The following is an 81,751-nucleotide window of genomic DNA, read 5'->3' as shown; positions in this document are numbered from 1 at the left end:
CGTAAAGCGGCCTTCCGGCTGTGTTGAACTGGCTTGACGTAGAATAACTACGCGCTGCGCCAGTTCGCCTTGCGTTAGGCCGCTTTACGAACCACTGAGCTAACGCTAAAACATCAACAGCCCCTAGGTAAATATGAATTCGAATAAAGGTAGTTGCTTTTTTCAGGTCACGCCGTTTGCATTTTTATAAAGGTCGTATTTTCCACGGTGCCGCTTTGTTATGTACTGTTGTACCGTTACGACAGTACATGGTTTGAGAAGTTGTGCGTGACGCATGGAATCTGAATTCTGGACACAGGTGTTGACCCTGCTTGAGCAGCAGGAAGATCAGGGCGCTCTTCGGGACGTTATGAATGTTTTGCTGACCCCTGAAGAGCGGGAATCCATAGGATCGAGGCTTGCCATTATGAGGGCGCTGATTGCCGGGGAGGAGTCCCAGAGGGAGATAGCCGCCCGGGTGGAGGTCAGCATCGCCAAAGTGACCCGTTGTTCCAATTATCTCAAAAGGCTCTCGGAAGCGGATAAGGCCCTGATTGAACAGGATGCCGTTTACCGGTGATGGAGTGCCGCGTGCCGATGAAGAGCCGTGTGACGGGTTCTGTTAGCAGAGCCTGATGACCCGATAGAAAAAATCCCACAGGAAATCAATGTCTGAAGCAGTAATTGCCTCTGGATCCAGTACTGGAACCCTTCAAGCAGAGGCCAGACCAGGAAGTGTATTAGGGGGGACGGTGATTGTCGCCGGAACCGCAATTGGAGCCGGGATGTTTTCCCTGCCGGTGGCCACCAGCGGAATGTGGTTTGGCTATTCCCTGTTGTTGATGCTCTTTGCCTGTTTTTGTATGTACAGTGCATCGCTGTATCTGCTTGAGGCCAACCTTCGCTTTCCTCTGGGTGCCAGTTTTGACTCCATTGCCCAGGGAACCATAGGCAGCCTGGGTCGCATTGTGAACGGCGCCTCGGTGGCTTTTCTCTGTTATATCCTGACCTATGCCTATATTTCCGGTGGCAGTTCTATCATCTCCTACTCATTGGCGGCAGTGGGTGGCGTTTCGCTGTCACAGCCCATGGCCAGCCTGGTGTTTGCTCTGGTGCTGGCTACCGTTGTAGTGGCAGGTACCCGGGCAGTGGACCGGGTGACAACGGTTCTGATCGGTGGGATGGTGATTACCTTCCTGGGCAGTATCAACGGATTGCTGGGCAATATTTCCACCGACAATCTGTTTCCACCACTTCAGTCTTCACAGACGCTTCCCTTCTCGCTGGGTGCCCTTGGCTTTCTGGCTGTCAGCTTTGGTATGCAGACTTCTGTGCCCAGTATTACCCGCTATCTGGGGAAAGATGAGCGGCGGGTGAGAATGGCCGTGTTTGCGGGTTCTGTTCTGGCTCTCTCTTTTTATGTGCTCTGGCAGCTGAGCATTTTTGGCAACCTGTCCCGGGATCAGTTTCCAGCCATCATTGCCTCAGGGGGGAATATTGGCAATGTCATGGCAGCCCTTTCCGGTAACGGGTTGAATGTGAACGCTTCATCCCTTCTGCAGCTGTTTTCCAACATGGCCGTAGCCAGTTCCTTCCTGGGAGTGGCGCTGTGTCTTTACGACTATATTGCCGACCTGTTTGGTTTCGGGAATGACTTTTTGGGGCGGGCGAAAACCGCGGCAGTGACTTTTATTCCGCCGACGCTGCTGGGGGTGTTGCTGCCGGATGGATTTATTACGGCGATTGGTTTTGCCGGTATGGTGATGGTGGTGTTCTGTATTCTGACGCCGGTGGTCATGGCCTGGGTGGGACGCAGGAAGGGTGATGGTACCGGCTACCGGGTGGCAGGCGGTGCGCCCCGGATGATTCTGGTGTTTGGCTTTGGTATTGCCGTGATGCTGCTGTCTGCCCTTGATCTTCTGGGTGTGTTGCCCAAGTTTGGTTAATTAAGTATTTTCCGGGTGGACGTTCCACCCGGCTCCCCTCCAGATGCAAAAAACCTGAAAAAAAATCCCCCAGTCTTTATAATTCCGCCCCAATCATTCTTTTTATCTGATGTTTGTCAGATGAACTTCTTTCAGGAGCAATCAGAAACACTATGGGTTTCAAATGCGGCATTGTCGGCCTGCCCAATGTGGGCAAATCCACTCTCTTTAATGCCTTGACCAAGGCAGGCATTGATGCGGAAAACTTCCCCTTCTGCACCATTGAGCCCAATGCCGGTATCGTGGCCATGCCTGACCCCCGGCTGGACAAACTGGCTGCTATTGTCAATCCGCAGCGGGTATTGCCCACCACCATGGAGTTTGTGGATATCGCGGGTCTGGTGGAAGGGGCTTCCAAAGGGGAAGGTCTGGGCAACAAGTTTCTGGCCAATATCCGGGAAACCGATGCCATTGCTCATGTGGTTCGCTGCTTTGTGAATGAAAACGTCATTCATGTGGCCAACAAGATCGATCCCCAGGCGGATATTGAAATCATCAATATGGAGCTGGTGCTCGCGGACCTGGAGAGTTGCGAGAAGCAGCTGCAAAGGGTAGCCCGTACCGCCAAGGGAGGAGACAAGGAAGCGGTGGCCCAGAAGGCGCTGCTGGAAAAAATTGTCCCCCACCTGGAGGCAGGCAAGCCCATTCGTTCACTGGAGATGAGTGACGACGAGCAGAAGCTGGCTAAAATGTTTCACTTGCTCACCACCAAGCCCACCCTGTACATAGCCAATGTCGATGAAGACGGTTTTGAGGGGAATGAGTACCTGGACAAGGTGCGTGAAATCGCCGCCAGTGAGGGGGCGGTGGTGGTGCCCGTCTGCAATAAGCTGGAATCCGAGATTGCCGAGCTGGACGATGAAGAGCGCGATGAGTTTCTTCAGGATCTGGGTATGGAGGAGCCGGGTCTGGACCGGGTTATTCGTGCGGGCTATGAATTGCTGGGGCTGCAAACGTATTTTACCGCCGGGGTCAAGGAAGTGCGGGCCTGGACGGTGAAAGTGGGGGCCACTGCTCCCCAGGCGGCTGGAGTGATTCATACGGACTTTGAGCGGGGCTTTATCCGTGCAGAAGTCACCAGTTACGATGACTTTGTCCAGTACAACGGTGAGCAGGGTGCCAAGGAGGCCGGGCGCCTCCGGGTGGAAGGAAAAGAGTACATCGTCAAGGACGGTGATGTGATGCACTTCCGCTTTAATGTCTGATTGGGGGGCTGAACCCTCATCTTTCGCCCCTCACCCCGTCCCTCTCCCAAAGGGAGAGGGAGAAATAAAGTGCCACCTTCTCCCCTGGAAGAAAGCTGGGGGAGCGCCATTCTCCCCCTCTCCCCCTGGGAGAGGGTTGGGGTGAGGGGAGCGGTCTCAATAACCCGTCAATTGATTTTTTTCTGCCTGCTTGCCGGCAGTTCCCAGGGCCTCGGAAGTACTGGATTGCTCCTGCTTTCCGGCCAGCACGTTTCTGAGTGTCCGCTCGCCATCCACGGTCAGAATCATCAACTCAATTCTGCGGTTCACGGAATCATAAGGTTGGTCCGGGTTCAGAAGGGCCTGGTCGGCCATGGCTGAGACCATAATGATGCTCTCTGGGGAGACGCCACCATAGACCAGCACCTCACGGGCCTGATTGGCTCTGTTGGCCGATAGATACCAGTTGTCCATCAGGCTGCTGTCCCGGAAACGGGACGCATCGGAATGGCCGGTAATGGTCAGGCCTCTCTGGCTTTGGGAGAGGAAGGGGGCCAGGTTCAGCAGCAGATCCTCGAAGTAGGGCGACAGTGAATCCCCGCCCCGCTCAAACATCCGGTGCTGCCGGTTTTCAGTGATGCTGACCCGAACGCCCTGGGGAAGCAGTTCCACATGAATGTTATCGCTGAACTGGGACAGGGCTCCCTTTAATCCCGCTTCTTCCAGCTTTTTATAAACTCCGAACAGTGCCGATTTGGCGGTGCTTCTTGCCACGCGACTGCCAGGGTCGGTCTGGTGCTGAAAGCCAAAGTCAATCAGGCTTTCCTGTCCGCCGGTTTCAAAAATACTGGTGGGGTCGGAAAAGTAGCGGCCGATCATGGCTTTTTCAATGGGATTGGCCATGCCCACCACCCAGAGCACCAGAAACACCGCCATCATCGACAGCGTAAAGTCGGCAAAGGCAATTTTCCAGGCGCTGCTGCCATGTCCCTTGCCACTGACTTTTTTCCGGCGTCGGACAATGATGATGGGTTCTGTTTTCATGAGCTGGCCTGCTGGCTTTCAAGGAGCCAGTTTTCCATCTGCTGGAAGCTGGGTCGGACCTCTGAGTACAGTTGTCGTCTGCCTGCGTCAACGGCAATGGCTGAAGGTCTGCCGCTGATCTGGGCGACAATGGCAGCCTTGATGCAATTGAACATCAATACCTGGTCTTTGACGTTGTGCTCAATGGCCTGGGCAAGGGGACCTGCAACACCATAGCAGAGAAGGATTCCCAGAAAGGTGCCCACCAGGGCTTTGGCAATGTGCATACCGATCATCTCAACAGAGCCCCCCATGGACCCCATGGTGATGACAATGCCCAGAACCGCCGCCACAATACCGAAGCCGGGCAGGGCATCGGCCACTGCCTGGACGCTGTGAGAAGGGCGAAGCAGATCCTCCTCCATGGTTTCCAGCTCGCTTTCCAGAAGCCCTTCCAGCTCATGGGGCTGGACTTTCCCAAGAGTCACCAGGCGAAGATTGTCGCAGATAAAGCTGACCAGACGAGCGTTGCCCAGAACGCCGGATTGTTTAAACAGGTCGCTGTCGTCTGGTTGTTCAATGTGGTCTTCCAGTGCTGATGCACCGGATTTACGGCGGATTTCAAACAGCTGATACAGCAGTGTCAGCAGTTTCTGGTAATCATTTTTGCCATAATGGCTGCCCTTGAACACTTCTGAGATAGCTGTTCCGGTCTGCCTGACCCCTTCCCAGGAGTTGGAGATCAGGAAAGAGGCCAGAGCCCCGCCAAGAATGATAACGAACTCCGGTACCTGCCAGAGCACCAGTGGCACCCCGCCCCCCATGAGAAAACCGCCAATCACTGAGAGTGGCAGTAGAATCAGTCCGCATAATTTGAGTTTCATAACTGCTGGTTACTCTCTTGTTCTCTTACTCTTTTTACACTGGCCATGCCGCCGCTGTTCATTGCTCTGACAGCCTGAGGCGCAGGGTTTTTACCGCCTTGTTTCGTAACTGCGACACCCGGGCTTCGGTAATTTCCAGTACCTGGGCAATCTCTTTCTGGTTCAGCTCTTCGCTGTAATAAAGCTGCATGATTCTCTGTTCCCTTTCTGGCAGGTGCTTCAATGCTTCTACCAGAACTTTCTGCATGCGCTGACGAATGACCGGTGCCGAGGCGTTATCCTGCGTCAGGGGGAGCAGGCTTTCCCCTTTTTCCAGAACCGCATCCAGGCTTTGTACTGAAGCTTCCTGAAGCGTTTGCTGTACACGGCGGCAGGCTTCTATGCTCTGCCCGGAGGCTTCCGCTAATTCACTGTCGGTAGGGTTTCGTCCCAGTTGCTGTAACAGCTGGTTGTGAACCGCTTTCAGCTCCCGCCCGTCTTTGCGGATGCTGCGGGGGCACCAGTCATTTCGCCTCAGGCTGTCGACCATGGCCCCTCTGATTCGTGGCAGGGCGTAAGCCTCAAAAGGAATACCTTCCACCGGCGTATACCGTTGGGCGGCTTCCAACAGCCCGAGCATTCCAGACTGAATCAGGTCATCCGGGTCGGTATTCCCTTCCAGGCGGTCGGCCATATGGAGGGCGACACGGCGCACCATGGCTGCGTGGGCCATCACCAGAGCGTCCCGTTGACGGGTGCCATGGTCGCTTTGCCGCGCCATGGCGGCACCGTAGCGGGCAGCGCCTGTAGAGGAATACCCTTGAACCATGGGCGGAGCCTGGTCTTGATTTCGGGTATTGTTGCCGGAGTTATTGAATGACAAATTCATTGAACATCACATCCCGGATAGACGCTGCCGAAGCGGCGCCGTTGATCTTCTGGAGCGCTTCCAGGGTTTTCTTTCGCAGGGTTTCATACCCATCTTCAGCCAGAAGACTTCTCACAGTCTGGCGGCTGTAGAGAGACAGCAGGGTGTTGCGGATCAGGGGAGAATCCTTCTTTACCTGCTCATAGGCCTCGGGACCTATAACCACCAGTACCGGCCTGATTTTCAGGTAATGGTTATATTCATTGGCCTTGGACACATTCACGATCATCGGATCGACCAGGTAATAGAGGGGCTCTATTGCTGTTGGCTGCTGCTCGGCCGGCTTCTTTTCCAGAAGCTGGTCGAGGGCGCCTGTCCACCATAATGCGAATGCGCCGCCACTGATCAGAAGAAGGACCAGGATTAGCCCGATGGCAGTCCGTGACCCACCTGTTTTTTGCTCTGACATACTGTTGTTTCTCTACGGGAGCTCTCTGTTTATCATGAAAAGTGTTTATGCAAAGGTGTCAACCAGACGATCCGGTATGCCCAGGCTTGCAGTGCTCGGGTTCTGCCCGGTGTGCTGTTGCTCATCCAGGGGCTCAATGTGGCCTGTAAGACCGGCGACACTCATGGGGTCAGCGGAACGGGTGTAAGGACTCTGTCCTGACTGGCCGGATGAGCCATCACTGCTGACGTTGACGTTAATCAAATCCATCCCCTGCCCGGCCAGGGCTTGACGAAGTCGGTCCGCCTGGGCTTCCAGCATTTCCCTGACCTGGGGAACGGCTGATTGAAACTGAACACTGACCCCGGCGTCTTCCACCACCAGCCGGATCCCCAGTGAGCCAAGGCTTGGCGGGTCGAGGCGAATAACGGCCTCCTTGTGCTGGTCTCCCACCATGGTGACTAATCTCTGCCCCATGGCTTCCGACCAGTTTTCCTGGCGAATAGCCGATTCAGCGTTCACCGGTTGTGGCGTGCTGACAACCGTCTCCCTTGATATTACCCCGGCGGGGTTGGCAGGCGCTCTGTCAGCGGTTGCAGCTGTCAGTCCGCTGACGTGTAGTCGCACGTCAGGTGTCATTTGTTCCGGCCCTTCAGAGGCGGATTTTTCCATAAGGGCTGCAGGAGCAGTCAGTTGAGAGTCGCTGAGCCTTTTCAGGGAAGCCTGGCTTTCAATGGACTCGCTCAGGGTCGTATCCACCTCAGTGCTTTCGGGGTAAAAGGCTGTTTGGCGGGACTTCTCTTCGGTAGCTGGCAGGTAATTGTCCATAGCTTTGCCAAGAGCCGCCCTGACTGGCTGGTCAAGAGATTGGTTGTCCTGGGTAGCAGCCTGCCTTTGCCAGGCCTGGATATCGATCACGGGTGCCTTTTCCAGGGGCGCTTCCATCTGCCAGCCCTCCTGGTTTTGCAGCATGGCCAGAAAACCGGTTATTTCACTGGAGTCCATTTCTCCCAGAGTTGACTGCAGGGCACTCCGGCGCTGTTGCTTACTCTCACTGTCAGCGCTTTCCTCGATCAGCGCCTCAACGGCTTGACCCAGAGAGTGGTTGAAGTCCGGTTCCCCGGATTCCCGGCCCAGAAGCGGGTTGTCAGCAATCTCCCGCTCCGTCAAAGCAGGGTCACTGTTGGCCGGGATGGCTGATCCGGTCAGACCTGGCAGTGTCTCTGTTGTCATACCTGTACCTTGATCCCCTGAACCCCCGGGGTTTCCGAGGTTCTGTAACCTTTCATGGCCTGACGGTTCTTTCTCAGCCCCTGCATTTTTTTCTGCAGTAATTCCCGTCGAGCTTCAGAGATGGACATGACCTTCTGGTAAGCTGCCCGCAGCTGTTCCAGCTCCTGGGCCAGGACCCCTTCTCTCTGGGAAGGGGTCAGGCTTTTGACGACTCCCAGGATTTCACGGTCAATACTGGCCACCTGGTCCCATTGACTGTCCTGGGCCGCTGCCAGTAACCCGGTTCGGCATCCTGATAATGCGGCCAGCAATTCTGCGTCTTCCATATCATCGGGTCTCCAGTTGATCCCAGGCGGTCTTGATCTGGCCAATAACAGAAGCCACCTGATCCAGCTGCTTCATGTCATTGTTGCGGGTTACGTCCATCAGGCAGCGGTTACAGTAGCGATAGAGCTGATCCAGGTTGGCGGTCATTTCCGGATTGATGGAGTGGTCCAGGGCGCTGCGCAGGGCATTAATGATGTCCATGCATCGTCCCACACATTCCCCCCTTACTTTCACGTCACCCCGGTCAATGGCCCCACGGATACGGGAAAGATTGTCGAGCAGGTTCTCAAACAGCATCTGTACCAGGCGATATGGGCTGGCAACATTCGCCCGGCTCTGGGTCTGGTTGGTCTGGTAGGCATTCAGGGCCCGGTTTCCGTTCATCATGGTTTCACATTCAACAAGGGGTCAAATTACAGGTGGTTGTAGGAGCCATTCATCTGGGTGACAGCCATGTCCATGGCGATGTATTCATTCAGGTAACGCTGATAGTAAGCGTTGTAGCGGGCCTCCAGTTCCTTCCATTCACTTTTGACATCGCTCAGGTCTTCCCGCAGGCTTTTTATCCGGTCATCCAGCAGGCCGGTGGCAGAAACGTAGCCGCCGTTGCTGTCTTCAGTGGCCTCCAGTTCGTTACCTTCTTCGTCTTTTTCTGCATCAGGGCGCCCTATATACCGGGCCGCTACTGCCTGAAAGCCATCAATAATGCCGCCATCTTCCATGAACATGTCGGAGACGGCGTCGTAGTCTTCTTCCAGTGCCGCTTTCAGTTTGTCGTCGTCTATTTCCAGCTTGCCGCTGGCGTCGGTCATGATGCCGATACTGGCCAGGTTGGCATAAGTATCATCAAAAGTAGTGTACAGGGTGTTTCGCATCTCCCGCTCAATGCCATTGATCATGCTGTCCCCGGCCAGAGCTGGGCGGACCGTGTTCCCTTCTTTGTCAGTGGATGACTTATTAAAGGAATCAATGGTTTTGATCACATCATTGAAGGCACCAATGATGGCCTTGATCGATGCGGACATGGTGTCGGTGTCGGGCTCAATATCAATGGTGATGGGGCCGTCGTCTTCGCCAGTGGTGACACGTTCGAGATTCAGGGTGACCCCTTCAATGGCGTCACTGATTTTGTTCTCAGGACTGCTCATGGCAACCCCGTCAATGCTGTAAAGGGCATCCTGAGGGGAATTGAGTACTCGAGAGCCTTCTGGCAGCCCGGCGTCTCCCTCAATCATTTCAACGCCATCGATGGAGATAATGTTGTCTGCACCGGATTTCTCTGTGGTCAGGGTCAGGTAAGATTTTGATCCATCTTTCATGACGCTGGCCGTTATTCCCGGGTTGTCCGGGTGATCGTTGATCTGCCTGGCCACATCCGACAGGCTGTTTTTTCCTTCTTCTACGGTCAATGTCATGGACTGGCCCGCCACTGAAAAAGTGTGCTCTCCGGCGGGAATAACCGCGGTTTCCGTATCGCCGCTGGACCACTCTACCTTGTGGTGAGTGGCCAGCTGGGTTACCTCCAGCTGGTAGGTATTGGCTACCGCGCTGTCGTCCAGTTCAACGGTGGCAAAGTTCTGGTCGCTTTCACTCATCTTGACGGTGGCAGCACCAAAGACGCTCCCATCGGAATATTTATTCAGGGTGTTGTAGAAACTGTTGAGCGAGCTGGCCATGGCATTCAAACCTGCCATTTCCTCATTGATGCTGCTTTCTTTCCGGGTGATCTGGCTGGATTTAGCGGCGGTTTTGGCTGTTGCCATGGTTTCCGCCATGCCGTAAATATCCAGGCCTGTGCCCATGCCGGCCATGCTGATATTGGAAGACACTGCAATACTACCTCAAGCGTCATCTGTCCGATGATTCAACAGGCTGAATACCTCTCGATTCATCTCTTGGCCCATCTCCCTGTCCATCTCAAAGAGAGAGCTCTTCATAACCATAAGAGGGCTGCCCTTATGATCTCCTAAATGGTTTAGCAAAACCTGTGCCATTAGGGGCTGTTGATGTTTTTTCGTGTGCTCAGCCAAAGCCAGCGGTTTCGTGCCAAGGCGCAGTAGCGCAGGAATAACCTGAAGGTCACAAGTACCGTCGTCTTTCAAGCTGCTGCAACGATGGCACGGAAGCGCTGGTTTTGGCCCTTCGGGTGGCTCGTAAAGCGGCCTTCCGACTGTGTTGAACTGGCTTGACGTAGAATAACTACGCGCTGTGCCAGTTCGCCTTGCGTTAGGCCGCTTTACGAACCACTGAACTCACGCTAAAACATCAACAGCCCCTAGCCCTTAACCCGCAGCAGAATACCTTCTGAAAGCGGCAGGCCAGCCAGTTCAAAGCACTCCGAAGGCGTCAGTTCAGCCACGGCCTTACCCTTACTGTCCAGCAGTATTACTTTGCTGTTGCTGGTGTTTTCCCCGTTCTCAACGCTGAAGGAATACCCTTTCAGATCACTTAGCTGTTCAAGCGCGGTAATGGCACCCTGAATTCCACGGGGGAAATTCTTTTCCGCTTTCGGTGCAGGGTTTTCCTCCCGGGTCAGCTTTCTGGAGGCTGGAACTGCGGAAACGGGTTCCACCTGCATGTGTTGACTGGAATCCCTGGGAATCCGGGTGCTTTGGGACATGGATCATTGCTCGGTGCTGTTATCGGGTCGTTATCGGTGCTCATGCAGAAAGAAACGACGATTCCGGACATTTCTAAAATCTTTTTTTGATGTTTTTGCTCAGCAAAAAACGCTCTTTTTTCAGTCTTGACTGGACTGTGTCGAACGCTTTCTGTGGGACGGCAGAAGTAGCAGCCGGAAGAGATGAAGCGCTGGGGAAATGTGAAGGGTTTGCATAAATAAGAATAATATTCATGTATATTAATATTTGTCAGGAAATCGGAACTAACTTCATTGAGCTTGATTAAGCACGAGCTGGTCGTTAATTAAGCGTGAGAAATGACTGTCTGACAGATTTTTTATAAGAATTTCTTTGTTTTATCTTTGTTAAACAATGCCTTGTGTTTGTTGTATTGCTTGTCGGTTGTTATATAGACATTGTCGTATAAATTGATAAAAATCAACGCCCCGTGACTTTTCTTTATCTTTTCTTGAACTCATCTTTACACTTGGAAACAATAAAGGTGAATTTTATTCATCTAGTGGCTGAGGCCCACTGCTTCATTCTTGCAGTAGAAAGTTGCAGGGAGCAGGAGCCTGGTTTGGACGGGCTGAAGGCCCTCTTTTTTGTTGGTCATTTTTCAAAAGCGCATCCGCTATTTAACTGTTAGTCCGGGGGACAACATGAAACTCAACCGTCTGGCATTTGCTGTGATGGCAATTACTGCTTTGTCTGGGTGTAATTCCGATGATGATGATCCTGTAGTCAGTATTCCGTCTGATCCGGTCAACAAACCGGTCTATGAACTGGCCCAGGGGTGCTACGCACTGATTGAGTCGGAATCGGGCAACGCGGTAACCACCGTGAATGGCCAATATCAGCTTCAGCCCTGGAATGGCAGCAACAATGGCGAGAGTTTCTACTTTAAGCCAACCGGGTTAAAGCGGTTCATGTTGTACGACACAGACACTGTAAGGCAGCAGCTGCCAGACGGTGGCAATGATGTTGAACCGGGTTATGCCCTTTACCTCAATGGTGGTTATCTGGCAGCAGAGCTCGGTGGTGATACTGCCAGTGCCGGCCGCTTGAAAATGCAGGATCCGGATCAGGAGAAAAACTGGGAGCTGGTGGACTGGCTGGTGAATACCCGAACCAATGAGGACGTTACTGAATATCAGTTTGTTCACCAGAGAATGATCGATTCGCCGGTAGAAGAGGGGCGGTCAACGGAAATTCAGGACGTTCCTCTGGAAATGGGAGGGGGACAATGGTTCCAGCTTGAGCCCCGCAGCAACTGCAGCCTTTACCCTGAGGTCAGTGTCAGCGCCCGGCAAAATGGCGAACTCAAATCCCTCAATGAAGATGGCACCGTCTATGGCTTTATGGATGCCCATGCCCATCTGACATCTTCCATGTTTATGGGAGGGCATGCCATCAGCGGTCAACCCTTCAGCCCTTATGGGGTCACTGATGCGTTGAAAAACTGTGAAGAAGACCATGGCTCCCGGGGTGCCAGGGATATTATCGGGGCAGTATTGAATACCCAGGACAGGCCTCTGACCCATAAGACGGAGATGTGGCCTGAGTTTACGGACGTGCCCCAGGCGCTCAACCTCACTCATCAGCAGAGTTATTATCAGTGGGTCAAGCGGGCTTATCTTTCTGGAATGCGTTTGATCGTGAACCATTTTGTTCAAAACAAAGTGTTGTGTGATGTTCAGGGGCTGGTTCAATCGGTCCTGACCCGGGGGGAATATTCCGGTCTGAGCTGTGACCCGAACGAAAGTGTGGATGCCCAGTACGATCTTCTGTATCAGATGCAAGACTATATTGATGCCCAGGAAGGTGGTCCGGGGAAAGGGTTTTTCCGGATTGTCACCAGCTCGGAAGAAGCCAGAGAAGTCATCGCGGAAGGTAAACTGGCGGTGTTGATGGGGATTGAGGTGTCCGGGTTGTTTAATTTTCAGCAGGAGCCTAATTACCGGCTGGACAAAGACTGGAAGCAACGGATAGATCAGCATCTGGATAAGGTGTCTGAAATGGGTGTTCGAGTACTTTATCCCGTCCACCGTTTTGATAATGGCTTCGGTGGCAGCAGTTACCGTAATGCCATGAACATCATGAATCTGGGGAACCTGGTGTCCTACCATGAGCCGTTTGATCCGGCCCTTTGTGAGGATCTGAACCCGGAAGGTGACCGGTATGAAGGTGAACATTCCGGAATGACCGTCAATGACATGGGGAACAGTGTGCCATTAATGCCTGAGCTGGTGACCATTCTGAAGCCGGTGGTTGAAAAACTGGATCTGCCGGAGGTGGTCAAAAACCAGATCTACCGGATTCTGGATGGCATGGCGCCGGATTACGGCTTTGACCTTGAGTCAGAGGGTGACCGGTATGTCTGCAACCAGCGTGGTATCACCCAGGCCGGGCAGTACCTGATTGAAGAGATGATCAAGCGGGGAATGGTGGTTGAAACTGACCATATGTCCATTGAGATGAAGAAGCAGGTGCTGGATATCATTGAGAACATGGATGAACGCTACCGGGGTATCACTTCCGCCCATATTGAACTCTACGGGCAGGATGCAGACGGAAATGACTGGTATCCAAGCCCTATTCAGCAGGAACTGCTGGACAAAGGCGGTTCAATTTATGTGTACAACCGGGACTCGGAAATCACCAGCAAACAGGTGCGTAACATTGTCGAGAATATTCAGGATGAGTATTACAAAGGCGCCGGTTTTTCAACGGATGTGGGTGGTTTTGGAAATCTGCCTCTGGCCAGGGAGAACAACGAAGGTAATCCCGTGGAATACCCGTTCACCTCGCAGGATGGCAGTGTGACTTTCTATAAGCAGGTATCCGGTTTAAGAAGCTTTGATTTCAATAAAGAAGGTTTTGCCCATTATGGAATGATGGCGGACAACATCGAAGACTTCGTCAAAACCGATAACCAGGAAGCGCTGGAGCTTATATTCAAGGGGGCGGAAGCGTATCTGCAGATGCTGGAGGCCATTGAGGATTACAGCGAGAAGTTGTAATAAAGAGGATTGCTGCGCCTGGCGTTGCCTGGCGCAGCTTTTATTGCGGGGGTTAGCCCATCAGCATGGAGGCATACTGAGGCAGGCTCTTGGCCTGGGCCAGAACAGAGGCGCCGGATTGCAGCAGCATCTGGTTGCTGGTCATTTTGGTGGTCTGGTCGGCAAAGTCTGCGTCCAGCAGCTGGCCTTTGGCGGTGCTCATGTTTTCTTCGATATTGGAGAGGTTGTCCAGCTTGGAGGCCATCCGGTTCTGGAAAGCACCCAGGTTGCCTCGCTGATCATCCACTTTGGCCAGGGCCTCATCAAGTTTAGTAATGGCCGCCTCGGCACCTGCCTGGGAGGTCAGATCAAGGCCTTCAATACCCAGGCCAGCGGTTCCCATATCCTTCAAGGTCAGTTCAGCAGTCTGACCTGCATCAGCTCCTACCTGAAACTTCAGGGTTTTATCTGCTCCGGCTGTTCCGGCTTTGGTCACATCATCTGCGGTGCCTAATTTCCCATCTGTGCCAGCCTCTGTTGATGCGGCAGTTCCTGTGCCATCTCCATCCAGCAGCTTGGTGCCAGCAAATTCAGTATTGTTGGAGATGTCTTCCACTTCCGCCAGCAGAGCGTTGACTTCTTTTTGGATAGAGGCACGGTCTTCTGCATTATTGGTGTCATTGGATGCCTGTACAGACAGGTCACGCATGCGATTGATAATATCCGTGGTTTCCTGTAGGGCTCCTTCTGCTGTCTGGGCCATGGAAACGGCATCATTGATATTGCGCTGAGCCTGGTTCAGACCAGAGATCTGGGCGTTCATGCGGTTGGAAATCTGCAGGCCGGCGGCGTCGTCAGCCGCAGAATTGATGCGCTTTCCGGTAGACAGTTGCAGCATATTGTCGGTCAGGGCTGACTGAGTCTTGTTCATGCTGTTCTGTGCAACAAGAGCAGTGCTGCTGGCATTGATGGTAATCATGGCGTGACGTTTCTCCGGGTTGTTGGTTCGATTCGCTGCCTTCAAATGTTTTTAGTCAAAGTCAGCGTTGATACTCCAGTAAACGTCGGTCGATTTTTTTTCTTAAACTTTTTTTATTTTTTTTTGAGGGAGGAGTGTAGACCCTCACCCCGGCCTTCTCCCAGAGGGAGAGGGAGAAGTTGTTTCCCGGTTTTTTCGCAAGCGGGAAGGGAAGGTTGCTTCTCACCCCTGAGCATCTCCCGATGGGAAGAGGTGAAATGAGGGGCGCTTTTAGCCCCCTCTCCCTTAGGGAGAGGGTTGGGGTGAGGGGTGAGCGATGAGGGGAGAAAGCAGAGAGGTTAACCCAGATTCCCATCCACGACTATCTGACGATTGTCTGGTATTTCGTGATAGGACAATACCGCCAGTTCGGGAGCGCAGATCCGGGCAAAGCGGGCCATCAGAGGCCTGAGCTGTGGAGCGGCCAGAAGAATGGGAGTTTTGCCGCTGTTCTGCATATTCCCTGTGATCACAGGCAACTGCTCCTGGAGCTGTGCGGTGATGTTGGGCTCCAGGGGAATAGCATCCGGTGCAAACTGCCCACCCTGCTGCTGGGTTTTCTGGAAGGCCTGCAACAGAATCTGCTCCAGGGGCTGGGCAAGGGTGGTGACCGGAATGGTCGCCTGCATGCCCACCAGGCTGTCCAGAATGGTCCGGCGCAGGGCTACTCGTACTTCCTGGGCCAGAGCCACAGGATGGCTTTGATGGTTGCTGGCATCCAGAAGAGTGCCGGCAATGGTCTTGATATCGGTCAGTGGTACCCGGTCCTGCAGGAGTTGTTGCAACACCTGGCGTATGGTGTTGGTGCCCAGTTTGGCGGGCGTCAGTTCCTCGGCCAGTTTTGGTGCCTGTTCTTTCAGTTTTTCCAGCAGCTGCTGAGTTTCTTCATACCCCAGCAGTTCATGGAAGTGGTCTTCTATCAGTTTACTGATATGAGTGGTGATGACCGTGGCCGGGTCGACAACGGTGTAACCGAGGGCCAGGGCATTATCCCGCTGACTCTCCATAATCCAGGTGGCGGGCAGTCCATAGGCTGGATCGGTGGTGGGGGTGCCCTGAAGCTCGCCAAATACCTCGCCGGGGTTCAGGGCCAGCTGCTGGTCGGGCTCCACAGACCCTTCGGCAATGGCAACACCTTTCAGAAGGATTCGATAGCCGGCAGGCGACAGTTGCAGGTTATCCCGGATATGAACACTGGGAATGAGAAAACCTGCCTGAGCCGAGAGGCTCTTGCGAATCCCCTTAATCCTTTCAAGCAGTTCTCCCCCCCGCTTGCTGTCCACCAGTCCTACCAACCGGTAACCCAGTTCCAGGCTAAGGGTGTGGACCACAGGGACGTCGCCCCAGTCCAGTTCTCTTTTGGCGGTGGCCGGTTGTTGCAACTCTCCGGCCGCCTCGTCTTCGGTTTTTTCATCTTTCTCCGGACGGGCCCGGCGGCGGGAGATCATCCAGGCGGCGGTCGCCGCACAACTGCCCAGAGCCAGAAAGGCCAGGTGAGGCATGCCTGGTACCAGACCCATGATGATCAGGATGGCAGCCGTCACCGCCAGAGCCTTGCTGGTGCCAAACAGCTGGCCGGTCAGTTGTTTGCCCATGTCTTCCGAGTCCGCTACCCGGGTGACCATAATGGCGGCAGTAGTGGACAGCAGCAGTGACGGTATCTGAGCCACGAGTCCGTCACCTATGGTCAGCAGTGAGTAGGTTTTAAAGGCATCACCAAACCCCATGTCATGCTGCAGAACACCGATGGCAATGCCTCCGATGATATTAATAAAGAGAATCATCAGACCGGCAATGGCGTCACCCCGGACAAACTTGCTGGCACCATCCATGGAGCCATAAAAGTCCGCTTCCTGCCGGATTTCTTCGCGGCGGGTGCGGGCCTGGTCCTGGTCGATCAGGCCGCTGTTGAGGTCTGCATCCACCGCCATCTGTTTACCAGGCATGGCATCCAGGGTGAATCGGGCGGTGACTTCAGAGATACGACCGCCGCCTTTGGTAACCACGACAAAATTGATGATCATCAGAATGGTAAAAACCACCAGCCCGACCACGTAATCACCGCCAATGACCACATTGCCAAAGGCCTCAATGACCTTTCCCGCTGCAGCCCCTCCGTTATGACCATGGAGAAGCACCACCCGTGTGGAGGCAACGTTCAGGGCCAGCCGCATCAGGGTGGCCAGCAGCAGAACCGTAGGAAAAGACCTGAAGTCGAGGGGGCGCAGGGTGTAGATGGCCACCAGCAGCACAATCAGCGACAGGGCAATGTTAAAGGTGAACAGGGCATCCAGCAGCATCGGTGGAATCTGAAGGATCACCATGGCCAGCAGTGCCATTAACAACAGAGGGGCACCAAGGCTGCCAGCGGGTATGGATTTTCTTTTGGCAAGACTGCTCATAGGGGCTTTTACTCTCTTCTCATACCTGCACTGTCGTAGTGTCTGGAAATATCAATATCCGGCAGTTGTGGTGCATTTCGGATAGCACCCTGACGGAACTGCTGCAGCTGAAAGACGTAAGCCAGTACCTGGGCTACAGCAAGATAAAGGTCATCGGGTATTTGCTGGTCAACCCGGGTGGAGTGGTAGATGGCCCGGGTCAGCATGGGGGTTTCCACCAGCTGGATATTATGATGACGGGCGGATTCTCGGATTTTCAGGGCGATCTGGTCCACACCCTTGGCCAGAACATAGGGAGCGCTGGCCTTGTCCTGGTCGTATTTCAGGGCAACGGAGTAGTGGGTTGGGTTGGTGATAATGACATCGGCTTCAGGAATGCGCTGCATCATCCGCTGATTGGCCATCTCCCGCTGGATCTGCCGGACTTTCTGCTTGATTTCCGGCCGGCCTTCGCTCTCTTTGTGCTCATCCTTGACCTCCTGGCGGGTCATCATTAACTGCCTGCGATGGTTCCAGAGCTGAAAGGGCACATCCACGGCGCAGATCAGGACCAGAGCCAGGGCGTAGACCAGAAGGGCGTCGGCCAGGATGCTCAATCCTGTGGCCAGGGCCGTATTCAGCGGTTGTCGTGAAAGGTGGATCAACTCGGGGTAGTGCTGCCATAACAGCCAGGCCAGGCAGCTGACCACCAGCAATACCTTGAGAATGGACTTGACCAGCTCCACCAGCCCCTGGGGAGAAAAGACTTTTTTGGGCCATTGGGCCGGATTTAGGCGGCTGAATTTGGGGGCCAGGGTGTTACCGTTGAACAGCCAGCCTCCCACCATGACCTGGCTGAGAGCCCCGGGGAGTGAGATCGCTGCCAGAACCAGTACCATCATGGGCGCAACCATCAGCCCGGTGCTGGCCAGTTGATCGGCCATGGCGCTCGTGTCAAAGAGAGAGGCGCGGTCCAGGGCAAAATTGTGCCGCAGGGTGCTGGCCAGGAGGTCTCCTGACTGCTTTGACATCAATCTCAGAATCAGGCTGGCTATCAGCAGGATCACAGCGGAACCCAGTTCCCTGGAGCGGGGAACCTGGCCCTGTTCGCGGCTTTTCCGGAGTCGCTGGGGGGTGGGTTGTTCGGTTTTTTCCTGATCGCTGTCGCTCATATCAACCTCGCTAGCGGGACAGGTAATTACGCAATACGACCAGGGTCTGCTCCGTCATGTCGGAGAAAACCGCTGGCATATTGACCAGAACAAAAAACAGAGTGGCCATGCCAAACAGCATGGTCATCGGAAAACCCAGGGCAAAGATATTCAGCTGGGGCGCCGCGCGGCTCATGACACCAAAGCAGATATTGACCAGCAGCATGCTGAACACCGCGGGTAGAGCCACCAGCAATGCGCCGCTGAACAGCCAGGAACCCATCAGGGTGACATCCAGAAAGTCCATGGGGTTGAGGCCGCTGCCCACCGGCAGGGTGTAAAAGCTTTCCAGCAGAACCCGGAAGATCACCAGATGTCCGTCCATGGCCAGGAACAGTAGAAAAGTGATGGTCTGCAACCAGGTACCCAGCAGAGGAACCGAGCCGCTGGATGGATCGTTCATCACGGCCATGGAGAGTCCCATCTGCATGGATATCACCTGTCCGGCCAGGGTGAAGGCGGTGAACAGCAGCCGAAGAATCAGCGCAAAGATCAGGCCAATGACCAGCTGCTCAATGGTTATCAGGATGCCGGAAGGTGACAGTGGGTCCACTGTGGGCAGATTGCCCAGGTTCCGGGATACCAGATAAGCCAGGCTTCCTCCCAGTGCCAGCCGGGCGTGCCGGGGAACCCCGTGGCCGCCAAACACCGGCATGAACCAGAGCGCGGCGGTGATCCGGAACAGGGGCCAGAGCAGTTCGCCCATCCAGGCGGTCAGCTCGGCGCTGGTCAGTATTGAGCTGTTCATCACAGTACTCATACAATGCCTTTTTTCACAGGCTGTACCTCACAGGCATTCACCATCAATTATCTGGCCGATTACCCGGTTACTTACCCGACAAGAGTGGGGATGGCGGTAAAAATAGACGTCATAAGATCGGTCATTTTTTCCACCAGCCAGGGCCCGGCAAACACCAGGGTCATCAGGGTGGCAACCAGCCGTGGCAGGAAGCTCAACGTCTGCTCATTGATCTGGGTGGCGGCCTGGAAGATGGCCACCAACAGGCCAATCACCAGGCTGGGGCCGATAATCACAGCCACCATGATGACGATCAGAAACTGCGCCTGTCGAAACAGGTCCATAGCCACATCAGGGGTCATGCCGGGCTCCCATATACCGAATTCTTCAGGATGGCGTTATCCATAGTTCGCGGCTATCCATAGCTCGCGGCAAGAGTGCCGACGATCATGGTCCAGCCATCCACCAGCACAAACAGCATCAGTTTGAAAGGCAGGGACACCACCAGGGGTGATAGCATCATCATGCCCATGGCCATGAGTACACTGGCGACCACCAGGTCGATGACCAGGAAGGGAATAAACAGCATAAAACCTATCTGGAAAGCCGTTTTCAGTTCGCTGATGACAAAAGCGGGCACCAGCACGGCCATTGAGTTCTGTTCAGGAACGCTGCTGATGGTTTCACCGGCAATGTCCGCCATCTGCTCCAGGGAGGAGGGGTGGGTCTGCCGGAGCATAAACTGTTTGAAAGGTACGCTGGCGGTTTGCAGGGCTTCCTTGAAGGTCAGCTCTTCCGCCATCCAGGGTTCCACGGCTTCGGTCCAGGCGGTGTTAAACACCGGCTGCATAATGAACAGAGTGAGAAACAGGGCCAGGCCGATCAGCACCGGATTGGGCGGGGACTGTTGAAGACCTATCGCCTGCCGCAGCAGGGAGAGCACCACAATGATCCGGGTAAAGCTGGTCAGCACCAGTAGCAGCGCTGGCAGAAATGACAGGGCACTGAGCAGCAACAGAATCTGCATGGGAGTGCTGTATTCCTGGCCACTGCCAGTGTTAGTGATGTTCAGCAAGGGAATGTTGCTGGCTGCAATAGCGTCTGCGGCAAACACGTCAGCGGTCGTCAGACAGGCCAGCACCACCAGTACAGACATTCCTGCAACCGATAGCTTGTTAACAGGCAGTCTTTTAATAGACAGCCTGGACCGTCTGTTCTGCCAGAATCGGTTAAGCCGGTTTTGCGTCAGTTCTGAGGTCTTCTGGTGCATAGGCAATAGGCGCTCACAGGCTTGTCGGTCAATGGAAATCCGGGCAGTCCAGGCAGTTCCGGGAACAACTGTGTCAGGAGAAAAGAACTCAGAAAAATGAGCCCATGGACTCTTTCTTGCCCAGGGTGTTGCTGGCTATCTCCAGCACACGGATTCCGTACTTGCCATTGGATTCGACGACTTCCCCATGGGCCACCAGGGTGCCGTTCACTTTGATGTCCAGGGGGTCTCCAGCCTTGCGGTTCAGCTCAATTACGGAACCTTTGGCCAGTGCCAGAACCTGCTCAACGGTTTGTTCGGTGGTGCCTACTTCCAGGGACAGCTCCACAGGAATGTCCATGATCATGCCCAGGTCGGGACTTTTCCGTTCAGGGCTTTTGGGTTCGGAGCTTTTCTGTTCGAAAGCGCTGTCCTCTCTGGTAACCGTTTCAATGGCAATGGCTGTTTCTTGCTGATGATGATCAACAGGTGGTTGCTGTTCGGTCATAGTTACCTCTATGTCACCTCTATAGACAGACTGCTAGTGTCTTTGGCTGGTGTGTCAATCTGCAGCTCTTCAGCCTGAATGCCGTTGCTGACCAGGGGGGCTTTTTCGGTGTCAGGAGCCAGCATCTGAACCATCAGCCGGGTGTCGCTGGTGACCACACTGGCCTTGCCGAAGTGCTTTCTTCCAACAAACAGGTCGGCATCCAGAGGCTTGCTCAGGGGGATGATGTCTCCGGGTTTCAGGTTCACGGCTCTGGACAGTGGAATCTGTTGACGTCCGAGAATCGCCGTTACCGGCAGTGAGACTGACGTCAGTCGTTGTTTCAGTTTTTCATGCATGCAGTCCGGGTTGCTTTTCTGTTTCTGGCTGAACAGAGCGGAAACAATTCTGGCAGGCAGCATCAGGGACACCTGGCCGGAAAATGCGCCGATGCGGACGGTCAGGTTCAGGCAGACCACCAGGTCACGCCTGCCGGAGTGGTACCGCTGAGCCAGGGTTTCCTGAGCCCTGCTGGCAGAGGCAAGGGTGATGGGGGATGTGGACTGGAACGAACCGGTAAACGCTTGGAACAACCCTGCGCTCAGTTTTTTCATAATGTAGAGTTCGCCGGCATTGAGGGTTTTGTCCCTGGCAGAACTGCTCTGATCCTGACTGCCAGGAGCGGATCCTGAACCTCCGCAGACAAGGTCAAGGCAGATGCTGGCAAGACTCCGGTCAATGGCCATGGCGGCTGAGGACTGGCTGTCGTTATTGACAATCACCCAGCTCCGGAAAAAACGGTCATCGGTATCGGCTTCCAGCTTGTACTGTTTGATTTCAACCGACGGTTCAACCGCGGGTTCAGTATGAATAAGCCGGGTCAGAAACTGCTGGAATTTTTGTCCATACTGATCGGCCTTTCTGTGCAGAAATGGATTCACTTCATGAATGACATTGCCTGCCAGATAAAGGTCAAAGGGTAATATGTCAGGAGTTACGGTTGACATTACAGTATGACTTATCCCGGATGATTCAATTGATGGCAGAATTATAGGGACCTCGAATCAACATAAAACATACGTAGATATATCCCGTGTACTGTGATCTTTTTTTACAGCGGGGCGGGGTTGTTTTTTATTTTTATTGAGGAGGGTTTGTATGCTTATTAATGGAAATAATTCGCATTTGTCAGGTTGAAAAACTAGGTATTAACGGTTTCCTGGTTGTGCAGGGCGATTCATTATTTTTTCTGTCTGGTAATCTCGCTTATTGATTTACGTATCTATGCGTGCGCAAAAATGGAGAGATGCCTAGGTTATTTGACAAAGTGTTGACGTATCATAAATCCAAAATATACACATGAAAAAGAATAGACGGGAGGCTGGTAAAGGATTGAAGATCCCGCTTTATGACGTTGAAGTCTTTAATGAGAGGAGGTGCTTTTTCAGTGAAAATGTTTTCATTTCAGTGCTTGAAGATCTGTCTGATAAACGCCTTTGTCATGATGGCCATGATGATGGGCAGAGCAGATGCTTCGTCAACTCGATTTGATGGCTATCCCCTGGAAGGGGTTCACTGGAAAATGGAAGTCGGCGCCTATCAGTCAAGGCTTTCTCTCAACCCTGAATCCGGCATTGAAGTTTCCTTTAATAAAGAAGCGGGTAGCCAGGTCGTCTTTGAGTTAGTGTCTCCTTATCTTGTGGGTCAGGCTGTATCTGCTGATTTGTACCAGGTGAATTCGCCCATGTTTCCAGATCGCGAAAGGATCAAGCTTGAACGGGTGGAAGGTATCCAGCTAAGGCATTTTGTCGAACAGAATAAAATTGTTTTCTCTTCGTCGGGAAACCGGTTAATGGATCTAATGTCAAAGGGGCGCTGGTGTGTTGTCGCTGTTCAGCTGATTGATGGACGTGTTAAAACCATTGAAGTTCCTTCGATTGATTTTTCAAGAATGGTCGTTCAATTTTATGAAAGTGTTAACAAACAGCCGCCCATGAGCTGGCAAGAGGCCGAAAATTACCGGGTGTATTTTCCGGTGGGCCGTTGGGAACTGTCCGATTCCCAGAAGAATGAGCTGGATAAGCTGGTTGCTGTTATTGATTATGATGGTAAGGTAAGTACCATCACTCTGGATGGGTATTCTGATCCCTCCGGAAACCGTCTGAAAAATCTCACGCTATCCAGAAAACGAGTGGAATCTGTCAGGGATTACCTGATTCATACCGGGGTTGACCCATCACTCATAGGGTCAGTAAGGCATCATGGGGAACGCTATCCACTATTGAATAAACCTCCCGCCGACAATCGCCGGGTAGAAATAAAGTTATCCAGGTGATGGCGGTTAATTGCTAACAGTTGTTGTTGTGAATGGGGTTGTTTGTAAACAGGTGAAGCCGGTTTGGAGGTCTTCTTGATTTCAATGAGTATTGGCGGTTCATGGTTTGCTTCAGCGACCAGGATTCAACACCTGATTATGCTGAGTCAGCGAGGTACAGGTGCTTGATGATGAATAAAGACGTTCTGGCGGTTGGCTCTGATCACAACTTTGTTCAGTGTGTTACCCGGGCTTTTGATAAACCGGGTATTCACCTGACCTGCTGTGAGGGACCTGAGGGTATTGGGGAATGGCTGCCCAATGAAGGCAATGGTGTGGCGATTCTCTGGTCCGGCCATGGTGAGGTGGGCTGTGAGGCACTGCTGAAACGCTTGCAGGAACAACACCCGGGGCTGCCAGTGGTGGTAATTTCTGCCGTTGCCGAGAAAGATCATGCAGTAAAACTGATCCGGGCGGGAGCGGCGGATTACCTGGTCTTTCCCGTTGATGAGAACGTGCTGCGTTCACGGGTTCGCCTGCTGACCGCATCAGAAGGCCGGGGGCTGAAAGAGCGGGTGATTGCCCGGGCGCCGGTAACCCGTCATGCCATTCAGCTGGCCGTCAAGGCCGCTGTAACCGATGCTTTTATCCATCTGAGCGGGGAGTCCGGTACCGGCAAAGAAGTGTTTGCCCGGCTGATCCATGACAGCTCCCGGCGATCCGATGGGCCTTTTGTTGCCGTGAACTGTGCAGCGATTCCGGAAAATATGCTGGAGTCGGTGTTGTTTGGTCATGAAAAAGGGGCCTTTACCGGAGCCGTTCGTCGTCATATTGGCAAGTTCGAGCAGGCCTCTGGTGGCACCTTGTTCCTTGATGAAGTGGCGGAAATGCCCCTGAACCAGCAGGCCAAGCTGCTCCGGGTGATACAGGAAAAAGAGCTGGAGCGGATGGGGGGCAGTGAAACGGTCAAAGTGGATATCCGGATTATCTCCGCTACCAACCGGAACCTGTCTGAACGGGTGAATGAAGGGGCGTTCCGGGAAGATCTGTTTTACCGGTTGAATATTTTTCCCCTGCACCTGGCCCCCCTCCGGCAGCGCAGGGAGGATGTTATCCCTCTGGCCCGGCACTTCCTGAAGGCCATGGATGCCCAGCCGGGTCACTCTCAGTGCGGTCAGCCTGGTCTGGAATTCAGCCATGAAGCCGTCAGGGTGCTTGAGGCCTATGACTGGCCAGGCAATATCCGGGAGCTTGAGAATGTGGTGCAGCGGGCTGCTGTTTTGCGCAGAGGCTGGGTGATCATGCCGGATGACCTGATGCTCCCGGAGGTAGAACTTGAAAAAGTGCAGGATTCGGCGGTGGCCGGTATTTCTGAAAATACCGTTGCTTCCGAAAAAGCAATGGATAAAACGACGAATGTAGTTAGCCTGGAAAGTGGTTCTGACGGGAATACCCCGTGCCAGTCCTTACCGGTGGCCAGTAAAAAACAGCGGGAATGGCAGCATATTCTGGAAGTACTCAAGCACTATGGGGGCCACCGTAGTCGATCTGCTGAGGCCCTGGGGATTACCCCCAGGATGCTCCGTTACAAGCTGGCCCAGATTCGCAATTCCGGAATTGATTCCGATGCGATAATTGCCGAAGCTGCCCAGGCGTCAAAGCATGCCAGTCTTTGATAGTAGAGAAACAGGGTGGGAAGTCAGCAGCAACCCAGTGGCAATGATCGTGGCAATAATGCCGATTCAAAATGGCCTTGAGGTAACCGGATAGTATGCACCCAATTACAGACGCAGCAGGTGTTCAGGCCAACCGGATTTCTCTGCCTGGCAAAGGGGCAGGAGAAGTGGCGGCGGCCACCCCGTCCGAGGGGCAGGCGGTCGGTAGCAAGTCGGTTGAGTTCGCTGAAGTGTTCCGTGGGGCGCTGGATGAAGTCAGTGCCCAGCAGGAAACAGCGGGTCAGATGCAGGCAGACATTGAGATGGGACTTAGCCAGGATTTGGTGGGAACCATGATTGCCAGCGAAAAGGCGTCACTCTCTTTCCAGGCGGTGGTCCAGGTCAGAAATCGAGTGGTGTCGGCCTATGAAACTGTTTTCAATATGCCGGTTTAAGGCGGATGATGTTGAGGAATAGCGTTTGAATGCTCCTGTAAAACTGGATGCCGCCGCTGCCCTTAACAAGGCAAAGGCAGGGGCTTCCAGCCTGACATCCCGCATTGGGAGTTCTATGCCGGCCTGGCTGAGGGATAACCTTGTTATCCTGCTGGCGGGTGCCGCTGTGGTGATCAGCCTGGCGGTAGTGGCAATGCTCTGGATGGGTGGTTCACAAGGCGACATGCGTCCCCTTTATGGACGACAGGAAATGTATGATGTGGCCGCAGTTATTGAAGTGCTGGACACAGAGCAGATTCCCTACCGTCTTCACCCGGTCAGCGGCCAGGTTCTGGTGCCTTCCCAGCGGATCAATCCGGCGCGCATGAGCCTGGCGGCCGCAGGAATTACCCCCAGGATGCCCAGTGGTATGGAGATGCTGACGTCTTCAGGGCCTCTGGGGCGCAGTCAGTTTGTGGAACGGAAACAGTATATTCAGGCCCTGCAGGGAGAGCTGGAGCAGACCATTGTCAGCCTGAGACAGGTTCGTTCTGCCAGGGTGCATCTGGCGATACCGGAAAGAACGGCTTTTCTACGGGATAAAGCCAGGCCGTCGGCATCGGTTTATGTGGACCTTTTTCCCGGCAGTGTGCTGGATGGCCGTCAGGTTCAGGGCATCATCAACCTGGTGACCGGCAGCCTTCCTGACCTGGAGCCGGACAGGGTCAGTGTGCTGGACCAGAACAGTAACCCCTTACAAGGTACGGACGGTTCCGATAAAGGGGCTGACCGTCAGCTGTCCTACCAGCAAAAGCTGGAACAGGAATATGTTCGTCGGCTGTCGTACCTCCTGGAGCCTCTGGTAGGGCCCGGTAACTTGCGGGTGGCGGTCAGTGCCGATATCGACTTCAGTTACCGGGAAACCAGTATTGATGATTACGACCCGGCCAGTGCATCGGTTCGAAGCGAAAGTGTTTCTGGCCTGACGGGGGCGCGCGAGGGCGCTTCAGGTATTCCCGGGGCTGCCTTTGGCAAGGAGGCGGGTGGTGCTTCTGAAGATCAGGAAGGAGGCACCGGTACCCGGGTTCGCAACTTTGAGCTGGATCATACCGTCAGTTTTCAGCGACAGGAGGCTTTTCGTCTCAAGCGGATTAATGTGGCGGTGATGCTTAATGGCAGCACTCCTGCCCTGCAGGGGGAGAAAAGTGAGCAGGTCATTGCGGCGGTAGAAGAACTCCTGAGCAATGCGGCGGGAGTGGATCTGGACCGGGGAGACCAGCTGGCCGTCAGGGCACTGCCGTTTTTCAGTGGTACCGGTTTACCGTCCGAGTCAGGAATAGGCTCTGTTGAGGAGCCTTCCGAACTGAAGATAAGCCTGATCATTGGAGGGGTAGCCGGGCTTCTGGTGATTGCCCTGGTAGCCTTTATGGTGCTCAGAAAAAGAAAAGCGACGCGGAAAGCACAAGGTGAGCAGGAACAATTATTGCTGGATTCTGCCCACAACGCGGCTCATAACAATGAAGAGGACGTGATGGTCAGCCTGCACGCTATCCATGCCGAAGCATTGGAGAAAGTGCGTGAACGGGCTGCCGCTCATCCGGAACAGGTGGCCAGTATACTGGAATGCTGGATGAAGGAGGGTGATTGATGGATACCATGGCTTCGTCGAATGTTTCTGTCGATTCAGGTGGTGTAAATAACCCGCCGGCGGCTCCCGAACGTCCCCGGGTTGAACAAGTGGCCATCGCCCTGCTGGGGTTGGGCGGGGAGCTGTCTGCCCGGATTCTGGAGCAGATGTCAGCAAAACAGGTTGCCCTGTTGCAACGGGTGATGCCCAGGGTGAGCCATGTGGTTGAGAGTGAGCTCGGTGGTGTGATGACTTCGATTCTCAGGGAGTTGGATGATGCACCCTTGAGCAGTGACCGGGCTGCCATGGACCGTACCCTGAGAAAGAGCCTGGGAGAAAAGCGGGCCAGGGAATTGCTACGCTCAAAAGATGCCGAGCGCTATGGGGCGGTGTTTGAAAAACTGCTTTCTCTGGACCCCAAGGCCGTTGCCCGCCTGGTGGCCAGTGAACACCCGCAGCTCCAGGCCATTACCCTTTCCTGTCTGGAGCCTTCTGCCAGTGCCCGGGTGCTGAAATGTTTTCCCCAGGCACGCCAGGTTGAGCTGATTCAGCGCATGGCCAGTCTTGAGTCAGTACCCACTTCTTCCCTGGACGCCATTGCCGGGTTGCTGGACAGCATGCCGACGGAGCAGGCCGAAACCTTTGCGGTGAATGGCGTTAACAAGTTGGCCGAAGTGCTCAACAGCATGGATATGGAAAGTGGCAACACCCTGCTGGATCAGCTGAGAGACCAGAATGACCAGCTGGCTGAGCGGGTGGTGTCCCAGCGGTTCACCTTTGACCATGTGCTTGGACTGGATCCGGAAGCATTGCAGTCAGTGGTTGAGGCAGCCGACAGTGAAATGCTGGCAACCGCATTGAGGGGCGTTTCCAAGAAACGACTTGAGCAGATTTATGCGGGCATGGGTAAGCGGGCTGGTAATATGCTCCGGGATGAAATTGAGTCCCGGGCCCGGGTGCGGGCCAGCCGTATTGTTGAGGCCAGGGCCGGTCTTACCGGTCTGGCACGGCAGATGGTTCAGGAAGGCCAGATAGAAGGGGCTCCTGCCTCCGAAGAAGGGGTGGGCTGATGTGATGGCTGGCAAGAACCCATCCGGTGAAGCAGAGCCTTTCACGGGAGCAGAGCCTTCCGCTGGAACAGAGATGGATGAATGGGAGCCCAGGCCTTTTCGCTTTCCGGCAGTGGCTTTTCCGGAATCGACATCAGGGTCGCAGTCACAGCCCGTCTCTGCAATCCCTTCTGAAAAGTCTTCTGAAAAGCCGCTGCAGCCTGTGCTTTTTCCCGAACCCTCTGATTCTGAGCATCGTCCGGATGAGACCGCTGAAGGCCGTGAGTCCGGCGTTTCCCTGAACACTGCCCAGCAGCAGGCAGCACTGGAAGCAATGTTTCAGAAAGGGCTTGAACAGGGGAAACAGGAAGCCATGGCTCAGCTGACCGAAACCATTCGTCAGCAAGCTTATCAGGAAGGATTGCAGCAAGGGCTTGCTGAGGCCCGGCAGGAGGGTTTGGCCCAGGGAGTGGAGCAAGGTCGGGAGCAGGGACTGCAGGCTGCCAGGGATGAAGTGAGCCAGCGAGTGGAGCTGATGACCAGCGCCGTCTCTGGTTTAAACGAGCGTCGACAGCTATTGAATGGGCAGCAGATCAAAGAAGTTGCGCTGCTGTTGGAGCGCCTGTTGGTGGAGCTGGTTCGAGTGGAGTTGAAACAGTCACCGGAACAGATCCGCCAGGTGGTTGAAACTTCAATTCAGCTGCTTAGCCGGGGAGATAATGAGCAGTTGCAACTGCGGGTTAACCCCGACGATGTTCAATGGCTTGAGCCGCTTATGGAAGAGTGGGTTGCATCTGGCGACAGTCCGGCCCGGTTAACGCCTGATACGGACATTACCCGGGGAGGTTGCCTGATTGAAGGGCTGCTTGGGGAAATGGATGCGACCGTGGAGGAGCGGGTCAGGGATTGCATTGAGCAGCTGCGCAGTTGTCTGCTGGACGTTTCTGAAGAGCGGGAACCCGTGGAAGTTTCTGCCATCCGGGAGCAGCTCCGGTCTTCCCGTGCGTCCAGTCACAAACCACCGGCTCCAGCGGGGCTGGTGACCGATTTTCAGGCCGGTGAAGCCGGGAACCAGGCGATACTATGAGCGGAATAACCGTTGATGATCTCCAGAAAAGGCTGCAGTCCGCTCAATCCGAAGTGCGGGTGTCCCCCGGTAAAGTTTACGGACGCCTCCTGCGGGTAAAGGGTCTCTGCCTTGAGGCAACGGGATGCCGTTTAAGTACCGGGCAGCAGTGCCTGGTTTGTCGGGCGGATGGCTCTACCCTGGAAGCGGAAGTGGTGGGGTTTGACGGTGACCGTCTGTTTCTGATGCCCCTGGATGAACCGGTGAACCTGAGCAGTGGAGACCGGGTGATTCCCGTTTATAAAAATCATCGTATTCCCGTGGGTGAGGGTTTGCTGGGCCGGGTTGTAGACGGTGTCTGTCGTCCACTGGATGGTCTTGGCAACCTTGAGACCTGCGATACTGTTCCCCCTGAAGGCACCTCCATCAACCCCCTGAATCGTCGCCCGATCAGAGAACCTCTGAATGTGGGCATCCGGGCCATTAACAGTCTGCTGACGGTGGGTAAAGGCCAGAGGCTGGGGTTGTTTGCCGGCAGCGGGGTGGGTAAAAGCGTCCTGCTGGGCATGATGACCCGCTATACCAGTGCCTCAATTACCGTGGTGGGTCTGGTGGGGGAGCGTGGCCGTGAAGTACGGGAATTCATTGAACACAGTCTTGGGGATGAAGGACGCCGCCGGGCTGTGGTGGTCGCCGCTCCTGCAGACAGCTCGCCCATCATGCGCCTGCGCGCTTCTCGTCTTTGTCATCGTATTGCCGAATATTTCCGTGATCAGGGCCATGATGTCCTGTTATTGATGGATTCACTGACCCGCTTTGCCCAGGCCCAGCGGGAAATAGCCCTGGCGGTGGGGGAGCCTCCCGCCACCAAGGGGTATCCGCCTTCTGTCTTCAGTTTGTTGCCCACACTGGTGGAGCGGGCTGGTAATGGTGAGCACCCCCAGGGCTCAATGACCGCTTTTTATACGGTGCTGTCTGAAGGGGATGATCAGCAGGACCCCATTGCTGACGCCGCCAGAGCGATTCTGGATGGGCATTTTGTGCTGAGCCGTGAGCTGGCGGAGTCCGGCCATTATCCGGCCATCAGCATTGAGCAGTCGGTCAGCCGGGTGATGACCCAGATTACCGATGACCATCATCAACAACTGGCCCGGCAGTTCCGGCAGACTCTGGCCTGTTACAACAAAAACAGTGAGCTGCTGGCACTGGGCGCCTACCGTAAAGGAACCGATCCGACCATAGACCGCGCCATTGCCATGTATCCGGCCATGTCCGCCCTGTTGCAGCAGGGCGTCTCTGAAGCGGCGGATTTTGAACACTCTCTGGCACGGTTGAAGGCGCTCTGGCCTGAGGGGAGTAGCAGGTCATGAGAAAAAAACGACAGCTTTCCCGTTTACAGGCATTGCGGGAAATGCAGTGTCAAAGTGCCCGGCAGCATCTTACGGAAGAGCAGAGCCGGTTGCAGTTGGAAGAGCAACGTCTGGATCTGCTGGAAAACTGCCAGCAGAACTATGCCTGGCTGGAAGGCCGACAGGCCAGTGGCCTGATGCTGTGCAGTGCGCAGATGATGGCGGAAAATATCGAGCGGGCGGTCAGGCACCAGCGCCAGCAGGTGGCGGTGCAGGAATCCCAGTGTCGTTCAGCCCAGTCCGATTATGTTCAGGAAAAGCTGCAGCTTCGAACCGCCGAAACGTTACTGGCCAGTCATCAGCGGGTTCTGGATAGTCGGGAAGAGCGGCAGGAGCAGAAGCGACTGGATGAGCTCTCTTCAACCCGCTGGAGGTCTGCTTCAGAGCGGGCTTGATAGAATGGGCCTGACCGGCATCATGCCGTGATTTCAAGGGCGGGCTGGTGGGTGTTCCTGGACTGGCCGCTGGAAGAATAAGTCACCACCTCTTTTTCTCTGAGGTTCAATCGTTTCAACGTCCTGTTGACCGTTTCCTGTTGCAGTTTCAGAGTCTGGCCATTGACCTGGTTAATGGCTTTGCACTCCCGGACCTGTTCCTGCAGTTTTTTCCAGTCTTTCAGGATTTCCTGGTGTCTGCTTGCTTCCAGGGTCTTGCCGAGTCGGCTGAGAAACGTATCCATCCCTGATTCTGTGTTGGTCAGCCCCAGTTCGGCCAGACTGGCGGAACGATTTTTCCGGTTTTCCCGGGCTTTCAGCAGCAGTGAGGTGATGTCGCCAGCCAGTTGGGTCAGCGCCGGTGTGTTTCTGGAGCGCAGCTGAACCTGTTGTTCAGTCAGGAGCTGGTGCAGGGACTGATAAACGTCCATATCCAGATAAATAGTGTTGATAACCGTTTGCTCGGACATGCTTTTTTCAGTGGTCAAATTCTGTGTTTAAGGAGTGTCATCAAAAAGAGTCAGTTCAAAGTCCAGCATTTTCTGGGCCAGTTTTTCATAATCCATGGACATTTCACCCTCGGCAATGGCCTGTTTGATGCGGTCGACTTTTTCCAGGTCCACATCGTCGGCGCTGAGGGCTGTCGCTTCTGCCTGGGCGAGCGTGGAAGCGGTATTGCTGATGGACAGCGAGGCTTCAGGCTGGCTCTCCTGGGCAGGGCGTTCAGCTTTCTTCTGCGTAATAGAGTGCAGCAGTGGTGAACGGTTAACATCGGTAATAGTGGTCATGACGACGCCTCTTTGGCCTGTGTCTTCTGTCTGAAAGAATACGGCAGTGGATAAAAAATATTAAACAGCCTGGGCAAAAAAAACGGTAAAAAAAACAGCGCTTTTCTATCTCTCCTCCCATGTCGGTATAGCGTATAGGGATACTGGCAGAGTTTGCCGGTTTCCGCGAGGAAGTTCTTTACCATACCTTTACTTCCCCATTTCCGGAAACCGTGCCCCGGACCACTTTGCCACTGGACAGGTTTTTTACCCGGATCTGTTCGTTCAGGGCCCCGTTTTCCAGGGCTTCCCCGGGCATGCTGACGGTCAGGGCGTTGCTGTTGGCGATCAGGGCAATCCGGTCGCCCCGGTGAATCACTTCTGCTGCCTGGACCATTGACGGAGTGAGTATTTTTCCAGTGGTTACCGACCTTCTGGCTTCAGTATTGACGATCTGGTCCAGGGAGTGAAGGTAACCCCGGTGCAGCTGGCTGATGTCCTCCTCCCGGAACTCCACATCTTCAGGGAGCAATTTTTTCCCCCGAGCCAGTGGATGGCGGCTGACCAGCACGCTGGCGTATAGACGGATGTTTCCCTTCATATACAGCGACCACTGTCTGGGTTTAAGACATTTGACTTTTATTCGCTGGGGGCCCGCTTCAAATCCACTCATAAAGGTGATCTTTAAGGGTTCCTGGCAGGACTGGCGGGCCAGTGGTTCGGGAAGAGGGTTAAGGCTGATTTCAAAGCGTTTGCTGTCCACGGTATCCGCCAGTTGAGAGGCCCTGGTATTGAGGGCGGACTCAACGGTCTGAAGCAGTTCGCTTTCGACACTTTCAACTCTTTTGTTAATGATTGCTGTGTTGTCAGCACCGGACACTTGCCCGCACAGGAGCAGCCCTGCCAGCAGTTGGATGATCCAATGATGGCAGACCAGTGTCTGATGTTTTGGAAAATACCGAGGAAAAATGTTTCCGCCCTCTCTCTTTCTATGGCCGGGCTGAAGAGCCGACCGGAAGGTTCATGGCTGATGGGGGAATAAAAGTCATGCTTCACTAAGCGGACTGTTTCCATCATAGCAAGATTATAAAGGCTGCCTATTGCGTGCTTTGTCATGTTTGTCATGAAAGTCCGCAGTTTTCAGGATGCCGGTTATGGAATAAAACAATGAAACCGTGGCTTATGGTGGCTTATGGTGTTAGTTGCAGGCAGTTTTGATGTTTTGGCATACAGCTTGCATTCATCCAGTTTGACGCGTTCAGGCACAGGATGGCCCAGACATTCTTTTTATAAAGTGCATTTATAAAGTGTTTTTAGAAGGTGCTGTTTTTCTGAGGTAGAGATGGCCATAACGTTTGAAAATGCCCTGGGTATTCTGCCCCATACCCTCCATTACCGGGCAGAAAGGGCGGAAGTGATTTCAGGCAATATTGCCAATGTGGATACGCCGGGTTTCCAGGCGAAAGATCTCGATTTTAATGCAGTGCTGGATCAGCAACAGGCCCTGGCCAATGTGCAGACCCGCCTGGAACAGACCCGGTCCGGGCATCTGTCATTGCCGGGAAAGAATGACTTTGGCGAGCTGCACCAGGGCGCCGTTCATGAGCGTGAGGGTGACCGTGAAGGGGCGGATGGAAACTCAGTGGAACTGGGTGTCGAGCAGGCGGCGTTTATGCGCAACAGCATGGAGTTTCAAACCAGTCTCACATTTCTGAATATGAAACTGAAAGGACTGCGCCTTGCCATTACCGGGCAGTAAAGCCGTTTACTGATGGTTATTAATGATCAAAAGGTTTTAAGAAATTATTCATGTCCCTGAGCAGTATTTACGATATCGCCGGTTCCAGTATGGCGGCACAGACACTCCGGTTGAATACCGTTGCCAGTAATATGGCCAATGCCGAAACCGCTGCAGGCAGTGCCGATGGGGCCTATAAAGCCCGTCGTCCGGTATTTGCCGAGGTGATTCAGAGTGTGGGTGATCAGGCGGCAGGACAGGTGGAAGTGTCCGAGGTGGTGAACAGTACCGCCGAGCCGTTAATGCGGTATGAGCCGGACAATCCCCTGGCCAATGAGGAAGGCAATGTCTTCTATCCCGACATCAATATGGTGGAAGAGATGGCCGATATGATGAGTGCCACCCGCAGCTATCAGACCAGTGTTGAAATGATGAGTAACGCCCGTCGTATGCATGAGCGTCTTCTGAGCCTGGGGCAATAAGGGTGTCTGCTTTGGTTTTATTCCGTCCGTTTTTTATAACTCTGGTGCTGGCCAGCTCAATGGTATCCGCCGGGCAGCCAGCGGTTTCCGCTACCAGCAACCTGGACAGTGATGCGTTCATGCAGATGCTGATGACCCAGCTGCAGTACCAGGACCCTTCGGCCCCCATGGACAATGCCCAGATGGTGTCCCAGTTGTCGGACATGACCATGATGCAGCAAAACGGAGAGCTGGTGGAAGCACTCAAGGGATTGAAAGACCAGATGTATCAATCCCAGGGATTGTATGCCTCAAACCTGGTGGGTAAGGAAGTGATGGTGATGGCCAACCTGTTTGTGGTGAAGGGAGGCGTGTTTCCGGAAGGGGAAGTTCTGTTGAACCAGGCGACAAAAGCCCTGCGAATAGAGGTATACGGTGGCAAAAGTGGCCCGGATACAGCGGATCCTCTGGCGGTGCTTGACCTTGGTGAGCAGACAGAGTCCGGAAAAGTGCCTTATGACCTGGGCAGCCTGAAGACGAAGCCTGGGGATGGCACTTACATGATGTATGCCTTTGCCCGCTTCGATGGCCATGACGTTGAGCAGACCCTGACCCAGCGCAGCATGGTCAAGAGTGTGGTGATTCCCGGTAACGGCCAGGATGTCCTGGTGGATGCCCAGGGTATCGGTCTGGTGCCGCTTTATTCCCTGACGGAGTTCAAGGGGGATTACATTGTGGACTCTCAAGCGGCCGGGCAGGGGGGCGGCCAGGATCCTTTTGCCGCGCTGGCGGGGCAGATGAAAAAGGTGGTTCGCAAGGGGGAAAGCTGGACAGTCAACCCTCTGTTCAAGCAGATCAGCCAGCGGGCCAGTCGGCGTACCATGCCGGTCTCCCGTCGTTCAGCCATGTTCAGGACGCTGCCCTGAGGATGGGTACCATCCCTCTGCCCTGACAGTGATTTAAGAGGGGTTGAAGAAGTTTTGGAGTATTTTTCATGTCAATGAATACCGGTATCAGCGGCCTCAATGCGGCCAGTGAAAGCCTCGGGGTGATCAGTAACAACATCGCCAATGCCAATACCGTGGGCTACAAGTCCATGAAAGCCCAGTTTGCCGACGTTTACTCTGAGAGCACTGGGGTAGGCGGGGTGTATGTATCGGATATAGAGACCAACTTTGCCGAGGGTAATACCCTTTACACCACCAGCGCCACCGACCTGGCCATCGATGGTGATGGCTTTTTTATTATGCAGGACGTGAGTGGCCAGCATTATTACACCCGGGCGGGCAATTTCACTGCGGACAAAGACGGCTTTCTGGTCAACGACCAGGGGCAGACTGTCATGGGGTATGGTTCAGACGACAGTGGCAACGCCATCGAGGGACCGTTAAAGCCTCTGTCAGTTGATAAGGCGGACCTGCCAGCCCAGGCAACGGATTCTGCGGCGATCAAAGCCAACCTGGATGCCCGTTCTGAGGTGATTGATCGCACCGCAACGGATTTTGACCCGGAAAACCCCAAGAGTTACCACAGCACCACCACTTCCACCCTCTACGACAGCCTGGGCAATCAGCAGCAGGTGAAGGCCTATTACACCAAAACCAGCGAAAATCAGTGGGAGGTTCGCTATGAGGTGGATGGCCAGCCGGTGAAAACCGGAAGCGAAGATTATGTGGCCACCCTGAATTTTGACACCAGCGGACAATTGGTGAGCAGTTCAGACAACAGTGGTCAGGCTCATGGGGGAGCCGGTCTGTTCACTCTTCCGGGGCTGAATTTTAACAATGGCTCCGAACCCATGGCGCTGGCTATGGATATCTCGGGCATCAGCCAGTACGGCAACAGTTTCTCTGTGGCCAGCAACACCAGCAACGGCTATATGGCGGGGACTTTTAACGGCGTCTCCATTGGCAAAGACGGGGCGGTAGTGGCCTCTTACTCCAACGGTCAGAGTGATATCCAGGGTTATGTGGCGCTGGCCAGCTTTCCCAGTACGGCAGGCCTGGAATCCGCGGGCAATACCAGCTGGGTGGAATCACCGGAATCCGGGGCTCCCATGATCGGCATGGCGGGCAGCGGCATTTTCGGGAAGCTCTCAAGCAGCGCTCTTGAAAACTCCAATGTCAATATGAGCGCAGAGCTGGTGGATATGATTGTGGCCCAGAGTACCTATCAGGCGAACACCAAAACCATTTCCACCTTTAACGAAAACACCCAGTACCTGCTGAATACCTTCTGATTATGGATACGGCACTCTTTACTGCACTCAGCGGGGCAACCCGGGCAATGGAAGCCCAGCAGGTTCATGCCAATAACCTGGCCAATATCAATACCGACGGGTTTCGGGCGGATTACCTGAACGCCGTCGCCAGGGAGCCGGAAAGCGGGGGTTCTCCAGACAGTGGGCCACTGGTGGCGGACAGTCAGCCCTGGTCCGGGCTGAATAATGGCACATTATCCATGACCGGCCGCAGCCTTGATCTGGCCATTGAAGGGGAGGGCTGGTTTACGGTTCTCGATGGCCAGGGGAATGAAGCGTTTACCCGTGCCGGAGGCCTGCATGTGGACAGCAATGGCGTTTTGCGCACCGCCCGGGGATTGATGGTGGTGGGTGAGGGAGGGCCGGTGACTCTGCCGGAATACGACAGTTTACTGGTAGGCAGCGATGGTCGGCTGTCCGTCAAGGTCAGTGGCACGGCAGACAGCCAGGTGGCCCAGGTGGATCGGCTGAAACTGGTCAATCCGGAGCCCGCCGATCTTCACAAGGGGGCTGATGGACTGTTCCGCCTGAAGAACGGCAGTGCAGTGGATGCCAGTGAGGAGGTCAGTGTGGTTTCCGGCTATCTGGAAGGCAGTAATGTGAATGCTGTCCAGGAGATGGTGGCGCTGACGGACCTGAGCCGGAATTTTGAGATTCAATTGAAAATGATGCGTGCCACGGCCCAGATGGATGAGGCCGGCAATGAACTGCTGCGCGGGTAATTCACTGCAGCTGGTTGTGCCTGAGCGTAGGTTGAGTTGAGCCTTGCGAAGCGCAACACAAAACCGCTCAGCTAAACCTGTAGGCCGGTTTGTTGCGCTTCACTTCGTTCAACGCAACCTGTGCCCTGCAAACACGACATCAGATTTAAAGAGAGAGCAGAATTAATGAACCCAACGTTATGGACCGGCCAGACCGGTCTGACCGCCCAGGACAAACAGCTGAATGCCATTTCCAATAACCTGGCCAACGTCAATACCGTTGGTTTCAAGCGGGACCGGGTGGTATTTGAGGACCTGTTCTATCAGGTACAGCGCCAGCCCGGTGCCGATAATACCGAAGGCAATGAGGTGCCCAACGGCATTCAATTGGGGACCGGTGTCCGTGTGGCAGGTACCCAGAAAGTATTCACCCAGGGTTCCAGTCAGACCACTTCGGATCAGCTGGACCTGGCCATTGAAGGGCAGGGCTTTTTCCAGGTAGAGCAGCCCGATGGAACCATGGCCTATACCCGCAATGGCCAGTTTCATTTGAACTCCAGTGGCCAGATGGTCACGGCCAATGGTTTCCCCTTGGAACCGGCCATTGAGGTTCCGGAAGACGCCATGTCGCTGTCCATTGGCGCCGATGGCGTGGTCAGTGCCACCATTGCTGGGGATCCTATGCCTCGGGAGCTGGGGCAGATCAATCTGGCAAATTTCGTCAATCCGGCCGGGTTGCGGGCACTGGGCTCCAACCTGTTTGCCGAAACCGCTTCCAGCGGCCAGCCGGTTGAGTCCATTCCAGGAGAAGACGGCGTGGGTTCTGTCAGGCAGTTTGCCCTGGAATCCTCCAACGTCAATATGGTGGAAGAGATGGTTAACATGATTGCCGCCCAGCGGGGTTATGAAATGAATGCCAAGGTGATCTCTGCCGCTGATCAGATGATGCAGTTTGCCAACCAGACGCTCTAAGGCGGAGCTCAAAGCAGGAAGTAGTAGACATGATTCGTATTCTGCTGGCCACGGCCGCCATTTTCCTTACCGGCTGCGCTTCCCAGAAGCCTGCCGACCCTGTGGACTGGACGCCCCCACCCCTGGTGGATAACCCTCCCCCCCAGGTAGTAGACGGCAGTCTTTTTAATGCGGCCTACAGCACCAGTCTGTTTGAAGACCGCATGGCGTACCGGGTGGGGGATATCCTGACCATTTATCTGGATGAACAGACCAAGTCAGTGAAGTCTTCCGGTACCAGCATGAATAAGGGAACCAGCCTGAACTTTCCCGGGCCGGTGGTTCTGGGGAAACAGATGGAAGACTCCTCCCTGGCCATTGACCGGAAATTTGCCGGGGATGGCGCCAGCTCTCAGCAGAACATGCTGGATGGCTCCATTACCGTGTCGGTGGTTGAGGTTCTGCCTAATGGGGCGTTGAAAGTCCGTGGTGAGAAATGGATCACCCTCAATCAGGGGGATGAATATATCCGCCTGGGCGGTATCTTGCGGCCGGAAGACATTACGCCGGACAACACCGTATCCTCCCAGCGCCTGGCCAATGCCCGAATTGTTTATTCCGGTGAAGGGCCGCTGGCGGACGCCAATAAACCCGGGTGGCTGACCCGGTTCTTTAACAGCCCGGCCATGCCGTTCTGACCGGTGAATGTATGATGAAGTCGCTTTTTACCACAAGGGATTGCAATCGCGTATGCAGGAAAGCTTTCCATCGTAAAGCCATCCATGGTCTTGTTTTGCTGCTGGTGATGCTGGCAGCTCTTCCTGTGTCGGTGACCGCTGAAGCCAAGTCCCGGCGGTTGCTGGATATGGTGGATGTGCTCGGGGTGCGGGGCAACCAGCTGGTGGGTTATGGGTTGGTTGTGGGGTTGAATGGCACCGGTGACAAAACCCGGCAGACCCAGTTCACCGGGCAGTCCATGAAAAACATGTTGCGCCAGCTGGGAATTCAGCTGCCTAACGACGCCAACCCGAATTTGAAAAACATTGCCGCCGTTTCCGTGACGGCCACTATCCCTGCCTTTGCTGCAGTGGGGCAGCGAGTTGATGTAACGGTGTCGTCCATCGGGGACGCTAAGAGCCTGCAGGGAGGAACTCTGTTGCTGTCACAGCTGAAGGGGGCCGATGGCAGAGTCTATGCCCTGGCCCAGGGGAACCTGGTCGTGACGGGGATTAATGCCTCCGGCAATGACGGTTCCAGCATTACCGTGAATATCCCCACGGCGGCAAGAATCCCCAACGGTGCGACCATTGAGCGAACCATTCCCAGTGGCTTTGCCACCAGAAGCCATATCATGCTCAACCTGAGAAATCCCAGCTTCACCAGCGCAGGGAATATCGTCAAGGCCATTAACGGCAAGTTTGGCCCGGGCATCGCTGAAGCTGAAAACGGCGTGACGGTGCGAGTCAGGGCTCCGGCAGATCCCAGCCAGCGGGTGGCCTATATGTCGGTTCTGGAAAGAATGCGGGTGGACGAAGGGGAAACCATGGCCAAAGTGATTATTAACAGCCGCACAGGCACCGTGGTCATGAATGAGTTTGTGCGTGTCAAGGCGGCAGCGGTCAGCCATGGCAACCTGGTGGTCACTATTCGTGAGGACGCCGCTGTCAGCCAGCCTGGAGCGTTCTCCAATGGAAAAACGACGGTGGTGCCAGACAGCAATATTCTGGTGGATCAGGGGGACAAGCATCTGTTTATGGTTCCCGAAGGCAGCTCTTTGCAGGATGTGGTCAATGCCATTAATGCGGTTGGGGCCACACCGTCGGACCTGATGGCCGTGTTGCAGGCCCTGGACCAGGCCGGTGCCCTGGAAGCGGAACTGGTGGTGATTTGATGGATAAGGTAGCACTGTTTCAATTGCAATCCACAGGGGTGTCAGCCTCTCTGCCTGCCAGGGTGAAAACCAACGGTGAGGTGAGTGGTACAGAAAGGGGTGAGGCGAGCCGACTGAAGGAAGCTGCCATGGACTTTGAGGCCATGATGATTGAGCAGATGCTCAAAAGCATGCGCCAGGCGGATGAAGTGCTGTCGGAGGACAGTCTGGTGAGCTCCCGGGAGCAGGGTTTCTGGCAGGAGTGGCAGGATTCCCGCCTCGCCCTGGACATGTCCAGAACCCAGGGGATTGGCCTGGCAGAGCAGATCGTCCGGCAGGTTGAGCGCCAGCAGGGAGGGGATCAATGAACCTTCCGAACAAGAAAATTTAATTTCAGGCAACAATTGCCGTTTTCCTGATGACTGACTGCCGTCCGGATAAAGATTAGCTGAGATACTATGAACATGATTGCCAACGGGGTAGCGGGGATGACGGTCGCCTCTACCTCTCTCATGATAGCCAGTAAGAACATTGCCAACGCTTCTGTGCCAGGGTATTCCCGTCAGCAGGCGGTATACGGCACGGCTCCGGGTGGCAGCGTCTACGTCAGCGATATAGAGCGCATAAGCGACACTTTTTATGTGTCTCAGCAGCAGGCTGCCAGCAGCGCCCTGGGGTATGCCACCGCTTATGCCAGCCAGGCCACCCAGCTGGAAAGTCTGATCAGTGGTGAGTCCTCCGGCTTGTCGCCCTCCATCAATGGTTTTTTTGGATCTCTTAAAGCGGCTCAGGTGGACCCCATGGCCTCGGCTTATCGCCAGGAAGTGCTGTCCAGTGCTGACAGTCTGGCGGCCCGTTACAACAGTCTGGCGGGGGACATGGATCGACAGCTTGATGATGTTAACCAGCAGATGGCGGTCATGACTGAAGATGCCAATGGCCTGCTGGAATCGGTGGCCAGCCTCAACAGTGAAATTCTCAAGGCAGAAGCCTCCGGTGCCGAAACGGCGGACTTGCTGGATCAGCGTGACCGGGCCATTCAGCAGTTGTCGGAGCTGGTGGGTGTGGACGTGGTGTACCAGCCCAATAATACTGTTGACCTGCTCCTGCCCAATGGTGAGCCTCTGGTGGTGAACGGGAACAGCCATCAGCTCAAGCTGGTGGATGGTTCACCGGATGCCCGGATGAAAACCCTGGCGGTGGATAACGGGGTTCACACCAAACCGGTTCAGGAGATCGGTGGTGGGCTGCAGGGGCAGATGGACTTCCGGGATGAGGTGCTGGTGCCTGCCCGGGAAGAGCTGCAGCTCTGGGGAGAGACCATGGCATCGGAGATGAATGATGTGCTGGCCAAAGGGTACGACCTTGAGGGTAATCCAGGGCAGCCATTGTTTGAATTCACCCTGGAAGGTGAACTGAAGGTGGTGATGGATGACCCCGGTGCCCTGGCCTTTTCCAGTCAACCGGATGAACCGGGCAATAATGAAAACCTGCTAGCGCTCAGTGAGCTGCAGAACCAGGGGGTAATGGCCGGGAAGACCCTGAATGAGGCCTGGAACGGCCTGGTCACCGGGGTGGCCGGAAAAAACAGCGCCGCCGTCAGTCGATATGAGGCCAGCTCGGGGCTTTATCAGGAAGCAGCCAGTCGTGTGGCCAGTGTTTCCGGGGTCAATATGGATGAGGAAGCGGCCAGCCTGATGGTGTTTCAGCAGGCCTATTCCGCCAATGCCAAGGTGATTGCTGCAGCGGACGAGATGTTTGCTTCAGTCCTGTCCCTCTGATCAGTTTTTAATTCCGGAGAAAACCATGCGCGTCAGCACCCAGCAGCTTTCCAGCACCATGCAGTACCACATGTCGTCTACCACCTCGTCCATGAATCGGACGTTGATGCAGTTGAACAGTGGCAAGGCGATCCTCAAGCCTTCGGATGACACGCTGGCCTCCCTCCAGATCATGGGGCTGGAGGACCAGAATGCGCGCCTGGACGCCTACACCAAAAACATCCATTCGGCCAGAAACACACTGGATATGACGGAATCGGTTCTGGGCAATATGAACGATGCCCTGAACCGGGCCCGTGACCTGGTATTGGCGATTGGAGGGCTGCCGGTTCAGGAAGGGGGGCAAAACCAGGACATTGCCGCCTATGCCCAGGAGCTCTCCGCGCTGGTGGAAGAACTGGCGGACATGGGGAACACCCGCAGTGCCACCGGGGAGTATATTTTTGCTGGAACCGGTGGTGACCAACCGGCAGTGGCGCTGGATGAAGCCACGGGAGATTACCAGCTCCAGGGGGGGGAGGTGCGTGAAGCCCAGATCAGTGATGCCCAGTCGGTGGAGCTGGGTGTAGCACTGAAAGATGTGCTGGGCAGTGATGACGACAATATCCTGAATGCCCTCTCTCAGTTTGTCGAGGTAGCCACCGACCCGAATGTGACTGAGCCTCAAATGGACGCCGCCATTGCCGGAGCGCTGGAGGCCATTGATGGGGCCATGGACCGGGTCAACCAGTCCCTCACCGGGGTGGGGGCGTCTCTGAACAGCCTGAAAATGGCTGAGGACAGCCAGTCAGACCGGAAAACCTTTAACGAAACCATGCAGGGTGGCCTGGAGAATGTGGATGTTGCCCGGGCTACGATGAATTTTGCCATGGAGCAGCAACAGTTGATGGCCAGCCAGAAGGCTTATTCCATGGTGAACAGCACGTCTCTGTTTGATTACGTATAGGAGACGTTAGTGGAAATCCGCAGGGGCTTTATGCGCTTTGGTGCTTGACACATGGGGGTTAAATCACCAAAATGCGCACCAGCTTTCGGCGGCTAGGTAGCTCAGTTGGTTAGAGCACAGCACTCATAATGCTGGGGTCGGCAGTTCGAATCTGCCCCTAGCTACCAGCTAACTCAAGCGTTTGACTGTTGGAAATGGTCCGGGTTAGCATCGAAAGCGTCTTCGGAACGATTGCGTTCCTTTTACTGGGGTGTCGCCAAGCGGTAAGGCATCAGGTTTTGATCCTGACATGCGGGGGTTCGAATCCCTCCACCCCAGCCATTTACTCCTTGTTGGATTTGCAGCTGGCACGTTTTTTGGTTGACAGCATGAAATGAAATCCAGACAATGAGCATCGTTTTGTGGCTAGGTAGCTCAGTTGGTTAGAGCACAGCACTCATAATGCTGGGGTCGGCAGTTCGAATCTGCCCCTAGCTACCACATTAACGGTAAAACACCATTGGGGTGTCGCCAAGCGGTAAGGCATCAGGTTTTGATCCTGACATGCGGGGGTTCGAATCCCTCCACCCCAGCCATTTTCAAACCTCCCGACGTTTCTGAAACGCGGGAGGTTTTTTTATGTCCAGGGATGGACGGTATCCCGAGAATGCCTGGAGCAATTCTCGGGGTATGGCCATGGATGGCCTGTATGCTGGCAACGCAGGGAGCGGTTGCCAGTATATGGAAGGGATGTATTGTATCCTGGAAATGCACGACCACATGGATGTGGGAGCTAGTACCCATAGGGCATAAAAGTGACGCAGGATGGCAAAGCCGTGGAGCGATTTCCAGGGTATGACATGGATGACCTGTACCCACTCAATGCCTGATGACAGGCTATGACTCCGGCAAATGCCTCATCAGAAAGTCCCGGGTGTTTTCCCCCATTACCTTGCGTATTTCTGTTTCCGTAAAGCCCTGGTGAAGCATCTGCTCCGTCAGGACGGCCAGTTCTGAAACATCGAACCGGGTTCGAACGCTGCCGTCAAAGTCAGAGCCCAGAGCCACATGGTTTTCTCCAAGCAGGTCGATGGCGTATCGGAGCGTCTTGACAATGCCCTCCGGAGAATGATCACAGACCGCGGCTTCCCAGAAACCGATGCCGATCAGTCCGCCTTTGTCCGCTATCCGTTTCATCAGTGCATCAGAAATATTCCGTGGGCTGTCGCAGGTTCCCTGAAGACCGGTATGGGAGATCACCACAGGCCTTTTTGCCAGTTTCAATACTTCGTCCACCACGGATTCGGAGGAGTGGGCCAGGTCCACGATGATGTTTCGCTTTTCCATTTCTGCCAGCGCCTGTCGACCAAACAGGCTTAACCGGGAACCACTGACACCATGGAGTGAGCCGCCCAGCTTGTTGTCAAAGAAGTGGTGGAGCCCGATCATTCTGTATCCTGCGTCGTATAATCCCTGGATATTGGCCAGCTTTCCGTCCAGGGCATGAGCGCCTTCTATGGCTAGAAGCCCGCCAATCAGCGGGTTACCTTTCTGCCGGGCGGTCAGAACTGTGGTCAGGTCCTGGCGGTTTTTGATGATTTTCAGCTGCTTCGGTTGCTGTTTCTCAATCCGGGCCAGTTTGTCTGCCTGGTATAAAGCCCGTTGATAAAGGCTCTGCCAGGTTCGAGGAGGCCATGCCTGTATCATGGCCAGCAAAGTAATGGTGTCCCTGGCGGTGCTGGAGTTCCGGTTTACGTTCTGCCCCTGAGGGGATTTTGTCACTGCAGAAAATACCTGAATGGCCACATTGCCTTCCTGCAGACGGGGCAAGTCCACATGGCCGTAGTTGGAGTGTTGCGTCAGGTCGCGATCCCACAGCAGGCTGTCGCTGTGCAGGTCGGCAATCACCAGCTGGTTATGCAGGTCCTGTGATGCCTTGTCGATGGTGTAGGGTGGGTGTGAGTTGACCTGGTTTCTGCCTTTCTCAATGGCGGTAGGGGCAAAGAAGAGGGTGAGCCCCAGAGCAACAAGAATAAAGGTCGAGGCGATAGAAGCGATTTTGATCGGGGTTTTAAAAGGCGAATGCCTGGGTGTGGAGTTCATGGTAGGAGGCCTTTTATACGACGAGCTCTTATTAATACCTCCCATTCTGCCACAGGCGCGTGGCTATTGCAGGTGATCCAGGGGCAGGGCTGTTTTCCGGATGGGCTGGCGCAGTACAAAACTGGAGTGAACTCCGGTTACGCCCTTGATCCGGGTGATTTTATTCAGCAGAAAGTCCTGGTAGTAGGTCATATCCGGCACCATGACCTTAAGCATGTAGTCTGCGGACTGTCCGGTGATCAGGGTGCATTCCACCACTTCATCATACTGGTCAATGGTGCTTTCAAAGTGTTCGAAACGCTCCGGCGTATGCTGGTCCATGCTGATGTGAATCAGCACGGTCAGTTTCAGCCCCAGCTTTTCCGGGTTCAACAGGGTGACCCGGTGGGTGATCAGCTCCAGCTCCTCAAGATGCCTGACTCTTCTCAGGCAGGGTGAGGGGGTCAGCCCTATCCGGTCGGCAAGGTCCTGGTTGCTGATATTGGCGTCTTTTTGCAGTTCCTGGAGGATGCGGATGTCGTAGCGATCCAGCTTCATAAAATATTCTGCTAGTCTGTCTGAATTTGTTGGTGGATTATTGCTGAAATATGCCGTTAAGGCCATTATTTCGCAATCTTTTTCTACACCGGTTTGCATATACTTTCCCTGTCGCCAAAAGTGATGGACAGGCATCCAGGCCACAAGCGGAAGATGCGGTGAGTGGGATTCCCAACCAGGAATACCGGCCAGGCAAACCCAAAAGGTTTGAGGAAGAAGGAACAGGAAACTGTGCATGAACAGGTTGAAAAGAGCTTATTGACTGGCTAGGTGATATGAGCTCTGAATGGTTCTGAAACCGCTGATTGTCTGGGGAGACGGTCAGCGGTTTTGTTATTGCGGGTGTTTACTTATAAAAGGCTGCTCTCTATTTTCCGCTATTCGGTTTATTATTACGCTCTTGCTTTGAAGCTTTTCCAATTTCCTTTCTGAAGAAGTACACGGACTCACCTTGGATACGGCCCTGACCCTTGATTTTGTGCTCATGTTGTTTGCGGTGGCCACGGCTGCCGGTTTTGTGGACTCTATTGCCGGTGGCGGGGGGCTGATCACGATTCCGGCGTTGCTGGCGGTGGGGGTCCCCCCGGTTCAGGCCCTGGCCACCAATAAACTTCAGTCCTGTGGCGGGGCGTTTTCGGCCAGTTACTATTTTGTTTCCAGGGGAGCCGTGAAGCTGCGGAATATTCGCCTGGCGATTATGATGACTTTTGTGGGCAGTGTGCTCGGCACCTTGCTGGTGCAGGAAGTTGACGCCAGTGTTCTGGAGCGGGTTATTCCCTTCCTGATGATCGGGATTGTGCTCTATTTTGTGTTTTCTCCCAGGCTGAGTAACGACGACTCCCGGCAGGCGATTTCCCTGACGGTATTTTCCTGTACGGCGGCGGTAGTCATCGGGTTTTATGATGGCTTTTTCGGGCCGGGCACCGGGTCATTCTTTACCGTCGCTTTTGTCAGCCTGCTGGGTTTTTCCATTACCAGGGCTACGGCGCACACCAAGGTGCTGAACGCAACCAGTAATCTGGCATCCCTGCTGTTTTTTATTCTGGGCGGGCATGTTATCTGGGCTGTTGGGCTGGTGATGATGGCCGGGCAGATCATTGGCGCCAGGTTGGGCTCAAGAATGGTGCTGAGCCGTGGGCAGTCCCTGATTCGGCCAATGATCGTCTGTGTGTCCATGGTCATGACAGTGAAACTGCTCTGGAGTCATTATGGGCATTTATTGCAGTAACGGAGAGCTTTAATGGATGCAGGCTGGTATGGCTGGCTCGCAGGCGCTTCACATTTAGTGATGATTGTCGGCTTTGCCATTATGGTCATTATGACCCGCAGGCCGGTGGGGGTTTCCCTGGCGTGGCTGGTGTTGTTATTTGCCCTGCCGGTTGCCGGTTTTCTGTTGTATCTGCTGTTTGGCTCTCCCCGGCTGGGAACACGACGGATGAATCGTATCCGGGCGCTGTATCCGGACTATACCCAGTGGTATGAGCACCTCTCCCGGGTGATTGCCGATAATGAGCCAGGCTCCTGCGTGCCTCCTGCCCATGGCGGTTTGTTTGAGCTGGCTGAAAACAACATGAGTGTACCGCTGCTGCCCGGTAATCACCTGGAGCTGTTTCATGATTGCCAGGCCATTATTGATGGCCTTCTCCGTGATATTGAGGGGGCCCGGCAAAGCCTGCTGATTGAGTTTTATATCTGGGAACCCCAGGGGCGGGTGAAAGAGATTGCTGAGGCGGTGATACGGGCCGCGCGGCGAGGGGTTGACTGCATTGTGATGCTGGATAATGTGGGCAGCCGCTCCTTTCTGAATGGGATCTGGGCCCGGCGTTTTCGTCAGGAAGGCATCAGCGTGACCGCTTCCATGCCGGTGGGGCCACTGGGGATTCTGGTGGAGCGCATCGATATTCGTAACCACCGGAAGATTCTGGTGGTGGATGATCAGGTGGCCTGGACGGGCAGTTTTAACCTGGTTGACCCTGTGTTTTTCAAACAGGATGCCCAGGTGGGTCAGTGGGTGGATGCAGTGGTGCGCATTGAGGGTGTGGCTTCTCATGTGCTGGGGGCTATTATCCAGTGGGACCGGGCCCTGGAAACCGGAAAAGGTCATCCGTCGTTTAATCGGCAGTATGAGTATCCCGCTTTTGAGGCGCGCCAACCGGGAGGTGCCTGTATCCATGTGCTGCCCTCGGGACCGGATGTGGATCGTGAGTTGTTGCATCAGATGCTGCTGGCGGCCATTTATGAAAGTCGCGATGAACTGTTGATCAGCACCCCTTACTTTGTTCCGGATGAGGCATTATTGACGGCATTAAAGTCCGCGGCCATGAGAGGGGTGGATGTGCAACTGCTGGTCCCTGAGAAGAATGACTCAAGAATGGTGTACCATGCCAGTCGTTCCTATTACCAGGAGCTGCTACAGGCCGGTGTCCGCATACTGCAGTTCAGGGGGGGGCTGCTGCACACCAAGTGCGTGCTGGTGGATAGAGCAACAGTGTTGTTTGGTACCGTAAACCTGGATATGCGCAGTGTCTGGCTGAATTATGAGTTGACCCTGATTGTCTACGATGCTGACTTTGGTGAACGGATTTCCGTGCTGCTGGAAACCTATATGGCCGATGCGGATGAAGTGGATGTGGATGCTTGGGAACGGCGTCCTTTCATGCAGAAGCTGCAGGAAAATACCCTGCAGTTGCTCAGCCCTCTCTTATGAAGAAGGAGAGCATGAAGGCGGAGTATTTTATTGACGGCGACCGCAGCGAAGGTTGGCGGGCACAGCGATATCCATCAATCCGGGCTTTGGCAGGTTCAGGTTGTTCATCAAAGCGATGTACTCTTTTTTACCGGTCACCTGCAGTCGTGGATTGTGGGCTTTTTCTTCGCCAATGGTGCTGACTGTCCACCCTCGATAGTCGTGGCCAGGATAGACCAGGGTGTCGTCCGGCAGGGATAAAAGCCGGGTGAAAATACTCAGGTATTGTTGGCCTGCGTCCCCTTCTTGAAAATCGGTTCTTCCGGTTCCCCTGATCAGCAGCGTGTCCCCACTGAATAGCCACTTTTCACTTTTATGCTGGTAAAGATAGCAATAGGAATCCGGGGTATGCCCGGGTGTGGCTATCGCCATCAACTGGTGCTGGCCAAACTTTATTTCCTCGTTGTCGTTTACTTGGTGGCTGACGCCTTTGGCCTGGGTCCCTTTGCCCTGAATAATCCCACAGCCGGTGGTCTCTGAAAGTGATGAGGACCCCGTAATATGGTCAGCATGAGTGTGGGTATCCAGTGTTGCCGTCAGGTTCAGGTTCAGCTCTTCCAATAATTGCAGGTAAGCCGGAACTTGATCATTCACCGGGTCAATGATTACCGCAGCCCGGGTGCAGGAATCGGCCAGCAGATAGCTGTAGGTAGAGCTGGTGTGATCAATAAGTTGCCTGAACATCATGGGGAAATCACTCTGGCAGTGAATATGACTGTGTTTTGAGCATTTATATGGCAAAAAATTGCGCAATTTTCCAGTTTACGTGAAATCACTGATAGGGTTGCCAGGCTGCATATGAAATAAAGGCGCCTGATCATCTTCACCATCAGCACTTTCACCACGGGCATTTTTACAACCAGCTTTCACGATAAAAACGTGCAGGCTCGCCCTGAATTGACAATAGGGGACTTGTTTTGCCAAAGACGTTAAAAGCTTCGGACATCATGGCAACGGGCCTGATGACGTTTGCCCTGTTTCTGGGGGCCGGGAATATTATTTTTCCTCCATTTCTTGGCTATATGGCGGGCTCTGAACTGACCGTGGCCATTATGGGGTTCCTGCTAACCGGTGTAGGCTTGCCACTGCTGGGGGTAATTGCCTGTGCCAGGGTGGGGGGTGGCCTGGATAAGCTGACGGCTATTTTCCCCCGAAAGATGGCGCTGCTGTTTGCGGTTGTCCTTTTTCTCGCTATTGGTCCTCTGTTTGCCGCTCCCAGAACGGCTGTGGTCTCCTATGAACTGGGGCTCATGCCGTTTCTTGGCCAGGCATCCCCTTTGTCGCTGGTAATCTTCTCTACTGGTTTCTTTGCGACAGCGCTCTACCTTGCTCTCTTTCCGGGAAAGCTGCTGGGAACGGTGGGGAAGTTCATTACCCCCCTGCTGGTTCTGGTGCTGGCTTTGATTGCAGTGGGTGCTATTTTTTACCCCCAGGGCCCGGAAGGTCCGGCCACCGAGGCCATGCTCAATCAGGGCTTTTTTAATGGCTTCCGTGAGGGGTATCAGACCATGGACACCCTGGGGGCTCTGGTATTTGGTGTGGTGATAATTAATGCCATTCATAGCAGGGGGATCACAGATCGACGACAGGTTGCCCGCTATACCTTTATTGCCGGTTTGATTGCTGCAACCGGACTGTCACTGGTCTATCTGGTACTGGGGTATATTGGTGCCACCAGTCATCAGTTGATAGCGGCTCCGGAAAACGGTGCCCAGATCATCAGCCTGTTCGTGGCGGCGGTTTTTGGTTCCTGGGGCAAGGTCTTGCTCGGTGCTACAGTTGCTCTGGCCTGTCTGACGACTGCGGTAGGGCTGTTAAGCGCCTGTGGGGAGTATTTCTCGAAAGTGTTTCCCGTGATGAGTTACCGGTCCTGGGTAGTGCTCTGTGCCCTGGTCAGTGCCCTGGTAGCCAATATGGGCCTTAATACGTTACTGGCGGTGACGATTCCAGCTCTGCTGATTATTTACCCGGTGGCGATTGCCCTGATCACGGTTTCTCTGCTTCGCAACTGCTTTTCTGACCCCAGCCGGGTAATGGTGTTTGTACTGGTGCCGGTAGGGCTGATCAGCCTGGTTGAGGGGCTGTATGCCGCCGGACTTGGATTCGTCAAGCCGGGTTATGACTTGCTTACCCTGTTTCCCCTTCAGGCAGAAGGCCTGGTGTGGCTTCTGCCCGGTATACTTGCGGGTGTGCTGGGCGCTCTTTCCGGTGGCCCCTCAAATGGCACTGCGGAATTTGTGAAGCAGTGAGTCTGAGGCGTAGAAAGACGATAAAACCACTCTTTATTCAACATACATGTAGTATAAGAACAACCGTTTGCACCGCCTTCATTGGATGAAGGCGGTGCAAACGGTTTTGAAGGGAAAATGCTGGAAAGCGCCCGGCTCCTGAACCGGGTTATTCAAACTCAACAATCTTGTCCACGGAAATGGCATACAGTGCTTCAGAGTACTGGGACTTGTTTTTCTCAACAGTGAGGGTACCGGTCACCCAATAAGGGGTATAAGCGGCTTCTGTCACCTTGAGCCCTTTGTCGTATTTTATGTAGACGATCTGGTTTGGCGGAGGCGGTGGAACATGGACGCAGGCTCCCATGGTGGGTACCAGCAGCAGCTCCGTAGCCATCTGTTTTGCATCCATGTTCAGGGGCACAAGATAGCCTGGCATTTTTGCATAGGTTTTGTTCAGCTCGGCAATAGACTGTTTCCCCAGTTTATCCAGATACTTTATCACCTCCATCTGGTCCATTTTGCCTGCCTGATAGCGCTCAACCACTTGTGGGTCCGGCGGTGGCATCAGGTCTTCCCACTTGATCTCCTTGGCTTTCAGGTCTGGAACTGTCTTGGCCAGAGGCTTGGGTTTGATGGGGGCAGCAGTGCTTTCCTGGGGGAAAGTAAGGGCTGTCCAGACCAGGATGGCCAGGAATCCGGACAGTCGGTGCCATTTTTTCCTTGGTGTCATTCTCATGATTCCATGTGCTGTTTCATTTTACAGGGCAGTCATTCTATAACCTGACGGTCAGTCCGTCCGCCAGTGAGTTTCTATAGGCTCTCCAGGCCGGGATTGCGCCAAGGCCTGTGGCGCAGAGAGAGATCACTGCAATGATGATCAATTCATAGCTGCCTGGCCAGTCAATATTGAGGTGGAGTCCCAGGGTGTTTTGAATGACAGGCTGGATCACCAGCATCAGGCCATAAAGAAGGGCTACCCCAGCTAATGAGCCTGCTATGGCGTACAACAGTGATTCAAAGATCATCAGCTGGAAAATATGGCCTGGGCGGGCACCTACTGACCGGAGAATGGCCATCTCCCGTCGTCTTTCGTTGAGAGAGGTCAGTATGGTGGTGAGCATTCCAATCAGTCCAGCCACTACCACCATGACGGATATGGCCAGCAGGGCTTTTTCTGCAGAGCCCACCAGTTGCCAGAGTTCCTGTAAGGCGACCCCGGGCAGAATGGCCGTCATTGCCTCTACCCGGAATTCATTCACCTTGCGCTGGTAACCAAAGGCCGCCATGCGGGAATTCAGGCCAACAAAGTAAGCGGTGATGCTTTTCGGCTGAAGTTCCATTTGCGACACTTTTTCAGCGGAGATTGACAGTCCTGGAATGGGTGGGGCGCCATTCAGCCAGTCAATATGCAGGGCCTCAATGCCTTCCAGGGAGATCAGTATGGCCCGGTCAAGGGGGGTTCCGGTGGGAGCAAGAATCCCGGAAACACGAAACGGCTTGTCGTCATGCTGAAGCAGGCTTTTTCTTTCAACTCCATGGCTCAGGGTCATGGCATCGCCCAGGTGATAATTGAGCCTGGCGGCTACTTCTGAGCCAAGTACGGCATCAAATAATCCTTTGAAGGCCTTCCCTTTCTGAACCTGCAGGGGCTGCCCGGCACCATAGCGGAAGTGCTTGAACAGATCGTGGCTGGTTCCAACTACCCGGTAGCCCCGGTGGGAGTCTCCAAGGGCAATGGGAATAGCCCATTTGACGGCAGGATCGCTGGTCAGTTCACTGTAAGTTTCCCATGAGAGGTTATTGGTGGCGTTGCCAATATGGAACACTGAATAGAGCAGCAGATTCATGGGGCTGCTGCGGGCGCCAACAATCAGATCGGTACCGGAGATGGTGCTGGTAAAACTGTTCCTGGCTTCAACCCGGATGCGCTCAACACCCAGAAGCAGGGCTACACTGACAGCGATGGACAAAATGGTCAGCAGGGCGGTGGCTTTTCGGTTTTTCAGGCTTTTCAGGGCCAGATGGATGACGGTCATACTATAGCGCTCCGGCGGTATCTGGCTTCAGGGACGAAGGAGTGGAAGGTCTGTGTCGTTTTTCTCCAGTTGAGGCTCTATTGATTTCATCCAGGACGATTGTCCGGTCAAACAGAGGTTCCAGGGCCGGGTCATGGCTGACAAATATAAGTGTGCTTCCTGCAGCTTTGCATTCATTAAACAGTAGTCGGATAAATGCCTCCCGGGTATCCGTATCCAGTGCGGAAGTGGGTTCGTCTGCAATCACCAGTTCGGGCTTACCGATCATGGCTCGAGCTGCAGCCACCCTCTGTTGCTGGCCAATACTCAGTTCAGTGACCGGGCGGAGTAGTTGTTCCTGATCATTCATGCCCAGGTCGTGTAGCAGCCTCAGAGCTTCGTTGTGCAGACTCCGGCCTGATGCTTTCACCCGGCTTTGACGCAGAGGGGAGAAGCCAACGGGCAGGGCAACGTTGTCTGTCACGGAAAGGTAAGGGATCAGATTGAACATCTGAAAGATGAAGCCGATGTGTTGTGCACGAAAGCGATCCCGGCCAGTGGGCGTCAACTGACATATATCCTGGTTTAATACTTTCACTGTTCCCCGTTGGGGTAGCAGTACACCGCCCAGCAGACCCAGAAGGGTGGTTTTTCCAGATCCGGAAGGTCCCCGGATAAAGACTTTTTCCCCCTGATGAATGCTGACCAGTGGAATGTCCAGGACGGTTTTTTCCGGTGCCCAGCTGAACTGGATATTCTCCAGTAGAATGGCAGGGTCAGATTGAAGAGGCCGTGGCCGGTTATCGCTGTTGATCATGTCAGAGCTGGACCTCAGGTTCCTTGCGGGTCATTACCGCAGACCTCTGGCCCAGATCGGTCAGTCCCTGGAGCTTAAGGGTTTCGCTGTGTTCAAACTGCTCAAACAGCCGGGTTCCAAACCGCTTCAGGTCTTTCGGATTTTTACACTGGAAGGTGTACGTTGCGTGAAGATCCAGGTGGCCAGAGCCCTGGTCGTGGTGGCTGCTTTCGTGATCATGATCGTGGTGGTCATGGTCATGGTGGTCGGCATCATCATGATGGTCTGAGTGTTCATCGTGTTGTTGCGCATGTTTATCCGTTGAAGCGTGAGCCTTGCTTAATTGACAACCTGCCGCTGAAGGGAGAACCCACAGATTATCGGATTCCAGTTTCTTCAAGGCTGACTGCAGGGCCTTTTTCTGCGCGGGTGTGTTGATGGACTCAAAACCAAGGGCATCATGGGCCGGTATAGTCAGTTCAAGAAAAAGCTGCTTGCCTTCCTGGGCCAGATTGAGTTGTCCCACCCCGTGCACGTGGGCGTCATGGTGGCGATGCTCTTCTTCATGAGCCATTGCTGGCCAGGCCAGTATCATTGAAGTGGTAAAAGCGACACAAGTCGTTATTTTGGACAGCGTTTGCATTCAATTTCCTTAAGCGTTGTTGCGGTGAAAAACACTTTGCTTCCCTGTTTTTCATCGAGGGGGGCGCAAAATGTTTTTCTTTCACTGTGGGCATTCGTCCCTGATTCATGCAGGGAAGACTTCCTGGCTTCAACTTACCCTGAAGTTCACGAAGCCTGTTGTTTCATCAGGCCAATGAATGCGGAGGGGCACGGATGAAAAAGTGATTGATCAGGTCTTTCTCTGGGGAGGGGGGGAGAATCAGCGGGGTTGAAACTGTTGCTGGAGTGTCTGATTCCGGTAGTTCTGGTTGGGGCTGGCAAATGACCAGTAGCTGGCATGCCGTGCAGTCGTAGCTGCCCGGATGAGAGTGGTGGTGATCTTCTTTGTGGTGAAAATCAGCTGCACTTTGTCGGTGGTGATAGTGAGCAGAAGCAATAACGGTTGAGCTGAAATAGACCAGCAGGCCTAGGCACAGGAAAATGGGCCAGGTGCGCGCAGATCGTAAACAGGTCAGCAGTTTGCTCAGCATCAGTGCAGGAACGTTATCATCAGTACTGACGTATAGTACGAACCTGTTTGAAGCAGATCAATACAAGAAGTGTCTGGTTCTTGAAAAGTGTTGGTGGGTCTTCAGGGGTACTGACTTCCTTTTGACAGAGAGTCTCCGGCCTCTTTCCAGCCTTTAATTCCCCCTTTGAAATGCTGAATATTGGTGTATCCCCTTGCGGCGGCATAGTCTGCAGCCTTGTGCCAGGCGGTGCACTGGGGGCCTCCGCAGTAAACAACAATGGGATAGCTTGAAAGGACAGGCAGCTGCTGGCTGAGCCGTTCAGGGTTGTTAATGGACTTGGCCATGGGGAGATGGCCGTTCTGGTAGGTGGTGGGGCTGTTGGCGTCTATCAGAAATACCTGTCCGGCATCCATTGCTTGACGCAGCATGGGGTACTTTATTTCAGGATAACGGTACTCATAGGCCAGGTTCTGGTCCTGCTGGCTGTTCTGAAGAGCGGTGCTGCCTGGGAGCTCTCCTGCCTCCAGAGGGGAAAGAACGGCCATGGCCAGAGCTATCAGCAATGACAGGGTATGTGGGCGCACAGAAAAACTCCGGATGCAATTTGAACGGCCATGGAAGTGCCTGCTTCAGATTCAGTGTTTCAGCTGAGGAGCGCTTCCTGCCCATGGATTTCAAAGCCATGAGCAGTATAGGCGTTTTTACGTCTTTTGAGAGATTCTTTATTCACCGTGTTTGTTTCATAAGCCCATCTGTTTGGAGTGCTGTTCTTCTGCTTTTTTCAACGAGTTCAGGTAAGGGGTGGCAAGGCGTTGCTTTGCCAGGCTCTCTGCCAGTGTTTTTCCCTGGGGATCAATGGCACTGGGGTTCAGGCCCGCTGCCACAAAAAACGTCATGAATCGATCAAAGTCGTCGGGCCTTAAATAGCGATAGGCCCGGGTAAGTATGTGATGGTCCCTGTTGGTGCCAGCAGGAGGTTCCAGCTCAAGGAAGCCTTTCAGGCGCTCGTCTGAGAGCTCCTCACCGATGACTTTTTGTTTGTCTTTTTTCATGGTGCTGTCTGTTCTGGTCTGTCTGAATGATGGGCTATTCTACCGGTCTGCTAAGGAGGGTCCCATAGCTCGAATAGTCTAATTTGTCCTGAGAATCTAAGGTTAAGGAATAAGTATCGGAATGGGGTTTCCTGTTAGCAGGTATTGTTGCGGCAGGTAACGGTTTGTCAGTCGGTCAGGCAGTGCAGGACCAACTGGCTATACTCACAGACTCCCAATAAGGATGTTTTAATCTATCAATGGCCCGATCCTCCAGGTCAATCAACAGGTGATTCATGTCAGACAGCTCTGCCGGAAACCTGGAACGTTCACGATCCCTATCGCCCAGTGAGCATTCATCGGTAATGCGATGGAGCCCAAAAGATACCGGCTGGATGCTGAATCTTTTTGGAACAGCGATTGGAGCCGGTGTGTTATACCTGCCAATCAGTGCCGGAGCGGGTGGCATATGGCCTCTGATGGCACTTGCTGTATTTGCGGGTCCAATGGTATGGCTGGCTCATCGTAACCTGGTACGTTTCTGTCTCTCTGCCACTGATCCTGATGCCAATATTACCGGTACGGTGCGTGAGCATTTCGGTGAAACCGCAGGCAGACTGCTGACCCTGGCGTATTTTCTGTCCATTTATCCCATTTTGCTCCTGTACGGCATCGGTATCACCAATGTCGTTAACAGCTTTGTAGAGAATCAGATGCATATGACCCCGATTTCACGGGGCTGGCTGAGCCTGCTGCTGGTGGCTGCAATGATGGCGGCCATGCATGCAGGAGAGGCCTGGATGCTCAGAGCAGTAAAACTGCTGGTGTATCCTCTGGTGATTATTCTCTGTGGAATCTCCCTCTATCTGGTTCCTCAATGGAGTAGCTCAGCATTCAGCCAGCCGGTGGAGTTCAAAGGTTTTTTTCTAGCTCTGTTTATTACCACGCCCCTGCTGGTTTTTTCGTTTAACCATTCACCTGCCTGTTCTGCTTTTGCCCGGTCGTATCGCCTGCAGTTGGGTGGCAGTGAGCTCTGCCAGCAGAAAACAGGGCAGATTCTCAAGCGCAACACACTTCTATTATTGGTGGTTATCCTGTTATTTGTGTTTTCCTGTGTGCTTAGCCTGACCCCTGCGGAGCTTGCTCAGGCCCGGGAAGATAACCTGCCTGTGTTGTCAGTTCTGGCTTCTCGCTCAGGGAATCCGGTGTTTGCGGTGGTTGCTCCGGCCATTGCTTTTCTGGCTATTGCCAGCTCATTTTTTGGGGTGTATCTGGGGGCTCTGGAAGGATTGCAGGGGTTGTTTACCCTTTACTGGCTGAAGCGGAATAAGGGGGTCCACCTGAATAATCACGCAGTAAAGAGAGGAACGGTGCTCTTTGTGTTATTAACCTGCTGGGGGGCCGCCTATGCGGACTGGAGTGTGATTGGAATGGTGGAGATGCTGGTGGTTCCGGTGCTGGCCACCATTCTCTATTTGATGCCGGTTTATGCGCTCTATCGCGTTGAACGCCTGAAGCCTTGCCGAAATCGGATTCTGGATATTTTTACGGCGTTGGTTGGGCTGGTGGCTATCAGTGGTTTTCTGGTCAGTAAAATCAATGGAATGTGACAGTATTTTGACAAGCGTTCTGTTTTATCCTGAAAAGAGTTTATCTGGTCTGGTTGAGTGATCGACCTCGGTTGAAACAGGCTTTTCAGTTATTTGGGTAAGGGGAAGGCTGGCTACAATATAGAAAGTTTACCGGTATTGAGTCTGAGGGAATAGACATGGCATCAGGGATGGATGGTTTAAGTAGCGGCTCATCAATTAGCAGTTTCGATCAGTCAACCCAGAGTCTGGACTCTTCAGGTGATTCAGGAAGCCTGCTTGGTCTCAGTGTCTCTTCATTAGATCTTCCTGGTACGCCGGGGTTGAAGAAAAGCGATACCGCCGAAATGGAGACTCAGACAGAGCCTCCAGCCAAAAAACTGGCCATGAGAACCGTCGAAAAAGCAGACAAAGGTCTGGTTGCTTCTATTAAACAAAAGGCGGGTCAGATTAAATCGAAGGCTAAGCATTTTGGTAGAGTGGCTATCAAGGCCTTAGTCCATAAGTTGTATGTTATTAAGCGGGCTCTTTTCAAGGAGAATTTTCAACCTGTTTCAGATGCAGCTTTAAGCAAAATGACAGAGAAAGGGAGAGATACAATAGATCCAATGGTTAAAGAATTTAATCAAGGCGTTACAGATCTGAATGCTATGAAAGAGAGGATGGTTGCTCTGGCTGATAAAATGGAGGCTTTTGCTGAAGAGTATTCAGATGAGTTGGCAGTGATGGACGATAGCTCGATCGTGTTAAAAGAATCCGGGCCGGTCAGACTCTCTGTTCCAGGTCAATCGGATAGAGTTGAGATATTGGGTCCCATGCCTGGTAATAAGGGTGATAGAGAGCAGGCTGTGAAAGATTTTCAAGAGATGTTTGATGCCAATGGTGATTTTCAGGATTACAAGGCGGCACAAAAAGAAATGGCTGATATAAAGGATAAGCGTAACGCCCTTAAGTCTGACTTGGAAGCTAAAAGAGATGAGATGTTAGGGGTGTTTAAGGAAGATCTTAAGGGGCGGATGGATTCTAAGCGAGAGTCAAGTCTGTCGGATATTGATAGTTCAAAGACTACAAGACGGGATAATATGCAAAAGGGGGTTGATTCTCTTAAGGAGGATAAGGAGAATGGCTTATCAGACAGTCAGTTTGAAGTTGATACCTCAAGAGCTATCCTGGCATCGCTTAATGATCTGGAATCTTCTCTTAAGTCGAGTATATCGGACAATGAAACTTCAATTAAGAACCTGGAGAGTGAGTTAAAGACACTAAGGCGGTCAAGAAAAAATGTTCCAGACGAGTATGCTAAACCTTTGGATGCTGGGATTCAAAAAGCAGAGCAGAAGCTTGAGGCTCAAAAACGGGAGCTTGAGCAAAATCGTTCGAGCCTGGCAGATATTCCAAGGCAAAGGCGTGAGGCGCACAGTCAATTGCATACTGACAAAGTTGGGCAGGAGAAGGCTGAGGCCGATTTTAAAGGAAAAATAAAGAAGCAGGAGAAAGAGCTTTCTGAACTGGATAAGAAGGTTGGTGGAGAAAAGAAAGAGAAGGAAAAGGCAATTGATAAAGAGTTTAAGAGTGAATTGTCTGCTTTTAGAGATGCAATAGGTGATAGTTATTTTTAAACATTTCGTAATGTTTAAAACTGATCTTTAACCTGATTCACCTACTAAAAAGGCTTCCCTATGGGGAAGCCTTTTTAGTAAATCAACTATAGCTTAATGCCCTTTCAGGGCATAAATACCATTGGCATTGCGCCAGTAACCCTGATAGTCCAGGCCATAGCCAAAGATATAGCGGTCTTCAATCTCCAGCCCGGTGAAGTTGGCCCTGAGGCCCGGGCGGGCTTTGCGGTCGTGCTTTTTGTCAATCAGGACTGCAGTCTGTACATCCGCTGCGCCTTCTTCCCGGCAGAAATCCACAATGGCATCCAGGGTATGACCTTCATCAAGAATGTCATCAATCACCAGTATCGTGCGGCCTTTGATGGACTGGGTTGGGCGCACTTTCCATTCCAGGCGACCACCGGTTAACTGGTCACGGTAACGGGTGGCGTGAACATAAGAGGCTTCAAGGGGAAATTGCATGTGGGTCAGCAGTTTTCCCGTAATGACCAGTCCACCATTCATCACGCAGAAGACCAGGGGGTTGCTGTCGGCGAGTGTTTTGCTAATCGCCTGCCCCATGGTGGCAATGGCATCTTCGATCTGCTGCTCGTTGTAGAGGCAGTCTGCTTCATCCATTACTTGCCGGATATGGTCGAGATCAACAGACATTTTATGAAACCCTGAAAAAATGAGTCGACCGGTGAAGCCGGCCACAGTCCACAGCGTTAAAAAAGGGTTGTCTGTTGTAAAGGATCAGACAGCACCGCAATGATTTTAACGCCCAACAAAAAAGGATAAAAAATACAGAGGTTGTGAGCTTCGGGCAAGTGAAATGTACACGGTGAAAATGGTTAAAAAAACCTATGGGCAGGGGGTAGTGGCTGTGGGAGAATGAGAAGGTTTAGGTTGAGCGCTCTGGGGGCCGCTTTCATGGAAAGCGGGCTTTTCCCGGATCCAATTCGGCAATATAGCATGTTCATGCTGAAACTGTTGGTGAAAGTTTTTGAACATCCTTTCGGTTGAACGGGACCCTTAGTTGCGCTTGAGGCTCCAGTAAATCCGTAATCCTTTAATTTGAGGTCAGGCATGAGTGTACAGGAAATCAAGCACCCGCTGGTACAGCACAAGCTGGGAATTATGCGGTCGCATGATATCAGCACCAAGGGGTTTCGTACCCTGGCAAGTGAAGTAGGAAGCCTGCTGACGTATGAAGCCACCAAAGACCTGGCGTTGGAAGATACGGTTATTGATGGCTGGAATGGCAAAGTCACTGTCCAGCAGATCAAGGGCAAGAAAATTACCATTGTCCCCATCCTTCGTGCCGGAATCGGTATGATGGACGGTGTCCTGGATATGATTCCCAGTGCCAAGGTCAGTGTGGTCGGTTTATACCGGGATGAGGAGACGCTGGAGCCGGTTCCTTATTTTGAAAAGCTGGTCAGTAATATTGAAGAGCGGATTGCCTTGATACTGGATCCGATGCTGGCTACTGGCGGCTCCATGCTGGCGACGATCGATATGTTGAAAAAAGCAGGGTGCCGGGAAATCCGTTGCCTGGTACTGGTGGCTGCCCCTGAAGGCATTGACAAAATTCTTCAGGCCCACCCGGATGTCAAAATTTTCACCGCCTCTGTGGATGAAGGCCTGAACGAAAAAGGGTACATTATTCCTGGGCTGGGGGATGCCGGCGACAAGATTTTCGGAACCCAATAATCAGAATATTCCAGGGATAAGAGATAACCATGACGACAGATTTTACCGGGGCGCCGGGGCACATGCCTGCCTGGCGCCAGGCTTTGATGGGTGGCCAGATGCTGTTTGTGGCATTTGGTGCTTTGGTTCTGGTACCGATTCTGACCGGGCTGGACCCTAATGTGGCGTTTTTTACTGCGGGTGTTGGTACCCTGATTTTTCAGCTGGTGACCCGGCGACAGGTGCCTGTGTTCCTGGCTTCGTCATTCGCTTTTATTGCGCCCATCACCTTCAGTATTGAGTCATGGGGTATCCCTGCGACTATGGGGGGATTGATGGCGGCAGGGCTGCTTTATGCAGTATTGAGCCTGCTGGTTCGTCTCCGGGGTTCAGGTATTCTATACCGGTTGTTCCCGCCAGTGGTGGTGGGGCCTGTAATCATGGTGATTGGCCTGGGGCTGGCTCCGGTTGCCGTTGGTATGGCCACATCCCCGGTTGAAGGAGTGATTTCTGCCGACCAGGCCATTTTGCTGGCAGCTCTGTCTCTGATAACCACATTGCTGGTGGCGACCATGGCCGGGGGACTGCTCAAATTGATTCCTATCATTTCCGGTATCGTGGTGGGTTATGTGGCGGCGCTGGTGATGGGGGTTGTGGACTTTCAACCGATGATGGATCGCCCGTGGTTTGCGGTTCCCGGCTTCACCGCCCCCGCCTTTAACTGGAATGCTGTGCTTTATATGATTCCTGTGGCCATCGCTCCGGCCATAGAGCATATAGGTGACATGCTGGCCATCAGCTCTGTTACCGGGAAGAAATACCTGGATAAGCCGGGACTGAAAAACACCCTGCTGGGCGATGGACTCGCTACTACTGCCGCTGGCATGCTGGGGGGACCTCCCAACACCACTTATTCGGAAGTGACGGGGGCGGTGATGCTGACCAAGGCTTATAACCCGGTCATCATGACCTGGGCGGCGGTCATTGCCATCGGTGTTGCCTTTATCGGCAAGATTGGGGGCTTTCTAGCGACCATTCCGATTCCGGTGATGGGGGGGATTATGATGCTGCTGTTTGGCTCTATTGCGGTGGTGGGCCTGAATACCCTGATCAAGGCCCAGGTAGATCTCGGCAAGCCCAGGAACCTGGTGATCGTTTCCATTGTTCTGGTCTTTGGAATTGGCAATTTGGGGCTGAGTGTTGGTGAGTTTACCCTGAAAGGGGTCAGCCTTTGCGCCATCACTGCGGTACTGCTGAACCTGCTGCTTCCTCATCAGAGCAAAGAAGACCGTTATCAGTCTACGTCTGTAGAAAATGAAATGGGCTGATTGATACGGGTCTGACCATTATCTCCTGCTGATATATCATACCTCCCTGAAGCCTGGATTTGTCAGGCTCAGGAAGGTCTGATATTGATCCGGCCCATGGCATAGTCGTTTTCCAGTAGCCCGGACTCTGCTTCATGAATATCGTAATTGATTTCAATGTAACGGGTTAACCCACTGAGCTCCATCAGGGCGGCAATGGGTCGGGACACATTGCACAGTGACAGTATATATCGCCCTGCCAGTTCCAGTTGGCTGCTTAACAGCACTTTCAATCCATCACTGCTGACGCTTTTCAGCAAGGTGCAGTCGATGATCAGGTGACGATTGCCTTCACGGGTAGCCGTTCTGATTGCACTTTGAAGCAGTGGTGCGCTCAGGGCGTTCACGGTGCCGTCTATTTCCAGCAATGTGTAGTTGAAATGATTCTCAAGGTTGATGGTTATTGCCATTTGACCACTCCCTTTTACTTCCCCGGTTTTATTTTCTGCCCTGTAAACAGGTTTCCTGTATGGGCATTTGATGGGGCAATGATATGGAAAGAGAAAAAGGAGTTGCATAACGCAGTGGTTAGCAGTGCTTACCAGTGGCTGTCAGCATTACTGACCACTTTGTTATGGGATTAAAGTGGTAGGGCTTTTAGGATAACTCCAGTTGTCACGGAAGGCAGGGAAATGGGTATGTATAAGCGGATAAAAACCGGCGTTCAGATTGCCGTTACTCTGGCCAGTTTTCTGGGCTGTAATGATGCAAATCTGAGAGCAGAAGCAGTGTTAGCTGCCCGCTATCGAAGCCGTCTCTTAAATGAGGGTATTCATTCCTGCCAATTGGCTTCTGATGAGCTGATCAGTAATCAGTGAATATTGTCCGTTAGACTGACAGGGTTGTTATGTGAAGCATGATACTTTCGTCGTAGAGTTTATAAGGAATTAGCCACAATTAAAACAAGAGGAATAATTATGTTTGGTCATCCTGGTATTGGTCCTGATATACCCGTTGAATTAATAAGCCGGTTTTGTGATCTGGCTGATCGAGCCAGAGAATCGATAGATTGGTTCGGCCATAAAGTAAAAGTGGCAGCGGATTCAAGTTTTAAGTGGTTGTTGAGCGATATGCAGAAACACTGTCCTGAACAGTTTAAGGGGCTCCAGGAGGCAGCGATCACTGCTTATGATGGCCTTTCGATTTTGAATTCAATGGGTTCAGGAAATGATTCACAGATGAGCATTGATTCCAGGGTGGATGTTTCTTCCGCCGAGAGTAGCTCTGGTCAGGAAAACTCAAATGGTTCGGTAAGTGATAAGCTTGACTCTGGATTAGATGTTTCTTCCGTCGAGAGCAGCCTTAGTGAGAAAAGCCAAAATGATCCGGTAGGTGATGAGACTGACTCCGGGGTAGATGTTTCTTCCATCAAGAGCAGTCTTAGTCAGGAAAGCTTAAATGATTTGGACGATGAAGATAACGGCTCAGAAACCAGCGTTTCTTCAGTCAAAATCAGTATGAGTCACGAAGGCTCAGACAGCCTGAAAAGTGGCCAAACTCCAGTACTGAGTGAAAGTTACTTGCCTCCAGTATGTTCACCTCCTGTTAAGTGTAAGCAAAGCTCCTGGGACAAATTTCTGGCCAGGCAGAATGAGGTTAAACAAAAACAGATCCTTCATAAGGCAAATTATATCACCCGCTCTGAAGCTGAGAAGCAATGGGAAAACGGATTTCGTAAAACGCCATCCAGCACGGTCAAGCAGGGGCCTTTAACAAAAAAACAGAATGAACGTGCCGAGCAATTTCAGTCCAGGCAAAATGCTATGCAACAAAAGAAGTGCAGTCATAATGCGAATTATACCATCCGGTCTGAAGCTGAGCGGCAATGGAAAAAAGGGTTTCGTGAAAAGACACCATGTACTCCCAAACAAGGAAAGTTAACGAAAGAGCAGAGTGAATTTGTTCAACAATTATCTGGAAAAACGGGTCAGAAGCCAACCAATGAGTTTCTGTCCCATCATGATCACTACAACCGATGGAAAAATAGCCTTGGAGGTGACCGGGCGAAGTCAAAATAGGTTTTACTCCCCCGTTAGGCCTGATTTCAGGCCTTTTTTTATGTACAGGGATGTACGGTATCCTGAAAATGCACGACCACATGGATGTGGGAGCTAGAGTAACGCAAGGAGCAGTTACCGTGGAGCAATTTTCAGGGTATGCCAGGGGTGTACGGTATCCTGAAAAAGCCTTAGGCAATTTTTTACGTTAATTAAAGATGTACCTCATTGTATTAAGGAGGCAATAGCAATGTTTGGATTTAAATTATGGTCAGATGTAACTGGAACAGAGAGCCCTGGTCAGGTAGCTGTACAGGCTAAATTGGGTATTGGTGCTTTTATTGCTTCAGGAAAAAGGAGACTCTGCTCATTGTGCAACAGTGTTTCTGGAGTCTTATCAGGATTGAAAAGCAGCTACTCTTTTTCAGATTGTAAGTCCATTGTGTTGAGAACGGTCTCTGAACTGAAAAATAGCGGCAGCGCTGGAGAAAAAACCGTTGATCATTATGCTAAAGATGTTGACCCAGTTGCTCTGGAAAAAGCGACAAAAGAGGCTCTCAGCGAGTCAGTGGACGATGCTAATGACTTAACCAAAGAAGACCTCGTTGAGTTTAAGGAGAAATTGACAGAAGAGATGGTCAGTGAAGATCTGGACGATGAGTCTGACTATTCTGATGCCTTATCACCAGAAGAGCTGGCTGCTGATCTGCAAAAAAACGTTGCTGATGTCACTGGAGAAAAGACAGTTCCTGAAATGAAACGAGCCGATTCGGGCTATGATACCCAGGAAGATATCGGGATTGTTGATGAGGAAGAGCCTCAAGTCAAAAAGCCCAGGAAAAAGAAAAAAAATCGTACAAGTAAAGCTCGCAGGATGGATGTTGTTAGCCCGCAGAAAAGCCCGGAAAAGAAGCAATCTCTATTGGTTGGTAGTTTCCCTCTACTGGATGGTGTTGCTGCCCTGAACCGGCAGTATAGAGAGCAATCTGTGTGTGCTTATCAATGGCAGCCTTTGCCTTCTTTTGTGGGCCAGGGCGTGTTTCCAGGTTCTTGAGAAAACAGCCACCCAGTGTAGGTGGCTGTAGGTTTTAAGGTTTGCTCTTTTCTTGGTTTACAAGCCGCTATTGGTGCTGAAATTGATCAGGAAAAGTCTTTAATAAGGCTTTTCATGTAGTCAATAACGAAAACCTGGCAATCTGTTGCTGTTTCCGGGAGAAAGTCCTGCTGATGCTGGTCCGTGTTGGATAGAATACGAATTCCAACAAAGGGAATGTTGTAAGCTTCAGCAACCAGGGCCGAAGAAGAGGTTTCCATTTCTTCTACAGAGGTTCCGTAAGTGGAATGGAGCCAGTTAATGCGGTCAATTTCACGATTCCACTCGTCGGCAGTACCAATAATCCCTTTGACGACTTTCCCTTTTTTATACTGTTTGCCCTGATGGAAGGCTTTTTCAACCAGCGTTTCATTTCCGGCAAAACCAGAATGTTCAACCAGCTCTCCATTTTCCCTGAGGCGCATGGAAACCGTCAGGTTGTCCCAGCGGGTTGGGTGAATGCCCTTGTTTTTGTCCGTATAATCGACTTTATAGGCGCCCATATTGAAGCTTTTTTCACCAATAACAATATCACCCCGATAGAGTTTTGGGTCATGCCCGCCAGCAGTACCCTGATTGATGATCAGGCGGGGGTTGAATTTTTCCACCGCCAGAGTAGTGGAGGCAGCGGCGTTGGCAATGCCAACCTCGGTACGGGAAACCACCACCGGGTAATCGTTGATGGAGCCCTGCCAGAAGGTCCATGAACCGATGGTGACTTTCTCCGGGTGATCCAGGGCATTGATGAGGGTGGTGGTTTCAATATCCATAGCGCCCTGAACAAGAATAGGGCGGCTGTCAGCAAATAACAGCGAAGAAAAGATCAGGCTGAAATAGAAAGCCAGGTGTTTAAAAAAAGACATTATTGATTCCATAAGATAAATGATCAGCGACCCTGTCCTTAATCAAACATTAAAGGCAATTCCCTGTTCCTGAATTGGCTTTTATTGATTAAAGGTCTGGTGGTCGAGCAGGATGATACCCAATTTATTTCAGATCACAAGTTGACCTTCTGGAATTGATTTTTCTTTTTATTCGGTGGTGTTTGCTGTTGTTTGATGACGGCTTGTGACGTCTGGTTTGTTATCCGGATACCGGTCTGGCGTTACAAACACCCGGGTGGTAAAGACCAGGTCCTGGAAGGGAGCATTGCCATAGCGCACTTCAACAAAGGACGCCTGCCAGCCTTTCTCGGGGGGGAATAATTCAACATGGGCCTTGCACGTCTGTCGGCACTTGAAAGTGATTGGAGAGTCCACATAGTGGGACACTCCTGGGTTATCAGCGGTTTTTCGAAAATCTCTGGCAAGGGAGTTGGTTGCCTGCCAGAGACGGGCTGATTTGGGGGGGAGTGAGCTCTGGATGGAAAGGCGTTGTTGATGTTCCTGCCATTCAAGGATGGGCATAGGTCGGCCTTCGAGGAAGGCCCCATAAAAAGACTCTACAGTATCGCTGACAAGTCGGGGGTCTTCACGAACAATGTAGTGGTCATGGTTTGGAAGAACCCTGATCCATTTATCCCCTGGCAGCCGTGGGAAAAATACTTTGTTACTGTCCGGAGGGATAAAGTTGTCGCCTGATGCGGTAATCATATACTTGGGAAGTGACAGCATATGCCGGTACTGGAAAGGGTCTACCATGGCAAGCAGTTGAGTCATGGGAGGGGTACCGATTAACGGCTTAAGGGGCATATAGGCGGCGATGGCCGGGTTGCCTCCGGGGTAAACCCTGAACAGGTGATCCATCATCTCTGGCAGATTCACGAAGTCGGCTGCCATAGGAGCCGCGGCGGTCACCCGTGGGTCCATGGCAGCTACCAGAAAGGTGGTCCAGCCTCGTTTGGAACCTCCACTGACAACAAAATGGTTCAGCCTGATTTTTTGCCGTTTGAGGACCTCCTGGCTGGCATTCATTGCCTGGATTACCGCCTTGACCATGGGCAGGCGAAGGGGCCAGCGGTAGTTTTTCGTCGGATCCTGCATAAAGCGTTTCCAGGTATAGGCCACCAACCGGTCTTCTCTTAAAGGGCCAGATCCCGGGAATTCAAGGTACTGGTTGGGGACATCTTTTAAATCAATAACGATCGAGTGGGTATTGCCTGCGATTCTGGCAAACTCCAGGTCGTCGTGTTTCGGGGGCTGGGGGGCTGTTTTATGTGGGTGAGCAATGCCGTTATTGATGTACAGAAGTGCGGTGTCGGATGCGAGTTTCTCTGGCTGGTAAAGGGTTAGCCGGTGTTTCCAGACCGGAAAGTTGACCGAACTTTCCGGCTCCGGCTGCCAGTGCAGAGAGGTCAGCTGAATCCGGGTACGGGTGACCCTGACCTGACCACTGTCGGTTTTCACCCGTTCTGAGGCGGTTTCTTCAATAGTCCAGCTAAAATCAGGCTCCTGTTCTTGAAGAAAGCAGGGCAATACCTGGTGCATGTGGTTTGCAAGCCATTCTGGCGAACACTGGGCAGGTGGTTCTCTCAGGGCTCCAGCTGAGCTGTGACTGGCAAAGACAAGCATCAGAGAGGAGGTGATCAGCCAGAGTTTGAGGGTTTGCATGGGTATGTTCTATCAATCGGAACTGTTATTAAGAGAAAGCTATAAAGAAAATAGACCAGGATGGGTACAAGGTAGTGCAAACGGTTTTTCTTTTTAAGTCTTTTCGAGGATATCGTACCATCTAAGCTCTTTTTGTCGGCAGTCAGGACAGGTCATTGCTATGTCGCGATATTTTACCAGTGACAACGCTTCAGGGGTTTGCCCAGAGGTGATGGTTGCGCTTGCTGAAGCCAATGTGGGTCATTGTACGCCTTATGGCAATGATGAGCTGACGTGGGAAGCTAAGGAGATGATTCGCAGAGCTCTGGGGCGGGATCCCCAGGTTTATTTTGTGTTCAATGGCACTGCGGCGAATACCCTCGCTGCCAAGGCTGTGCTCAGGAGTATTGACAGTATTATCTGCCCGGATTCGGCCCATATTGTCGTCAATGAGGTGGGAGCGCCCACTTCTGCCACAGGCTGTAAAATGATTACCTTACCCGCCTCTGATGGCAAAGTGACTCCGGAACAGATTCGCAGGGCTCATGGGGATGAAAGCTGGTGGGGAATGCATGCTACCCGGCCAAGGCTGGTCAGTATCTCCCAGTCCACCGAGTGGGGAACGGTTTATACCCTTGAAGAACTGTCGGCCATCAAAGGGGTTTGCCAGGAGCTGGGAATGTGGCTCCATGTGGATGGGTGCCGGCTCTATAACGCGGCGGCTGCCCTGGACTGCTCCCTGGCGGACCTGTGTCAGCATGTGGATATTCTTTCCCTGGGAGGCACCAAAAATGGCCTGATGTTTGGTGAGGCGGTGGTCTTTTTTGACCCTCAGGCTGCGGACGGCTTTCTTCATGTCAGAAAACAGGGGCTGCAATTGAATTCCAAAATGCGTTTTGTTGCTGCCCAGTTCAAAGCGTTGTTTACGGATCAGCTCTGGAAGAAAAACGCAGCCCATGCCAACCGCATGGCGAAGCTGCTTGCCGAAGGTCTGGAGCCCTGTGAGGGCATTGCGTTGAGCTGCCCGGTTCAGACCAACCAAATCTTCCTTTCAATGCCCGGGCCGCTGGCAGAAGCCCTTCGCAAAGTGGCCGACTTTTACCCCAATGGCCCATTGCCACAGAGCTATCGAATGGTGACCTCCTTTGACACCACGGAAGAGGATGTTGAGCGGTTTGTGCAACAGGCACAGGCTTTGTGTCAGCAGAAACGTGGCTGATAGAGGCGCTATACCGGCTCCTGTTGAGACTGCTCCAGCCAGCGGGTAAACCTGCCAGGGAACTGATCTGTTCAATGTCAGCGGATTCAAGATCCAGCTCACTGCCCAGCTGCATCTCAATGGTGACGATCAGCTCCATAAAGTCGGCAGACTGGATGTAATGCATCAGCAGGCTCTCTTCACTGAGCCCGCTGGTATCAACCCCTTTTTCCCTTAAAAACTGAAGTACCCGTTCATCCATTATTCAGTACCTTTGTTTGCGTTATATGCTGCAAAGTCCGGATATCCACTTTGCCGTTATTGTTGAGGGGGAGGCTGTCCCGCCAGAAGACGTTTGAGGGCACCATATAAGGAGGAAGTCGCTCTTTGCAATGATGTTTGACGGTTGCGGAATCTCCCGGAGCGCCTGAAAGCCATGCTACCAGTCCGGAGGCATTGTTGTCCTGATCCAGGGGCCAGGGTATGACGGCCACCCAGTCACAGCCCGCCTGCTCACGAATGACGGTCTCCACCTCTTCAAGTTCAATGCGGTAACCATTGATCTTGACCTGAAAATCGCTTCGCCCTTTAAACAGAATGCCCTGTTGAGGGCAACGGGAACCCAGGTCCCCGGTTCTGTACCACCTTTTTGACCGATATCCTTTGAACTGGGCAGAAACAAAAGCCTGTGCTGTTAATGAAGGATTTTCCCAGTACCCTTCGGTGACCTGTGAACCTCCTAGCCATATTTCACCCTCGTCGCTGAGTTGCCGGTCCTCATTCACCAGAATCATCTCCTGTCTGGGAAAAGCGAAACCAACTGGGGCATTGCCCTGTTGCGCAGAGGTGTTGGTCAGTTCCCAGGAGGCGATGGCTACCGTTGTTTCAGTGGGGCCATACAGGTTGATCACCTGGCTTTCCGGTGCCGCTTTCTGCCAGTCAAGGGCCATTGCCATGGGTAGGGCTTCACCACAGAAAAAACTGTAGCGAAGGCTGGGGAAAGCATCCGGTTGCATCTGCCGGAAGCGGCGAATGTATCCCAGCAGCGAGGGTACGGAGACCCAGCAGGTCAGGGCATGGGTCTGGATAAACCGGGCCGGGCAGAGCATGCTCGCCTCTGGCACACAGTACAGGCTGGCCCCGGAAGACCAGGAGAGGTAGAGGTCATGGACGGATAAATCAAAGGTCAGATCACTGACCTGACTGAAACGGTCCTGGGGGCTGAAGTCATAATGGCTTTGGAAATGGCCAATATAGGCCCTCAAGTTGTCATGGGTAACGGCGACGCCTTTGGGAACACCGGTGCTTCCCGAGGTAAACAGGAGGTAGGCATAAGGGCTGCAACGCTCTGGTTCCTGCCACTGGTGGCTGGATGGGAGTTCGTTTTTGCTGAAGAAGTGATGATCCTGGGTCTTGCACCACTGGGGCAGCTCTTCATGTTCCGGCATAAGGACGGTTAACCGCTGGGAAGACTTTGACAGAATGTTCCGGGCTGCCTCTTCACAGCGCTGGTCGACAATGATCACCGGGCACTGGCCGTTCTGAAGAATGTTCAGGTTGCGTTCAACAGGAAATCTTGGATTCAGCGGGACGTAACAGGCACCGGCCAGAAGGGCTCCCCACAGACTTCCATAGGCGACGGTGCTTCGATAGGCCAGGATGGCACAGTTGACGGGGGACGTGAATTCAGACTGAAGCCCGGCGGCAATGGTCTTTCCCAGGGAGAGTAACTGCTCATAATTGAGCTGTTGTCCTTCGGCCCATAGAGCGGGTTGGTCGGGAAACCGCTGAGCCGATAACAGGAACGATTGTACGACGCTCTTTTTAAATGAACTGTGGGTTTTAAGAGGCGTGGGGACTTTATAGGCCGTTTGGGGTTTGGATGAGGCGAGAGTGCTGGAAGCCTCTTTCGATACCTCTTTTGACATCGCTCTTAACATACGGTTACACCTGTATTCCTTTACTGGCATTCTCGCAGTATAAGCGATTAAGATGACGGGATACTATCCCGTACCCTTTCCCCTGGAGTTTTGAGTTTGATTGGATCTCAGCCTTTGGAACCGAAGATGGAACCAAAAACATCCAGGCCAGCTGTAAAGCAGCCAGGTTTTGCTCACGCTTTTCTGACTTTGGCGGCCATTATTCTGGTGATCAGTACCGGCCTGTTTGTTCTGGAAACCAGTCTCCACAGCCTGATTCTGGTCTCACTGCTGATTGCCTCAATCAGTGCCTGGGGGCTGGGTCATGATTTTCGGTCTATTCGTGATGCCATGAATTCCGGAATTCAGGGGGCTCTACCGGCCATCTATATTTTTATCCTTATTGGCGTATTGATCGCGGCCTTTATCGAGAGTGGAACGCTGGCCACCCTGATCTATTTTGGTATCGAATTTATCAGCCCGGCGGTTTTTCTTCCGGCGGGACTGATACTGTGCAGCCTGATGTCGGTTGCTACCGGAACCAGTTGGGGAACCGTGGGGACTATTGGTGTGGTCCTGATGGGAATTGGCAGTGCCATGGGGATCCCAGAACCCCTGGTGGCGGGCATGGTCATTTCCGGAGCCTGCTTCGGGGATAAAATGTCGCCTGTGTCCGATACCACCAACCTGGCGTCAATGGCTTCCAGGGTGGACCTTTATGACCACATCAAAAGCATGTTTTACAGTACGGGTCCGGCTTATCTGGTGGCACTGATTATTTTTTCCCTGACCGGGCTGGGCTACTCGGGTCATCAGTTGCCAGTAGAACAATTATCAGCAATGAAGACGGCCCTGTCTGAGACATTTGTAATCAATACCTTTGCTTTGTTTCCCCTGCTGGTGATGCTACTGCTCAGTATGGCCAGGGTGGCCGCGGAACCCAGTATGATGGCAGCCACTGTGGTGGCAGTGATTCTTGCGGTGTTTATGCAGGGGCAGGAGATGACCAGTGTGTTGAACAGTCTGTTCAGCGGGGGCAGTGTCAGAACAGGGCTTGAGAGCATTGACCAGTTGCTGGGCAGAGGTGGAATCACTTCTATGATGTGGACTCTGTCTCTGTCCCTGATGGCCCTGGCTCTGGGAGGCATTCTGGAGCGCTGCCAGTTTCTCCGGGTGCTGATTACCACGGTGCTCCGTCGGGTTCGTCGTACCGCCAGCCTGGTCACCAGTACCATTGTCGCCTGCTTTGCCGGTAACCTCACCATGGGGGAGGCATATATGTCCATTATTCTGGGAGGGCAGCTGTTTGGTGATGCTTATGACCGTCAGGGTGTTGACCGCAGAGTCATGTCCCGCTCCCTGGAAGAAGGCGCTACTCTGACCACTGCCTTGATTCCCTGGACGACAGCAGGCGCTTTTTTTGCTTCGACCCTCGGGGTGGCGGTTCTGGATTATGCTCCCTGGGCGCTGGTGAACTGGATCAGTCCTCTGTTTTCCATTCTGCTGGTGAGCCTTGGCTTTGGGCTTTTTGATTCAAAGGCTCACGATGAAGAGGTTCGTTCTGTGGTCTAACTTATAGGTGGTGATCATTCTTTAGCCATTAAAAATAGTTTGCGCTCCCGTTTATTATTGAGGATGACGCAAACTTCTTTTCGGATTTTGATCAAATTTTAAAAGTTGAGTCTTTAAGATCTTTCAAGGCACGTAACCGTTTTGTATGTTCGACCAGGTTCTTGTCTTTTTTGAATTGATCAAATGACGAAATGGCGGAGTTGGCCAGAGCCTGGGCAATTTCATCTCTGGAAGCGGTTTCGCTCAATTTCAGTTTATTCAGTTCCGCCTTAATGTTGTTTGAGATTGTGTTTTCTGTGTAATGAGGTGAGGTATCCCCCTGGTTTCTGATGGCATGCCTGTTGTAGGCAGCAATGATATTATTGGAGTCATCAGAAACATTCCTGGACGTTTTGGGTTTGGTCGCACTCTCAAGCAGTTTCTCAAGAGTCATCTTCTTCACATCGGCAGTGTTGTAAATGGAAGAAACTCCCAGCAACTCTTTGTCTTTTCTCTCCAGTTCTTTGTCAATGCGTGTTCTTTGGGCAGGCGCCTCTGGTTTTTTGACTTTGGGTTTTGTTACAGGGGGAGGCGTTTTTTGTACAGACGTTTTCTTGCCTGTGGCTTTGCTGGTAGTGGTGGGTGTGGCCTTTCTCGCCCTGCTTGCTGCGGTATCTTGCCCATAACCACTGGATTTAACTTGCTTGTTTGGCTTACTGGCAGTAGTAGCTTTCTTTTCTGTGGCTTCGCTGGTCGGGGTTGATGCTGACTTTTTGGATTTGCCTGTAGTGGTTTGCTGTCCATAACCGCTGGATTTAACTTGCCTGTTTGGCGTACTGGCAGTCGTGGTTTTCTTTTTGGTGCCCTGGCTGGTCGGGGTTGGTGTAGACTTTTTGGATTTGCTTGCAGTGGTTTGCTGTCCATAACCGCTGGATTTAACTTGCCTGTTTGGCGTACTGGCAGTCGTGGTTTTCTTTTTGGTGCCCTGGCGAGTCGGGGTTGATGCAGACTTTTTGGATTTGCCTGTAGTGGTTTGCTGCCCATAACCGCTGGATTTAACTTGCCTGTTTGGCGTACTGGCAGTCGTGGTTTTCTTTTCGGTGCCCAGGCTGGTCGGGGTTGATGCAGACTTTTTGGATTTGCTTGCAGTGGTTTGCTGCCCATAACCACTGGCCGGGACGTGATTAAACGGGTCTCTGGCATTGGCCTTATTCTTTTGGGGAGGCTGCCCGGATTCCATGACAGGGGGTTCTGACTCAGCCTGTACCCTGCCTCTTGTTTCCTGTTCATCAGTGCCAGCCTGTAAATCTGGATTTTGACCGTCTGTTTCTACCTGGTCTTCACCAGAGGTAGAAGGTTGCCTGCCAACCTGTTCTCCTGTTCCTTTGTTTTCAGTGGCACTGGATGCTTTCCCTGTTAGTGACGCGTCATCCGTCTGTTCACCGCTTTCCTGTTGGTCCTGGCTGTCCTGCTCCTGCTGGTCTTTGTCTTTATCCTGTGAGCCACCGCCACTGTTATCTCTGTTGCCGCTTTCCCCATCGTCTTTACCACCATCACTCTCTCTTGACTGGCTGACTCCTTCTTCATCAGCCTCACCTGCTCCAGGCTCTAATGAAGTAAGCACTTCCGTTTCATCGCTTCCTCCGGCTGATGAGGGGGATATTTCCTGGACGTCCGGCTCTGTATTGGTGGATTCCCTGTTCTCTAATGCATCTTCATCTTCAAAGTCATCCTCGTCATCATCTTTCAAACCAGGCTCTCTGACTTCAAAGTCTTCTGCCTGCATGGGGGTTCCAGCCCTTTGATCTTCAGTGATCAGTTCGTCATCGAAGTCCATAAAGTCCGGGAACTCGGTGTCTGACACAACGGATAGGTCATCTCTTGTCTCTTCCTGCTCTCTTTGAATGGGGCGCTGTTCCTCCAGGTCAACTTGCCTGTCGGCAGTGCCAGAGGCTGTCTCGTTATCAGTCTCAACCTGGGTTTGAAAAGAAGATGCAGGACCTTTTTGACCATCAGTCTTCACCCCTCCTGCGGTGCCTTCTGAACCGGGTGAAGTTTGGCCTCCCTCTTTTCTCCTGGCTTCTTTAACGGTGAAATCATGGCCTTCACCATCGGTGTGAGCCTGAAACAGTTCGGAGTCCTCTGAGAGGTTACTGCGTGTCTCCCAGTCTTCCATGTCATCAAGATCATCAAACGCTTTTCTGTCGGCTCCAGTTAGCTGCCCACCTTCGTCATTGATTCCTTCCTGGTGGTGATCGTCTCCACTTCCAATACCTGAGTCTGAGTCTTCCTGATCAACCCCTTTTGCCTCATCCAGGATGGCCTCCTGAACATCTTCACTAAACAGCTGAGAGAGCACATCATCATCGTCTTCGTCAAAGATGTCTGCATGTTGAGATGGCCTGGGTCCAGCAGGTTCTCTTGCGAACGGGCCCTTGTGGTCCTCAGGTACCTTGTTTTCGCTCCTGACCGCGTCAGGCCCTCCCATAGGTAAATCTCCAGGGTCGGGTGGAACAATGTTTTTCACCCAATCCTCAATGTGTGATTTTTTTGCTTCTGACAGGAATGAGCCGGGAGCGTGCTGAGGCGATTGGGGGCGTTCTATGTCATGATCTGATCGGGAAGAGCCGCCATAACCACTGTCGGAACGACTGAAACGCTTGTGTATCGCAGGATTGTCTGCTCGGTTTGGAGCATTTTGAATCCATGTTTTATATTTATCCACCAGTTGCTCTGGGGATTCGTGGAAGCACTCCGCGGCCCAGTCCATTCCTTTGCAGGCCAGATAATTCGCTTCTTCGAGGGTGTATCCTTTACCAGTGAGCGTATCCAGCTGGCTATCTTTGAGCTTTTCCAGCTCCGCATTAACGTTTAAAGTGACTAATAATTCCTGCTCTTTTCCTCCTTTTACTGGGGCTGCTTCCAGGGATAGTGCTGTGAACTGGCCATATTTCAGGGAAAGCTGAAGGGTTTGATAGCGTTGGCTGTTTTCTGTGCTGTTATCCAGTTTTTCTATTTTACGCTCTTGCAGGTTTTTCAGTGTTTGAGGTTTTCCCATGGTGTCACGGATCGTGATACTGGGGGTGTCATTAATGGGTATGATGACTCGTGATACTTTTTCACCAGGAAGTGCAGTCACTTTTCGATTGAGGAATGTGCCAAGGGTTTGTGCTTTGTTGCCGGTGACGCCAGACAATGAGAAAGAGGCTTTATGAGAACCGTTGTTTTGTATTGGGGTACCGTCCATGCTCATTTTATTGGATCCATCCAGTTGTCTGGTTAACGGGAAAGAGATGCTTTCAAATCAGGATTTATCGAGATTCATCGCTGTTTTTACTGAGTAATCTGCATTACTTTCAGCTTATCATCTGAAACTGTAGGTAAAAGAAAGGCGGGAGATTATTGCGATGGAGGGCACTCAGGGTTGTATGAGTGTCAATTTGCGGACATCCTTTTTGCTGAAGATATAGAGATTGTCTTCCGTGACAAAATTACCGCAGAAACCGGCTGCTGTTTTACCGGTTGAATATTCTGATGCCTCCACGGTATCTGTGCCAGGTGAAGCGTTCTGTACTGAACCACCCAACCAGGGAGCGATCTTGTTCGCACCTTCCTTAAAGCCAGTCCGTCAGCATAACGCCCAGGCTCAGGCGGTTTGCACTGTCATTGTAATCAATCAGGCTTTCTCCATACCCGTTGAAGTACTGGATGTACCCCCGGAAGCGCTGATTGATGGGGAAAGACCAGTCCAGTTGCACTGCGCCCCTGTTGTCACTGCCAAGGTTATTGCGAACCATCATTCCAAGGTTGTGTTCACCAAGGCGGTAGCCAAAATGGAGTTCACCGTAACCCAGGTATTGGTGGATGTCAGGGTTGTCATCTCCCTGTGAGTCATTCTCACGGCCGGGTTCTTTTTCCGATTCCGGAATCCTCCACCAGGGTTTCAGGCTGGCAAAGAAGGCCCCTTTTGAGAAAATAAAGTTGGCATAAAGCCGGTTCCAGCTTCGGGAAAGTTGGCCACTGCGTCCGTTGGATTGATGAGAGAGGCCCAGCAGCACGGCGTTCAGCTCAAAGCCTGAGAACTGGTACTCGGAGGGAAGGGCAAGGAAAATTTCAGGCTCATGATTGGTTTCTCTGAAGGGGGCTGAATTGTCATTGTAAGCCTGCCACCAGGAGGTATTGGTATAGGCGACATAGACATCCCCGTAACCTTCAAACAGGCCCAGTACCAGGGGTGCTTTCAGACTGAGCTGAAATTTGATTTCGGTATTTGAAAGGTTATCGCTGCTGGCATACTCAAATGGATCGTGGTTTGGACTCTTATTATATGAGAGGGGAAGCAGGTAGTTTGGGCGGTGTGGTGTGATGGAGAACCGGTTGTCCATGGTTTCCCGTTCATCCTCAATTCGCTGGTCGATGGGGTTTTCGGTAGTCTGAGAGTCGGGCTCTGCCTGGCACTGGCTGCGTATCTGCCCCAGGGTCATGGTGGCTTCGCCCTGCTGAACCAGCCTGACCAGGCATTCATCATAGATTTCTGCTGCGGCCTGGCATGAGATCAGACTCAGTACAAGAAGGGGGGAGACTGAATAGAATCGTCCTGAAGGGGTGTGCATCCTGAATATCCTGGCAGGTCTGGTTTATTGTTATAGGGCAAACCATAAAGTGAATGGGGCTGGAGCTCAAGGAGAGCGGTTGAATTCTTGTGCTGCCGGAGTCATTGGAATGGTGAGTGGATGCCATAGTGCAGCGATTTGCTCCAGGCCTTTTCATGGCAAAATCACCCGTTACTCTGAAACCATTCCGAGGCAACTGGAGCTTGATATGGGCTAATCAGTGGAGTGCTGGGCTGGTGAGGCATGAAGGTGAGTTATGACCCATTTCCCCTCTTCCTGCTGGATCAGGTGTGTGGCCCTGAGGGTTTGCTCTTCAGCGATCAGTTCTTCTCCCTGTTTCCGGAAGGTGGAAAATACCCATAAGCTGGTTGATACCATCATATGCTCATCCACCACTAAAGACTCTATCCGGTAGTGGACATCCTTGATATCGAACTGACTGAACAGCTCTTCATACCATCGCTGTAACTGTTCCTGAGTGGTGATCACTCCCCCTTCGGCATTCCAGAACTGGAGGCTTTCCCCTCTGGTGTAATGGGTGAGTATATCCTTCAGACGTTTGCTGCAGTAATTCCCTGCCATTTCAGTGAATAGCTGCTCTACTACCGCTTTTCCCGCTGAATTAAGGTCTGCCATGTAGGATCCCCCTTCAAAATCCGATGCAGTCATGGATTCTGGAGTGCTCTGCCAAGGCACTGCCGGGATGGGTGCCCTGTTCCTGTAAGCTCATTTACAGTATAGGTGAAAGAGGCGCTAATCCATTGATTTGACTGGGTTCAATGACCTTCGCGCCAGGCCATGGCGGGAAGGGAAAGTAAGAGGTGGCTGCTTCTTCTGGCAGTGGTCTATTCTGCATCAGGTTACTGATCATGATCATCATTGGACCCACCTGCTTGTAATGCTATGAATAAAAACAGCCTGTTTTATTTCCCTGTCTTTTTTTTGCTGCTGGCCAGTTCACTGTTTGCTGATGCCCGGCTCGATAAGCTGCGTAATTACATTCACCATACCTACGGAGAGGAGCTAAGTCTCAATAGGGATATGCAGGAGCAACTGGTGTGGGCCATGCATGACTCCTTAGTGACCCCGGAGATGGACACCATCAGCATTCAGGAAAACGTCAATCGGGAGGTGCCCAGAGCCCTGGCACGGCTCTATTCCCTTAAGCTGTTCCGGCAGGGAGATCAGAAAAGCTATGAGCGATTGGTAGCCCCCCAGACGGACCCAAAGCAGAAACTGGGTTATGGAAGCTTTCAACAGTTATCCCGCCTGATCTCTGCTCTTGATGACCAGGCTTACGAAGTGCTTCAGGCTGCGGCGATTCTTGAGGCTGTGACGCAGTCCCCGGAAGCCCGAAAAAGGGCTGCGCTGGTTCTTGGGGGTAGCCTGCCCGTTGACAGTGTGGCCTTTCTGAGTGAAACCGCACCTGTTGCCGCCCGTATTTTTCCCCTTGCCCGTTCTGTTGTTCGCCAGTATCCATCGGCAGTCCGTCAATTTGAAACGGTTTTTCTCCCCAACAGCCACCTGCGGCATATGATGTACAACGAAGGGTCTCTGGCTATGTACAGCACGTTGAAGGATCGATCCCTTGCCGGTGAAATCAAGCAGGGGGATCTTGATCTCTGGTATTCCCACTGGGTGGTGAATATTGCCGGTTTTCGTGGCCATATCAGTCCGAAGGGGTCTCTTTATCTCAGTCAGAATACCTATCGGGCCATGACTCTGGTCAAACAGATGCTGGACAGGATGATTCATGAGCCCAAGTTTAATCCTATGGTCCACTACCTTCAGCGGCGGGGGCAGTGGCTTCATTTGAACAGCATGACCAGCCACCCCCAGGAGTTTATGGCCCTTGCCTCTCTGGCTGCGAGCTTGCGATTGTTCTCTGCAGAAGAAGGTAAACAACTTTATGCCAGTTACAAAAGTCTTCCTGAGAGCGAACAGAAGCGCTGGGTTAATAATGCTCACCAGAACTTGCAGCTTCGAAACGTGCCTGCAGCCACCTTTGCTCCGGCGGTTTATGCCAATGCCATGGAAGTGGCCGGATTGGAAGAGTGCATTCGAAAGGTTCTCCCGGTGATGATGAACGCTTTCGATGAAGAGGCAAGGCTGAGAGAAAAGGGGCAGTTGAGCCTGAGTGTTCCGCTTTCATTTCGGGAGTTGGCGCGAAAGGCCTCGGTTGCTGATATGTTGAAGGCCTATAAGCCTCCCGGGGTTGCCATTAACCCGGATGATGGTGTAGCTATGCTGAAAAAGGACCCGGCTGGATAAAATCGGTCATTCATCTTTGTAGGCAGTGGAACTGCCCCGGGGAGGCTGGATGACTTTCAAGGAGGAGATATGTTCATACAGAAGTTTGGCGCGAATCATGAAGGCAGGGACTTTATCATAGGGGATCTCCACGGCATGCATGACCTCTTGATGAAATCCCTCAATGGCGTCAATTTTAACAGAGCCGTAGACCGTTGTTTCAGCTGTGGCGACCTGATTGATCGAGGGCCTGACTCTGAGAAGTGTTTGACCCTGATCCATGAGCAATGGTTTCACTGTGTGCGTGGAAATCATGAGGATTGCCTGATCGAAGTAGCAAGGAACCCATCTTCTGCCCTGATGGCGGACTGGCTGCTCAATGGCGGACGCTGGCACTTGAATGTATCCTGCAGCCAAATGAAGCGATATGCCGATGAGCTGGATCGACTCCCTTTCATTATTGAGATTGAGAAAACCAATGGTCAGCGGGTGGCGGTGTGCCATGCTGAATACCCATTGAGCACCTGGGATCCAGAGAGAATAGAAGCGGATGCAAGCCTGACCCATGCGGTCCAGTGGTCAAGAGCAAAAGTCCAGAACCGGGACCCATCTGTGGTTTCAGGGATTGATCATATTTTCTGTGGCCACACGATTGTGGATGAGCCTGTTACCCTGGGTAATACCCATTATATTGATACCGGGGCCTTTGATTCAGGAAGGCTGATGATCATCCCCCTCTCTGACCTGGATTGACCGGTTATTTTTGCCATTTTCCGGTGCTTCAAGCGGTGATATTGGCCGTTCTTCCTGTTTATTCGTGATAGGGTTGCTGATGGGGCAATAACCAGAAGTATTGATCTGACCCACATGACAATGTGCACTTTTCAGGAAGTTTTATGCATTCTTTAACTGATATTGATTGGGATAGCTGGAAGGCTAAAGATCCGGCGACGCTTACCTTTATCATCAAGAACCGGCAGGTACTGTTGATCCGCAAAAAACGGGGACTTGGGGCCGGGAAAATCAATGCGCCCGGAGGGCGTCTTGAGGCAGGGGAAACCCTTCTGGAATGCGCGATCCGGGAAGTTCAGGAAGAGCTGTGTATTACACCGGTTGACCCGGTGTTCTGTGGCGAAAACCGCTTCCAGTTCACCGATGGTTACTCGATTCACGTGCACACCTATATTGCCCACGATTATGAGGGAACGCCCACAGAAACGGATGAAGCGATTCCTCTGTGGTTTCCCCTTGAGGGAATCCCCTACGGGGAAATGTGGGAAGACGACAGTGTCTGGATTCCTAGAATGCTGGAGGGGCGGCTGTTTGATGGCCGTTACCTGTTTGATGGCGATAAAATGCTGGACCACGAACTCCAGCTGCTGGAGTCATAGTTAGGCCGCAACAGATAAAGAAAAATAAAAAAATGCGACAGAGGGTTGGAATCGAAAAGTACGCCCCTATATACAGAGTAACGGTGGCTCAACAGGAGCATCGTTAAACCGGCTTGTTCATTGCGAAAAGCCATCATGATTTCCATATTGCTCAACTGAGGATATGATTATGCGTACTATCGATTTTGACTTCACTCCCCTGTACCGTTCTGCCATTGGTTTTGACCGTGTTGCCCATATGCTGGAGTCCATGAACAGTCACCATGGCCAGTCAGGCAAGGCCAGCGGATACCCTCCATACAATATTGAACTGCTGGAAGACAATCAGTATCGGATCACCATGGCAGTGGCCGGATTTACCGAAGAAGAACTGGATATTGAGACACGGGAAAATGTGCTCATGGTCCAGGGTAAGAAACAACCAGACACCGCTGAGCGAAAATACCTTTATCAGGGGATTGCCGAACGTGGCTTCGAGCGCCGTTTTCAATTGGCTGACTATGTCAAAGTAACGGGCGCTTCCATGGATAATGGCCTGCTCCATATTGAGCTGGAAAGAGAAATTCCGGAAGCCATGAAGCCCAGGAAAATCAATATAGGCAATGGCAAACTTCTGGAAGTAGAATCTGCCAGTTGATTTTACGGACCTTATCCTTTGGGATAATGTGCGCAAGTCAGAAGGGTGAAGGAGAGGAATCTCTTTCACCCTTTTTGCTTCAAGACGACAGGTGTCGGTGAAGAAACGCTGATGCCCGCTGATAACTGGACAGCCAGGTCTGGTGCAGCAGGAAGGAGTGGACTTCATCCGGAATAGCCATCCCCTCCACCTCCACATTGCGTTTTCGTAGCTCATCAAACAGGCTTTGTGATTCCTCAAAGTCGACATTTCGGTCATCATCGGAGTGAATCAGCAGAACCGGGCTTTGCCACTGGTCAAGATAGGCCCAGGGAGAACTCTGCAGCGCCATTTGTGACTGATGCCTGACTTCATCCAGGCTTTCGCCATCCGAAAGGGTGAACTTTCTGGACTCCCAGACGGGCTGCCTGAGCACCCTGGGAATATGATGGCAACCCACAAAATCAACCCCTGCCCTGAACAGCTCACTGTTGCGGGCCAACCCTTGAGCGGTAAGGTAGCCGCCATAGGATTTTCCCCACAACCCGATGCTTTCTTCCTTCACATCCTGCTGGTCAGCCAGCCACTCTCTGGCGGCCAGAACATCCTGATATTCACTGGCACCTTTCCAGAAATAGGGGCCAGGCTGCCGGAAAGTCTTGCCATAGCCTGAGCTGCCCCGATAGTTAAGGGCCAGTACGACAAATCCCTGATCAGCCAGATATTGACAGAACGCGTAGGCATAGGAGAGACCGTGCCAGCTGCTGAATCCCGCAAGGCTCTGGCAGAAGGGACCCCCATGGAAAGTCAGCAGCGCGGGGTGTGGTCCTGTTCCATGGGGCTTGAAAAGCTGACCGTGGAGGGGCAACCCGTCCGGGGCATTGAAACTGACTGGGTACACATCGGAAAATTGCCGGGAAACGGAGGCATATCCTGCTTGCTGGTGATGGGTTAACTGACCTCTGGCGGGGTCGAAAAAGGCGGGCGTTAGTGGCGTTGTGGGTCCTGACAGAATGAAGCCAAAGTGCTCACCGGAAGCGGAAAGGGCAGGATTAAAGCTAATGCTTTTTTCTGGCAGCAGTGGCTGGAGGTCTTCCTGTTGTCCGTTATTGAGATTCAGGCGGGCCAGGCTGAAGCCATGGTGGTTATTTTCTGTATGGGTGAAATAAAGCCACTCATGATGAGCAATGGCGGAATAACTGTGAACCAGGAATTCTCCCCGGGTCAGTGGAGTCACTGTCTTCCTGTTGATATCAGCCTGATAGATGTGGTCAAAGCCGGTTACCTCATGGCTGAAAATCAGCTGGTGGTTGTTAAGCCATGTGACAGGGCGTCCGCCTTCCTGAATGGACAGGCCATGATCCGGAGGGCACTGCCACAATGGCTGGCTGGTCAGTAGCCCGACCGGGGCCACTCTAAGCTCGAACCGGTCAGCAAACGCAGAGAACCAGAGATCCACAAAGTCGGGCTTTATGGTGGACCCCATTGTCTAGACCACAAGATCCACTTTTTAAGTTATGTTCCGACTGTTGTTGAAGTCCTCAGCCAAAGTGTATTGCCTGAGGTGTTTTATAGTTCAGTGATTGATGTAGCCTTTCAGTATTGTAGAACTGGAAGTATTTTTCCAGCCCTTGGTACAGCTCGGCTACCGTTCTGAATTCGTTTAAATAGAGCCACTCATATTTCACAGA

General features: G+C 52.9%; 80 protein-coding genes and 4 tRNA genes. 44 read left to right on the top strand and 40 right to left on the bottom strand.

The genetic code is table 11. The features are described 5' to 3' along the window. Positions 1-274 precede the first annotated feature (274 nt). The 3 genes from trpR to ychF all read left to right on the top strand — a co-directional run bounded on the left by trpR (position 275) and on the right by ychF (position 3,169). On the top strand, positions 275-559 hold the full coding sequence (gene trpR / locus ACNRUY_RS05695) for a trp operon repressor (protein ID WP_488110673.1): 285 nt from the start codon (positions 275-277) through the stop codon (positions 557-559). A gap of 88 nt (positions 560-647) precedes the next feature. Further along, positions 648-1,925 carry an aromatic amino acid transport family protein gene (locus ACNRUY_RS05690; RefSeq protein WP_488110672.1) on the top strand — a complete coding sequence of 426 codons (1,278 nt, stop codon included), beginning with the start codon at positions 648-650 and terminating at the stop codon, positions 1,923-1,925. 152 nt (positions 1,926-2,077) lie between these two features. Then, the gene (gene ychF, locus ACNRUY_RS05685) at positions 2,078-3,169 is read left to right on the top strand and encodes a redox-regulated ATPase YchF (RefSeq protein WP_488110671.1); all 1,092 of its coding nucleotides are present in this window, start codon (positions 2,078-2,080) and stop codon (positions 3,167-3,169) included. A 156-nt stretch (positions 3,170-3,325) separates the two neighbouring features. Here ychF and ACNRUY_RS05680 read toward each other — a convergent pair whose 3' ends face one another. The 9 genes from ACNRUY_RS05680 to ACNRUY_RS05640 form a co-directional block, all read right to left on the bottom strand. Beyond that, a complete protein-coding gene (locus ACNRUY_RS05680) occupies positions 3,326-4,192 on the bottom strand; it encodes an OmpA family protein (RefSeq protein ID WP_488110670.1) in 867 nt (288 codons plus the stop codon). Further along, a complete protein-coding gene (gene motA / locus ACNRUY_RS05675) occupies positions 4,189-5,055 on the bottom strand; it encodes a flagellar motor stator protein MotA (RefSeq protein WP_488110669.1) in 867 nt (288 codons plus the stop codon). Before motA ends, ACNRUY_RS05680 begins: the two co-directional genes overlap by 4 nt. Before the next feature lie 58 nt (positions 5,056-5,113). Beyond that, positions 5,114-5,923, bottom strand: coding sequence for a sigma-70 family RNA polymerase sigma factor (locus ACNRUY_RS05670; RefSeq protein WP_488110668.1), 810 nt, complete (start codon positions 5,921-5,923; stop codon positions 5,114-5,116). After that, a complete protein-coding gene (locus tag ACNRUY_RS05665; RefSeq protein ID WP_488110667.1) occupies positions 5,904-6,371 on the bottom strand; it encodes a flagellar basal body-associated FliL family protein in 468 nt (155 codons plus the stop codon). The genes ACNRUY_RS05670 and ACNRUY_RS05665 overlap by 20 nt, the downstream gene beginning before the upstream one ends. Positions 6,372-6,416: 45 nt before the next feature. After that, positions 6,417-7,583: a flagellar hook-length control protein FliK gene (locus ACNRUY_RS05660; protein ID WP_488110666.1), complete on the bottom strand. Its 1,167-nt coding sequence runs from the start codon at positions 7,581-7,583 to the stop codon at positions 6,417-6,419. Next, positions 7,580-7,909 (bottom strand): flagellar protein FliT, encoded by a 330-nt coding sequence (locus tag ACNRUY_RS05655; RefSeq protein WP_488110665.1) that lies wholly within the window; start codon positions 7,907-7,909, stop codon positions 7,580-7,582. The genes ACNRUY_RS05660 and ACNRUY_RS05655 overlap by 4 nt, the downstream gene beginning before the upstream one ends. Position 7,910: 1 nt before the next feature. Then, entirely contained in the window at positions 7,911-8,297 is a 387-nt protein-coding gene (fliS, locus tag ACNRUY_RS05650) for a flagellar export chaperone FliS (protein ID WP_488110664.1), read from the bottom strand. Positions 8,298-8,323: 26 nt separating this feature from the next. Continuing rightward, on the bottom strand, positions 8,324-9,739 hold the full coding sequence (fliD, locus tag ACNRUY_RS05645; RefSeq protein WP_488110663.1) for a flagellar filament capping protein FliD: 1,416 nt from the start codon (positions 9,737-9,739) through the stop codon (positions 8,324-8,326). Positions 9,740-10,185: 446 nt separating this feature from the next. After that, positions 10,186-10,530, bottom strand: a complete 345-nt coding sequence (locus ACNRUY_RS05640) for a hypothetical protein (protein WP_488110662.1) — start codon at positions 10,528-10,530, stop codon at positions 10,186-10,188. A gap of 663 nt (positions 10,531-11,193) precedes the next feature. Between ACNRUY_RS05640 and ACNRUY_RS05635 the strand changes: the two genes are divergently transcribed. After that, complete coding sequence (locus ACNRUY_RS05635; protein WP_488110661.1) at positions 11,194-13,554, top strand: hypothetical protein; 2,361 nt, start codon at positions 11,194-11,196, stop codon at positions 13,552-13,554. 52 nt (positions 13,555-13,606) lie between these two features. Here the strand turns inward: ACNRUY_RS05635 and ACNRUY_RS05630 are convergent, their stop codons facing one another. From ACNRUY_RS05630 to ACNRUY_RS05595, 8 genes are all read right to left on the bottom strand, one after another. Then, positions 13,607-14,512 (bottom strand): flagellin N-terminal helical domain-containing protein, encoded by a 906-nt coding sequence (locus ACNRUY_RS05630; RefSeq protein ID WP_488110660.1) that lies wholly within the window; start codon positions 14,510-14,512, stop codon positions 13,607-13,609. 338 nt (positions 14,513-14,850) lie between these two features. Then, complete coding sequence (gene flhA / locus ACNRUY_RS05625) at positions 14,851-16,953, bottom strand: flagellar biosynthesis protein FlhA (RefSeq protein ID WP_488110659.1); 2,103 nt, start codon at positions 16,951-16,953, stop codon at positions 14,851-14,853. Between the two features lie 8 nt (positions 16,954-16,961). Further along, complete coding sequence (gene flhB, locus ACNRUY_RS05620) at positions 16,962-18,104, bottom strand: flagellar biosynthesis protein FlhB (protein ID WP_488110658.1); 1,143 nt, start codon at positions 18,102-18,104, stop codon at positions 16,962-16,964. 10 nt (positions 18,105-18,114) lie between these two features. Then, complete coding sequence (fliR, locus tag ACNRUY_RS05615; protein ID WP_488110657.1) at positions 18,115-18,903, bottom strand: flagellar biosynthetic protein FliR; 789 nt, start codon at positions 18,901-18,903, stop codon at positions 18,115-18,117. Between the two features lie 71 nt (positions 18,904-18,974). Next, entirely contained in the window at positions 18,975-19,244 is a 270-nt protein-coding gene (gene fliQ, locus ACNRUY_RS05610) for a flagellar biosynthesis protein FliQ (RefSeq protein WP_488110656.1), read from the bottom strand. A 53-nt stretch (positions 19,245-19,297) separates the two neighbouring features. Further along, positions 19,298-20,038, bottom strand: coding sequence for a flagellar type III secretion system pore protein FliP (gene fliP, locus ACNRUY_RS05605; protein ID WP_488110655.1), 741 nt, complete (start codon positions 20,036-20,038; stop codon positions 19,298-19,300). A 202-nt stretch (positions 20,039-20,240) separates the two neighbouring features. Further along, positions 20,241-20,639, bottom strand: a complete 399-nt coding sequence (gene fliN, locus ACNRUY_RS05600; protein WP_488110654.1) for a flagellar motor switch protein FliN — start codon at positions 20,637-20,639, stop codon at positions 20,241-20,243. An 8-nt stretch (positions 20,640-20,647) separates the two neighbouring features. Then, complete coding sequence (locus tag ACNRUY_RS05595) at positions 20,648-21,625, bottom strand: FliM/FliN family flagellar motor switch protein (RefSeq protein ID WP_488110653.1); 978 nt, start codon at positions 21,623-21,625, stop codon at positions 20,648-20,650. Between the two features lie 446 nt (positions 21,626-22,071). Between ACNRUY_RS05595 and ACNRUY_RS05590 the strand changes: the two genes are divergently transcribed. The 8 genes from ACNRUY_RS05590 to ACNRUY_RS05555 all read left to right on the top strand — a co-directional run bounded on the left by ACNRUY_RS05590 (position 22,072) and on the right by ACNRUY_RS05555 (position 30,567). Then, entirely contained in the window at positions 22,072-22,953 is an 882-nt protein-coding gene (locus ACNRUY_RS05590) for an OmpA family protein (RefSeq protein WP_488110677.1), read from the top strand. A gap of 170 nt (positions 22,954-23,123) precedes the next feature. Continuing rightward, positions 23,124-24,608 (top strand): sigma-54-dependent Fis family transcriptional regulator, encoded by a 1,485-nt coding sequence (locus ACNRUY_RS05585; protein WP_488110652.1) that lies wholly within the window; start codon positions 23,124-23,126, stop codon positions 24,606-24,608. A gap of 95 nt (positions 24,609-24,703) precedes the next feature. Further along, on the top strand, positions 24,704-25,042 hold the full coding sequence (gene fliE, locus ACNRUY_RS05580) for a flagellar hook-basal body complex protein FliE (RefSeq protein ID WP_488110651.1): 339 nt from the start codon (positions 24,704-24,706) through the stop codon (positions 25,040-25,042). Positions 25,043-25,067: 25 nt separating this feature from the next. Then, entirely contained in the window at positions 25,068-26,669 is a 1,602-nt protein-coding gene (gene fliF / locus ACNRUY_RS05575; protein ID WP_488110650.1) for a flagellar basal-body MS-ring/collar protein FliF, read from the top strand. Then, complete coding sequence (locus tag ACNRUY_RS05570) at positions 26,669-27,718, top strand: FliG C-terminal domain-containing protein (protein ID WP_488110649.1); 1,050 nt, start codon at positions 26,669-26,671, stop codon at positions 27,716-27,718. The genes fliF and ACNRUY_RS05570 overlap by 1 nt, the downstream gene beginning before the upstream one ends. 4 nt (positions 27,719-27,722) lie before the next feature. Then, the gene (locus ACNRUY_RS05565) at positions 27,723-28,784 is read left to right on the top strand and encodes a FliH/SctL family protein (protein ID WP_488110676.1); all 1,062 of its coding nucleotides are present in this window, start codon (positions 27,723-27,725) and stop codon (positions 28,782-28,784) included. Beyond that, the gene (gene fliI, locus ACNRUY_RS05560) at positions 28,781-30,133 is read left to right on the top strand and encodes a flagellar protein export ATPase FliI (protein WP_488110648.1); all 1,353 of its coding nucleotides are present in this window, start codon (positions 28,781-28,783) and stop codon (positions 30,131-30,133) included. The genes ACNRUY_RS05565 and fliI overlap by 4 nt, the downstream gene beginning before the upstream one ends. Further along, positions 30,130-30,567 (top strand): flagellar FliJ family protein, encoded by a 438-nt coding sequence (locus ACNRUY_RS05555; RefSeq protein ID WP_488110647.1) that lies wholly within the window; start codon positions 30,130-30,132, stop codon positions 30,565-30,567. Before fliI ends, ACNRUY_RS05555 begins: the two co-directional genes overlap by 4 nt. 20 nt (positions 30,568-30,587) lie before the next feature. Here the strand turns inward: ACNRUY_RS05555 and ACNRUY_RS05550 are convergent, their stop codons facing one another. The 3 genes from ACNRUY_RS05550 to flgA all read right to left on the bottom strand — a co-directional run bounded on the left by ACNRUY_RS05550 (position 30,588) and on the right by flgA (position 32,253). Then, a complete protein-coding gene (locus ACNRUY_RS05550; RefSeq protein WP_488110646.1) occupies positions 30,588-31,076 on the bottom strand; it encodes a flagella synthesis protein FlgN in 489 nt (162 codons plus the stop codon). Positions 31,077-31,103: 27 nt separating this feature from the next. After that, the gene (flgM, locus tag ACNRUY_RS05545) at positions 31,104-31,394 is read right to left on the bottom strand and encodes a flagellar biosynthesis anti-sigma factor FlgM (protein ID WP_488110645.1); all 291 of its coding nucleotides are present in this window, start codon (positions 31,392-31,394) and stop codon (positions 31,104-31,106) included. A gap of 178 nt (positions 31,395-31,572) precedes the next feature. Continuing rightward, complete coding sequence (gene flgA / locus ACNRUY_RS05540; RefSeq protein ID WP_488110644.1) at positions 31,573-32,253, bottom strand: flagellar basal body P-ring formation chaperone FlgA; 681 nt, start codon at positions 32,251-32,253, stop codon at positions 31,573-31,575. Between the two features lie 462 nt (positions 32,254-32,715). Between flgA and flgB the strand changes: the two genes are divergently transcribed. The 16 genes from flgB (at position 32,716) to ACNRUY_RS05460 (ending at position 42,873) form a co-directional block, all read left to right on the top strand. Then, complete coding sequence (gene flgB / locus ACNRUY_RS05535; protein ID WP_488110643.1) at positions 32,716-33,132, top strand: flagellar basal body rod protein FlgB; 417 nt, start codon at positions 32,716-32,718, stop codon at positions 33,130-33,132. 50 nt (positions 33,133-33,182) lie between these two features. Beyond that, positions 33,183-33,593: a flagellar basal body rod protein FlgC gene (gene flgC / locus ACNRUY_RS05530; RefSeq protein ID WP_488110642.1), complete on the top strand. Its 411-nt coding sequence runs from the start codon at positions 33,183-33,185 to the stop codon at positions 33,591-33,593. A 2-nt stretch (positions 33,594-33,595) separates the two neighbouring features. Continuing rightward, on the top strand, positions 33,596-34,498 hold the full coding sequence (locus ACNRUY_RS05525) for a flagellar hook assembly protein FlgD (protein WP_488110641.1): 903 nt from the start codon (positions 33,596-33,598) through the stop codon (positions 34,496-34,498). Positions 34,499-34,566: 68 nt separating this feature from the next. Further along, complete coding sequence (flgE, locus tag ACNRUY_RS05520; RefSeq protein ID WP_488110640.1) at positions 34,567-35,811, top strand: flagellar hook protein FlgE; 1,245 nt, start codon at positions 34,567-34,569, stop codon at positions 35,809-35,811. A 2-nt stretch (positions 35,812-35,813) separates the two neighbouring features. Further along, the gene (locus ACNRUY_RS05515; RefSeq protein ID WP_488110639.1) at positions 35,814-36,554 is read left to right on the top strand and encodes a flagellar basal body rod protein FlgF; all 741 of its coding nucleotides are present in this window, start codon (positions 35,814-35,816) and stop codon (positions 36,552-36,554) included. Between the two features lie 165 nt (positions 36,555-36,719). Then, complete coding sequence (gene flgG / locus ACNRUY_RS05510; RefSeq protein WP_488110638.1) at positions 36,720-37,505, top strand: flagellar basal-body rod protein FlgG; 786 nt, start codon at positions 36,720-36,722, stop codon at positions 37,503-37,505. A gap of 29 nt (positions 37,506-37,534) precedes the next feature. Further along, on the top strand, positions 37,535-38,182 hold the full coding sequence (gene flgH / locus ACNRUY_RS05505; protein ID WP_488110637.1) for a flagellar basal body L-ring protein FlgH: 648 nt from the start codon (positions 37,535-37,537) through the stop codon (positions 38,180-38,182). Between the two features lie 11 nt (positions 38,183-38,193). Continuing rightward, on the top strand, positions 38,194-39,375 hold the full coding sequence (locus ACNRUY_RS05500) for a flagellar basal body P-ring protein FlgI (RefSeq protein WP_488110636.1): 1,182 nt from the start codon (positions 38,194-38,196) through the stop codon (positions 39,373-39,375). Further along, complete coding sequence (locus ACNRUY_RS05495) at positions 39,375-39,722, top strand: rod-binding protein (RefSeq protein WP_488110635.1); 348 nt, start codon at positions 39,375-39,377, stop codon at positions 39,720-39,722. Before ACNRUY_RS05500 ends, ACNRUY_RS05495 begins: the two co-directional genes overlap by 1 nt. 90 nt (positions 39,723-39,812) lie before the next feature. Continuing rightward, positions 39,813-41,135, top strand: coding sequence for a flagellar hook-associated protein FlgK (flgK, locus tag ACNRUY_RS05490; RefSeq protein WP_488110634.1), 1,323 nt, complete (start codon positions 39,813-39,815; stop codon positions 41,133-41,135). 25 nt (positions 41,136-41,160) lie between these two features. Continuing rightward, positions 41,161-42,081 (top strand): flagellar hook-associated protein FlgL, encoded by a 921-nt coding sequence (gene flgL / locus ACNRUY_RS05485; RefSeq protein WP_488110633.1) that lies wholly within the window; start codon positions 41,161-41,163, stop codon positions 42,079-42,081. Positions 42,082-42,171: 90 nt separating this feature from the next. Beyond that, positions 42,172-42,248: transfer RNA gene (locus ACNRUY_RS05480), tRNA-Met, on the top strand. A gap of 79 nt (positions 42,249-42,327) precedes the next feature. Then, a tRNA-Gln gene (locus ACNRUY_RS05475) sits at positions 42,328-42,402 on the top strand. Between the two features lie 82 nt (positions 42,403-42,484). Further along, positions 42,485-42,561: transfer RNA gene (locus ACNRUY_RS05470), tRNA-Met, on the top strand. Between the two features lie 20 nt (positions 42,562-42,581). Next, a tRNA-Gln gene (locus tag ACNRUY_RS05465) sits at positions 42,582-42,656 on the top strand. 43 nt (positions 42,657-42,699) lie between these two features. Beyond that, a complete protein-coding gene (locus ACNRUY_RS05460; RefSeq protein WP_488110632.1) occupies positions 42,700-42,873 on the top strand; it encodes a hypothetical protein in 174 nt (57 codons plus the stop codon). A gap of 84 nt (positions 42,874-42,957) precedes the next feature. On the opposite strand, the gene ACNRUY_RS05455 is transcribed toward ACNRUY_RS05460, so the two are convergent. Continuing rightward, the gene (locus tag ACNRUY_RS05455; RefSeq protein WP_488110631.1) at positions 42,958-44,163 is read right to left on the bottom strand and encodes a dipeptidase; all 1,206 of its coding nucleotides are present in this window, start codon (positions 44,161-44,163) and stop codon (positions 42,958-42,960) included. 63 nt (positions 44,164-44,226) lie between these two features. After that, positions 44,227-44,766, bottom strand: a complete 540-nt coding sequence (locus tag ACNRUY_RS05450; RefSeq protein ID WP_488110675.1) for an Lrp/AsnC family transcriptional regulator — start codon at positions 44,764-44,766, stop codon at positions 44,227-44,229. 385 nt (positions 44,767-45,151) lie between these two features. On the opposite strand from ACNRUY_RS05450, the gene ACNRUY_RS05445 reads away from it, so the two are divergent. Both ACNRUY_RS05445 and cls read left to right on the top strand, forming a co-directional pair. Then, complete coding sequence (locus tag ACNRUY_RS05445) at positions 45,152-45,928, top strand: TSUP family transporter (protein ID WP_488110630.1); 777 nt, start codon at positions 45,152-45,154, stop codon at positions 45,926-45,928. A gap of 12 nt (positions 45,929-45,940) precedes the next feature. Next, positions 45,941-47,407: a cardiolipin synthase gene (gene cls, locus ACNRUY_RS05440; RefSeq protein ID WP_488110629.1), complete on the top strand. Its 1,467-nt coding sequence runs from the start codon at positions 45,941-45,943 to the stop codon at positions 47,405-47,407. Positions 47,408-47,434: 27 nt separating this feature from the next. Here cls and ACNRUY_RS05435 read toward each other — a convergent pair whose 3' ends face one another. Further along, positions 47,435-48,133, bottom strand: a complete 699-nt coding sequence (locus ACNRUY_RS05435; protein WP_488110628.1) for an MBL fold metallo-hydrolase — start codon at positions 48,131-48,133, stop codon at positions 47,435-47,437. A 230-nt stretch (positions 48,134-48,363) separates the two neighbouring features. Between ACNRUY_RS05435 and brnQ the strand changes: the two genes are divergently transcribed. Then, positions 48,364-49,695 (top strand): branched-chain amino acid transport system II carrier protein, encoded by a 1,332-nt coding sequence (gene brnQ, locus ACNRUY_RS05430; RefSeq protein ID WP_488110627.1) that lies wholly within the window; start codon positions 48,364-48,366, stop codon positions 49,693-49,695. Between the two features lie 148 nt (positions 49,696-49,843). On the opposite strand, the gene ACNRUY_RS05425 is transcribed toward brnQ, so the two are convergent. The 7 genes from ACNRUY_RS05425 to ACNRUY_RS05395 all read right to left on the bottom strand — a co-directional run bounded on the left by ACNRUY_RS05425 (position 49,844) and on the right by ACNRUY_RS05395 (position 54,676). Continuing rightward, entirely contained in the window at positions 49,844-50,407 is a 564-nt protein-coding gene (locus ACNRUY_RS05425; protein WP_488110626.1) for a DUF3299 domain-containing protein, read from the bottom strand. Positions 50,408-50,450: 43 nt separating this feature from the next. Beyond that, positions 50,451-51,713: an ABC transporter permease gene (locus tag ACNRUY_RS05420; protein WP_488110625.1), complete on the bottom strand. Its 1,263-nt coding sequence runs from the start codon at positions 51,711-51,713 to the stop codon at positions 50,451-50,453. Between the two features lies 1 nt (position 51,714). Then, entirely contained in the window at positions 51,715-52,509 is a 795-nt protein-coding gene (locus tag ACNRUY_RS05415) for an ABC transporter ATP-binding protein (protein WP_488110624.1), read from the bottom strand. 1 nt (position 52,510) lies between these two features. Then, on the bottom strand, positions 52,511-53,131 hold the full coding sequence (locus tag ACNRUY_RS05410; protein WP_488110623.1) for a ZrgA family zinc uptake protein: 621 nt from the start codon (positions 53,129-53,131) through the stop codon (positions 52,511-52,513). A 240-nt stretch (positions 53,132-53,371) separates the two neighbouring features. Continuing rightward, the gene (locus ACNRUY_RS05405) at positions 53,372-53,548 is read right to left on the bottom strand and encodes a hypothetical protein (protein ID WP_488110622.1); all 177 of its coding nucleotides are present in this window, start codon (positions 53,546-53,548) and stop codon (positions 53,372-53,374) included. A 195-nt stretch (positions 53,549-53,743) separates the two neighbouring features. Beyond that, a complete protein-coding gene (locus tag ACNRUY_RS05400) occupies positions 53,744-54,208 on the bottom strand; it encodes a rhodanese-like domain-containing protein (RefSeq protein ID WP_488110621.1) in 465 nt (154 codons plus the stop codon). 156 nt (positions 54,209-54,364) lie between these two features. Continuing rightward, complete coding sequence (locus ACNRUY_RS05395) at positions 54,365-54,676, bottom strand: PA4642 family protein (protein ID WP_488110620.1); 312 nt, start codon at positions 54,674-54,676, stop codon at positions 54,365-54,367. A gap of 275 nt (positions 54,677-54,951) precedes the next feature. On the opposite strand from ACNRUY_RS05395, the gene ACNRUY_RS05390 reads away from it, so the two are divergent. Both ACNRUY_RS05390 and ACNRUY_RS05385 read left to right on the top strand, forming a co-directional pair. After that, positions 54,952-56,265: an amino acid permease gene (locus ACNRUY_RS05390; RefSeq protein ID WP_488110619.1), complete on the top strand. Its 1,314-nt coding sequence runs from the start codon at positions 54,952-54,954 to the stop codon at positions 56,263-56,265. 158 nt (positions 56,266-56,423) lie between these two features. Continuing rightward, positions 56,424-57,863 (top strand): hypothetical protein, encoded by a 1,440-nt coding sequence (locus tag ACNRUY_RS05385; protein WP_488110618.1) that lies wholly within the window; start codon positions 56,424-56,426, stop codon positions 57,861-57,863. Positions 57,864-57,956: 93 nt separating this feature from the next. Here the strand turns inward: ACNRUY_RS05385 and ACNRUY_RS05380 are convergent, their stop codons facing one another. Further along, positions 57,957-58,514 (bottom strand): hypoxanthine-guanine phosphoribosyltransferase, encoded by a 558-nt coding sequence (locus tag ACNRUY_RS05380; protein WP_488110617.1) that lies wholly within the window; start codon positions 58,512-58,514, stop codon positions 57,957-57,959. A gap of 417 nt (positions 58,515-58,931) precedes the next feature. On the opposite strand from ACNRUY_RS05380, the gene upp reads away from it, so the two are divergent. Both upp and ACNRUY_RS05370 read left to right on the top strand, forming a co-directional pair. After that, positions 58,932-59,558 carry a uracil phosphoribosyltransferase gene (upp, locus tag ACNRUY_RS05375; protein WP_488110616.1) on the top strand — a complete coding sequence of 209 codons (627 nt, stop codon included), beginning with the start codon at positions 58,932-58,934 and terminating at the stop codon, positions 59,556-59,558. A 29-nt stretch (positions 59,559-59,587) separates the two neighbouring features. After that, positions 59,588-60,865, top strand: a complete 1,278-nt coding sequence (locus tag ACNRUY_RS05370; RefSeq protein ID WP_488110615.1) for a uracil-xanthine permease family protein — start codon at positions 59,588-59,590, stop codon at positions 60,863-60,865. A gap of 68 nt (positions 60,866-60,933) precedes the next feature. On the opposite strand, the gene ACNRUY_RS05365 is transcribed toward ACNRUY_RS05370, so the two are convergent. Then, positions 60,934-61,314, bottom strand: coding sequence for an STAS domain-containing protein (locus ACNRUY_RS05365; RefSeq protein WP_488110614.1), 381 nt, complete (start codon positions 61,312-61,314; stop codon positions 60,934-60,936). A gap of 228 nt (positions 61,315-61,542) precedes the next feature. Here ACNRUY_RS05365 and ACNRUY_RS05360 point away from each other — a divergent pair, with 228 nt between their 5' ends. The 3 genes from ACNRUY_RS05360 (at position 61,543) to ACNRUY_RS05350 (ending at position 63,955) form a co-directional block, all read left to right on the top strand. Further along, positions 61,543-61,722 carry a hypothetical protein gene (locus ACNRUY_RS05360; RefSeq protein WP_488110613.1) on the top strand — a complete coding sequence of 60 codons (180 nt, stop codon included), beginning with the start codon at positions 61,543-61,545 and terminating at the stop codon, positions 61,720-61,722. Between the two features lie 99 nt (positions 61,723-61,821). Continuing rightward, entirely contained in the window at positions 61,822-62,922 is a 1,101-nt protein-coding gene (locus tag ACNRUY_RS05355) for a hypothetical protein (RefSeq protein WP_488110612.1), read from the top strand. A gap of 229 nt (positions 62,923-63,151) precedes the next feature. After that, a complete protein-coding gene (locus ACNRUY_RS05350) occupies positions 63,152-63,955 on the top strand; it encodes a hypothetical protein (RefSeq protein WP_488110611.1) in 804 nt (267 codons plus the stop codon). 86 nt (positions 63,956-64,041) lie between these two features. Here ACNRUY_RS05350 and ACNRUY_RS05345 read toward each other — a convergent pair whose 3' ends face one another. Together ACNRUY_RS05345 and ACNRUY_RS05340 are read right to left on the bottom strand one after the other, a co-directional pair. Beyond that, the gene (locus tag ACNRUY_RS05345; RefSeq protein WP_488110610.1) at positions 64,042-64,857 is read right to left on the bottom strand and encodes a 5'-methylthioadenosine/S-adenosylhomocysteine nucleosidase; all 816 of its coding nucleotides are present in this window, start codon (positions 64,855-64,857) and stop codon (positions 64,042-64,044) included. A 168-nt stretch (positions 64,858-65,025) separates the two neighbouring features. Then, a complete protein-coding gene (locus ACNRUY_RS05340) occupies positions 65,026-66,543 on the bottom strand; it encodes a PhoPQ-activated protein PqaA family protein (RefSeq protein WP_488110609.1) in 1,518 nt (505 codons plus the stop codon). Between the two features lie 160 nt (positions 66,544-66,703). Here ACNRUY_RS05340 and ACNRUY_RS05335 point away from each other — a divergent pair, with 160 nt between their 5' ends. Beyond that, positions 66,704-67,741, top strand: coding sequence for a threonine aldolase family protein (locus ACNRUY_RS05335; protein WP_488110608.1), 1,038 nt, complete (start codon positions 66,704-66,706; stop codon positions 67,739-67,741). Positions 67,742-67,974: 233 nt separating this feature from the next. On the opposite strand, the gene ACNRUY_RS05330 is transcribed toward ACNRUY_RS05335, so the two are convergent. Beyond that, positions 67,975-69,660 (bottom strand): AMP-binding protein, encoded by a 1,686-nt coding sequence (locus ACNRUY_RS05330; protein WP_488110607.1) that lies wholly within the window; start codon positions 69,658-69,660, stop codon positions 67,975-67,977. A 126-nt stretch (positions 69,661-69,786) separates the two neighbouring features. Here ACNRUY_RS05330 and nhaC point away from each other — a divergent pair, with 126 nt between their 5' ends. After that, a complete protein-coding gene (nhaC, locus tag ACNRUY_RS05325; protein ID WP_488110606.1) occupies positions 69,787-71,211 on the top strand; it encodes a Na+/H+ antiporter NhaC in 1,425 nt (474 codons plus the stop codon). Positions 71,212-71,302: 91 nt separating this feature from the next. Here nhaC and ACNRUY_RS05320 read toward each other — a convergent pair whose 3' ends face one another. From ACNRUY_RS05320 to ACNRUY_RS05310, 3 genes are all read right to left on the bottom strand, one after another. Continuing rightward, a complete protein-coding gene (locus ACNRUY_RS05320) occupies positions 71,303-74,443 on the bottom strand; it encodes a hypothetical protein (RefSeq protein WP_488110605.1) in 3,141 nt (1,046 codons plus the stop codon). Between the two features lie 361 nt (positions 74,444-74,804). Further along, positions 74,805-75,803 (bottom strand): phospholipase A, encoded by a 999-nt coding sequence (locus ACNRUY_RS05315; protein WP_488110604.1) that lies wholly within the window; start codon positions 75,801-75,803, stop codon positions 74,805-74,807. 213 nt (positions 75,804-76,016) lie between these two features. Next, positions 76,017-76,439, bottom strand: coding sequence for a nuclear transport factor 2 family protein (locus ACNRUY_RS05310; protein WP_488110603.1), 423 nt, complete (start codon positions 76,437-76,439; stop codon positions 76,017-76,019). 267 nt (positions 76,440-76,706) lie between these two features. Between ACNRUY_RS05310 and ACNRUY_RS05305 the strand changes: the two genes are divergently transcribed. From ACNRUY_RS05305 to ACNRUY_RS05290, 4 genes are all read left to right on the top strand, one after another. Continuing rightward, positions 76,707-78,074: a hypothetical protein gene (locus tag ACNRUY_RS05305; protein WP_488110602.1), complete on the top strand. Its 1,368-nt coding sequence runs from the start codon at positions 76,707-76,709 to the stop codon at positions 78,072-78,074. A gap of 69 nt (positions 78,075-78,143) precedes the next feature. Continuing rightward, entirely contained in the window at positions 78,144-78,806 is a 663-nt protein-coding gene (locus ACNRUY_RS05300; RefSeq protein WP_488110601.1) for a metallophosphoesterase, read from the top strand. A 143-nt stretch (positions 78,807-78,949) separates the two neighbouring features. Continuing rightward, positions 78,950-79,444: an 8-oxo-dGTP diphosphatase gene (locus ACNRUY_RS05295; protein ID WP_488110600.1), complete on the top strand. Its 495-nt coding sequence runs from the start codon at positions 78,950-78,952 to the stop codon at positions 79,442-79,444. A gap of 169 nt (positions 79,445-79,613) precedes the next feature. Then, positions 79,614-80,081: an Hsp20 family protein gene (locus ACNRUY_RS05290; protein WP_488110599.1), complete on the top strand. Its 468-nt coding sequence runs from the start codon at positions 79,614-79,616 to the stop codon at positions 80,079-80,081. 79 nt (positions 80,082-80,160) lie between these two features. Here ACNRUY_RS05290 and ACNRUY_RS05285 read toward each other — a convergent pair whose 3' ends face one another. After that, positions 80,161-81,546, bottom strand: a complete 1,386-nt coding sequence (locus ACNRUY_RS05285; protein ID WP_488110598.1) for an alpha/beta hydrolase family protein — start codon at positions 81,544-81,546, stop codon at positions 80,161-80,163. A gap of 55 nt (positions 81,547-81,601) precedes the next feature. After that, positions 81,602-81,748, bottom strand: coding sequence for an integrase core domain-containing protein (locus tag ACNRUY_RS05280; protein WP_488110674.1), 147 nt, complete (start codon positions 81,746-81,748; stop codon positions 81,602-81,604). Positions 81,749-81,751 lie beyond the last annotated feature (3 nt).

This window comes from Endozoicomonas sp. Z74 (genome assembly GCF_057680865.1).
This window is presented reverse-complemented; position numbering and strand designations above follow the sequence as displayed.

What these genes read in the sequence shown, in the direction of transcription:
- trpR (WP_488110673.1), top strand. Translation starts at nt 275, where the DNA reads ATGGAATCTGAATTCTGGACACAGGTGTTGACCCTGCTTGAGCAGCAG.
- ACNRUY_RS05690 (WP_488110672.1), top strand. Translation starts at nt 648, where the DNA reads ATGTCTGAAGCAGTAATTGCCTCTGGATCCAGTACTGGAACCCTTCAA.
- ychF (WP_488110671.1), top strand. Translation starts at nt 2,078, where the DNA reads ATGGGTTTCAAATGCGGCATTGTCGGCCTGCCCAATGTGGGCAAATCC.
- ACNRUY_RS05680 (WP_488110670.1), bottom strand. Translation starts at nt 4,192, where the DNA reads ATGAAAACAGAACCCATCATCATTGTCCGACGCCGGAAAAAAGTCAGT.
- motA (WP_488110669.1), bottom strand. Translation starts at nt 5,055, where the DNA reads ATGAAACTCAAATTATGCGGACTGATTCTACTGCCACTCTCAGTGATT.
- ACNRUY_RS05670 (WP_488110668.1), bottom strand. Translation starts at nt 5,923, where the DNA reads ATGAATTTGTCATTCAATAACTCCGGCAACAATACCCGAAATCAAGAC.
- ACNRUY_RS05665 (WP_488110667.1), bottom strand. Translation starts at nt 6,371, where the DNA reads ATGTCAGAGCAAAAAACAGGTGGGTCACGGACTGCCATCGGGCTAATC.
- ACNRUY_RS05660 (WP_488110666.1), bottom strand. Translation starts at nt 7,583, where the DNA reads ATGACAACAGAGACACTGCCAGGTCTGACCGGATCAGCCATCCCGGCC.
- ACNRUY_RS05655 (WP_488110665.1), bottom strand. Translation starts at nt 7,909, where the DNA reads ATGGAAGACGCAGAATTGCTGGCCGCATTATCAGGATGCCGAACCGGG.
- fliS (WP_488110664.1), bottom strand. Translation starts at nt 8,297, where the DNA reads ATGATGAACGGAAACCGGGCCCTGAATGCCTACCAGACCAACCAGACC.
- ACNRUY_RS05640 (WP_488110662.1), bottom strand. Translation starts at nt 10,530, where the DNA reads ATGTCCCAAAGCACCCGGATTCCCAGGGATTCCAGTCAACACATGCAG.
- ACNRUY_RS05635 (WP_488110661.1), top strand. Translation starts at nt 11,194, where the DNA reads ATGAAACTCAACCGTCTGGCATTTGCTGTGATGGCAATTACTGCTTTG.
- ACNRUY_RS05630 (WP_488110660.1), bottom strand. Translation starts at nt 14,512, where the DNA reads ATGATTACCATCAATGCCAGCAGCACTGCTCTTGTTGCACAGAACAGC.
- flhA (WP_488110659.1), bottom strand. Translation starts at nt 16,953, where the DNA reads ATGAGCAGTCTTGCCAAAAGAAAATCCATACCCGCTGGCAGCCTTGGT.
- flhB (WP_488110658.1), bottom strand. Translation starts at nt 18,104, where the DNA reads ATGAGCGACAGCGATCAGGAAAAAACCGAACAACCCACCCCCCAGCGA.
- fliR (WP_488110657.1), bottom strand. Translation starts at nt 18,903, where the DNA reads ATGAGTACTGTGATGAACAGCTCAATACTGACCAGCGCCGAGCTGACC.
- fliQ (WP_488110656.1), bottom strand. Translation starts at nt 19,244, where the DNA reads ATGACCCCTGATGTGGCTATGGACCTGTTTCGACAGGCGCAGTTTCTG.
- fliP (WP_488110655.1), bottom strand. Translation starts at nt 20,038, where the DNA reads ATGTCTGTACTGGTGGTGCTGGCCTGTCTGACGACCGCTGACGTGTTT.
- fliN (WP_488110654.1), bottom strand. Translation starts at nt 20,639, where the DNA reads ATGACCGAACAGCAACCACCTGTTGATCATCATCAGCAAGAAACAGCC.
- ACNRUY_RS05595 (WP_488110653.1), bottom strand. Translation starts at nt 21,625, where the DNA reads ATGTCAACCGTAACTCCTGACATATTACCCTTTGACCTTTATCTGGCA.
- ACNRUY_RS05590 (WP_488110677.1), top strand. Translation starts at nt 22,072, where the DNA reads ATGTTTTCATTTCAGTGCTTGAAGATCTGTCTGATAAACGCCTTTGTC.
- ACNRUY_RS05585 (WP_488110652.1), top strand. Translation starts at nt 23,124, where the DNA reads ATGAATAAAGACGTTCTGGCGGTTGGCTCTGATCACAACTTTGTTCAG.
- fliE (WP_488110651.1), top strand. Translation starts at nt 24,704, where the DNA reads ATGCACCCAATTACAGACGCAGCAGGTGTTCAGGCCAACCGGATTTCT.
- ACNRUY_RS05570 (WP_488110649.1), top strand. Translation starts at nt 26,669, where the DNA reads ATGGATACCATGGCTTCGTCGAATGTTTCTGTCGATTCAGGTGGTGTA.
- ACNRUY_RS05565 (WP_488110676.1), top strand. Translation starts at nt 27,723, where the DNA reads ATGGCTGGCAAGAACCCATCCGGTGAAGCAGAGCCTTTCACGGGAGCA.
- fliI (WP_488110648.1), top strand. Translation starts at nt 28,781, where the DNA reads ATGAGCGGAATAACCGTTGATGATCTCCAGAAAAGGCTGCAGTCCGCT.
- ACNRUY_RS05555 (WP_488110647.1), top strand. Translation starts at nt 30,130, where the DNA reads ATGAGAAAAAAACGACAGCTTTCCCGTTTACAGGCATTGCGGGAAATG.
- ACNRUY_RS05550 (WP_488110646.1), bottom strand. Translation starts at nt 31,076, where the DNA reads ATGTCCGAGCAAACGGTTATCAACACTATTTATCTGGATATGGACGTT.
- flgM (WP_488110645.1), bottom strand. Translation starts at nt 31,394, where the DNA reads ATGACCACTATTACCGATGTTAACCGTTCACCACTGCTGCACTCTATT.
- flgB (WP_488110643.1), top strand. Translation starts at nt 32,716, where the DNA reads ATGGCCATAACGTTTGAAAATGCCCTGGGTATTCTGCCCCATACCCTC.
- flgC (WP_488110642.1), top strand. Translation starts at nt 33,183, where the DNA reads ATGTCCCTGAGCAGTATTTACGATATCGCCGGTTCCAGTATGGCGGCA.
- flgE (WP_488110640.1), top strand. Translation starts at nt 34,567, where the DNA reads ATGTCAATGAATACCGGTATCAGCGGCCTCAATGCGGCCAGTGAAAGC.
- ACNRUY_RS05515 (WP_488110639.1), top strand. Translation starts at nt 35,814, where the DNA reads ATGGATACGGCACTCTTTACTGCACTCAGCGGGGCAACCCGGGCAATG.
- flgG (WP_488110638.1), top strand. Translation starts at nt 36,720, where the DNA reads ATGAACCCAACGTTATGGACCGGCCAGACCGGTCTGACCGCCCAGGAC.
- flgH (WP_488110637.1), top strand. Translation starts at nt 37,535, where the DNA reads ATGATTCGTATTCTGCTGGCCACGGCCGCCATTTTCCTTACCGGCTGC.
- ACNRUY_RS05500 (WP_488110636.1), top strand. Translation starts at nt 38,194, where the DNA reads ATGATGAAGTCGCTTTTTACCACAAGGGATTGCAATCGCGTATGCAGG.
- ACNRUY_RS05495 (WP_488110635.1), top strand. Translation starts at nt 39,375, where the DNA reads ATGGATAAGGTAGCACTGTTTCAATTGCAATCCACAGGGGTGTCAGCC.
- flgK (WP_488110634.1), top strand. Translation starts at nt 39,813, where the DNA reads ATGAACATGATTGCCAACGGGGTAGCGGGGATGACGGTCGCCTCTACC.
- flgL (WP_488110633.1), top strand. Translation starts at nt 41,161, where the DNA reads ATGCGCGTCAGCACCCAGCAGCTTTCCAGCACCATGCAGTACCACATG.
- ACNRUY_RS05460 (WP_488110632.1), top strand. Translation starts at nt 42,700, where the DNA reads ATGTCCAGGGATGGACGGTATCCCGAGAATGCCTGGAGCAATTCTCGG.
- ACNRUY_RS05455 (WP_488110631.1), bottom strand. Translation starts at nt 44,163, where the DNA reads ATGAACTCCACACCCAGGCATTCGCCTTTTAAAACCCCGATCAAAATC.
- ACNRUY_RS05450 (WP_488110675.1), bottom strand. Translation starts at nt 44,766, where the DNA reads ATGGCCTTAACGGCATATTTCAGCAATAATCCACCAACAAATTCAGAC.
- cls (WP_488110629.1), top strand. Translation starts at nt 45,941, where the DNA reads ATGGATGCAGGCTGGTATGGCTGGCTCGCAGGCGCTTCACATTTAGTG.
- ACNRUY_RS05435 (WP_488110628.1), bottom strand. Translation starts at nt 48,133, where the DNA reads ATGATGTTCAGGCAACTTATTGATCACACCAGCTCTACCTACAGCTAT.
- ACNRUY_RS05425 (WP_488110626.1), bottom strand. Translation starts at nt 50,407, where the DNA reads ATGACACCAAGGAAAAAATGGCACCGACTGTCCGGATTCCTGGCCATC.
- ACNRUY_RS05420 (WP_488110625.1), bottom strand. Translation starts at nt 51,713, where the DNA reads ATGACCGTCATCCATCTGGCCCTGAAAAGCCTGAAAAACCGAAAAGCC.
- ACNRUY_RS05415 (WP_488110624.1), bottom strand. Translation starts at nt 52,509, where the DNA reads ATGATCAACAGCGATAACCGGCCACGGCCTCTTCAATCTGACCCTGCC.
- ACNRUY_RS05410 (WP_488110623.1), bottom strand. Translation starts at nt 53,131, where the DNA reads ATGCAAACGCTGTCCAAAATAACGACTTGTGTCGCTTTTACCACTTCA.
- ACNRUY_RS05395 (WP_488110620.1), bottom strand. Translation starts at nt 54,676, where the DNA reads ATGAAAAAAGACAAACAAAAAGTCATCGGTGAGGAGCTCTCAGACGAG.
- ACNRUY_RS05390 (WP_488110619.1), top strand. Translation starts at nt 54,952, where the DNA reads ATGTCAGACAGCTCTGCCGGAAACCTGGAACGTTCACGATCCCTATCG.
- ACNRUY_RS05385 (WP_488110618.1), top strand. Translation starts at nt 56,424, where the DNA reads ATGGCATCAGGGATGGATGGTTTAAGTAGCGGCTCATCAATTAGCAGT.
- ACNRUY_RS05380 (WP_488110617.1), bottom strand. Translation starts at nt 58,514, where the DNA reads ATGTCTGTTGATCTCGACCATATCCGGCAAGTAATGGATGAAGCAGAC.
- upp (WP_488110616.1), top strand. Translation starts at nt 58,932, where the DNA reads ATGAGTGTACAGGAAATCAAGCACCCGCTGGTACAGCACAAGCTGGGA.
- ACNRUY_RS05370 (WP_488110615.1), top strand. Translation starts at nt 59,588, where the DNA reads ATGACGACAGATTTTACCGGGGCGCCGGGGCACATGCCTGCCTGGCGC.
- ACNRUY_RS05365 (WP_488110614.1), bottom strand. Translation starts at nt 61,314, where the DNA reads ATGGCAATAACCATCAACCTTGAGAATCATTTCAACTACACATTGCTG.
- ACNRUY_RS05360 (WP_488110613.1), top strand. Translation starts at nt 61,543, where the DNA reads ATGTATAAGCGGATAAAAACCGGCGTTCAGATTGCCGTTACTCTGGCC.
- ACNRUY_RS05355 (WP_488110612.1), top strand. Translation starts at nt 61,822, where the DNA reads ATGTTTGGTCATCCTGGTATTGGTCCTGATATACCCGTTGAATTAATA.
- ACNRUY_RS05350 (WP_488110611.1), top strand. Translation starts at nt 63,152, where the DNA reads ATGTTTGGATTTAAATTATGGTCAGATGTAACTGGAACAGAGAGCCCT.
- ACNRUY_RS05345 (WP_488110610.1), bottom strand. Translation starts at nt 64,857, where the DNA reads ATGTCTTTTTTTAAACACCTGGCTTTCTATTTCAGCCTGATCTTTTCT.
- ACNRUY_RS05340 (WP_488110609.1), bottom strand. Translation starts at nt 66,543, where the DNA reads ATGCAAACCCTCAAACTCTGGCTGATCACCTCCTCTCTGATGCTTGTC.
- ACNRUY_RS05335 (WP_488110608.1), top strand. Translation starts at nt 66,704, where the DNA reads ATGTCGCGATATTTTACCAGTGACAACGCTTCAGGGGTTTGCCCAGAG.
- ACNRUY_RS05330 (WP_488110607.1), bottom strand. Translation starts at nt 69,660, where the DNA reads ATGTTAAGAGCGATGTCAAAAGAGGTATCGAAAGAGGCTTCCAGCACT.
- nhaC (WP_488110606.1), top strand. Translation starts at nt 69,787, where the DNA reads ATGGAACCAAAAACATCCAGGCCAGCTGTAAAGCAGCCAGGTTTTGCT.
- ACNRUY_RS05320 (WP_488110605.1), bottom strand. Translation starts at nt 74,443, where the DNA reads ATGAGCATGGACGGTACCCCAATACAAAACAACGGTTCTCATAAAGCC.
- ACNRUY_RS05315 (WP_488110604.1), bottom strand. Translation starts at nt 75,803, where the DNA reads ATGCACACCCCTTCAGGACGATTCTATTCAGTCTCCCCCCTTCTTGTA.
- ACNRUY_RS05310 (WP_488110603.1), bottom strand. Translation starts at nt 76,439, where the DNA reads ATGGCAGACCTTAATTCAGCGGGAAAAGCGGTAGTAGAGCAGCTATTC.
- ACNRUY_RS05305 (WP_488110602.1), top strand. Translation starts at nt 76,707, where the DNA reads ATGAATAAAAACAGCCTGTTTTATTTCCCTGTCTTTTTTTTGCTGCTG.
- ACNRUY_RS05300 (WP_488110601.1), top strand. Translation starts at nt 78,144, where the DNA reads ATGTTCATACAGAAGTTTGGCGCGAATCATGAAGGCAGGGACTTTATC.
- ACNRUY_RS05295 (WP_488110600.1), top strand. Translation starts at nt 78,950, where the DNA reads ATGCATTCTTTAACTGATATTGATTGGGATAGCTGGAAGGCTAAAGAT.
- ACNRUY_RS05290 (WP_488110599.1), top strand. Translation starts at nt 79,614, where the DNA reads ATGCGTACTATCGATTTTGACTTCACTCCCCTGTACCGTTCTGCCATT.
- ACNRUY_RS05285 (WP_488110598.1), bottom strand. Translation starts at nt 81,546, where the DNA reads ATGGGGTCCACCATAAAGCCCGACTTTGTGGATCTCTGGTTCTCTGCG.